The sequence below is a fragment of the Herbaspirillum sp. alder98 genome, from assembly GCF_020179755.1.
GTDB lineage: Bacteria > Pseudomonadota > Gammaproteobacteria > Burkholderiales > Burkholderiaceae_D > Herbaspirillum.
Genome location: NZ_JAIUCY010000008.1, coordinates 56176 through 171518 on the forward strand (window position 1 = coordinate 56176; position 115343 = coordinate 171518).

General features: G+C 62.7%; 94 protein-coding genes and 3 tRNA genes (2 of these 97 only partly in view). 65 read left to right on the forward strand and 32 right to left on the reverse strand.

The window, feature by feature from the left end; genetic code table 11:
- From LBW87_RS17625 to LBW87_RS17640, 4 genes are all read left to right on the forward strand, one after another.
- Positions 1-241, forward strand: the final stretch of a protein-coding gene (locus LBW87_RS17625; RefSeq protein WP_225202772.1) for a chemotaxis protein. 314 nt of this gene lie to the left of the window's left edge; the window shows 241 of its 555 coding nt (coding positions 315-555); its start codon lies off the left edge, out of view; its stop codon occupies positions 239-241.
- Positions 242-385: 144 nt separating this feature from the next.
- Entirely contained in the window at positions 386-751 is a 366-nt protein-coding gene (locus LBW87_RS17630) for a response regulator (protein ID WP_008114184.1), read from the forward strand.
- 49 nt (positions 752-800) lie between these two features.
- On the forward strand, positions 801-2948 hold the full coding sequence (gene cheA / locus LBW87_RS17635; protein ID WP_225202773.1) for a chemotaxis protein CheA: 2148 nt from the start codon (positions 801-803) through the stop codon (positions 2946-2948).
- 19 nt (positions 2949-2967) lie between these two features.
- A complete protein-coding gene (locus tag LBW87_RS17640) occupies positions 2968-3474 on the forward strand; it encodes a chemotaxis protein CheW (RefSeq protein WP_008114188.1) in 507 nt (168 codons plus the stop codon).
- Positions 3475-3695: 221 nt separating this feature from the next.
- Here LBW87_RS17640 and LBW87_RS17645 read toward each other — a convergent pair whose 3' ends face one another.
- From LBW87_RS17645 to LBW87_RS17665, 5 genes are all read right to left on the reverse strand, one after another.
- Positions 3696-4940 (reverse strand): DUF2863 family protein, encoded by a 1245-nt coding sequence (locus LBW87_RS17645; RefSeq protein WP_225202774.1) that lies wholly within the window; start codon positions 4938-4940, stop codon positions 3696-3698.
- 145 nt (positions 4941-5085) lie between these two features.
- Entirely contained in the window at positions 5086-7797 is a 2712-nt protein-coding gene (gene acnA, locus LBW87_RS17650) for an aconitate hydratase AcnA (protein ID WP_225202775.1), read from the reverse strand.
- Positions 7798-7958: 161 nt separating this feature from the next.
- Positions 7959-8513, reverse strand: a complete 555-nt coding sequence (locus LBW87_RS17655; protein WP_225202776.1) for a hypothetical protein — start codon at positions 8511-8513, stop codon at positions 7959-7961.
- A gap of 22 nt (positions 8514-8535) precedes the next feature.
- Positions 8536-9540 carry an HpcH/HpaI aldolase/citrate lyase family protein gene (locus tag LBW87_RS17660; protein WP_225202777.1) on the reverse strand — a complete coding sequence of 335 codons (1005 nt, stop codon included), beginning with the start codon at positions 9538-9540 and terminating at the stop codon, positions 8536-8538.
- Between the two features lie 75 nt (positions 9541-9615).
- A complete protein-coding gene (locus tag LBW87_RS17665) occupies positions 9616-10605 on the reverse strand; it encodes a malate dehydrogenase (protein WP_225202778.1) in 990 nt (329 codons plus the stop codon).
- A gap of 472 nt (positions 10606-11077) precedes the next feature.
- Between LBW87_RS17665 and LBW87_RS17670 the strand changes: the two genes are divergently transcribed.
- From LBW87_RS17670 to rlmD, 22 genes are all read left to right on the forward strand, one after another.
- Positions 11078-11869, forward strand: coding sequence for a GntR family transcriptional regulator (locus LBW87_RS17670; RefSeq protein WP_225202779.1), 792 nt, complete (start codon positions 11078-11080; stop codon positions 11867-11869).
- A gap of 144 nt (positions 11870-12013) precedes the next feature.
- The gene (gene sdhC / locus LBW87_RS17675; protein ID WP_225202780.1) at positions 12014-12424 is read left to right on the forward strand and encodes a succinate dehydrogenase, cytochrome b556 subunit; all 411 of its coding nucleotides are present in this window, start codon (positions 12014-12016) and stop codon (positions 12422-12424) included.
- A gap of 2 nt (positions 12425-12426) precedes the next feature.
- Positions 12427-12792, forward strand: a complete 366-nt coding sequence (sdhD, locus tag LBW87_RS17680) for a succinate dehydrogenase, hydrophobic membrane anchor protein (protein WP_225202781.1) — start codon at positions 12427-12429, stop codon at positions 12790-12792.
- A gap of 3 nt (positions 12793-12795) precedes the next feature.
- Positions 12796-14574 carry a succinate dehydrogenase flavoprotein subunit gene (sdhA, locus tag LBW87_RS17685; RefSeq protein ID WP_225202782.1) on the forward strand — a complete coding sequence of 593 codons (1779 nt, stop codon included), beginning with the start codon at positions 12796-12798 and terminating at the stop codon, positions 14572-14574.
- An 11-nt stretch (positions 14575-14585) separates the two neighbouring features.
- A complete protein-coding gene (locus LBW87_RS17690; protein WP_008114208.1) occupies positions 14586-15296 on the forward strand; it encodes a succinate dehydrogenase iron-sulfur subunit in 711 nt (236 codons plus the stop codon).
- Between the two features lie 107 nt (positions 15297-15403).
- Positions 15404-15673: a succinate dehydrogenase assembly factor 2 gene (locus LBW87_RS17695; protein WP_008114210.1), complete on the forward strand. Its 270-nt coding sequence runs from the start codon at positions 15404-15406 to the stop codon at positions 15671-15673.
- Between the two features lie 147 nt (positions 15674-15820).
- Complete coding sequence (gene gltA, locus LBW87_RS17700) at positions 15821-17125, forward strand: citrate synthase (protein WP_225202783.1); 1305 nt, start codon at positions 15821-15823, stop codon at positions 17123-17125.
- A 225-nt stretch (positions 17126-17350) separates the two neighbouring features.
- Positions 17351-17947 carry a hypothetical protein gene (locus LBW87_RS17705; protein WP_225202784.1) on the forward strand — a complete coding sequence of 199 codons (597 nt, stop codon included), beginning with the start codon at positions 17351-17353 and terminating at the stop codon, positions 17945-17947.
- Complete coding sequence (locus LBW87_RS17710; protein ID WP_225202785.1) at positions 17947-18294, forward strand: hypothetical protein; 348 nt, start codon at positions 17947-17949, stop codon at positions 18292-18294. The genes LBW87_RS17705 and LBW87_RS17710 overlap by 1 nt, the downstream gene beginning before the upstream one ends.
- A gap of 393 nt (positions 18295-18687) precedes the next feature.
- Positions 18688-21552 (forward strand): 2-oxoglutarate dehydrogenase E1 component, encoded by a 2865-nt coding sequence (locus LBW87_RS17715; protein ID WP_225202786.1) that lies wholly within the window; start codon positions 18688-18690, stop codon positions 21550-21552.
- Positions 21553-21634: 82 nt separating this feature from the next.
- Positions 21635-22870 (forward strand): 2-oxoglutarate dehydrogenase complex dihydrolipoyllysine-residue succinyltransferase, encoded by a 1236-nt coding sequence (gene odhB, locus LBW87_RS17720; protein ID WP_225202787.1) that lies wholly within the window; start codon positions 21635-21637, stop codon positions 22868-22870.
- 114 nt (positions 22871-22984) lie between these two features.
- Positions 22985-24412 (forward strand): dihydrolipoyl dehydrogenase, encoded by a 1428-nt coding sequence (lpdA, locus tag LBW87_RS17725; RefSeq protein WP_225202788.1) that lies wholly within the window; start codon positions 22985-22987, stop codon positions 24410-24412.
- A gap of 119 nt (positions 24413-24531) precedes the next feature.
- On the forward strand, positions 24532-25629 hold the full coding sequence (gene zapE, locus LBW87_RS17730; protein WP_225202789.1) for a cell division protein ZapE: 1098 nt from the start codon (positions 24532-24534) through the stop codon (positions 25627-25629).
- Positions 25630-25649: 20 nt separating this feature from the next.
- Positions 25650-26420 carry a hypothetical protein gene (locus LBW87_RS17735; protein ID WP_225202790.1) on the forward strand — a complete coding sequence of 257 codons (771 nt, stop codon included), beginning with the start codon at positions 25650-25652 and terminating at the stop codon, positions 26418-26420.
- The gene (locus LBW87_RS17740) at positions 26417-26623 is read left to right on the forward strand and encodes a YdcH family protein (protein ID WP_225202791.1); all 207 of its coding nucleotides are present in this window, start codon (positions 26417-26419) and stop codon (positions 26621-26623) included. The genes LBW87_RS17735 and LBW87_RS17740 overlap by 4 nt, the downstream gene beginning before the upstream one ends.
- Before the next feature lie 153 nt (positions 26624-26776).
- Positions 26777-28918, forward strand: coding sequence for an ATP-dependent DNA helicase (locus tag LBW87_RS17745; protein WP_225202792.1), 2142 nt, complete (start codon positions 26777-26779; stop codon positions 28916-28918).
- 6 nt (positions 28919-28924) lie between these two features.
- A complete protein-coding gene (locus LBW87_RS17750; protein ID WP_225202793.1) occupies positions 28925-29878 on the forward strand; it encodes a flagellar brake protein in 954 nt (317 codons plus the stop codon).
- 85 nt (positions 29879-29963) lie between these two features.
- Complete coding sequence (gene surE / locus LBW87_RS17755; RefSeq protein ID WP_225202794.1) at positions 29964-30701, forward strand: 5'/3'-nucleotidase SurE; 738 nt, start codon at positions 29964-29966, stop codon at positions 30699-30701.
- Positions 30698-31666, forward strand: a complete 969-nt coding sequence (locus LBW87_RS17760; RefSeq protein WP_225202795.1) for a protein-L-isoaspartate(D-aspartate) O-methyltransferase — start codon at positions 30698-30700, stop codon at positions 31664-31666. The genes surE and LBW87_RS17760 overlap by 4 nt, the downstream gene beginning before the upstream one ends.
- A gap of 101 nt (positions 31667-31767) precedes the next feature.
- Positions 31768-32742, forward strand: coding sequence for a peptidoglycan DD-metalloendopeptidase family protein (locus LBW87_RS17765; protein WP_225202796.1), 975 nt, complete (start codon positions 31768-31770; stop codon positions 32740-32742).
- Positions 32743-32745: 3 nt separating this feature from the next.
- Complete coding sequence (gene rpoS, locus LBW87_RS17770; RefSeq protein ID WP_225202797.1) at positions 32746-33801, forward strand: RNA polymerase sigma factor RpoS; 1056 nt, start codon at positions 32746-32748, stop codon at positions 33799-33801.
- Between the two features lie 116 nt (positions 33802-33917).
- Complete coding sequence (gene rlmD, locus LBW87_RS17775; RefSeq protein ID WP_225202798.1) at positions 33918-35276, forward strand: 23S rRNA (uracil(1939)-C(5))-methyltransferase RlmD; 1359 nt, start codon at positions 33918-33920, stop codon at positions 35274-35276.
- Positions 35277-35360: 84 nt separating this feature from the next.
- On the opposite strand, the gene LBW87_RS17780 is transcribed toward rlmD, so the two are convergent.
- Positions 35361-36053 (reverse strand): Bax inhibitor-1/YccA family protein, encoded by a 693-nt coding sequence (locus LBW87_RS17780; RefSeq protein WP_225202799.1) that lies wholly within the window; start codon positions 36051-36053, stop codon positions 35361-35363.
- 236 nt (positions 36054-36289) lie between these two features.
- Here LBW87_RS17780 and ndk point away from each other — a divergent pair, with 236 nt between their 5' ends.
- The 17 genes from ndk (at position 36290) to LBW87_RS17865 (ending at position 55215) form a co-directional block, all read left to right on the forward strand.
- Entirely contained in the window at positions 36290-36715 is a 426-nt protein-coding gene (gene ndk, locus LBW87_RS17785; RefSeq protein WP_225202800.1) for a nucleoside-diphosphate kinase, read from the forward strand.
- A 93-nt stretch (positions 36716-36808) separates the two neighbouring features.
- Complete coding sequence (rlmN, locus tag LBW87_RS17790; protein WP_225202801.1) at positions 36809-37981, forward strand: 23S rRNA (adenine(2503)-C(2))-methyltransferase RlmN; 1173 nt, start codon at positions 36809-36811, stop codon at positions 37979-37981.
- A 111-nt stretch (positions 37982-38092) separates the two neighbouring features.
- A complete protein-coding gene (locus LBW87_RS17795) occupies positions 38093-39181 on the forward strand; it encodes a helix-turn-helix domain-containing protein (RefSeq protein ID WP_225202802.1) in 1089 nt (362 codons plus the stop codon).
- 6 nt (positions 39182-39187) lie between these two features.
- A complete protein-coding gene (gene ispG, locus LBW87_RS17800; RefSeq protein WP_225202803.1) occupies positions 39188-40450 on the forward strand; it encodes a flavodoxin-dependent (E)-4-hydroxy-3-methylbut-2-enyl-diphosphate synthase in 1263 nt (420 codons plus the stop codon).
- A gap of 76 nt (positions 40451-40526) precedes the next feature.
- A complete protein-coding gene (gene hisS / locus LBW87_RS17805) occupies positions 40527-41912 on the forward strand; it encodes a histidine--tRNA ligase (RefSeq protein ID WP_225202804.1) in 1386 nt (461 codons plus the stop codon).
- A gap of 59 nt (positions 41913-41971) precedes the next feature.
- Complete coding sequence (locus LBW87_RS17810) at positions 41972-42616, forward strand: YfgM family protein (protein ID WP_225202805.1); 645 nt, start codon at positions 41972-41974, stop codon at positions 42614-42616.
- Positions 42617-42722: 106 nt separating this feature from the next.
- Entirely contained in the window at positions 42723-43919 is a 1197-nt protein-coding gene (bamB, locus tag LBW87_RS17815) for an outer membrane protein assembly factor BamB (protein WP_225202806.1), read from the forward strand.
- An 18-nt stretch (positions 43920-43937) separates the two neighbouring features.
- A complete protein-coding gene (der, locus tag LBW87_RS17820) occupies positions 43938-45278 on the forward strand; it encodes a ribosome biogenesis GTPase Der (RefSeq protein ID WP_225202807.1) in 1341 nt (446 codons plus the stop codon).
- Positions 45279-45419: 141 nt separating this feature from the next.
- Positions 45420-45659 (forward strand): RNA chaperone Hfq, encoded by a 240-nt coding sequence (hfq, locus tag LBW87_RS17825; protein WP_008117846.1) that lies wholly within the window; start codon positions 45420-45422, stop codon positions 45657-45659.
- A gap of 39 nt (positions 45660-45698) precedes the next feature.
- The gene (hflX, locus tag LBW87_RS17830) at positions 45699-46823 is read left to right on the forward strand and encodes a GTPase HflX (protein WP_225202808.1); all 1125 of its coding nucleotides are present in this window, start codon (positions 45699-45701) and stop codon (positions 46821-46823) included.
- A 72-nt stretch (positions 46824-46895) separates the two neighbouring features.
- Complete coding sequence (gene hflK / locus LBW87_RS17835) at positions 46896-48251, forward strand: FtsH protease activity modulator HflK (RefSeq protein ID WP_225202809.1); 1356 nt, start codon at positions 46896-46898, stop codon at positions 48249-48251.
- Entirely contained in the window at positions 48251-49141 is an 891-nt protein-coding gene (hflC, locus tag LBW87_RS17840; protein ID WP_225202810.1) for a protease modulator HflC, read from the forward strand. Before hflK ends, hflC begins: the two co-directional genes overlap by 1 nt.
- Positions 49142-49335: 194 nt before the next feature.
- Positions 49336-50496 carry an ATP phosphoribosyltransferase regulatory subunit gene (locus LBW87_RS17845; RefSeq protein ID WP_225202811.1) on the forward strand — a complete coding sequence of 387 codons (1161 nt, stop codon included), beginning with the start codon at positions 49336-49338 and terminating at the stop codon, positions 50494-50496.
- 3 nt (positions 50497-50499) lie between these two features.
- Complete coding sequence (locus LBW87_RS17850; protein ID WP_225202812.1) at positions 50500-51813, forward strand: adenylosuccinate synthase; 1314 nt, start codon at positions 50500-50502, stop codon at positions 51811-51813.
- 32 nt (positions 51814-51845) lie between these two features.
- Positions 51846-52379: a phosphoribosyltransferase gene (locus tag LBW87_RS17855; RefSeq protein ID WP_225202813.1), complete on the forward strand. Its 534-nt coding sequence runs from the start codon at positions 51846-51848 to the stop codon at positions 52377-52379.
- A gap of 131 nt (positions 52380-52510) precedes the next feature.
- Positions 52511-54760, forward strand: coding sequence for an ATP-binding protein (locus LBW87_RS17860; protein WP_225202814.1), 2250 nt, complete (start codon positions 52511-52513; stop codon positions 54758-54760).
- The gene (locus LBW87_RS17865; RefSeq protein WP_225202815.1) at positions 54760-55215 is read left to right on the forward strand and encodes a response regulator; all 456 of its coding nucleotides are present in this window, start codon (positions 54760-54762) and stop codon (positions 55213-55215) included. Before LBW87_RS17860 ends, LBW87_RS17865 begins: the two co-directional genes overlap by 1 nt.
- Positions 55216-55217: 2 nt before the next feature.
- On the opposite strand, the gene LBW87_RS17870 is transcribed toward LBW87_RS17865, so the two are convergent.
- Both LBW87_RS17870 and LBW87_RS17875 read right to left on the reverse strand, forming a co-directional pair.
- Positions 55218-56837, reverse strand: a complete 1620-nt coding sequence (locus LBW87_RS17870; RefSeq protein ID WP_225202816.1) for a response regulator — start codon at positions 56835-56837, stop codon at positions 55218-55220.
- Between the two features lie 249 nt (positions 56838-57086).
- Positions 57087-58265, reverse strand: coding sequence for an MFS transporter (locus LBW87_RS17875; protein ID WP_225202817.1), 1179 nt, complete (start codon positions 58263-58265; stop codon positions 57087-57089).
- A 117-nt stretch (positions 58266-58382) separates the two neighbouring features.
- On the opposite strand from LBW87_RS17875, the gene LBW87_RS17880 reads away from it, so the two are divergent.
- From LBW87_RS17880 to pbpC, 3 genes are all read left to right on the forward strand, one after another.
- The gene (locus LBW87_RS17880) at positions 58383-59264 is read left to right on the forward strand and encodes a LysR family transcriptional regulator (RefSeq protein ID WP_225202818.1); all 882 of its coding nucleotides are present in this window, start codon (positions 58383-58385) and stop codon (positions 59262-59264) included.
- A gap of 108 nt (positions 59265-59372) precedes the next feature.
- Entirely contained in the window at positions 59373-65168 is a 5796-nt protein-coding gene (locus LBW87_RS17885; protein WP_225202819.1) for an MG2 domain-containing protein, read from the forward strand.
- Positions 65165-67372, forward strand: coding sequence for a penicillin-binding protein 1C (pbpC, locus tag LBW87_RS17890; protein ID WP_225202820.1), 2208 nt, complete (start codon positions 65165-65167; stop codon positions 67370-67372). The genes LBW87_RS17885 and pbpC overlap by 4 nt, the downstream gene beginning before the upstream one ends.
- A gap of 254 nt (positions 67373-67626) precedes the next feature.
- Here the strand turns inward: pbpC and LBW87_RS17895 are convergent.
- The 7 genes from LBW87_RS17895 to argH all read right to left on the reverse strand — a co-directional run bounded on the left by LBW87_RS17895 (position 67627) and on the right by argH (position 74225).
- Positions 67627-67711 (reverse strand) — tRNA-Leu (locus tag LBW87_RS17895).
- Between the two features lie 160 nt (positions 67712-67871).
- Entirely contained in the window at positions 67872-68603 is a 732-nt protein-coding gene (locus tag LBW87_RS17900) for an ABC transporter ATP-binding protein (RefSeq protein WP_225202821.1), read from the reverse strand.
- Positions 68600-69361, reverse strand: a complete 762-nt coding sequence (locus LBW87_RS17905) for an ABC transporter ATP-binding protein (protein WP_225202822.1) — start codon at positions 69359-69361, stop codon at positions 68600-68602. The genes LBW87_RS17900 and LBW87_RS17905 overlap by 4 nt, the downstream gene beginning before the upstream one ends.
- A complete protein-coding gene (locus LBW87_RS17910) occupies positions 69361-70239 on the reverse strand; it encodes a branched-chain amino acid ABC transporter permease (RefSeq protein ID WP_225202823.1) in 879 nt (292 codons plus the stop codon). Before LBW87_RS17910 ends, LBW87_RS17905 begins: the two co-directional genes overlap by 1 nt.
- 4 nt (positions 70240-70243) lie before the next feature.
- Positions 70244-71125 (reverse strand): branched-chain amino acid ABC transporter permease, encoded by an 882-nt coding sequence (locus LBW87_RS17915; protein ID WP_225202824.1) that lies wholly within the window; start codon positions 71123-71125, stop codon positions 70244-70246.
- A gap of 199 nt (positions 71126-71324) precedes the next feature.
- Positions 71325-72482: an ABC transporter substrate-binding protein gene (locus LBW87_RS17920; RefSeq protein WP_225202825.1), complete on the reverse strand. Its 1158-nt coding sequence runs from the start codon at positions 72480-72482 to the stop codon at positions 71325-71327.
- Between the two features lie 342 nt (positions 72483-72824).
- Positions 72825-74225 carry an argininosuccinate lyase gene (argH, locus tag LBW87_RS17925; protein WP_225202826.1) on the reverse strand — a complete coding sequence of 467 codons (1401 nt, stop codon included), beginning with the start codon at positions 74223-74225 and terminating at the stop codon, positions 72825-72827.
- Between the two features lie 379 nt (positions 74226-74604).
- Between argH and LBW87_RS17930 the strand changes: the two genes are divergently transcribed.
- Positions 74605-75429: an HDOD domain-containing protein gene (locus tag LBW87_RS17930; protein ID WP_225202827.1), complete on the forward strand. Its 825-nt coding sequence runs from the start codon at positions 74605-74607 to the stop codon at positions 75427-75429.
- Positions 75430-75513: 84 nt separating this feature from the next.
- Here LBW87_RS17930 and LBW87_RS17935 read toward each other — a convergent pair whose 3' ends face one another.
- Both LBW87_RS17935 and ppc read right to left on the reverse strand, forming a co-directional pair.
- Positions 75514-76455, reverse strand: a complete 942-nt coding sequence (locus tag LBW87_RS17935) for a dienelactone hydrolase family protein (RefSeq protein WP_225202828.1) — start codon at positions 76453-76455, stop codon at positions 75514-75516.
- A 315-nt stretch (positions 76456-76770) separates the two neighbouring features.
- Positions 76771-79695, reverse strand: a complete 2925-nt coding sequence (ppc, locus tag LBW87_RS17940) for a phosphoenolpyruvate carboxylase (RefSeq protein ID WP_225202829.1) — start codon at positions 79693-79695, stop codon at positions 76771-76773.
- A 212-nt stretch (positions 79696-79907) separates the two neighbouring features.
- Here ppc and hemC point away from each other — a divergent pair, with 212 nt between their 5' ends.
- The 5 genes from hemC (at position 79908) to ppa (ending at position 84704) form a co-directional block, all read left to right on the forward strand.
- Positions 79908-80864, forward strand: coding sequence for a hydroxymethylbilane synthase (hemC, locus tag LBW87_RS17945; RefSeq protein WP_225202830.1), 957 nt, complete (start codon positions 79908-79910; stop codon positions 80862-80864).
- The gene (locus tag LBW87_RS17950; RefSeq protein ID WP_225202831.1) at positions 80848-81642 is read left to right on the forward strand and encodes a uroporphyrinogen-III synthase; all 795 of its coding nucleotides are present in this window, start codon (positions 80848-80850) and stop codon (positions 81640-81642) included. The genes hemC and LBW87_RS17950 overlap by 17 nt, the downstream gene beginning before the upstream one ends.
- The gene (locus LBW87_RS17955; protein ID WP_225202832.1) at positions 81639-82826 is read left to right on the forward strand and encodes a uroporphyrinogen-III C-methyltransferase; all 1188 of its coding nucleotides are present in this window, start codon (positions 81639-81641) and stop codon (positions 82824-82826) included. Before LBW87_RS17950 ends, LBW87_RS17955 begins: the two co-directional genes overlap by 4 nt.
- Before the next feature lie 22 nt (positions 82827-82848).
- A complete protein-coding gene (locus LBW87_RS17960) occupies positions 82849-84048 on the forward strand; it encodes a heme biosynthesis protein HemY (RefSeq protein ID WP_225202833.1) in 1200 nt (399 codons plus the stop codon).
- A 119-nt stretch (positions 84049-84167) separates the two neighbouring features.
- On the forward strand, positions 84168-84704 hold the full coding sequence (gene ppa / locus LBW87_RS17965) for an inorganic diphosphatase (protein WP_225202834.1): 537 nt from the start codon (positions 84168-84170) through the stop codon (positions 84702-84704).
- 200 nt (positions 84705-84904) lie between these two features.
- Here ppa and LBW87_RS17970 read toward each other — a convergent pair whose 3' ends face one another.
- Both LBW87_RS17970 and LBW87_RS17975 read right to left on the reverse strand, forming a co-directional pair.
- A complete protein-coding gene (locus LBW87_RS17970; protein WP_225202835.1) occupies positions 84905-86593 on the reverse strand; it encodes a peptide chain release factor 3 in 1689 nt (562 codons plus the stop codon).
- 220 nt (positions 86594-86813) lie between these two features.
- Positions 86814-88319, reverse strand: coding sequence for a DUF3300 domain-containing protein (locus tag LBW87_RS17975; RefSeq protein WP_225202836.1), 1506 nt, complete (start codon positions 88317-88319; stop codon positions 86814-86816).
- A 259-nt stretch (positions 88320-88578) separates the two neighbouring features.
- On the opposite strand from LBW87_RS17975, the gene LBW87_RS17980 reads away from it, so the two are divergent.
- On the forward strand, positions 88579-89052 hold the full coding sequence (locus LBW87_RS17980; RefSeq protein WP_225202837.1) for a GNAT family N-acetyltransferase: 474 nt from the start codon (positions 88579-88581) through the stop codon (positions 89050-89052).
- A gap of 130 nt (positions 89053-89182) precedes the next feature.
- Here the strand turns inward: LBW87_RS17980 and LBW87_RS17985 are convergent, their stop codons facing one another.
- The 10 genes from LBW87_RS17985 to LBW87_RS18030 all read right to left on the reverse strand — a co-directional run bounded on the left by LBW87_RS17985 (position 89183) and on the right by LBW87_RS18030 (position 99927).
- Positions 89183-89881, reverse strand: coding sequence for an outer membrane beta-barrel protein (locus LBW87_RS17985; protein WP_225202838.1), 699 nt, complete (start codon positions 89879-89881; stop codon positions 89183-89185).
- 223 nt (positions 89882-90104) lie between these two features.
- A tRNA-Arg gene (locus LBW87_RS17990) sits at positions 90105-90181 on the reverse strand.
- A gap of 77 nt (positions 90182-90258) precedes the next feature.
- Positions 90259-90335 (reverse strand) — tRNA-Pro (locus tag LBW87_RS17995).
- A 67-nt stretch (positions 90336-90402) separates the two neighbouring features.
- A complete protein-coding gene (locus LBW87_RS18000) occupies positions 90403-93162 on the reverse strand; it encodes a molybdopterin-dependent oxidoreductase (RefSeq protein WP_225202839.1) in 2760 nt (919 codons plus the stop codon).
- 18 nt (positions 93163-93180) lie between these two features.
- Complete coding sequence (locus LBW87_RS18005; protein WP_225202840.1) at positions 93181-94428, reverse strand: NAD(P)/FAD-dependent oxidoreductase; 1248 nt, start codon at positions 94426-94428, stop codon at positions 93181-93183.
- Between the two features lies 1 nt (position 94429).
- Positions 94430-94789 (reverse strand): nitrite reductase small subunit NirD, encoded by a 360-nt coding sequence (gene nirD, locus LBW87_RS18010; RefSeq protein ID WP_225202841.1) that lies wholly within the window; start codon positions 94787-94789, stop codon positions 94430-94432.
- Positions 94790-94879: 90 nt separating this feature from the next.
- Complete coding sequence (gene nirB / locus LBW87_RS18015) at positions 94880-97453, reverse strand: nitrite reductase large subunit NirB (RefSeq protein WP_225202842.1); 2574 nt, start codon at positions 97451-97453, stop codon at positions 94880-94882.
- An 11-nt stretch (positions 97454-97464) separates the two neighbouring features.
- Complete coding sequence (locus LBW87_RS18020) at positions 97465-98772, reverse strand: MFS transporter (RefSeq protein ID WP_225202843.1); 1308 nt, start codon at positions 98770-98772, stop codon at positions 97465-97467.
- A 341-nt stretch (positions 98773-99113) separates the two neighbouring features.
- Entirely contained in the window at positions 99114-99440 is a 327-nt protein-coding gene (locus LBW87_RS18025) for a YnfA family protein (RefSeq protein WP_225202901.1), read from the reverse strand.
- Complete coding sequence (locus tag LBW87_RS18030; protein ID WP_225202844.1) at positions 99436-99927, reverse strand: MgtC/SapB family protein; 492 nt, start codon at positions 99925-99927, stop codon at positions 99436-99438. Before LBW87_RS18030 ends, LBW87_RS18025 begins: the two co-directional genes overlap by 5 nt.
- A 333-nt stretch (positions 99928-100260) precedes the next feature.
- Between LBW87_RS18030 and LBW87_RS18035 the strand changes: the two genes are divergently transcribed.
- Positions 100261-101298 carry a glycoside hydrolase family 16 protein gene (locus tag LBW87_RS18035; protein WP_225202845.1) on the forward strand — a complete coding sequence of 346 codons (1038 nt, stop codon included), beginning with the start codon at positions 100261-100263 and terminating at the stop codon, positions 101296-101298.
- A 564-nt stretch (positions 101299-101862) separates the two neighbouring features.
- Positions 101863-102705, forward strand: a complete 843-nt coding sequence (locus LBW87_RS18040) for a family 16 glycosylhydrolase (RefSeq protein WP_225202846.1) — start codon at positions 101863-101865, stop codon at positions 102703-102705.
- A gap of 201 nt (positions 102706-102906) precedes the next feature.
- On the opposite strand, the gene LBW87_RS18045 is transcribed toward LBW87_RS18040, so the two are convergent.
- From LBW87_RS18045 to LBW87_RS18055, 3 genes are all read right to left on the reverse strand, one after another.
- On the reverse strand, positions 102907-103242 hold the full coding sequence (locus LBW87_RS18045) for a hypothetical protein (RefSeq protein WP_225202847.1): 336 nt from the start codon (positions 103240-103242) through the stop codon (positions 102907-102909).
- A 295-nt stretch (positions 103243-103537) separates the two neighbouring features.
- A complete protein-coding gene (locus LBW87_RS18050; protein WP_225202848.1) occupies positions 103538-103777 on the reverse strand; it encodes a hypothetical protein in 240 nt (79 codons plus the stop codon).
- Positions 103778-104119: 342 nt separating this feature from the next.
- Complete coding sequence (locus LBW87_RS18055; protein ID WP_225202849.1) at positions 104120-104362, reverse strand: hypothetical protein; 243 nt, start codon at positions 104360-104362, stop codon at positions 104120-104122.
- Positions 104363-104572: 210 nt separating this feature from the next.
- On the opposite strand from LBW87_RS18055, the gene LBW87_RS18060 reads away from it, so the two are divergent.
- The 10 genes from LBW87_RS18060 to LBW87_RS18105 form a co-directional block, all read left to right on the forward strand.
- Positions 104573-105085 carry an SRPBCC family protein gene (locus LBW87_RS18060; protein WP_225202850.1) on the forward strand — a complete coding sequence of 171 codons (513 nt, stop codon included), beginning with the start codon at positions 104573-104575 and terminating at the stop codon, positions 105083-105085.
- Positions 105086-105383: 298 nt separating this feature from the next.
- On the forward strand, positions 105384-106463 hold the full coding sequence (locus LBW87_RS18065) for an ABC transporter substrate-binding protein (RefSeq protein ID WP_225202851.1): 1080 nt from the start codon (positions 105384-105386) through the stop codon (positions 106461-106463).
- Positions 106464-106466: 3 nt separating this feature from the next.
- Positions 106467-107309 carry an ABC transporter permease gene (locus LBW87_RS18070; protein ID WP_225202852.1) on the forward strand — a complete coding sequence of 281 codons (843 nt, stop codon included), beginning with the start codon at positions 106467-106469 and terminating at the stop codon, positions 107307-107309.
- Between the two features lie 9 nt (positions 107310-107318).
- Positions 107319-108119 carry an ABC transporter permease gene (locus LBW87_RS18075; RefSeq protein ID WP_225202853.1) on the forward strand — a complete coding sequence of 267 codons (801 nt, stop codon included), beginning with the start codon at positions 107319-107321 and terminating at the stop codon, positions 108117-108119.
- A 15-nt stretch (positions 108120-108134) separates the two neighbouring features.
- Entirely contained in the window at positions 108135-108974 is an 840-nt protein-coding gene (locus LBW87_RS18080) for an ABC transporter ATP-binding protein (RefSeq protein ID WP_225202854.1), read from the forward strand.
- 39 nt (positions 108975-109013) lie between these two features.
- Entirely contained in the window at positions 109014-110036 is a 1023-nt protein-coding gene (locus LBW87_RS18085; RefSeq protein WP_413927659.1) for a TauD/TfdA dioxygenase family protein, read from the forward strand.
- Positions 110033-111400, forward strand: coding sequence for an LLM class flavin-dependent oxidoreductase (locus LBW87_RS18090; protein ID WP_225202856.1), 1368 nt, complete (start codon positions 110033-110035; stop codon positions 111398-111400). Before LBW87_RS18085 ends, LBW87_RS18090 begins: the two co-directional genes overlap by 4 nt.
- A gap of 71 nt (positions 111401-111471) precedes the next feature.
- Entirely contained in the window at positions 111472-112797 is a 1326-nt protein-coding gene (locus tag LBW87_RS18095; protein ID WP_225202857.1) for a hypothetical protein, read from the forward strand.
- On the forward strand, positions 112790-113488 hold the full coding sequence (locus LBW87_RS18100; protein ID WP_225202858.1) for a hypothetical protein: 699 nt from the start codon (positions 112790-112792) through the stop codon (positions 113486-113488). The genes LBW87_RS18095 and LBW87_RS18100 overlap by 8 nt, the downstream gene beginning before the upstream one ends.
- A protein-coding gene (locus tag LBW87_RS18105) for an ATP-binding protein (RefSeq protein WP_225202859.1) crosses the window boundary here: on the forward strand, positions 113488-115343 show its 5' portion. It continues 955 nt past the right edge of the window; 1856 of the gene's 2811 nt are visible here — the first part of the coding sequence; it begins with the start codon at positions 113488-113490; the stop codon falls past the right edge of the window. Before LBW87_RS18100 ends, LBW87_RS18105 begins: the two co-directional genes overlap by 1 nt.

Sequence of the window (115343 nt, forward strand, 5' to 3'; positions counted from 1 at the left end):
GACCAGTCAATTGCTGGAGCGTATCGTGCGCCGGGTGATCGGCCTGCGCGAGGCGCTCGGCGTGCTCAGCGCCAACAGCTTCGAGATCGTGCCCGATCTGGAGCATAGCGATGAGCAGCTTGAGGCATTGCTGACCAATACGGTCACGGCCATGGAAGAACGATTGGCGGCACTGGAAAGCGGACTGTGGAAGGCAGTGCGCCAGACCAGGATGGAAAGCGGCGATATCGAGCTGTTTTGATCGGATGGTCGGTGTCGGGTGCGGCCATTTGGCGCGTACTTGAACCAGATCATCCGGTGGCAACTCGGCAATAGGGTTTGTGACGATGGTGCGGCATAATCCGCCGGGTGCCATGTGACGCTAAATGAAGAACAGGGAGTAACAATGTCGAAAACGATTCTCGCAGTGGATGATTCAGGATCTCTGCGTCAGATGGTGGTATTCAGTCTGAAGGCTGCGGGCTATAACGTCACCGAAGCGGTAGATGGCGTCGATGCGCTTGAAAAGGCCAAATCGCATACCTTCGACCTGGTCCTGACCGACCAGAACATGCCGCGTATGGATGGCCTGACGCTGATTCGCTCGTTGCGCGAACTGACCAGTTACCAGCGCGTGCCGATCCTGATGCTGACTACCGAATTCAGTGATGAGATGAAAGCCAAGGGCAAGGCCGCTGGCGCCAACGGCTGGCTGGTCAAGCCGTTCGACCCGCAACGCCTGACCGAAGTCGTCAGAAAAGTCATCGGTTGATTTCGAAAAATAAAAGCAGCACGTACCGTATAAGTGACGGAGTCATGGCATGAGCATTGATATGAGCCAGTTTTTCCAGGTGTTTTTCGACGAGGCCGAAGAAGGTCTCGCCGAAATGGAAAAGCTATTGTTGGCCGTCAATGTGGCTGACCCCGACCCCGAAGAACTTAACGCCGTGTTCCGCGCGGCCCACTCGATCAAGGGCGGTTCGTCGACCTTCGGCTTGACCGACATCGCCGAGGTCACTCACGTCCTCGAGTCGCTGCTGGACCGCATCCGCCAGGGCCAGATGGCCCTGACCAGCGAACACGTGGATGCCTTCCTGGCCGCCAAGGACGTGTTGAAGTCGATGCTCGACGGCCACAAGCACGGCGCCCAGGTCGATCTGGACGCGGTGGGCGACGTGCGCATGCTGCTGTTGTCGCTGTCGCAGGGCGTGTCGACCCCGGCGCCGGTGATCAAGCCGGCAGCGGTGCAGCCGGCGGCGCTGGTGGTGGGCGGCAAGCGTCGCTACCGCATCGAACTGCCGGCCGTCAGCGACAAGGACGGCGAAGCGCTGGGCGAAGAGCTGGCCATGATGGGCGCGATCGAAAAGTCCAAGTCGCCCGAGGGACACTGGGTGTTCCTGCTCGACACGGCCGAGCCGATCGATGATGTGGTGGCGATCTGTGCCTTCATTGTCGATGTCGCCGATCTGAAGATTTCGCAGGCGGTCGAATCGGCCGCCGCCAAGGAAGAAGACCTGGGCTATGGCTTCTTCGACAACTTTGTCACCCAGGAACAACGCGAGCGCCAGCAGGGTTACGGCTTTCTCGACAACCATACCGCGATCGAAGACCGCGAGCGCAGCCAGGGTTACGGCTTCTTCGCGCCCTTCGTGCCACTTGATCTCACGACCCGCAAGCCGGACCCCGAGCCAGAGCCTCATGGTGACGAAGCGCACCTGTCGATCACCGAGCAGGCCGCCACGGAGAAGAAGGCCTCCAAGGCAGCCGCAGCGGCCGGCCACGAGTCGTCTTCGATCCGGGTCAGCATCGAGAAGGTCGACCAACTGATCAACCTGGTGGGCGAACTGGTGATCACCCAGGCCATGATCGAACAGCGGGTCGGCAATCTCGACCCGATGACGCACGAACACCTGCTCAACAGCGTCAGCCAGCTCAGTCGCAATACCCGCGACCTGCAGGAGTCGGTCATGTCGATTCGCATGATGCCGATGGATTATGTGTTCTCGCGCTTTCCGCGCATGGTGCGCGACCTGGCCTCGAAGCTGGGCAAGAAGGTCGAATTCGTCACCCATGGCGCCGCCACCGAGCTCGACAAGGGGCTGATCGAACGCATCGTCGACCCGCTCACCCACCTGGTGCGCAACAGTATCGACCACGGTATCGAACTGCCCGAGACGCGTAGCGCGGCGGGCAAGTCCGAAGCCGGTACGCTGTCGTTGTCGGCCGAACACCAGGGCGGCAATATCATCATCGAGGTCACCGACGATGGCGGTGGTCTCAATCGCGACAAGATCCTGGCCAAGGCCAAGCAGCAGGACATGCCGGTGTCGGACAACCTCACCGACAGCGACGTGTGGCAACTGATTTTCGAGCCGGGCTTTTCGACTGCCGAGCAGGTCACCGACGTGTCGGGGCGCGGGGTCGGCATGGATGTGGTCAAGCGCAACATCCTGGCCATGGGCGGCGCGGTCGATATTCGCTCCAGCAAGGGCTTCGGCACCACCATTTCGATCTCGCTGCCGTTGACGCTGGCGATCCTGGATGGCATGTCGATTCGCATCGGGCAGGAAGTTTATATCTTGCCGCTTGGATATGTAGTTGAATCTTTGCAGCCTTTGACGCAAGATATAAAGGAAATCAGCGGCCAGGGTCAGGTGCTGCGTGTGCGCGGCGAGTATTTGCCACTGATTCCGCTATATCATCTGTTCAATATCGAACCGTCGTTCACCGATCCGTCCCAGGGACTGGTGGTGATCCTCGAGTCCGATGGCAAGAAAGCGGCGCTGTTCGTTGACGACCTGATCGGTCAACAGCAGATTGTCGTGAAGAATCTCGAATCGAATTATCGCAAGGTGGCAGGCATCTCGGGCGCCACCATTCTCGGTGACGGCGGCGTCGCCCTGATTGTCGATGTGGCAGCGTTGCTGCGATCAAGCCGCCAAATGACTGATGAATCTGTATTTTCCTGAATTTTAAAGGGCCTCAACCATGTCTGACATTGCTTCCAAGAATCTTTCCGGCTTCGGCGAAAAAGCCGAGGGCAGCGGCAATGAATTCCTCGCCTTCACTCTGGGCAAGGAAGAGTACGGAATCGATATCCTGAAGGTGCAGGAAATCCGCGGCTACGAAGCCGTCACCCGTATTGCCAATTCGCCTGAATTCATCAAGGGCGTCGTCAACCTGCGCGGCATCATCGTGCCGATCGTTGACATGCGCATCAAGTTCCAGCTGGGCGAGCCGACCTATGACCAGTTCACGGTCGTGATCATCCTCAACATCTCCGGCCGCGTGGTCGGGATGGTGGTCGACAGCGTGTCGGACGTGATCACGCTGACCCAGGAGCAGATCAAGCCGGCGCCTGAAATGGGCACCACTTTCGACTCCGACTACCTGATCGGTCTGGGTACCCTGGACCAGCGCATGCTGATCCTGGTCGACATCGACAAGCTGATGTCCAGCGCCGAGATGGGCCTGATCGAAAAGCTGGCGGCCTGAAGCACCGCCACACCTGGTTTTGCAGGGCCAGGAGGAGACAGACTGAGGCCGGGTGACGTTCGCAGGCGGAAGCGCGAACGTGCCCGCCCGGAAAACCGGGGCATCAAGTCCGGTACAGAAAAGAAAAAGGCATCCACCAGTGTTGGTGGATGCCTTTTTTATTGGTGCGCGCCTGGCGTGGACCGGATGCGCCCGCGGCTCAGGTGCGGCTCAGGTGCGGCTCAATGAAAATGCTCGGCCGGCGGCGGAGTGTCTTCGGGCATTTCGGCGTGCACCAGTTCGCCGTCGCGATCCGGAAACAGCGGCGCGCCGCAGTCATCGCAGAACTCCATCGTGAAGCGCTCGTCGTGATGTTTGATATGTACGATGCCGCATTCGCGCAGCACGGTCAGCAGTTCCTGCAAGGGGCTGGCGGTGGGGCCATCCAGCGCCACGTCCGGGACCAGCGCCAGCAACTGCTCTTCGCCGCTTTCTTCTTCGTACAGCGGCCATACGGTGCCATACACCACGGTCGGGTCGCCGCCGATGGCAAAGCCGATGCGGTACTCGTCGATCTGGCCATTGATGTCTTCCGAGAAGCCGCCGATGCTGGCGTGCAGGTCGGCCGATGAAATATCCAGCGTTTGCGTCAGGAAATAATCGGCGGCGCGAATCGAGGCCGGACGGATACGCTTGTCGGCATCGCGGCAGCCGAAATAGTAGGGCTGCGGCAGCAGCAGTTCGACATTGCAACCCGGCAGGCTGCGCGACAGCACCGGCGTGACCTGCTGCTTCCAGGCGTCGAAGGCGGCCAGCTTGCCGGCGGCGAACTGACCTTGCTGGTCGCGCTCCTGCCAGTGAAACAGGGCGCCACCTGCGGGCACCACGACGGCTGCAATGGCATACCGGGTGTCGGCCAGGAAGGCTACCGCCGGCTGCTGGTCGAGCTTGAGCTGGACCGGTGCATTCTTCAATGCCGCCTGGCCCATCTGCTGGGTCAGGGCGAACACCTCGGTGTGAAAGCGCGGCAGCTGTTCGATCGCCAGCAAGGCCGGCGCCAGCGCCAAGCGCACGTCGCTGGCCAGTACATGGGCGTGCAGGTGGGCCGAGAGCGCGGCCTGGGTGTCGGCATTGATCGCACCGGAGCCGATCGAGAAGCGGGTCCAGGCCAGGATCGGCAACACCAGCAACTGCACATCGTAGTGTTGTTCTTCGAATTCCAGGGTGGTCGATTCGCTACCGGCCTCGACGGCTTCGATCAGTACGTCGTAGGCGCTCAGGTCGGCCTTGAACAAATGGTCGAGTGCGGCATCGATGAGCGGCTGGTTGCCGGCTCGCAATAACTTCAGCAGCAGGGCGTCCAGCGGCTTTTGCCAGGCTTTTTCTTCAAGCCGGCTGGAGGCCTGCGCGATGGCCTGCGCAAAGGTCACGAGGTGCTGGCTATCGGTAGAGAGCTTGGAAGAAGTACGTTTGGCAGGACGACGCATGGAGTGGGTTCGCAGCAAGTAAAACCCAGTATTGTAGATGATTTGTGCCGAAACCCCGGCACCTGTCGCAGCCGCGACGACCGCGGCGCCACAAAACAAAAAACGCCGGACGAATCCGGCGTTTTTCGCTTCCAATCAGAACTGCTTAGGCAGCCAGCAACTGACGCAGAACGAACGGCAGGATGCCGCCGTGCTGGTAGTAATCCACTTCGATCGGGGTATCGATGCGCAACAGCAGCTTGACCTCTTGGGTCTCGCCGTTCTTGCGATGGATCACCAGGGTCGCTTCCTGTTGTGGCTTGAGCTGACCGTCCAGGCCCTTCAGGTCGAAGATTTCTTCGCCGGTGATGCCCAGCGTCTGCACGCTGTCGTTGCCGATGAACTGCAGTGGCAGCACGCCCATGCCCACCAGGTTGGAACGGTGGATCCGCTCGAACGAACGGGTGATCACGGCCTTCACGCCCAGCAGCTGGGTGCCCTTGGCGGCCCAGTCACGCGACGAGCCGGTACCGTACTCTTCGCCACCGAAGACCATGGTCGGCACGCCATCCTTGACGTATTGCATGGCGGCGTCGTAGATCGAGGTTTCTTCGCCGCTCGGTTGATGGATGGTGATGCCGCCTTCAACGCGCGAGCCATCGGCCTTCAGCGGGATCATCAGGTTCTTGATACGCACGTTGGCAAAGGTGCCGCGCATCATGATCTCGTGGTTGCCGCGGCGCGAGCCGTACGAGTTGAAGTCAGCCTTGAGCACGCCGTTGGCTTGCAGCCACTTGCCGGCCGGGCTGGATTCCTTGATCGAACCGGCAGGCGAGATGTGGTCGGTGGTGATCGAGTCACCAAACACGCCCAGTGCGCGCGCACCGGTGATGCCGGCAGCGGTGATCTTCGGCACTTCGGTGAAGTTCTCGAAGAACGGTGGCTCGGCGATGTAGGTCGATGTCGGCCAGTTGTAGACCTCGCCCTTGGCGGTGCCCTTGATGGCTTCCCACAGCTTGCCCGGCGCGCCCTTGACGTCGGCGTAGTTTTCCTTGAAGACCTTGCCGTTCATCGCGAACTTCAACAGCTTCTCGATTTCGTGCGAAGTCGGCCAGATGTCGCCCAGATAGATATCCTTGCCGCCCTTGCCGCGACCGACCGGTTCAGTCATCAGGTCACGGGTGACGTTGCCGGCGATGGCATAGGCCACCACCAGCGGTGGCGAGGCCAGGAAGTTGGCGCGGATGTTCGGGTGGATACGCGCTTCGAAGTTACGGTTGCCCGACAGCACGGCAGCGGCCACCACATCGTTCTTGACGATGGTTTCGTTCATCGCGGCAGTCAGGTCGCCGGCGTTGCCGATGCAGGTGGTGCAACCGTAGGCGGTCACGCCGAAGCCCAGCTTCTCGAGGTAGGGCAGCAGGCCTGCCGCTTCCAGGTACTTGGTCACCACGCGCGAGCCAGGGGCCAGCGACGTCTTGATGTGCGGCGCCACCTTCAGGCCGGCTTCCACCGCCTTCTTGGCCAGCAGGCCGGCTGCCAGCAGCACGCTCGGGTTGGAGGTGTTGGTGCACGAAGTGATGGCGGCGATCAGCACGTCGCCGTTGTGCATGTCGATGCCGTCGGCGTTCTTGTAGGTGGCGTTGAGGTCTTCGGCCTTCTTGTTGAAGCCGTTTTCCGCCACCGGCTTGGTGAACAGTTCGGTGAAGTTCGACTTCACGTTGCCGATCTCGATACGGTCCTGCGGACGCTTCGGACCTGCCAGCGACGGTGTCACGGTGCCCAGGTCCAGCGAGACTTCCTGGGTGAAGTCGATATCGCCGGCCTTCGGCACGCCGTACAGGCCCTGCGCCTTGAAGTAGGCCTGGAATGCATCGATTTCGGCCTTGGTGCGGCCGGTGCCCTTGAAGTAGTCGATGGTGGCATCGTCAACCGGGAAGAAGCCCATGGTGGCGCCGTATTCCGGTGCCATGTTGGCGATCGTGGCGCGGTCGGTCAGCGACAGCGACTTGGTGCCTTCGCCGAAGAATTCGACGAACTTGCCCACGACCTTGGTCTTGCGCAGCAATTCGGTGATGGTCAGCACCAGATCGGTGGCGGTGACGCCTTCGCGCAGCACGCCGGTCAGGTTCACGCCGACCACGTCGGGGGTCAGGAAGTAGACCGGCTGGCCCAGCATGCCGGCTTCGGCCTCGATGCCGCCCACGCCCCAGCCGACCACGCCGATGCCGTTGATCATGGTGGTGTGCGAGTCGGTGCCGACCAGGGTGTCAGGGTAGTAGACGCCGGTCTTGTTGTGCACGCCGCGCGCCAGGTATTCGAGGTTGACCTGGTGCACGATGCCGAAGCCCGGTGGCACCACGCCGAAGGTGTCGAATGCCTGCATGCCCCACTTCATGAACTGGTAGCGCTCGTTGTTGCGCGTGAATTCCAGCTTCATGTTCAGGTCGAGTGCCTTCTTTTCGCGGAAGTGATCGATCTGCACCGAGTGGTCGACCACCAGGTCGACCGGCACCAGCGGTTCGATGTTCTTGGGGTTCTTGCCCAGCTTGCTGGCGACGTTGCGCATCGCGGCCAGGTCGGCCAGCAGCGGCACGCCGGTGAAGTCCTGCAGCACCACGCGGGCCACCACGAACGGGATCTCGTCCACGCGGGCGGCCTTGGGGCTCCAGTTGGCCAGTTCCTTGACGTGGGCTTCGGTCACTTTCTGGCCGTCCACGTTACGCAACACCGACTCGAGCACGATACGGATCGACACCGGCAGGCGCGAGATGTTGACGCCCAGCGACTTCTGCAGCGCGGGCAGGGAGTAGAACTTACCCTTCTTGGAACCGGAAATCGTGAATTCCTTCAGAGTGTTCAATGTGTTGCGAGACATGGCCTCTTCTCCTTATGACAATTAGTAATGTTAGAACTCGTCTCGCCCCTCGTGAGACGAGTCTAGTTAGTCGAATCCGCTTTGCGCTGCAATGTTCAAACTGCTGGGTGCTGCCTGATTCTTGTACGTCTGAAACCGTGAAATCCTGATGCGCCCGGGACTTAGTTCTTGGGCGCTGCTGCCACCGCTGGCGCCGCGGCGGCCGCCGACACCTGTTGCTGTTCGGGGTTCTTGCATTCGTTGGCCAACTGCTGACCCTTCTTCGAATCCAGCAGCAGGCCCTTGGCCGGGATGCCGATCCAGACCAGGCCCAGCTTGCGGTTCTCGAAGCGGTGCGCGCCGGTGGTGGTCTCGACCCGGGTCAGGCGGTTGATCTTCTTGTCCCAGCGGATCGCGATGTGGCGGTCGTCGGCTTCGTTCTTCCAGATGGTCAGCTTGTGGCCCAGTTCGCAGTTGTAGTCGGCCGAGACGGTGCCGCCCAGTTCAGGTTCGCTCTCGTCATCCTCGGCGTCCGACGAAAACGGCATCTTGGCCGCGGGTGCTGCAGCTGCAGCGGCCTTCTTGGCCGGCGCCTTCTTCTTGGCGACCGGCTTCTTGGCGGGGGTCTTGGCAGTGCTCTTGCTGGATGTGGTGGTGCTCTGGGCCTGTGCGGCAGTAATGCCGGCCATGGCGAAGAGTGCGCCGATCAGGGCGATTGCGGTGAAATGTTTTTTCATCAGGTTCAGTATCAGTGACAGGTTACTGCATGGTGGTGGTGGTGGATGCGTCATCGGCAAACCAGGAGGCAGCCTGTGTCGGCAGCGCCACACCTGAGGCGTGGGCGCGTTGCAGGATGCACCAGTAATAACGATAGCTGGCGCGGTCGTGCAAATTACCCAGGTGTTCGATGGGTCCCCATTGCACTGCCGCTGCCTTGAGCAATATCCGTGCCGCCTGGTCCGCTTCTTCGGCAGAAGGGGACATGGCCTGCACGATCGGCCTGATCTGGCCCGGATGAATGCTCCACATCCGGGTATAGCCGAATTCCTGTGCCGCCCGTCGCGCGTCGTCGGCGACGGTGGTCGTATCGTTGATGTCGGTGGTCACATTGTGTGAGGCGACCTTGCCATGCAGATGGCAGGCGGCAGCGATCTCAAGCTTGGCGCGCCGTACCAGCGGATGGTCGAACTGTCCCGGCGAGCGCATGGCCGTCGCCGGAATGGCGCCATGATGCGCCGACACGAAATCCATCACGCCAAACGAGAGCGACTCGACCTGCGGCAGGGCCGCGATCTTCCACACATCGGTCAGCGCGCCATGGGTCTCGATCAACACCTGCAGCGGCAGCGCATGGCGCCCGGCGGCTAGACAGGTGCGGTTGACCGATTCCAGTGCGTGCAGCACATCATTGACGCCGCCTGCCTTGGGCAGCATGACGAAGGCCAGTCGCCGTGCGGCCTGGCCGCAGATGATGGCGATATCCTGTTCGAAATGGGCGTTGCCGACATCATGCACGCGGGCACCGATGCGGCCGTGCAGATTGTCGGGTGAATTGACCAGCGCCGCCACCAGTTGGGCGTGCGCGGCTTCATTGCCGGCGGCTGCACCATCCTCGCAGTCGAACGTGATGTCGAAGACGGGGCCGAGTTCCTGCTGCAGGGCCATCGACTTGCGCATCAGCTTTTCGGAGCCGGCGTAGTGATCGCAGACCGGCAGCGACACGGGCTGCTGCGCACCTGGGAACAAGACCTGGGAGGGATGCATTGCTGCTCGAAAGTAGGGTTGTCGATCAGAGAAAAAATGGCGCGGCGGCAGTTGCCTGCCCGCCGCGCCTGGTCATCAGCCGACCAGATGCTTCACGCCATCGCGCTCTTCTTGCAGTTCCTTGAGCGTGAGGTTGATGCGCTCTTGCGAGAAGGCGTCGATTTCCAGACCCTGGACAATCTTGTACTCGCCGTTCTCGGTAGTCACCGGGAAGCCGAACATGGTGCCTTCGGGGATGCCGTAGGAACCGTCGGAAGGCACACCCATGGTGGTCCACTTGCCGTTGGTGCCCAGCACCCAGTCACGCACGTGATCGATGGCGGCATTGGCTGCCGACGCTGCCGACGACAGGCCGCGTGCTTCGATGATGGCCGCGCCGCGCTTGCCCACTGTCGGTAGGAAGGTGTCCTTGTTCCAGACCTGGTCGTTGATCAGGTCCTTGACCGGTGCGCCGTCGGCGGTGGCAAAGCGGTAGTCGGCGTACATGGTCGGCGAGTGATTGCCCCACACCACCAGCTTTTCGATGGAACCGACCGGCTTGCCGATCTTGGCCGCGACTTGCGACAGGGCGCGGTTGTGGTCCAGGCGCAGCATGGCGGTGAAGTTCTTGGCCGGCAGGTTCGGGGCCGACTTCATCGCGATGTAGGCGTTGGTGTTGGCCGGGTTGCCGACCACCAGCACCTTGACGTCACGCGAGGCGACCGCGTCCAGGGCCTTGCCCTGCACGGTGAAGATCTGGGCGTTGGCTTCCAGCAGGTCCTTGCGTTCCATGCCTGGGCCACGTGGGCGGGCGCCGACCAGCAGGGCGACATCGACATCCTTGAATGCGGTCAGCGGATCGCTGTGGGCGGTCACGCCAGCCAGCAGCGGGAAGGCGCAATCGTCGATTTCCATGATGACGCCCTTGAGCGCCTTCTGGGCCTTTTCATCGGGAATTTCAAGCAGTTGCAGAATGACCGGCTGGTCTTTGCCGAGCAGGTCGCCGTTGGCGATGCGGAACAGCAGTGAGTAACCGATCTGACCGGCGGCGCCGGTGACGGCAACACGCTTAGGGGCTTTAGCCATGTTGAATCTCCAAAGAGGTGATGAAAAAAAGCATTCCAGACTGCATGAAGCGCACGTGATGGTCGCGTCGCGGCGTACGGACGGGCCTGTTGCGGTTGCTTCTCATAAGCGCAGATGCGCTAATTTCTCGTATTCGTTCGTGTTATTTCTTGTCAGGCACGCCATGATACCGTCGAAAACGCAGCGAGTCATCGCTTTAGCAGATGGGCTCGCGGGCTGCGCTAAAAACGGTCGGACTTGTTTGCCACATACAGAAAAACACCAAAACCCGAATCGCTGAATGAGATCGATTCTCGTTCCCGTTAACTGCCCGGAAGGTCGCGCTGCATCTACCTCTCGGCTTTTCAGGTTGCTCGCGAGTTTAGGCGTGCGGAAACAGGGTGTCAATCAATATCTTATGTCTTATATAAGACATATTATTGCGCAGTTTTTTCTGGACGGGGAACTTCTTTTTGTGTTGAAATTCGGGGTTATGAGCTCGATCCTGCCCAATTCGAACAACGGTGACGCGCAAGGCGCGGGGTCGGGTGTTAACAGTCCAGGCCCGGCGCCGACTTTCAGTCCCTTGTATCAGCAGATCAAGGCGCTCATCATGCAGCGCCTGGAGGCGGGCGAGTGGAAGCCCGGCGAACTCATTCCCAGCGAGGTCGAGCTGGGCGGGCGTTTCAAGGTCAGCCAGGGCACCGTGCGCAAGGCCATCGACGAGCTGGCGGCCGAGAACCTGGTGGTGCGCCGCCAGGGTAAGGGCACGTTCGTTGCCACTCACCACGAGACCCAGGCCCAGTTCCGCTTCCTGCGGCTGATGGCCGACAGCAACGAACCGCAGCGGCCCGAAAACAAGATTCTTGACGTCAAGCGCGTGCGCGCCTCGGCCGAAGTGGCCCGGCAACTGGACATGAAGTCCGGCGACGCGGTGATCTTCATCAAGCGTGTCAAATCCTTTAATGGTGTTCCCATCATCCTCGAAGAAATCTGGCTCCCCGGAGGCACCTTCAAGGGGCTGACGGCCGAGCGCCTGGTCGAGTACAGGGGACCTTTGTACGGTTTGTTCGAAACGGAATTCGGAACACGCATGATTCGCGCCGAGGAGCGCATTCGTGCCGTCGGGGCGGACCCGGAATCCGCGGTAATCCTGGGGGTGCCGCCCCATACGCCGTTGTTGAGTGTGGAACGTGCTTCATTTACCTATGGCGACAAGCCGGTGGAAATGCGGCGCGGCCTGTATCTGACAACCGATCATCATTACCAGAGTGAGCTGAGCTGAATCACCTTCGCTGATGCCCTGCGCCGGCCTGCATGAGACGTTGTGTCCCGTCATCGTGTGTGCTGCGTAGCGGAATATAGTTGATGGCAATTTGGAAAATCGGCGAAAATTGCAAAGATTGTTTTAATCTGAGGAGAACCTTGTATGTCTGAAGCCGCTAAACCACCACGGCCACAATTTCGTAACATACAGCTTACCCAAATTGCGGGTTACCGCATGCCGCTGGCTGCGCTGGTGTCGATCATGCACCGCATCAGCGGGCTGTTCCTGTTTTTGATGTTGCCGTTCGTTCTGTTCTTGCTGGATAACAGCCTGTTATCCGAAGGCACCTTCGATTACCTGAAGGGATACGCCTCGCACTGGTTCACCAAGCTGGTCATCCTGGCCTTGTCCTGGGCCTATCTCCACCACTTCTGTGCCGGCCTGCGCCACCTGATCATGGATAACCATATCGGTCTGGACAAGGACAGCGCACGCAAGTCGTCGGTGGGTGTCCTGGCTGTCAGCATCACGCTGGCGATCGTGGTTGCATTGAAACTGTTCGGAGCATTCTGAAAATGGCTAACAACAATATCGGACCAAAGCGCCTGGTCGTGGGCGCCCATTACGGCCTGCGTGACTGGCTGGCGCAACGCGCCACCGCCGTCGTGATGGCGCTCTACACCATCATCCTGCTGGTGTGCTTCTTTACCTCGACCAACTTCAGCTATCAGGGCTGGGCTGCGTTGTTCTCGCATCAATGGTTCCGCATCGCCACCTTCGTCACCTTGATGGCGTTGTTCTTCCACGCCTGGATCGGCGTGCGCGATGCACTGATGGATTACGTCAAACCGGTCGCCCTGCGCCTGGTTCTGCAAGTTGCCACGATCTTGTGGCTGGTTGGTTGCGCAGGCTATGCCGCGCAGATTCTGTGGAGAATTTAAATCGTGGCTGCTATCAAATCCGCCATCACTACCCGTCGCTTTGACGCGGTCATCGTCGGCGCCGGCGGCTCCGGCATGCGTGCTTCCCTGCAACTGGCCGAAGCCGGCTTGAACGTTGCGGTTCTTTCCAAGGTATTCCCGACCCGCTCGCACACGGTCGCCGCTCAGGGTGGCATCGGCGCGTCGCTGGGTAACATGTCCGAGGACAACTGGTACTGGCACATGTTCGACACCGTCAAGGGGTCGGATTACCTGGGTGACCAGGATGCCATCGAGTTCATGTGCCGCGAGGCGCCCAAGGCGGTCTACGAGCTGGAACACTTCGGCATGCCGTTCGACCGCAATCCCGACGGCACCATCTACCAGCGTCCGTTTGGTGGCCACACCGCCAACTTCGGCGAAAAGCCGGTGCAGCGCGCCTGCGCCGCTGCCGACCGTACCGGTCACGCGCTGCTGCACACGCTGTACCAGCGTAACGTGCGCGCCAAGACCCACTTCTTCGTGGAGTGGATGGCGCTGGACATCATCCGCAACGAAGAGGGCGACGTCCTCGGCGTGGTCGCGCTGGAAATGGAAACCGGCGAAATCATGATGCTGCACGCCAAGACCACCCTGTTCGCCACCGGCGGCGCGGGTCGTATCTGGGCCGCCTCGACCAATGCCTTCATCAACACCGGCGACGGCATGGGCATGGCCGCACGCGCCGGCCTGCCGCTGCAGGACATGGAGTTCTGGCAGTTCCACCCGACCGGCGTGGCCGGCGCGGGCGTGCTGATCACCGAAGGCGTGCGCGGCGAAGGCGGGATCCTGATCAATAGCAGCGGCGAGCGTTTCATGGAGCGCTATGCGCCGACCCTGAAGGATCTGGCCCCACGCGACTTCGTGTCGCGCTCGATGGACCAGGAAATCAAGGAAGGCCGTGGCGTCGGTCCGCACAAGGATCACGTTCTGCTGGATCTGCGTCACATCGGCGCCGACACCATCAAGAAGCGTCTGCCATCGATTCTCGAGATCGCCCACAAGTTCGCCAACGTCGACGCCACCAAGGAACCGATCCCCGTGGTGCCGACCATCCACTACCAGATGGGTGGTATCCCGACCAACGTGTACGGTCAGGTCGTAGCGCCCAAGGGCGGCTCGCAAAAAGAAGTGGTGCAGGGCATGTACGCCATCGGCGAATGCGCCTGCGTGTCGGTGCACGGCGCCAACCGCCTGGGCACCAACTCGCTGCTCGACCTGGTGGTGTTCGGCCGTGCCGCCGGCAACCACATTGTCGGCACCCGCCTGCAGGACCAGAGCCACAAGCCGATTCCGGCCGGCGCGCTGGACCGCTCGCTGGAACGCATCGCCCGCCTGGAAACCAGCACCGGTTCCGAGCGCGTGCAGGACGTGGCCAACGACATCCGCGCCACGATGCAGAAGTACTGCGGCGTGTTCCGTACCGACGCCTTGCTGGCTGAGGGCAAGGTCAAGATCATGGAACTCGACGAGCGTCGCAAGCATGTCTCGTTCAAGGACAAGTCCAAGGTGTTCAACACCGCCCGCCAGGAAGCCCTGGAGCTGGACAACCTGATCGAAACCGCCAAGGCCACCATCACTTCGGCCGAAGCCCGCAAGGAATCGCGCGGCGCCCACGCCCACAGCGACTTCGAGCAGCGCGACGACGTCAACTGGCTCAAGCACACACTGTGGTTTTCCGAGGGGAATCGTCTCGACTACAAGCCCGTCAACATGCAGCCGCTGACGGTCGAGACATTTAAGCCTAAAGCACGTACTTTCTAAGAGGTCGCAACATGACTCGCACTCTGAAATTCAAAATCTACCGTTACGATCCGGACAAGGACGACAAGCCGTACATGCAGGACCTGACGGTCGAGCTCAAGCCGACCGACAAGATGTTGCTGGACGCCCTGCAACGCATCAAGTCCGACGTCGACGATTCGCTGGCGCTGCGCCGCTCGTGCCGCGAAGGCGTGTGCGGTTCGGACGCGATGAACATCAACGGCAAGAACGGTCTGGCCTGCATCACCAACCTCAACGAGCTGACCGAGCCGATCGTGTTGAAGCCGCTGCCGGGCCTGCCGGTCATTCGCGACCTGATCGTCGACATGACCAACTTCTTCAAGCAGTACGATTCGATCAAGCCTTACCTGATCAACGACAGCATCCCGCCTGAAAAAGAGCGCCTGCAGTCGCCCGAACAGCGTGAAGAACTCGATGGCGTGTACGAGTGCATCCTGTGCGCCTGCTGCTCGACGTCGTGCCCGTCGTTCTGGTGGAACCCCGACAAGTTCGTGGGTCCGGCCGGCCTGTTGCAGGCGTACCGCTTCATCGCCGACAGCCGCGACGAAGCCACCGCCAATCGACTGGACGAACTGGAAGACCCGTATCGCCTGTTCCGCTGCCGTTCCATCATGAACTGCGTCGATGTCTGCCCGAAGGGATTGAACCCCAACAAGGCCATCGGCAAGATCAAGGAACTGATGGTGCGTCGCGCGGTGTAAGTGTGTCGCAGGCTGCCCGTACCGGCCTTGATGGCGGGTACGGGCGACCCGAATTGCCGGAATTCGGTAGTATCTCGAATTAAAACAAGAATTGAAGTGAGCGAGGCATGACTGAACGTCACCAGGATGACCCGGCCAAACGCGCACGACTGCGCTGGCGAGCACGCCGAGGCCTGCTCGAGAATGATTTGATCCTGACCCGTTATCTCGACGCCCATGAAGTCGACATGACGGATGACGAGGTCGATGCATTTTCGCGGTTGATGGACCTGACCGATCACGACTTGATGGACTTGCTGTTGGCTCGCAAGGAGCCCGAAGCGGCGGTCGACCTGCCGCATGTGCATGCACTGCTGCAGCAACTGCGCACCATCTGATTTTTGCGCCTGGCCAAAAGCCAGTCGGATTTTGCTAGAACGCGGCCTGTTTGAACAGCACCACCCAGCTCCGCAATAGCGGGAAAGCCAGGCACTGCGGTCGCGGTTTTGATTAACGGTTTCACCATCCCAGCAAAAGGAATAGCTATGTCCAACACCGATATCAAAGCTACCCTGTCGTTTTCCGACGGGTCTCCATCCGTAGATTTTCCTGTCTACAAGGGCACCATCGGCCCTGACGTGATCGATATCCGCAAGCTGTACGGCGCCACCGGCAAGTTCACCTATGACCCCGGTTTCATGTCGACTGCCGCCTGCAACTCGTCGATCACCTATATCGACGGCGACAAGGGCGAGCTGCTGTATCGCGGCTACCCGATCGAACAGCTGGCCGTGAACTGCGACTTCCTGGAAACCTGCTACCTGCTGCTGCACGGCGAACTGCCGACAGCCGATCAAAAGTCCGCCTTCGTGGAGACCGTCACCAATCACACGATGGTGCACGAGCAGATGAACTTCTTCTTCCGCGGTTTCCGTCGTGATGCGCACCCGATGGCCGTGCTGACCGGTTCGGTCGGCGCCTTGTCGGCGTTCTACCATGACTCGCTGGACATCAGCAATCCGGTGCACCGCGACGTCTCGGCCATCCGCATGATCGCCAAGCTGCCGACGCTGGTGGCGATGGCCTACAAGTACAACATCGGCCAGCCGTTCGTGTATCCGCGCAACGACCTGTCGTACAGTGCCAACTTCATGCGCATGATGTTCGCCAACCCGTGCGAAGAGTACAAGGTCAACGACGTGCTGGTGCGCGCGCTGGACCGTATCCTGATCCTGCACGCGGATCACGAGCAGAATGCATCGACTTCGACCGTGCGCCTGTCCGGTTCGTCCGGCGCCAACCCGTTCGCATGTATCGCAGCCGGTATCGCCTGCCTGTGGGGCCCTGCCCACGGCGGCGCCAACGAAGCGGCGCTGTCGATGCTGGAACAGATCGGTTCGGTCGACAAGATTCCTGAGTTCATCAAGCAGGTCAAGGACAAGAACTCGGGCGTGAAGCTGATGGGCTTCGGTCACCGCGTCTACAAGAACTACGATCCACGCGCCAAGCTGATGCGTGAAACCTGCTACGAAGTGCTGAACGAACTGGGCCTGCACGACGACCCGCTGTTCAAGCTGGCCATGGAGCTCGAAAAGATCGCCCTGGAAGACGAATACTTCGTCTCGCGCAAGCTGTACCCGAACGTCGACTTCTACTCGGGCATCGTCCAGCGCGCGCTGGGTATCCCGACTTCGATGTTCACCTGCATCTTCGCCATGGCGCGTACCGTCGGCTGGATTGCCCAGTGGAACGAAATGATCTCGGATCCGGAACAGAAGATCGGCCGTCCGCGTCAGTTGTTCGTCGGTTCGCCACGTCGTGACGTGACCCCGGTCGACCAGCGCGGCTGATCACTGCCCGCAGTTGGCTGGACAAAAACCGCCCGGATCATCCGGGCGGTTTTTTTTGTTCGTCGGTGCGACGGTGTTGAAGGTTTGTCTACGATTTTGCGTGCTTGTGAATCGCAAAGTTAGGGTAGTATCAACAAAACGAATTAAAGCTCACACCGGTGTCTGGTTACACGCAGGCAACGAGGTGCCGCAGCAGGGGGAGGAAATTGTTCTCGGGGGAGCGCAATGGATTCACAGTTCGGACCTGCCGGGGGGCAGGAGCAGGAGCCCGCATTTGCCGGAGCCCTGCATTCGTTATTGGTCACCGTTCACCACATGTGCCATCACCATGGCGTCGACCGCAGTGCGGCTGCGCTGTGCGACGGCTTGCCCGATGGTCTCGCCCTGACGCCGGCCACGGCGCTGCAGGCGCTGCGTAGCGCCGGGCTGGTCGCCAGTCTGGTCGAATGTGGCTTCGATAGTCTGTCAATGCTGCCGTTGCCCGTGATCCTGCTGCGTCTTGATCGGCGTGCCTGCATGCTGATGGCCATCGACGATGCCGACACGGCCGCGCCTGCGTATGTGGTGATGCTGCCCGAAATGGAGCGCGGCACCGTCACGCTCAACGCCCCGGTCCTGCTGGCGGACTACGCCGGCTTCGCCATCCTGGCCCGACCGCAGGCGGCCTGTGCAGACGCCGTTGCCTCTGGCGCTGGCGCCGCCAAGGCGCATTGGCTCAGCCTTATCCTGTGGGCGGGCGTGGTCATCGGCATCCTGTGCTGGTGCCAGGTCAGGCTCGCGCGCATGGGGCGCCCCGCGCTGGAAAGCAGGGGAGCGCAATGATGAGCGCCAGGAAGATCCGGGTCGTGATCAACAATGGCGCGGGCAAGTCCAGCGTGCATTTTCTGGAGCCTGGCGCCGATGGCGGCTCGCTGCTGGTGCTCGATGCCAGTGCGGTCAGGCGCGGCTGCGTATTGTTGAGCGAGGAGGGCGGTCTTGCCCCCGATGAGGTCGTGCTGAGTCGTAGCGGTGACGATCTTCGCGTCAGCTTCGGCGGCGCATCGTTGCCACAACTGGCGATCCAGAATTTCTATCGTGGCGACAACCTGCTGGGTGGGCTGGACCAGGACGGCGCCTATTATGGCTATGTCGACGGCAGTGCTCCGAGGTCGTCCCGCGCCGTGCACTAAACCGTTCATGTTGCAATCTAGAAATTATTCGTTGCCGCAGATTTGAAGCCGAGGGAGGGTTAATGACCATTTTTCATCACCTTGCGCGAGTCGGCGCATGACCAGGTTCGCCGCTTGCCACGGGCCTCGGCGCAGGCTTGACGGGCAGTGGCAGCGCCCGCTTGAGCGGCGCGCTGCGATGATGCAACGCCGCATAGGAAAAAGTGGAAATGCCAGATATTTAATAAGCATATGGGGATATAATCCCGCACAACCTACCTGGATATATATCGATGTTCAGATGGAAAAAGGTCCTTCCCCACAACTTGATGTGCAATCCGCTAACCGGTCAGGCCGTGTCGCGGAAGGTGTAGAAACCCGCCAATTTCGCGAAGCGCGAAGAAAGGTGAGCAAATGACGAAGCTCTACGAGCAGTACAACATCAACTCCTACCTGTTCGGTGGGAATGCTCCGTACATTGAAGAACTGTACGAGCAATATCTGGAAAATCCCGGTTCGGTCCCCGATAACTGGCGCGCCTATTTCGACGCGGTACAGCATGTACCTGCCACCGATGGCTCGGCCCGTGCTGATGTTGCCCATGCTCCCGTGATCGCCTCGTTCGCAGAGCGCGCCAAGCAAGGCCCGATCCGCACCGTGATCGCCTCGGCCGATTCCGACATGGGTCGCAAGCGCGTGGCGGTCACCCAGCTGATCGCCGGCTACCGCGACCTGGGTTCCCGTTTCGCCAACCTGGACCCGCTGCAACGCCAGGAACGCCCCAGCATTCCAGAACTCGATCCAGCGTTCTACGGCTTCACCGATGCCGACCTGGACATCGTCTTCAATATCAACAATACCTATTTCGGCCCTGAAACGGCATCGTTGCGCGACCTGCAACAGATGCTGCGCGACACTTACACGCGTTCCATCGGCGCCGAATTCACCTATATCTCGGACATGGCCGAAGTGCGCTGGCTGGAAGAGCGCCTGGAGCCGACCCGCGCCGCGCCGAGCTTCTCGACCGAGAAGAAAAAGCACATCCTCGAGCGCCTGACCGCAGCCGAAGGCCTGGAACGTTATCTCCACACAAAGTACGTCGGCCAGAAGCGTTTCTCGCTGGAAGGCGGCGAAAGCTTCATCGCTTCGCTGGACGAGACCATTCAGCGCGCCGGTGAAAAGGGCGTGCAGGAAATCGTCATCGGCATGGCCCACCGTGGTCGCCTGAACGTGCTGGTCAACATCCTGGGCAAGACCCCGCAGGAACTGTTCTCCGAATTCGAAGGCCGTCACGCAGACGACCTGCCGGCCGGCGACGTCAAGTACCACCAAGGCTTCTCGTCGGATGTCAGCACCCCAGGCGGCCCGGTCCACCTGTCGCTGGCGTTCAACCCGTCGCACCTCGAAATCGTCAATCCGGTGGTCGAGGGTTCGGTCAAGGCGCGTATGGATCGTCGCGGCGACAAGGACGGTTCGCAAGTGCTGCCGATCCTGGTGCACGGCGATGCCGCATTCGCCGGCCAGGGCGTCGTGATGGAAACCCTGAACCTGGCGCAGACCCGTGGCTACGGCACCGGCGGCACGGTTCACCTGGTGATCAATAACCAGATCGGCTTCACCACCTCCGACCCGCGCGACTCCCGTTCGACGCTGTACTGCTCGGACGTGGTCAAGATGATCGAAGCACCGGTGCTGCACGTCAACGGTGATGATCCTGAAGCCGTGGTGTTTGCGACCCAGATCGCAGTCGACTACCGCATGAAGTTCAAGAAGGACATCGTGGTCGACATCATCTGCTTCCGCAAGCTGGGTCACAACGAGCAGGACACCCCGGCGCTGACGCAGCCGCTGATGTACAAGAAGATCGCCCAGCATCCTGGTACCCGCAAGCTGTACGCCGACAAGTTGATCGCGCAAGGCACGCTGCCGGCCGATGGTGGCGAAGAACTGGTCAAGGCCTTCCGTGCCGCGATGGACGCCGGCAAGCACACCCTCGATCCGGTGCTGACCAACTTCAAGAGCAAGTACGCCGTCGACTGGCTGCCGTTCCTGAACCGCAAGTGGACCGATGCGGCCGAAACCGCAGTGCCGCTGGCCGAACTGAAGCGCCTGGGCGCCAAGATCACCACCATCCCCGAAGGCTTCAAGGCCCACTCGCTGGTGGAGAAGGTGATCAACGATCGCGCCGCCATGGCGCGCGGCGAGATGAACCTGGACTGGGGCATGGGCGAACACCTGGCCTACGCTTCGCTGGTGTCGTCCGGTTATGCGATCCGCCTGACCGGCCAGGATGCCGGCCGCGGCACCTTCGTGCACCGCCACGCCGTGCTGCACGATCAGAACCGTGAGCGTTGGGATGCCGGCACCTACGTGCCGCTGCAGAACGTGACCGAGACCCAGTCGCCCTTTACCGTGATCGATTCGGTGCTGTCCGAAGAGGCGGTGCTGGCGTTCGAATACGGCTACTCGACTGCCGAGCCGAACACCCTGACCATCTGGGAAGCACAGTTCGGCGACTTCGCCAACGGCGCCCAGGTGGTGATGGACCAGTTCATCAGCTCCGGCGAAGTGAAGTGGGGTCGTGCTTCGGGCCTGGTGCAGATGCTGCCGCACGGCTATGAAGGCCAGGGTCCGGAACACTCGTCGGCACGCCTGGAACGTTACCTGCAGCTGTGCGCAGACAACAACATGCAAGTGGTGCAGCCGACCACCGCCGCGCAGATCTTCCACGTGCTGCGTCGCCAGATGATCCGCCTGTTCCGCAAGCCGCTGATCATCCTGACGCCGAAGTCGCTGCTGCGTAACAAGGACGCCGGTTCGCCCCTGTCCGACCTGGCAAAGGGTTCGTTCCAGACCGTGATCCCGGAAGTCGACGAAACCATCGACGCCAAGAAGGTCAAGCGCATCGTGGCTTGCTCGGGCAAGGTCTACTACGACCTGGTCAACGCCCGCAAGGAACGTGGCCAGACCGACACCGCCATCATCCGTGTCGAGCAGCTGTATCCGTTCCCGCACAAGACGTTCGCCGCTGCCCTCAAGCAGTTCCCGAACTTCAACGAACTGGTGTGGGCGCAGGACGAGCCGCAGAACCAGGGCGCCTGGCTGCAGATCCAGCACAACATCTTCGAGAACCTGTCCGAAGGTCAGAAGCTGGCGTATGCGGGTCGTCCGGCCAGCGCGTCGCCGGCAGTCGGCTACTACGACAAGCACTATGCGCAGCAAAAGGCGTTGATCGAAACCGCCTTCGCCAAGCTCAAGGGCTTTGTGCTGACCAAGTAACCCATATCGAGAACCGGGCGTGTCGCGAGGGCGGCACGTTCGTGTTTGAATGAACGAATTACCCGAAATCGGAGAAATATAAATGGCTCAAATCGAAGTAGTTGTCCCGCAACTGTCGGAATCCGTCGCTGAAGCAACCCTGCTGCAATGGCACAAGAAGGTCGGCGAAAAAGTCACCCGTGACGAAAACCTGATCGACGTCGAAACCGACAAGGTCGTGCTCGAACTGCCCGCCCCGGCCGATGGCGTGATCGCCCAGATCATCGCCGCCGACGGCGCCACCGTGGTGGCCGGCCAGGTCATCGCGATTCTCGACACCGACGCTGCTGCCCAGGTGGAACCGGTCGAAGTGAAGGCCGCTCCCGCACCGCAATCGACCAATGAACCAACTCCTGTCGCCGCTCCCGAGCTGGCCAGCAAGGGCGATGTCGCCATGCCTGCTGCCGCCAAGCTGCTGGCCGACAACAACCTGTCGACTTCGCAAGTCACCGGCACTGGCCGCGATGGCCGCGTGACCAAGGGCGACGTGCTGGGCGCGCTGTCGGCACCTGCCGCCGCTCCTGCCGCTGCCAAGCCGGCACTGGCCCAGGTGCCTGCCGCCACTGCCGGCCTGGAAAGCCGTCCGGAACAACGCGTGCCGATGAGCCGTCTGCGTGCCCGCGTGGCCGAGCGCCTGATCCAGTCGCAATCGACCAACGCCATCCTGACCACCTTCAACGAAATCAACATGCAGCCGGTCATCGACCTGCGCAACAAGTACAAGGATCGTTTCGAGAAGGAACACGGCGTCAAGCTGGGCTTTATGTCGTTCTTCGTCAAGGCGGTCGTGCATGCACTGAAGAAGTACCCGATCGTCAACGCCTCGGTCGACGGCAACGACATCGTCTACCACGGCTACTTCGACATCGGTGTGGCAGTCGGTTCGCCACGCGGTCTGGTGGTGCCGATCCTGCGTGACGCCGATCAGATGTCGATCGCCGACATCGAGAAGAAGATCGGTGAATTCGGCCAGAAGGCCAAGGACGGCAAGCTGTCGATCGAAGAAATGACCGGCGGTACTTTCACCGTGTCCAACGGCGGCACCTTCGGTTCGATGCTGTCGACCCCGATCATCAACCCACCGCAATCGGCGATCCTGGGCATTCACGCCACCAAGGAACGCGCCGTGGTCGAAAACGGCCAGGTCGTGGTGCGCCCGATGAACTACTTCGCGCTGTCCTATGACCACCGCATCATCGACGGTCGCGAAGCCGTCTTGAGCCTGGTAGCGATCAAGGAAGCGCTGGAAGATCCAGCCCGTTTGTTATTGGATCTGTAATTGGCATGAGTTGAGGGCGCGGACGAAAAACACCTGCGGGGGTTTTTCGTTTCCGCGCCTTTCCCATTGCGCGCCACGCGTCGGCGTGCAGCCCAAACGAATTAGGAAAATCACATGAGCAAGAATTTTGACGTGGTCGTCATCGGCGGTGGCCCTGGCGGTTACATCGCCGCCATCCGCGCAGCGCAGCTGGGTTTCAATACCGCCTGCATCGACGAATGGAAGAACGACAAGGGCGGCCCGGCACCGGGCGGCACCTGCACCAACGTCGGTTGCATCCCATCGAAGGCACTGCTGCAATCGTCCGAGCACTTCGAGCACGCGGGTCATGGCTTTGCCGAGCACGGCATCGAAGTCAAGGGACTGAACCTGGACCTGGGCAAGATGCTGGGTCGCAAGAACACCGTGGTCAAGCAGAACAACGACGGCATCCTGTACCTGTTCAAGAAGAACAAGGTCACCTTCTTCCACGGTCGCGGTTCGTTCGCCAAGGGCGACGCCAGCGGCTACGAGATCAAGGTCGCCGGCGCGACTGAAGAAAGCATCACGGCCAAGCACGTGATCATCGCCACCGGCTCCAATGCCCGCGCACTGCCTGGCACTCCGTTCGACGAACAACTGATCCTGTCCAACACGGGCGCGCTGGCCATTACCGAAGTGCCGAAGAAGCTGGGCGTGATCGGCGCCGGCGTGATCGGCCTGGAAATGGGTTCGGTATGGCGTCGCCTGGGTGCGGAAGTGACCGTGCTCGAAGCGTTGCCGGCTTTCCTGGGCGCGGTCGATGAACAGATCGCCAAGGAAGCGCAGAAGCTGCTGACCAAGCAGGGCCTGAACGTGAACCTGGGCGTGAAGATCGGCGAGATCAAGGCCGGCAAGAAGAGCGTCACGGTCGAGTACACCGACAGCAAGGGTGCAGCGCAGAAGGGCGAGTTCGACAAGCTGATCGTATCGATCGGCCGTACGCCCAACACCATCGGCCTCAACGCCGAAGCCATTGGCCTCAAGCTCGACGAACGCGGCTTCATCGCCGTCGACGGCGATTGCAAGACCAACCTGGCCAACGTCTGGGCGGTGGGTGACGTGGTGCGTGGCCCGATGCTGGCGCACAAGGCCGAAGAAGAAGGCGTGGCAGTGGCCGAGCGTATCGCTGGCCAGCATGGTCATGTCAACTTCAACACCATCCCTTGGGTCATCTACACCTCGCCCGAGATCGCCTGGGTCGGCAAGACCGAGCAACAGCTCAAGGCCGATGGCGTGGCTTACAAGGCCGGTACCTTCCCGTTCCTGGCCAACGGCCGCGCACGTGCGCTGGGCGATACCTCGGGCATGGTCAAGTTCCTGGCGGACGCCAAGACTGACGAAATCCTGGGCGTGCACATCGTCGGTCCGATGGCATCCGAACTGATTTCGGAAGCCGTGGTGGCGATGGAATTCCGTGCTTCGGCCGAAGACATCGCACGCATCTGCCACGCGCACCCGTCGCTGTCGGAAGCCACCAAGGAAGCCGCTCTGGCGGTGGACAAGCGCGCATTGAACTTCTGATGACGCTGGGCGCTGGCGGGTGGTTCTCCGCCGGCCAGCGCGGCAGTACCTGTATCATGATGGGCGAGCCTGGCTCGCCCATTTTGCTTTGAGTCAGTCAATCACAAAGAACCCCCACCATGGATGTCCGTCAATTCTACGAACACTCGCTGGCCGAGCGTGACTACAAGCCCGACGAGGCCCAGTTGCGCGCCATCATGCGATTGCAGCAGGCCTATGAAGAATGGACCGCCTACAAGGCCCAGCGCGCCAGCACCTTCAAGCGACTGATCAGCCGGCCCAGCGTGCCGCGTGGCGTCTACATGTGGGGTGGCGTGGGGCGCGGCAAGTCGTTCCTGATGGACAGCTTCTATTCGGTCGTGCCGCTGACGCGCAAGACGCGCGTGCACTTCCACGAATTCATGCGCGACGTGCACCGCCAGCTCGACGAGCTCAAGGGCATCGCCAATCCGCTGGACGAAGTGGCCAAGCGCATCGCCAAGAAATACCGCCTGATCTGCTTCGACGAATTCCACGTCTCCGACATCGCCGATGCGATGATCCTGTACAACCTGTTGAAGGGCCTGTTCGACCTGGGCGTGTCGTTCGTGATGACGTCCAACTACGAGCCCAGCACGCTTTATCCCGACGGCTTGCATCGCGACCGCATGTTGCCGACCATCGCCTTGCTGCAGGAGAAACTGGACGTCATGAACATCGACGCCGGCATCGATTATCGCAAGCGCGTGCTGGAGCAGGTGCGGGTCTACCATACCCCGCTCAATGCCCACACGGATGAAGAGTTGCGCAACGCCTTCGCCGCCGTGGCCGAGACCGCCGACGAGGATTCACGGGTCGATATCGAGGGGCGCGAGATCCGGGCGCTGCGCCGCGCCGGCAGCGCCATCTGGTTCGACTTCGCAACGCTGTGCGGTGGCCCGCGTTCGCAGAACGATTACCTGGAGCTGGCGAGCCGCTTCCAGACCGTGATCCTGTCGGGCATCCCGCAGATGTCGGCGGCGATGTCGTCCGAGGCGCGTCGCTTTACCTGGCTCATCGACGTCTTCTATGATCACAAGGTCAAGCTGATCATGTCGGCGGCGGTCGCGCCGGACGAGCTTTACACTGCCGGCACACTGTCCAATGAATTCCACCGTACTGTTTCGCGTATCATCGAGATGCAGTCGAAGGAATACCTGGACGCGGATCGCCGCACCGCCGCCGACCGCCTGTCGTGAAGAGAATGGATAGATCCAAGATGGACAAGAATGTCATGCGCGGCCTGATCGCCGCCCCCCTGCGCCACCGCGGCGTTTCCAGCATTGCCCTGGCGCGCCTGGCCTGTGCCGCGGCGCTGATTTCGGCGGCGAGCGTCGCCAGTGCCGACACCCCCACCAACGCCGTCACGCCCCTGGCCGAACGCTATCCGGCCGGCTCGATCAAGTCCGAGCAAACCGCTGCGGCCGCACTGGCACAGGGCGCGGATGACCGTCGCGTGCTGGCGACGCAATATGTGCTGGACCAGCGCGAGTGCTACGCCAAGTTCCTGGTGTCGTCCTGCCTGGAAGACGCCAAGGACCGCAAGCGTGAGGCCGAGAAATCGATCAAGCAGGTCGAGATCGAAGCCAATACCTATCGCCGCCAGGCCCAGGTCGATGACCGCGACCAGTCATTGGCCGCGCAGCATGCCAATGACCAGGCCGAGACCGCCCGTCGCGTGCAGGAGCAGAAAGACCGGCAGGCTGCCACCGAGCGCCACACGCGCGAGAGCGACGGCAAGCGGGCGCAGGTGCAGCAGCGCATCGACCAGAGCCAGGGCCAGGCGCCGGACGCCCGCATTCGCGAACACGAGGCCCGGGTAGCCCAGCAGCAGGCCGAGGATGCCGCCCGTGCGCCGGAGCGTGAAGCCAATGCCGCCGCGCGCCAGCAGCGCATCAAGGACGCCGAGCAGCATCGCCAGGAAGTCGAGCGCAAGAAGGCCGAGAGCGAGCGCGAGCGCGCCGACAAGAAACGGAGCACGCAGCCATGACCAGCACGCATCGCGAAGACATCCAGCGCCGCATCATCGAGCTTGAGGTCGAGCACCGCGACCTCGATAACGTCATCGACATGCTCATCCGCGACGCCCGCGCCGAAGACTTGCAGCTGCGTCGACTCAAGAAGCGCAAGTTGCAGCTCAAGGACCATATCTCGTTGCTGAAGATGCAACTGGTGCCCGATATCCCGGCCTGAGCCGCATGGGCAGACCTGCAGGGTGAGAGCGCGTAAAATAGCGGATTGATATCGGTGAGCCGGTACGCCTGAAGCGTGAGGCGTCGCAGCTCGCCAGCCCGGACCGGCTGCGCGCCGGTCCTCTTGCGTTTTTATTCCTACAGGCTTGTCGCAGTGATTGTTCCAGAAGAGGTCGCACCGGAGGCACCCGGTATTCATGATGCCGAGATCGATCGACTGTTCGGCGCCGGCGGACCGCTTGGCGGCGCAGTCGGCAGCTACCGGCCGCGCCATGCCCAGACCGCCATGGCCAAGGCGATTGCCGCCGCCATCGCCAACCAGGGCACCCTGATCGCCGAAGCCGGCACCGGCACCGGCAAGACCTTCGCCTACCTGGTCCCGGCGCTGCTGTGGGGCGGCAAGGTGATTGTCTCGACCGGCACCAAGACCCTGCAGGACCAGCTCTTCAAGCGCGACATCCCCACTGTACGAAAGGCCCTGGCCGCGCCCGTGTCGGTGGCGCTGCTCAAGGGACGTTCCAATTACCTGTGCCATTACCACCTCGAACGCACGCTGCAGAACGGTCGCCTGACGGCGCGCGAAGATGTCGGCTACCTGCGCGACATCTCGCGCTTCATGAAGACCACCACCACGGGCGACAAGGCCGAGCTGACGGCGGTGCCCGAGACCGCATCGGTATGGAACCTGGTGACGTCCACGCGTGACACCTGCTTCGGCGCCGACTGCCAGTATTACCAGGATTGCTTCGTCATGAAGGCCCGCAAGGAGGCCCAGCAAGCCGATGTGGTGGTGGTCAATCACCACCTGTTCTTTGCCGATGTGGCACTCAAGGACACCGGCGTGGCCGAGCTGCTGCCCACGGCCAACACCGTCATCTTCGACGAAGCGCACCAGTTGCCCGAGACCGCGACCCTGTTCTTCGGCGAGACGGTGTCGACCTCGCAGGTGCTGGAGTTGTGCCGCGACGTGCTGGCCGAGGGCTTGTCGCATGCGCGCGATGGCGCCGACTGGGCGCGCCTGGTGGCCACCGTCGAGCGTGCCGCACGCGATCTGCGGCTGGTGTTTCCCGAGGACTCGATCCGCCTGGCGGTGAACCAGATCGCCGCGTCCAGCACTTTCTTTCCGTCGTTGCAGACGCTGATGGACAGCTTGGACGACATGATCGCAGTGCTCGACAAGCAGGCCGAACGGGCCGAGACCATCGAACAGTGCCGCGACCGGGCGGTCGAGATACTGCGCCAGCTGGAAGCCTGGAACGATCCGCAGGCCGGCGCCAAGACGGCGCGCGCGGCGAAGGTGGCCAAGGCGGCCGACGCTGTTGAAGTCACCAACGCCACCAAAGCCACTGCGGGCGTGCCGGCCGAGGTCGCCGAGGCGGCCGGGGAGGGGCGGCAATTCTATGTGCTGTGGGTGGAGGCGTTTGCCTCGTCGCTGCAGTTGCATCGCACGCCGCTGTCGATCGCGCCGATCTTCAACAAACAGCGCGAAGGCAGCCCGCGCGCCTGGATCTTCACCTCGGCCACGCTGGCCGTGAAGCGCGACTTCAACCACTATGCGGCGCAGATGGGGTTGTGGAACGAGCCGGCCCATTCCTGGCCCAGCCCGTTCGACTACGAACAGCAGGGTTTGCTGTACGTGCCGCCGAACCTGCCGCAACCCAATTCATTCGAATACACCGACGCCGTGCTGGATGCGGCGCTGCCGGCGATCGAATCGGCCGGTGGTCGCTGCTTCTTCCTGTGCACCACATTGCGCGCGGTCAATCGCGCCGCCGAGCGATTGCGCACCGAATTCGCCGAGCGCCAGCTGCCGTATCCGCTGTTCGTGCAGGGCGAGGCCGGGCGCACCGAACTGCTGGATCGCTTCCGGGCTTCGGGCAACGGCGTGCTGATCGGCAGCCAGAGTTTCTGGGAAGGGGTGGACGTGCGGGGCGATGCGCTGTCGCTGGTGATCATCGACAAGCTGCCGTTTTCGCCACCCGATGACCCGGTGCTGGCGGCCCGCATCAGCGAGATGGAAAAGCAGGGCCTCAACGGCTTCGTGCACCATCAGTTGCCGGCCGCCATCATCACCCTCAAGCAGGGCGCCGGACGCCTGATCCGCGATGAGGGCGACCGTGGCGTGCTGATGATCTGCGACCCGCGCCTGATCACCAAGAACTACGGCCGCCGTATCTGGCAGAGCCTGCCGCCGTTCAAGCGCACCCGCGAGTTGTCGGTGGTGCAGGACTTCTTCCTGCGGCAGGCCGCCATCAAGGCCGGCACTATTATCGAACCCGTCATTCCCGAGGCCTAGCACGCCATGTCCAGCCTGACTTCCCTGGTGCCGGTGCGCGCCTCCGAACTGATGCTGGGCCGCCCCGCGCCCTGGCCGATCTATAACGAAGCCGGCGAACTGCTGCTGGCGCGCGGCACCGTGGTCGAGACCCAGGCCCAGCTTGAAGGGCTGGTCGCCAACGGCTTGTACCGAAACGCCAACTGGGTCAGCGAGCCGGACACCATGTCGGTGCCGCTGCCGCAGGCGCGCGACGTGCTGCGCAAGAAACTGGGCATGGGCAAGAAGCCGCCGCTGAAGCCATCGGCGTCGGTGCGCGGCGCCGAGAGCGTGATCGCCCTCGACGAGGTGCGCTGGCAGATGGGCGACAGCCTGTGGCTGCAGTTCAAGGAAGACGCCGCCCAACGCTTCAGCGTGACCCTGCTGGGCGTGATCCCGGGCAAGAGCATCATGGTCAGCGTGCCGGTGAAGGAGGGTAAGCAATTATTCATCCGCGAGGGCCAGGCTTTCGTGGTGCGGGCGCTGGCCGGCAAGCGCGCGTATGCGTTCTCGGCGCAATTGCTAAAGAACCAGCAGGCGCCGTTCGCCTACATGCACCTGTCGAGCCCACGCGAGGTGCGCTGCACCGTGATCCGGCAGGATATGCGGGTGCCGGTGGGGGCCGAGGGTTTCCTGACCTTCGGCGCGGCCCATCCGTTGCCGGCCAGCGTGATCGACCTGAGCCTGGGCGGGGCGTCGCTGGTGGCGCCGCCGCTGGCGTCCCAGAGCGCGCCCCAGAAGGGGGCGGTCGGCAAGCTGTCGTTCGTGGCGGGCATCGCCGACCAGCAACTCGGGCTGGACCTGCCGGTGGTGTTGCGCACCGTGGAATCGCTGGGCGACCCCGGCTGGCTCAAGTACGGTATCGAATTTGCGCAATTGCCAGCGCGCGACCGGCTGGTGCTGTCGGCCTATGTCTACCAGGAACTGAGCGCGCAGGAATAGCCTGGCGGCATGCCGCCGTAAAACCACGCGAGATTGTGCTGTCGCGCTGCAATCGGGGACCCTGGCATCGGTTAAAATGCAGCCCATGAAAATCCTGATCAGCAACGACGACGGTTATCTTGCGCCCGGCATCATCGCCCTGGCCGAGGCGCTCGCGCCGATCGCCGACATCACCGTCGTCGCGCCCGACAGCAACCGTTCCGGCAGCTCCAATTCGCTTACGCTGGACCGGCCGCTGTGGGTCGAGCAGGCCGCCAATGGTTTTTATTATCTGAATGGCACGCCTTCGGATTGCGTGCATGTGGCGTTGACCGGGTTGCTCACCGAGCGCCCGGACCTGATCGTGTCGGGCATCAACCAGGGCCAGAACATGGGCGACGACACGCTCTATTCCGGTACCGTGGCCGCGGCCACCGAGGGCTTCCTGTTCGGGATCCCGGCGATCGCCTTTTCGCAGATGCACAAGGGCTGGGACGAGCTCAAGAGCGCCGCCCGGGTCGCCCGTGAAGTGGTGCAGCGCCAGTTCGACGCCTTGCCCAGGCCTTATCTGCTCAACGTCAACATCCCCAATTTGCCTTACGACCAGTTGCGCGGCCCGGTCGCTACCCGCCTGGGCAAGCGCCACATGTCGGAGCCGGTCCACAAGTTGACTGACCCGCACGGGCGCGACCTTTACTGGATCGGCCCGGCCGGCCAGGCGCGCGATGGCGGCGAGGGGACCGATTTCCACGCGACCGCCAACGGCTTCATCTCGATCACGCCGCTGCAGATCGACCTGACCCACGCCGCTCAACTCGACAACCTGAAGAAAGCGCTCGCATGAGCGACAAGCAAAGCCGCTTTCCGCTGACCCTGTCATCGGTGGTAGACAAGAAGAAGACCGGCAATGCCGGCCACGGTCGTCCGCAGGCCACGACTCAGACCGCGGCCAAGAACGCCGCGCAGTCCTCGCAACGGGCCGCCGAGCAGCGCAATGCGCTGACGCCGCTGCAGCAGGGGCTGTCGCAGGCATTGCGGGCGCCGGCGGCGCCGCGCAACCTGCCGCCGCAACAGCAGCCACTGTTGAGTGCGCGTCCGGTGCCCAAGACGGCGGTGCGCAATGTCATGAGCGTGACCCAGACCAACAGCTCCAATCATCCTTCGCCGCTGGCCTCGGAGGCGGTGCGCCGCGCCATGGTGGCGCGGGTGGCCAAGCAGGGCGTGGCCGACGCCAAGGTGCTGGCGGCGCTCGAGGCGGTGCCGCGCCACATGTTCGTCGAGCCGGGGCTGGCCAGCCAGGCCTATATCGATGCGTCCCTGCCGATCGGCCATCACCAGACCATTTCGCAGCCCTACATCGTGGCGCGCATGATCGAGATCATGCGTGAGAATCGCCATGGCGGGCGCCTGGACCGGGTGCTGGAGATCGGCACCGGTTGCGGCTATCAGGCCGCGGTGCTGTCGCGGGTGGCCACCGAAGTCTATTCGATCGAGCGCATCAAGCCGCTGCACGAATTGGCCAAGACCAACCTGCGGCCATTGCGCGTGGCCAATATCCGCTTGCACTACGGAGATGGTATGCTTGGCCTGCCTCAGGTGGCGCCGTTCGACGGCATCATCCTGGCAGCAGCGGGCCTGGAAGTACCGCAGGCCCTGCTCGAGCAACTGGCCATCGGTGGCCGGCTGGTGGCGCCGGTGGGTGAGCGTCAGCAGGTGCTGGAATTGATCGAACGCACCGGACAACGCGATTGGCGACGCTCGACGCTGGAGCAATGTCATTTCGTGCCGCTGCGGCCGGGTACGGTGTAATAACTAAATATCATGACGGCCCGCGCGGGCCCGTCGTTGCGGATGAACTTCTGTCGCTGGTGGCGGGTCCACTAGCGTTGTATAAAATTTACTGTAAGAGCATGAACAAAATTCGTTTGGCTGTCCTGGGGGGCGTCGTCGGTATCCTGGCTGCTTGCAGCTCGACACCCAATCAGGCGCCGGTGGTCGAACGTACCACCAACACTGCCAAGCCGGTCGAGACTGCTCCGGTGGCCGCTGCTGCTGCCGCGGTGCCGTCCGGACCCGGTTATTACACCGTCAAGAAGGGCGATACGCTTTATCGTATTGCGCTGGAGGTCGGACAAAGTTATCGCGATCTGGTGGCCTGGAACAACCTGACCAACCCGAACGACATCAAGGTCGATCAGGTGCTGCGGGTAGCCCCGCCTGATCGTGCCGGCACCGGGCCGGCGCAGACGGCTATGGTGACGCCGACGCAGGCAGGCGGCATCGAAGTCAAGCCGCTGGGTGCACCTGGCACGGCGCCGGCAGCTACTGCGGCGGCGGGCGGTAACAAGACCGGCCCGCGTGGCGACAAGCGGGCCTATTCCGATAGCGCCCTGGCCGAACTCGAACGGCCGGATGCGGCGACAGCGCCTGCCGTGGCAGCAGCGCCGGCGGCGCCCAAGGCCGAGCAGCCCCATGCGGCCGAGAAGCCGGCGACGGCCGCCGGTGCGGCCAGCGAAGATGAAGGCGTGAGCTGGATGTGGCCGGCCGAAGGTAAGGTCGTGGGCACCTACGAAGGCGGCAAGAAGGGCGTCGATATTGCAGGCAAGTCGGGCCAGGCGGTGATGGCCGCAGGTGCGGGCAAGATCATGTATGCCGGCAGCGGCATTCGTGGCTACGGCAACCTGGTGATCATCAAGCACACCAACAACCTGTTGTCGGCGTATGCGCATAACAAGACCATTCTGGTCAAGGAAGGGCAAAGCGTTACCAAGGGGCAGAAAATCGCAGAGATGGGCAATTCGGACAGCGATAGCGTGAAACTGCACTTTGAAATCCGTCAACAGGGTAAGCCTGTCGATCCCGCTAAATACTTACCGCCACGTTAGCTTATGACAGGCAATCGCCCCGATCACCAGCCGGACCAGGATCCTCGCCACGAGGACATAGACGAACCCATTGATGAGGTCGACGAACCGGAAGTGATTGATGGCGATCCCGCCGCCCTTGATGCGCTCGATGCTGATGGCGCACAGGACGGCGAGGGCGGCCAGGGCGAGCGTGCAGCCTCCGGCGGCGCCGAAGAACTCAAGAAGGTGCTGGCCGCCGAGCTCTCCACCGACACCACCCAGCATTACCTCAACAAGATCGGCGCCAAGCCGCTCCTGACGGCAGCTGAAGAACTGCATTTCGCGACCCTGGCCAAGCAGGGCGAGTTCGAGGCCCGGCAGAAGATGATCGAACACAACCTGCGGCTGGTGGTGTCGATCGCCAAGCACTACATCAATCGCGGCGTGGCCTTGCTGGACCTGATCGAAGAGGGCAACCTCGGCCTGATGCGCGCCATCGACAAGTTCGAGCCCGAGCGCGGCTTTCGTTTTTCGACCTACGCCACCTGGTGGATCCGCCAGAGCATCGAGCGGGCCATCATGAACCAGGCCCGCACCGTGCGCCTGCCGGTGCACATGGTGCGCGAACTGAACCAGATCCTGCGCGCCAAATACCACCTTGAGGCGCAACAGCGCAATGGGCGCGACGCCAGCGCCGAGGATATCGCGCACCTGGTCGAGCGCCCGGTCGAAGAAGTGCAGGACGTGCTGGCCCTGTCGGAGCACGCCGCCTCGCTCGATACCCCGCTCGACAACGATCCCCAGGCCAGCCTGATGGATCTGCTGCCCAGCGCGGTCGAAGAACATCCCGATACGCGTGCCGAAACCCATGAAATGGCGCTGCTGATCCGCGAATGGCTCAAGGGCCTGACCGAGAAGCAGCGGGTGGTGGTGGCGCGTCGCTTCGGGCTCGATAACGACGATCCTTCGACCCTCGAACAACTGGCCGGTGAAATGGGCATCACCCGCGAGCGGGTGCGCCAGGTGCAGCAAGAGGCGCTGGTCAAGCTCAAGCGGCTGCTGACGGCGCGTGGCGTAGGGCGCGACGCCTTGTTCTGATTCGACCGAAACGACACACCTTCGGGTGTGGCGCTTTCCTCCGGCTGCCGGATCGCGGACAATAGCGCTTTTCTTTTTGGCAGCGGACCTCCGGGTCCCACCGCGCAGTTTCCTTCATGCAACAAGATCCCATCATAGATATCAAATCGCTCGACATGGACGGTCGTGGCGTCGGCCATCTTCATAACGAAGACGGGTCGCCCGGCAAGGTGATCTTCGTCGAGGGCGCATTGCCCGGCGAACGCGTCAGCTTCAGTTCGTTTCGCAAGAAGGCGCGCTGGGAAGCCGCCAACATGACCGCGCTGCACCGCGAATCGTCGCAGCGCACGGTGCCCCGCTGCGACTATTTCGATACCTGCGGCGGCTGCGCCATGCAGCACCTGGAGCCGGCAGCGCAGGTCGCCATGAAGCAGCGCATCCTCGAAGACAACCTGTGGCATATCGGCAAGACCCGCGCCGGGGTGATGTTGCGCCCGGTCTACGGGCCGACCTGGGGTTATCGCTACCGGGCCCGCATCTCGGTGCGCAATGTACCCAAGAAGGGTGGCGTGCTGGTGGGCTTTCACGAGAAGCGCTCGATCTACATCGTCGACATGAAGACCTGCGATGTGCTGCCGCCGAATGTCTCGGCCATCCTGGTGCCGCTGCGCGAGCTGGTCGCCGCGCTGTCGATTCGCGACAGCGTGCCGCAGATGGAGCTGGCCGTGGGCGAGGGCGACAACGGCGCCAAGGTCACGGTGCTGGTGCTGCGCGTGATGGCGCCGCCCAGCGCGGCCGATGAGACCTTGCTCAAGGCGTTCGCCGACCGCCATGACATCCAGTGGTGGTTGCAGTCGAAGGGGCCGGAGAGTGCCACGCCGTTCTACCCGCCGACGTCGCAATTGCAATACACCTTGCCTGAATTCGGCATCCGGATGCCGTTCAAGCCCACCGACTTTACCCAGGTCAATCACCAGATCAACCGGGTGCTGGTGGCGCGCGCCTTGCGCCTGCTGGACGTGCAGCCGCACGAGCGCGTGGCGGACCTGTTCTGCGGCCTGGGCAATTTCACATTGCCCATCGCCACCCAGGCGCGCGAAGTGGTGGGGATCGAGGGCAGTACCGCCCTGACCACCCGCGCCCTTGAAAACGCCAAGGTCAATGGCGTGGACGCGAAAACCAGCTTTCATTGCCGCAACCTGTTCGAGGCCAAGCCAGAGGATTTCGTCGCGTTGGGCAAGTTCGACCGCATGCTGATCGACCCGCCGCGCGAGGGCGCGCAGGAGGTCTGCCGGGCGCTGGTCGAATTGCCGCCGGAGCATCAGCACCTGAAGCCGCGCCGCATCGTCTACGTGTCGTGCAACCCGGCCACGCTGGCGCGCGACGCCGGCATGCTGGTGCATCAGGGCGGGTACACGCTCAACTACGCGGGGGTGGTCAACATGTTCCCGCATACGGCGCATGTCGAGTCGATTGCCGTGTTCGACCTGGCCTGATGCCGGCGCGGGTTGGGCAGCGTTGTCCGGCGCATAAAAAAACCGGCTCAAGCGAGCCGGTTTTTTGTTGATACAGAAATAATGTCAGTCCCGGTTGCCGCCCAGGATACCCAGCAGCGAGAGCAGATTCACGAAGACGTTGTAGACGTCCAGATAGATTGACAATGTTGCCGAGATGTAATTGGTTTCGCCGCCGTTGACCACTTGCTGCACGTCGTACAGGATGTAGGCCGAGAAGATGCCGATGGCGATGGTCGAGATGACCAGTTGCAGTACCGGCATCTGCAGGAACATATTGGCCACTGCCGCCACCAGGATCACCAGCACGCCCACGAACAGCCACTTGCCCATGCCCGAGAAGTCGCGCTTGGATACGGTGGCGATGGTGGCCATGGCGCCGAAGATCACTGCGGTGCCGCCGAAGGCCGTCATGATCAATGCGCCGCCGTTGGAATAGCCCAGCGTGTATTGGATCAGGCGCGACAGCATCAGGCCCATGAAGAAGGTGAAGCCCAGCAGCACGACCACGCCGAGCCCGGAATTCTTGGTTTTTTCGATGGCGTAGAAGAAGCCGAACGCAATCGCCAGGAACAGCACGAAGCCGATCATGGGGCTGCCGGCAAACAGGCTGAAATTGAACTGTACGCCCAGCCAGGCGCCCAGCACGGTCGGGATCATCGACAATGCCAGCAGCCAGTAGGTATTGCGCAGCACGCGGTTGCGACTGACCGCATTGGCAGTCGAATGGCCGAAAGTAGTGTCCAGATGTTGGTTCATTTGTCCTCCAAATGCGTTGAAATGCGAGTCACAGCATAGCATGACAACACCCAATAACGACAAGTTGTCACTCGTGCTGATTCGTTGCTTGCTGCAGCGGCCAACTGGCGAGTTGTCATCGGCGCGTGCTTGATGTGTGAATTGCCATGTTATTTAATGGTTTCATGCTAAAATACAAGGTTCATCGAATTATCAATTAATGGCTTTAAGCCTTTATTTTTATTGGAGTTTTTCTTATGGCAATTGAACGCACCCTGTCCATCATCAAGCCTGACGCAGTGGCCAAGAATGTTATCGGTCAGATCTACAGCCGCTTCGAAAACGCCGGCCTGAAGATCGTTGCTTCGCGCATGGCTCAACTGTCGCGCGCCGAAGCCGAAGGCTTCTACGCTGTGCACCGCGAGCGTCCTTTCTTCAAGGACCTGGTTGACTTCATGATCTCGGGTCCGGTCGTGATCCAGGTGCTGCAAGGCGAAGGCGCGATCCTGAAGAACCGCGACCTGATGGGCGCTACCGATCCGAAGAAGGCAGAAAAGGGCACTATCCGCGCCGATTTCGCCGATTCGATCGATGCCAATGCCGTGCACGGTTCGGACGCTGAAGAAACTGCCAAGGGCGAGATCGCTTATTTCTTCCCGGCACTGAACGTCTATTCGCGTTAATCTGTACCTGTTTTTGTCGGTTGCCATGGCCCGAGCAGGAAGCGGCGCGGCACTTTCGCCGTACCTTCCTGCCTTGACCCGACCGAAAGCGTTATGACTACTGCTCTCACCAATTTGCTGGATATGGATCCCGCGCAACTCGTCGCTTACTGCGGCGAGTTGGGTGAGAAGCCGTTTCGCGCAAAGCAATTACAACGTTGGATCCACCAGTTCGGCGTCGGCGATTTCGACCAGATGACCGATCTGGCCAAGTCGCTGCGCGACAAGCTCAAGACCCGCGCCGAAGTTCGCGCGCCGGCCATCATCAGCGACCATACCTCTACCGACGGCACCCGCAAATGGCTGGTGGACGTGGGGCAGGGCAATGCGGTCGAGGCCGTATTCATTCCCGAAGAAAATCGCGGCACGCTGTGCGTTTCGACGCAGGCGGGCTGTGCTGTCAATTGCCGTTTCTGCTCGACCGGCAAGCAAGGCTTCAACCGCAACCTCAGCGTGGCCGAGATCATCGGTCAGTTGTGGATGGCGGAGTTCGAATTGCGTCGCACCAAGGGCATCGAACCCGGTCCCAAGGGCGAGCGCCAGATTACCAATGTGGTGATGATGGGCATGGGTGAGCCGTTGCTCAATTTCGAGCCAACCGTCACCGCCCTGCGCCTGATGCTCGACGATAACGCCTACGGCCTGTCGCGCCGGCGCGTTACCTTGTCAACCTCCGGCGTGGTGCCGATGATCGACCGCCTGTCGCAAGAATGCCCGGTGGCGCTGGCGGTGTCGCTGCATGCCTCCAACGATGCGCTGCGCGACTCGCTCATTCCACTCAATCGCAAGCATCCGCTGCGCGAACTGATGGCGGCGTGCAAGCGCTACCTCGAGTTCGCCCCGCGCGATTTCATCACCTTCGAATATTGCATGCTGGACGGCGTCAATGATTCCGACGTCAATGCCCGCGAGCTGATCGAACTGGTCACTCAGGGCGAAACCGCGATTTCGTGCAAGTTCAACCTGATTCCCTTCAATCCTTTCCCGGAGTCGGGCCTGAAGCGTTCGCACAACCCGCGCATCAAGGCCTTCGCCCAGATACTGATGGATGCCGGTATCGTCACCACCATCCGCAAGACGCGCGGTGACGATATCGATGCTGCCTGCGGCCAGTTGGCCGGTGAGGTCAAGGACCGCACCCGGGTGCAGGAACGCATGCAGAAGATGGCCGAGTACCAGGAAAAGTTCGGTCGCGACTTCGGTCGCATCGTGGAGATATCCGGGTGACGGCATCTAGGTCGAAGTCCTGGCAGCCGCGTTGTGGGCGCGGCGTCGGGGCGCTCCAGAAGAATCCGGCCACAGCCGGTTTTAAAAAAAGCTTTTTCACGTGGAGCATTGATGAGTGATCAGCAAATGAATGAGGTGCCGTCATCGCAAGAGGGCGGTTCGGTGCCTCAATCGCCGGCGATTCCATTGCCGGGTGCTGTGCTGGCCGAGCAACGCCAGAAGAAGGGTTGGACCATCGAGCAGGCCGCCAGCCTGGTCAAGCTGGCGCCGCGCCAGGTGCACGCCATCGAGACCGATAACTATGCCGCCTTGCCTGGCCTGGCCGTGGCGCGCGGATTCGTGCGCAGCTACGCCAAGGCGCTCGGGCTCGATGCCGACGCCGTCATCGCCGGCATGCCAAAGGACTCACCGGTGGCCCAGCGCGACCACATCGTGCCCCAGCATTCGCTGTCGACCCCATTTTCGGAAGGCCCGCTGCCGGCCATGATGCTGGCCAATCGCGGCGGTACGTCGCCGGCGACCTTCGTCATCGGTGCGCTGGTGCTGGCCGCCGTGGTCGGCGCCGCCGCCGTGCACTGGACCGGTCTTGGCAGCGACGTGCCGCAACTGGCCTGGCTCAAGCCGCACCCGGCCGATGCCAGTACGGTCGATGCCGGTGTGACCGGTGAGCCTGCTCCGGCCACCGATGCATCCTCGGACACGCCCGTGAACGCGCGAGTCGAAGCCGTCGAGCCATCGTCGGCCGGCAACAATGCCAGTGCCGTGATCGAGCCGACCCCGGCACCTGCGGCGCCTGCGCCTGCCGCGGCAACCCCGAGCGCGATCGTGCCAGCCACGCCATCGGCTTCGGTGCCGGCTACCGCACCGTCGGCCAGCGCCGCCCCGGCCGCGCCCGCGCCCGCGTCTGCACCTGTCGCCAACACTGATGCCGGTGTTCCCAGTGGCTTGAACATCGTCAACAGTCGCGACCTGTTGCGCCTGACCTTCCGCGAAGACTCGTGGGTTGAAATCCGTCGCGCCGACAAGACCACCATCATCTCGCGCCTGCTCAAGGCTGGTACCACCGAAGCCTTCGATGTGGCTGACGCCAGCGTGCTGGTGGTCGGCAACGCCGCCGGCGTGGACGCAACGCTGCGCGGCAAGCCGCTGGAACTGAAATCCGGCAGTGGCAATAATGTCGCCCGTCTGAATCTGAACTGATCTGTCATGTCCAATTCCCCGATCGCATCCGGCCCCCTTTCGCGTCGCCAGAGTCGCCGCGTGGTAATCAGCCACGGCGCGCGTGAAATCGTCGTCGGTGGCGGTGCGCCGGTGATGGTGCAGTCGATGACCAATACCGATACCGCCGACGCCATCGGGACTGCGATCCAGATCAAGGAGCTAGCGCGCGCCGGCTCCGAGATCGTGCGCCTGACCGTGAATTCGCCCGAGGCCGCCGCTGCGGTGCCGGCCATTCGCGAACAGCTCGACCGCATGGGGGTGGACGTGCCGCTGGTGGGGGATTTCCACTACAACGGCCACACGCTGCTGACCGAATATCCCGATTGCGCCCGGGCGCTCTCGAAGTACCGCATCAACCCCGGCAACGTGGGCAAGGGCGCCAAGCGCGACACCCAGTATGCGCAGATGATCGAGGTTGCCTGCAAGTACGACAAACCGGTGCGTATCGGCGTCAACTGGGGCAGCCTGGACCAGGCGCTGCTGGCCCGCATCATGGACGAGAATGCCGGCCGCGCAGAACCCTGGTCGGCCCAGGCGGTCATGTACGAGGCGCTGGTGACGTCGGCCATCGAGAACGCCGTGCGGGCCGAAGAGCTGGGCCTGGGGCGCGACAAGATCATCCTGTCGTGCAAGGTGTCCGGCGTGCAGGACCTGATTGCCGTGTACCGCGAACTGGCGCGTCGTTGCGATTACCCGTTGCACCTCGGCCTGACCGAGGCCGGCATGGGCAGCAAGGGCATCGTGGCCTCGACGGCGGCGCTGTCGGTGCTGCTGCAGGAAGGCATCGGCGACACCATCCGCATCTCGCTCACGCCAGAACCGGGTGGCGACCGCACCCGCGAAGTGGTGGTGGGACAAGAGATCCTGCAAACCATGGGCTTGCGCAAATTTACGCCGATGGTGATTGCCTGCCCGGGCTGCGGCCGCACCACCTCGACCGTGTTCCAGGACCTGGCCGACAAGATCCAGACCTACCTGCGCGAGCAGATGCCGGCCTGGAAGGGCAAGTATCCGGGCGTGGAGAGCATGAACGTGGCCGTCATGGGCTGCATCGTCAACGGCCCCGGCGAATCGAAGCACGCCAACATCGGCATCAGCCTGCCCGGCACCGGCGAATCGCCGGCCGCGCCGGTATTCATCGATGGCGAAAAGCGGATGACCCTGCGCGGCGAACGTATCGCCGAAGAATTCCAGGGCATCGTGCTGGACTACGTCCAGTCGCATTACGGCCAGAACCCGTCGGCCTGAGCCTGCCCCGCAGCGCGCTGCTGGCATGCGCCGGCGGCGCCATTTTGAAACGAAGACAACATTTTCCGGACCCGGTATGTCAGAACAAAAGAAAGTCGAGAAGATCGTCGGCGTCAAGGGCATGAACGATATCCTGCCCGCCGATGCGCCCTTGTGGGAACTGTTCGAAAACACCGTGCATTCGGTGCTCAAGAGCTACGGTTTCCAGCAGATCCGCACGCCCATCGTCGAACCGACGGCGCTGTTCAAGCGCGGCCTGGGCGAGGTGACCGACATTGTCGAGAAGGAAATGTATTCCTTCACCGATTCGATGAACGGCGACAACCTGACGCTGCGCCCCGAGAATACCGCGGGCGTGGTGCGCGCCGCGCTCGAGCACAACCTGACCTATGACGGCCCCAAGCGCCTGTGGTACGTCGGCCCGATGTTCCGTCACGAGCGCCCGCAGCGCGGTCGCTATCGCCAGTTCCACCAGGTCGGCGCCGAAGCGGTCGGTTTCACCGGTCCCGATATCGATGCCGAACTGATCATGATGTGCCAGCGCCTGTGGGATGACCTGGGCCTGGAAAACATCCGCCTGGAACTCAATTCGATTGGCGACGCCGAAGAACGCAATCGCCATCGCGCCGATCTGATCGCCTATTTCGAACAGCACCAGGACCTGCTCGACGCCGATGCCCAGCGTCGCCTGCATGCCAACCCGCTGCGCATTCTCGATACCAAGAATCCAGCCATGCAGGAGATGGTCAATGCCGCTCCCAAGCTGCTCGATTACCTGGGCGAGGAATCGCTGGCGCATTTCGAGGGCGTGCAGAAGATCCTGCGTCACAACAATGTGCCATTCACGATCAATCCGCGCCTGGTGCGCGGCATGGATTACTACAACCGTACCGTGTTCGAGTGGGTCACCGACCAACTGGGTTCGCAGGGCACGGTGTGCGGCGGCGGTCGCTATGATCCGCTGGTCGAGATGTTCGGCGGCAAGCCGACCCCGGCCTGTGGTTTTGCCATGGGCGTGGAGCGTCTGCTGGAACTGATGAAGGCCAGTGGCGAGCAGTACGCGCCCAACCAGTGCGACGTCTATCTGGTGCATCAGGGTGAAGATGCACAAATGCAATCTTTTGTACTGGCAGAGCGTTTGCGGACTGCCGGGCTCGATGTTGTGCTACATTGCGCATCGGCCAACGGCGGCGGCAGCTTCAAGGCACAGATGAAACGTGCCGACGGCAGCGGTGCCGCATTTGCCGTGATCATCGGCGAGGACGAAGTCAAGGCCGGTACCGCCACCGTCAAGCACCTGCGCGAAGCGCCGGCGGGCGAGGGCGCCGAGGCAACCGAAGGTCGCTCCAACCAGAGCAGCCTGGCCTTCGACGGCGTGGTCGACTATATCGTGGACCAGATCGTGGGCGATCACGACCATGACCACGGTCATGGCCACGAGCACGTGCACTACCACCCGTGAACCCCGGGGTTCGCTGCTTTCCATCCATCGTCAACGACATCAGATACTGAATTAGATAAATGGCATACGATCTCGAAGAACAAGAACAGCTCGACTCCATCAAGGCCTGGTGGGCGAAGTACGGCGCCCTGGTGACCTGGACCCTGATCATCGTGCTGGCCGCGTATGCGGGCTGGACCGGCTGGAATACCTATCAGAGCCGCCAGTCGGCGCAGGCATCGGTGCTGTACGAAGAGCAGCAGAAGTCGCTGCTGGCCGGTGATAACGCCAAGGTGCAGCGCGCCGCCAATGACATCCAGGACAAGTTCTCGGGTTCGGCCTATGCGGGCATGAGCGCCCTGGTAGCCGCCAAGTCGGCCTTCGAGGCCAATGACGTCGAGACCACCAAGAAACAGCTGCAGTGGGTGATCGACCATGGTCGCGGCGCCGAGTACAAGGCGATTGCGGCAGTGCGCCTGGCGGGTGTGCTGCTGGACGTCAAGGCCTACGATGAAGCGCTGAAGGTATTGTCGGGCGACTATCCGGCCACTTTCGCCGGCGCCATTGCCGACCGTCGCGGCGACGTATTGCTGGCGCAGGGCAAGCGTGATGATGCGCGCGCTGCCTACAAGCTGGCGCTCGAGAAGACCGAAGCCAAGGATCCGGGCCGGCAACTGATCCAGATCAAGCTCGATGCCATCGGTGGCGACGCCCCGACGGCCTGACCAGGCATGAATACCGGACGTCCTTGCAGCACCCAGGGCGTCCGTGCCGGGGCCAATTGACCGTCACCCCGTCGCGAACCCATCCATCGCTTAGAGGAAAGACAACATGCGTAGTGCGACAGCGTTTGCTGCCAAGGCAACATCCTTTGCCGGCTCCCGTAACGCCGGCAAGCTGGTTTTGAAACTGGCCGCCGTAGCGGCTCTGGTGTCGTTGTCGGGCTGCGCCTGGTTTTCTGGCAAGAAGGACCCCAATCCACCGGCGCCGCTGGTCGAGTTCGCCCAGAAGCTGCGCGTCAAGACCGCCTGGAACGTGTCGGTCGGCAAGGCCGGCAACTTCAACTTCACGCCAGCCTATGCGGCCGGGAGCGTGTTCGCTGCAGGCGCCGATGGCAGCCTGGTGCGCATCAATGCCCAGACCGGCCAGACCGTCTGGCGCGTACGCAACGAGATCCCGCTGACGGCCGGTGTCGGTACCGACGGCAGCACCGTGGTGGTGGTGGGCGAGAAGGGCATGATCCAGGCCTATGACGGCGCCGGCAAGCCAACCTGGAAGGCGCAAGCCTCCAGCGAAGTGCTGTCGGCCCCGGCCGTGGGCGAGGGCCTGGTGGTGGTGCGCAGTATCGATAACCGCGTGACGGCGTATGACGCCGATAGCGGCGCCCGCCGCTGGATGGTCCAGCGCAACGTGCCATCGCTGACGTTGCGCAACGCGCCTGGCATCGTGATCGGTTCGCAGACAGCCTTCGTGGCGCTGCCGGGCGGTCGCCTGTCGGCCCTGGCCTTGAACAATGGCGGTCCGCGCTGGGAAGTGCCGGTAGGCGACCCGCGTGGCACCACCGAACTGGAACGTATTTCCGATGTTTCCGGCGTGCCGGCACTGGGTTCGCGCGATATCTGCGCGGTGGCCTACCAGGGCCGCATCGGCTGCTTCGATTTGCTTAACGGCAATGTGCGCTGGATCAAGGACTTCTCCAGCGACGTCGGCGTCACGCTCGACGACAGCAACGTCTACGCCGCCGACATCGGTGGCGTGGTCACCGAATTCGCACGCGACACCGGTGCCGTAGTGTGGCGCAACGAGCGCCTCAAGAATCGCCAGCTGTCGAGCCCGATCGCCACCAGCCGCGCGGTGGCCGTGGGTGACTTCGAGGGATATATCCACTTCCTGTCACGGGAAGATGGTACCTTCGTGGCACGCGTGTCCAGCGATGGCAGTCCCATCCAGGCTCCTCCGGTCAATGCCGGGGAGACGGTGGTTTTCCAGACCCGCTCGGGATCCGTGGTAGCTATCGCGACCGAGTGAAATTGAAGTGAATTTGAAATGAAACCGGTAATTGCACTTGTAGGCCGCCCCAACGTCGGCAAATCGACGTTGTTCAATCGGCTCACCCGCAGCCGCGACGCGCTGGTGGCGGATTTGCCTGGCCTGACGCGCGATCGACATTACGGCGAAGGCCGGGTTGGCGAACGCCCGTTCCTGGTGATCGATACCGGTGGATTCGAGCCGGTGGCCAAAGAAGGCATCATGCACGAGATGGCCAAGCAGACCAAGCAGGCAGTGGTCGAGGCCGACGTGGTGGTGTTCATCGTCGACGGCCGCCAGGGCCTCACCCCGCACGACAAGACCATTACCGATTTCCTGCGCAAGTGCGGTCGTCCGGTGCTGCTGGTGGTCAACAAGTCCGAGGGCATGAAGTACACCGCCGTGACTGCCGACTTCTACGAACTCGGCATGGGCGACCCCTACGTGATTTCGGCGGCCCATGGCGATGGCGTGGCCGACCTGGTCGAAGAGGCGCTCAACGTGGTCGAGGCCAACCGGCCGGAGCCTGAACCCGAGCCGGAAGACAAGGTGCGCGGCATCAAGATCGCCATCGTCGGTCGTCCCAATGTGGGCAAGTCGACGCTGGTCAATACCCTGCTGGGCGAAGAGCGCGTGATCGCCTTCGACATGCCGGGCACCACGCGCGACTCGATCGAGATCCCGTTCGAGCGCGACGGCCAGCAATACACGCTGATCGACACCGCCGGCATTCGGCGTCGCGGTAAGGTGTTCGAGGCGATCGAGAAGTTCTCGGTGGTCAAGACCTTGCAGTCGATCTCGGACGCCAATGTGGTGCTGCTGCTGCTGGACGCCCAGCAGGATATTTCCGAGCAGGACGCCCACATCGCCGGCTTCATCCTCGAATCGGGGCGTGCCCTGGTGGTGGGCGTGAACAAATGGGACGGCTTGCAAAGCGATCAGCGCGATGCGATCAAGAACGATATCGATCGTAAGCTTAACTTCTTGTCATTTGCCAATACGCACTTTGTCTCGGCGCTCAAGAACAGCGGTATCGGCCCGGTGATGAAGTCGATCAACTCGGCGTACGCCGCTGCCACCGCCAATCTCAGCACGCCGCGCCTGACGCGCGCGCTGGAGCAGGCCGTGGAGCATCAACAGCCGCCGCGCAAGGGATCGATCCGTCCCAAGCTGCGCTACGCGCACCAGGGCGGTCAGAATCCGCCGGTGGTGGTCATTCACGGCAATGCGCTGGATGCCATCAACGATAACTACAAACGTTATCTGGAAAAACATTTCCGTGAAACTTTCTCTCTGGTTGGCACTCCACTGCGTATCGAGTTCCGCTCAGGAAAGAATCCGTTCTCCAGAGAAAAGTAGTCGAAAATAACGCTTTTATTTGAGTAATGGTTTCGGTGGTCACAGCCAAAATCGTTTACATTCATAAAGCATATGGGGTCGCACTTGAATTTTTAAAAAGTGCATCCAAGTTCAAGATCACAACAACACCGTGGAGCTGCTATGAGCAACAAAGGGCAACTGTTACAAGACCCATTTCTGAACGCATTGAGAAAAGAGCACGTTCCCGTCTCTATCTACCTCGTCAACGGCATCAAGCTGCAAGGCCAGGTAGAGTCTTTCGATCAATATGTGGTCCTGCTGCGCAACACCGTTACGCAAATGGTCTACAAACACGCCATCTCGACCGTGGTGCCTGCACGCGCGGTCAATCTGAGCCTCGACTCGCCTGACGCCGAATAATGGCTTATGGAGCCGGCTTGACGCCGTGTGCATCTTAAAATGCGTGCCGGGTTAGTCGGCCTGGACTTTGGCAAGGGTGATTTTGCCGCAAGTCTGGATGAGTTATTCCTACTGGCCAAATCGGCTGGTGCGGAGCCCGTGATGACCATCACCGGGCGTCGCGCCAGCCCTGACGCCGCTCTCTTCGTTGGTTCCGGCAAGGCACAGGAAGTCGCCGATGCCGTTGCCGACCTGCAACTCGAACTCGTCATCTTCAATCACGCGCTGTCGCCTGCCCAGCAGCGCAACCTTGAGCGCGTGCTGAAGGTGCGCGTGCTTGATCGTACCAGCCTGATCCTCGACATCTTTGCGCAACGGGCCAAAAGCCACGTCGGCAAGGTGCAGGTCGAACTGGCGCAATTGCAGCACCTGGCGACCCGCCTGATTCGCGGCTGGACCCACCTTGAGCGGCAAAAAGGCGGGATCGGCCTGCGCGGCCCGGGCGAGACCCAGCTCGAGACCGACCGTCGCCTGCTGGGCGAGCGGGTCAAGGCCTTGCGGGCCGTGCTGGCCAAGTTGCGCAAGCAACATGCCACGCAGCGTCGTGCGCGGGGGCGCAACGATACATTTTCCGTGTCGCTGGTGGGGTATACCAACGCCGGCAAATCGACCATTTTCAATGCAGTGGCGAAGGCCGGCGTGTATGCCGCCAACCAGCTCTTCGCCACGCTGGACACGACTTCGCGTCGGGTCTACCTGGGCGAGGCAGGGCATGCGGTGGTGTCGGATACCGTCGGCTTCATCCGCGAGCTGCCGCACCAACTGGTCGAGGCGTTTCGGGCCACGCTGGAAGAAACCATTCATGCAGATTTGCTGCTGCACGTGGTGGACGCTGCCAGCCCGGTGCGCATGGAACAGATCGAGCAGGTCAATCTGGTCCTGAAGGAAATCGGCGCCGACCACGTGCCGCAGATCCTGGTCTGGAACAAGATCGATGCGGCCGGGCTGGAGCCGGCGATCGAGCATGATGAGTATGGTAATATCCAGCGGGTTTTCGTCAGCGCAAAGTCTGGTGCTGGCCTGGATCTGCTGCGCGAAGCGGTCGCCGCTTCGCTCAAGGCCGCTATGGAGGCGAGGGGCCGCAGCCAATCCCAGCCAGTCGATTCCGAAGACGTGCGCGCCTGAGCTTGGCCTCAGTCGTTGTGCGCATTCCTCCTTGGTTCTCTTAATCAATAACTACAGCCGGATCGCAAACGCATGCTTGTGTCTTTATTCAAGAAAATCGGTGTGAAGTTTTCGTTGAACGACCCTCAATGGGGGCGCGGCTCACAAGACGAAAATCGCGACAGTAACGCGAATGGTGGGGACAAACGCCCTGAGAAACCATCCGGTGGCCGCAACGACGGCCCGCCGGACCTAGATCAATTGTGGCGTGACTTCAACCAGCGCCTGAGCGGCATGTTCGGTCGCCGTGGCAATGGCGGCGGCGGCTCCGATGGCGGCGGCGGTTTCAATCGCGGCGACATCAAGGGCGCCGGCATCGGCGTGGGCGTCATTGCCGTGATCGTTGCCTTCCTCTGGCTGGCGAGCGGTTTCTTCATCGTGCAAGAAGGTCAGACTGCGGTGGTGACCACTTTCGGTCGCTACAGCCACACCACGCTGCCTGGTTTCAACTGGCGCTGGCCGTACCCGATCCAGGGACACGAGATCGTCAACATGTCGCAGGTCCGTACCGCCGAGATCGGCTATCGCGGCAACGTGCGCAACAAGCAACTGAAAGAATCGCTGATGCTGACCGACGATGAAAACATCATCGACATCCAGTTCGCGGTCCAGTATCGCCTCAAGAATGCCGCCGAATGGCTGTTCAACAATCGTGACCCGGATGACTCCGTGCGCCAGGTCGCCGAGACCGCCATCCGCGAGATCGTCGGTCGCAGCAAGATGGACTTCGTTCTCTACGAAGGCCGCGAAAAAGTCGCGATGGACGTCAACCAGCGCATGCAGCAGATTCTCGACCGTTACAAGTCCGGCGTGCAGATCACCAACGTGACCATGCAGGGCGTGCAGCCACCTGAACAGGTGCAGGCCGCGTTCGATGACGCCGTCAAGGCCGGCCAGGATCGCGAGCGTCTCAAGAACGAAGGCCAGGCCTATGCCAACGACGTGGTGCCGCGCGCATCGGGCGCATCGTCACGTCTGCTCGAAGAAGCCGACGCCTATCGTTCACGCGTCGTGTCCAACGCCGAAGGTGATGCATCGCGCTTCAAGCAGGTGCTCGACGAGTATCAAAAGGCGCCGGCCGTCACGCGTGACCGCATGTACCTCGAAACGATGCAGCAGATCTTCGCCAATACCTCCAAGGTGATGATCGATTCCAAGAGCAACGGCAACCTGCTGTACCTGCCGCTGGACAAGCTGATCCAGCAGGGTGCGGGCGAGACCGCGCCGGCCAAGGCGCCAGCGCCGCCGGGCAGCCAGTCGCCAGCGCCGGCCGCTGCGGCAGCTTCTTCCAACAATACCTCGGGAAATGACACAGTGTATTCGTCCGAACTGATGCGAGACATGAGAAACCGTGATCCGCGCGAGTCGCGCGAAAGGGAGGTGCGCTGATGGGCCGCCTTATCTCTACCGTGATCGTCGCCGTGGTGGCGATCTGGCTGGCCTCGTCGACCATCTTCGTGGTTGACCAGCGCTCCTCGGCCATCGTCTTTGCACTGGGTGAAGTCAAGCAGGTCATCAGCGAGCCGGGCATGCATTTCAAGCTGCCGCCGCCGTTCCAGAATGTGATGTACCTGGATCGTCGCATCCAGACCCTCGACACACCTGATGCCGACCGTTTCATCACTGCCGAGAAGATGAACGTGCTGGTCGATGCCTACGTCAAGTGGCGCATCGTCGACCCGCGCCTGTACTTCGTCTCGTTCGGCGCCGATGAGCGTCGTACCCAGGATCGCCTGTCGCAGATCGTCAAGGCCGCGCTGAACGACGAGATCACCAAGCGCACCGTGCGCGAAGTCATCTCCAGCCAGCGCAACAAGGTCATGGATGCACTGCAGGCACGGGTCGCCAACGAAGCCAAGCAGATCGGCGTGGAAGTGATCGATGTGCGCCTGCGCCGCGTCGATTATGTCGAGCAGATCAACAACTCGGTGTTCGAACGGATGAAGTCGGAGCGCGTGCGGGTGGCCAACGAGCTGCGCTCCACCGGTGCCGCAGAGTCCGAAAAGATTCGCGCCGATGCTGATCGCCAGCGCGTCGTGATCCTGGCCGAAGCCTATCGCGAATCCGAAAAGATCCGTGGTGCAGGCGATGCCAAGGCATCGCAGATCTATGCCCAGGCGTTCGGACAGAACCCCGATTTCTATAAGTTCTATCGTAGCCTCGAGGCTTATCGTGCCAGCTTCAAGAATCGTCACGATGTGATGGTGCTGGACCCGAGCTCCGAATTCTTTAAATACTTCAAGGGTGTCGGTGGCGCCACAGCAAGCCCCAAGAAGTAATCAAACGCGTAAAATGCGCCCGTGACGCCCTGTGCCGATCGGGCAAAAGGAGGGATGCCGCTAGTTGAGGGCATCTTTCCTTTTTTTGCTGGAACGAAAGCATTATTGTCTGGCAAGTTTCCCGCCTGGAGAGATTTGTCGGGCCGTGTCGCCGCTAACCCGTTTTTCCGTTTTTTTCCTGACTGATCCGTTTTATGCCTAACTGGCTTCTTCCCGAAAACATCGCTGACGTCCTGCCGTCCGAAGCGCGCAAGATCGAGGAGCTGCGTCGTCGCCTGCTCGATAACTTCCGTCTCTACGGTTACGAGATGGTCATGCCGCCCCTGCTCGAATACCTGGAGTCGCTGCTGACCGGCGCCGGCCAGGATACCGACCTGCGCACCTTCAAGTTGGTCGATCAACTGTCCGGTCGCACGCTTGGCGTGCGTGCCGACATGACGACCCAGGTCGCCCGCATCGACGCCCACCTGCTCAATCGCGCCTCGGTGACCCGCCTGTGCTACGCCGGCAGCGTGCTGCATACGCGCCCATCCGGTTTGCACGCCACGCGTGAGCCGATCCAGATCGGCGCCGAAATCTATGGTCATGCCGGGCTCGAAGCCGATGCCGAGATCCAGGAGCTGGCCCTCAATTCGCTGGCCCTGGCCGGGATGAAGCAAGTGCGCCTCGACCTGTGCCATGTGGGCGTGCTGCGTGCCATCATCGCCAGCGACGACGCCGCGCGTCGCCAGGAAGCGCAGTTGTTCGCATTGCTCGAAGCCAAGGATGTGCCGGGCCTGCAAGAGATCACCGCCGCTTACCACGAACAGACCCGCGCCGCGCTGCTGGCGCTGCCCGGCCTGTACGGCGACATCTCGGTGATCGCGCGCGCCCGCCTGAGCTTGCCGGCATTGCCTGGCATTGCGGCGGCGCTCGACGAACTGCAGGCGCTGGTCGAGTTGGCGGCGCGCCACGCGGGCGCAGCCGTCACCATCGATCTGGCCGACCTGCGCGGATACCATTACCATAGCGGCGTCATGTTCGCCGCCTATGTGCCGGGCCTGCCCAATGCGGTGGTGCGCGGCGGTCGCTACGACCATGTCGGCGAAGCCTTTGGGCGCGCACGACCTGCTACCGGCTTCTCGCTGGACTTGCGCGAACTGGCACGGCTGATGCCGGGCGCGGAGCGCAAACGGGCAATCCATGCGCCGTGGAGCCTCGACGCCGGTCTACGTGAGAAAATAGCGCAATTGCGCCAGAGTGGCGAGATCGTGATCCAGAGTCTTCCGGGTCACGACAACGATCAGGACGAATTCGATTGCGACCGCGCCGTCGAATTCAGCAATGGAAACTGGATTATCAAAAACTTGGGCTGAGTCATGTTACAGAATAGCAATGCAAAGAATGTCGTCGTCATCGGTACACAATGGGGCGACGAAGGTAAGGGCAAGATCGTCGATTGGCTGACCGATCACGCGCAAGGCGTGGTGCGCTTTCAGGGCGGCCACAATGCCGGGCACACCCTGGTCATCGGCGGTCAGAAGACTGCGCTGCAACTGATTCCATCGGGCATCATGCGTCCCGGCGTGGCTTGCTACATCGGCAACGGCGTGGTGCTGTCGGTGCCCGACCTGCTGCGCGAGATCGACAAGCTCGAAGCCGCTGGCGTCGAAGTCTGCTCGCGCCTGAAGGTGTCCGAAGCCTGTCCGCTGATCCTGCCTTATCACGTCGCACTGGACGTGGCGCGTGAAGCCGCCCGTGGCGAAGCCAAGATCGGCACCACCGGCAAGGGCATCGGCCCGGCCTACGAAGACAAGGTTGCGCGCCGCGCCATCCGCGTGGCCGACCTGCTCAACGAAAAGCGTTTCGCCGAGAAGCTGCTGGCCAATCTCGATTACCACAACTTCGTGCTGACGCATTACCTGAAGACCCAGCCGGTCGATTTCCAGAAGACCCTGGACGACGCACTGGCCAATGTGCCGCGCATCAAGCCGATGGTTTCCGACGTCTCCAGCGACTTGTACGCAGCCCACGCTGCCGGCGGCAAGATCCTGTTCGAAGGCGCGCAGGGCAGCCTGCTCGACGTCGACCACGGCACCTATCCGTTCGTCACTTCCAGTAACTGCGTGGCCGGCAATGCCGCCGCCGGTACCGGCGTCGGCCCCGGCATGCTGCACTACATCCTGGGCATCACCAAGGCCTACACCACGCGCGTCGGCTCGGGCCCGTTCCCGGCTGAACTGCCAACCGATGCGGGCGTGGGCAAGCACCTGGCGTCGGTCGGCCACGAGTTCGGCACGGTCACCGGTCGTGCCCGTCGTTGCGGCTGGTTCGATGCTGCATTGCTGAAGCGCTCGGTGCAGATCAATGGCGTGTCCGGCATGTGCCTGACCAAGCTCGACGTGCTCGACGGCATCGAGTCGCTCAAGCTGTGCACCGGCTACAAGCTCAACGGCCGCGAAGTCGACATCTTCCCGGTCGGCGCCGAAGAAGCCGCTGGTTGCGAGCCGATCTACGAAGAAATGCCAGGCTGGACCGAGTCCACCGTCGGCGCCAAGTCGCTCGACGCACTGCCAGCCAATGCCCGCGCCTACATCAAGCGTATCGAAGAGTTGGTCGGCGTGCCGATCGACATGGTCTCCACCGGTCCCGACCGCGAAGAAACCATCGTGCTGCGCCATCCATTCAAGTAATAAACGATTACGTAACAAAGCAAGAGCAACAAATGAAGATATCTGACGACAAGGACCTGTGGGTCACCTGGGAAGACTACAACCGCCTCATCGAGCGCCTGGCGCTCAAGGTGCACGAGTCGGGCTGGCAGTTTGACCAGGTGTTGTGCCTGGCACGTGGCGGGTTGCGGCCGGGCGATGTGATGTCGCGCATCTTCGATGTACCGCTGGCGATCCTGTCGACCAGCTCGTACCGCGAAGCGGCCGGCACCATTCAAAGCTCGCTCGATATCGCCAAGTACATCACCATCACCAAGGGCACCCTGGGCGGTCGCATCCTGCTGGTGGATGACCTGGTCGATTCCGGCGTCACGCTGAAAAAGGTGGTGACCCACCTGAAAGAGCATTACCCGGCGGTCACCGAGATCAAGAGTGCGGTCCTGTGGTGGAAGGCTTGCTCGATCGTCGAGCCTGATTATCACGTCGACCACCTGGCGACCAATCCCTGGATCCACCAGCCGTTCGAAGACTATGACAGCCTGGGCGCGCATCAACTGGCAGCCTGGGTCAAGAAGGGCGCTGTCTGAGCAGGTTGGCTGGCAGCGCGAACTACCTCGCGAAAATATTTTCATACCCCTCTCGAAGGGGTATTTTTTAGTCCGCGATGTTCGCGAGGCGCTTCGCAATTGATATTGCCCGCCATCAACCTAAACGTTTCATGACACCAATCCTCGATCAGACAGCGCTGCTGTCGACCTGCGACAGGGAGCCGATTCACCTACCGGGCAGTATCCAGCCACATGGCGTGCTGCTGGTGCTGCGCGCGAGCGACCGGGTGATCCTGCACCTCAGCGAGAATGTGGGGTTGCCCGGTGGCAAAATGGCCGCCGATCTGCTCGGCAAGCCCCTGGCCGATGCCTTCACTCCGGCCGCCGCCCACTGGCTCGACGCCAGGCTCTCCAATGCGGTCATCGACACTCGCCCCACCTATCTCGGCGTACTGGAGCAGGCAGGGCGGCGTTATGAAGTCCTGGCCCACACCAGCGGATCGACCCTGATTGTCGAATTCGAAACGGTGCCGCCGGACGCCGACCCGCATGTCAATTTCTTCTATCCGCTGGTGACCAAGTTCGTCGGTGCGCTGTCGGACACCCGCACCATCGACGACATGAGCGTGCTGGCCGTCAAGGAAATCCAGGCGCTGACCGGGTTCGGCCGGGTCCTGCTGTATCGCTTCGACGCCGACCAGAACGGCGAGGTCATTGCCGAGACCGCCGCCGACGGCTACCCGTCGTATCTGCATCAACGCTTCCCGGCGTCCGACATCCCGCAGCAGGCGCGCGCCTTGTACGTGACCAATCGGGTGCGTCTCATCAGTGACGCCAACTACCAGCCGGTGCCGCTCGTCCCCCAATGCGATGCGATCAGCGGCCAGCCGGTCGACCTCAGTTTCTCCGTACTGCGCAGCGTATCGCCGGTCCACATCGAGTACATGAAGAACATGGGCACGCTGGCGTCGATGTCGATCTCGATCGTCATCCGGGGCCAGCTGTGGGGTTTGATCTCATGCCACAACTTCGAGCCCCTGCGGGTGCGCTTCGAAACCCGTGCCATCTGCGAGCAATTGGGCCAGATCCTGGCGGTCCACTTCGAGGCGGCCGAAGAGCGCGAAGAATTCAATCACCGCCTCGCGTTGCGCCGCACCCTGGTGCGCCTGCTGGCGTCGCTATCCAAGCCGGATCATTTTGCTGTCAACCTGGCCACCGTCACGCCCGACCTGCTGGAGTTCGTCGAGGCCTCGGGCGCGGCCCTGGTGCTGGGCGGCGAGATATCGCTCTTTGGCGCCACGCCGGCGCCAGGCCAGATCGACGACCTGGTGCAATGGATCTCGCGCAACCGTGCCGGCGACGTGTTCGAGACCGAATGCCTGACCAGGCAATATCCGGCCGCTGCCGCCTATGCCGACATCGCCAGCGGCGTCCTGGCGCTGTCGATTTCGCAGTTGCACGATCACTTCCTGATCTGGTTCCGGCCCGAGATCGTGCAGACCATCAACTGGGCCGGCAATCCGCAGCTCAAGGCCAGCGCCGAGGATCCGGCACGCCTGTCGCCGCGGCGCAGCTTTGCCGTCTGGAGCGAAACCGTCAAGGGTATTTCTAAGAGCTGGCGCCAGAGCGAGATCGATACCGCACTCGAATTTCGCACCGCCTTGCTGGGCATCGTGCTGCGGCGTGCCGAAGAAATGGCCGAACTGGCCGACAACCTGGGCCGGGTCAACAAGGAGCTGGAATCCTTCTCGTATTCGGTGTCGCACGACCTGCGCTCGCCGCTGCGCCACATCGTCGGCTTTTCCGACATGTTGCTCGAGATGGAGCAGGAGCGACTAAGCCCGAAGGGCGTGCGCTTTCTCAACAACATCAAGTCGTCGGCCCAGTTTGCCGGCAAGCTGGTCGATGATCTGCTGAGTTTTTCGCAGATGGGCAGGGCGTCGCTGCATATTTCCAAGGTCAACATGAATGTGCTGGTGAGTGCCGCCGTCGAACGCCTGACCCAGGAAATCGACGGTCGCCAGATCCGCTGGAACATCGCCGACTTTCCCGAGGTCGATGGCGATGCCCGGTTCCTGGCGCTGGCGGTGCAGAACCTGCTGTCCAACGCGGTCAAATATACCCGTTCGCAACAGCTCGCCGTGATCGACGTCGGTTTCGAGGATCATGGCGAGCACGTCACGTTCATCTTCAAGGATAATGGCGTCGGTTTCGATGCCGCTTACGGTCACAAGTTGTTTGGCGTCTTCCAGCGCCTGCACCGGATGGAAGAATTCGAAGGAACCGGGATCGGCCTGGCCAACGTCAAGCGCATCATCGAACGGCATTCGGGAACGGTTTCAGCGCAAGGCCAGACGGGCCAGGGCGCGACCTTTTCATTTACATTACCCAAAATTGTTCCACTGGAAGCGAGGCAATAATGCTCAAACCCATCCTGCTCGTCGAAGACAACCCCAATGACCTCGAACTGACGCTGCACGCGCTCGAGCGCAGCAAGCTGGCCAACGACGTGATCGTGATCCGCGACGGCAGCGAGGCCTTGCACTACCTGAACGCCACCGGGCCCTACCAGGGCCGCGCGCCCGGCAACCCGGCCGTCATCCTGCTCGACCTCAAGCTACCCAAGGTAGATGGCCTCGAAGTGTTGCGCTTCGTGCGCGAATCGGCCAGCTTCAAGAGCACGCCGGTGGTCATGCTGACCTCGTCCCGCGAAGAGCAGGATGTCGTGAAAAGTTATGAATTGGGCGTCAACGCCTACGTCGTCAAGCCGGTCAATTTCCAGGAATTCATCAAGGCCATCTCCGACCTCGGCATCTTCTGGGCCGTGCTCAACGAACCACCGCCAGGTTCGGTGCGGGCCTCGCCGCGCAGCTGAACCTAATGCGGCAGTGTCGGCTGGACGGCCAGCAGATACTTCAATTTCGCGGCCAGGTCGTCGATGTTATAGGGCTTCGCCAGGAAATTGATATCCGACTTGCCGCTCCATTCCTCCAGCACGTCGCCTTGCACATAGCCTGACGTGAACAACACCGACAGGCCCGGACGCAGTGCCTGCGCCCTGAGCACGAAATCGATGCTGCGCACCGGGCCGGGCATGACGACATCGGTGAAGACGATATCGATGTCGTCGTTTGATTCCACCAGCGCCAGGGCCGACTCGCCGTCGGCGGCGCTCAGCGTGCGAAAGCCCAGCGCTTCCAGCAACTCGATGGTGGAGGAGCGCACGCCTTCCTCGTCTTCGACCACCAGCACCAATTCCTTGGTATCGGTCTTGGCCGGCACCGCGCGTATCGCGGCGTGTGCGGCCTCGTCGCGGGTGGCGCGCAGGTAGATCGACACGGTGGTGCCGGTTCCCACCGCGCTGTCGATGGTGATATGGCCGTGACTCTGCTTGACGAAGCCGTAGGCCATGCTCAGGCCAAGTCCGGTTCCCTTGCCCTTGGGCTTGGTGGTGAAGAACGGTTCGAAGACGCGCTCACGGATTTCGGCGGGAATGCCCGAGCCGGTATCGGTGACCGAGATGACGACAAACGAATCGGGGTCGTTCCTGAACTCCCGGGGGCCGACGTTGTGCGCCGTCAGCTTGACCACGCCGCCTTTTGGCATGGCGTCCTTGGCGTTGATGGCCAGGTTGAGCAGCACGTTTTCGAGCTTGCCGGGATCGGCTCTCACGTTCCACAGTGCATCCATGGGGCCGATCTCAAGCCGGACGGCTTCGCCCAGACCATGTTGCAGCAGGATCGAGACATCGTCGACCAGCTTCTTGACCACCAGGGTCTCGGGTTGCAGGGGCTGGCGTCGGGCAAAGGCCAGCAACTGCGACGACAGTTGCGAGCCGCGCGCAATGCCCGCCAGCGCCACGTCGATCTTTTGCGCTGCACGCTCATTGCCGGCGCAGTACATCTTGATCAGGCCCAGCGAGCCATTGATGATCTGCAGCACATTGTTGAAGTCATGCGCGATGCCGCCGGTGAGGTTGCCCAGCGCTTCCATTTTCTGGGCCTGGAACAGCGCCGCCTGGCTGGTTTCCAGCTCCTGGCTCTTTTGCAATAACTGTTGCTGGCTCAGCTTGAGGTCGGCGAAGGCGGCGTCGCGGTCACGGCGGGCCAGGAAGGCATGCGAGTGGTAGCGGATGCGCGCAATCAGTTCGCGCCGGTTTGGCCATTTCACCAGGTAGTCGTTGGCGCCCATTTCGAAACCACGGACCTTCAGGATGGGATCGTCCTCGGACGACAGCATGATGATGGGCACATCCGGGTCGGGTCCGTCCTGGCGCAGCAGGCGGATCACTTCGAAGCCGTCGATCACCGGCATTCTCAGATCGACCAGCAGGATGGTAGGGCGTCGCTCGCGGGCAGCGGTCAATGCCGATCTGGGATCAGATACGCTGGCGAAATCGAGATCGGCTTCGTCGGCCACCATCTGGGCCACCAGCTCGGTACCCATCTCTTCATCGTCTATCAGCAGGATCTTGTGCCGGGTCTGTGGGGTATCCATAAGGTCGGGAGTGCGGGCAGGCAAATTGGCCAATAGCGGGCTCTTGAATTATAAGTTTTGGCGTTTTTTGCCGTTCGGAACGATCACCGCTAACGGCAGTGGTGGCCGGCGGACTAAACGGTTTAGGTAAGCGCTCTCACTAAAAGTTGCAACGTCGGTGACGAAAGTTGCCGGCCCACGGGTTTGCGTTGTCGCCAATGCAAAACGCCCGATGCGAGGCATCGGGCGTTGCATGATCAGGCGCTTGTCTTAGCGTGCCTGTTGCTGGCGCGTGGCCGCCAATGGCGCCGGCTTGTCCATGCGCCAGCTCACCAGTGCCACGGCGATGCCGGCCACCGGCAGGATGGCGGCGACATAGGGCACCGCATGCAGGCCGGGCCCGTGGTCGATGGTCAGGCCGCCCAGCCAGGCGCCGGCCGCATTGCCCAGGTTGAAGGCGGCGATGTTGACGGATGACGCCAGGTTGGGCGCGCCGGTGGCTTTTTCCAGCACCCGCATCTGCAGCGGTGGCACGGTGGCGAAGGCGGCCATGCCCAGCAGGCCCACGCCGATGATCGAGGCGATCTTGTTTTCGTTAGTCAGGCCGAACAGCACCAGCACCACCGCCAGCGCGATCAGGCTGCCCACCAGCGTCGGCATCAGTCGACGGTCCGACAGCTTGCCACCGGCCAGGTTGCCGATCACCAGGCCGACCCCGAACAGCAGCAGGATGGGCGACACCGCCGCCGGCGCAAAGCCGCTGATATCGGTCAGGATCGGTGCGATATAAGTAAATGCGGCAAAGACGCCACCGAAACCCAGCACCGTCATCGCCAGGCCCAGCAACACCTGGGGACGACCCAGCACGCGCAACTCGCGACCGAAGTCGGCCGGCTCGCCGCCTTGCGAGCGTGGCACCAGGAGGCCGGTCGCGGCCAGGGCGACGACGCCGATGGCGGTCACCGCCCAGAATGTGGCGCGCCAGCCATACATCTGTCCCAGCCAGGTGCCAAATGGCACGCCCAGCACGTTGGCGACCGTCAAGCCGGTAAACATCAAGGCAATCGCGGAAGCCTGCTTTTCCTTCGGCACCAGGCCGGTGGCCACCACCGAACCGACACCGAAGAAGGCGCCGTGGGCAAACGAGGCGATGATGCGGCCGATCATCAGCGTGTTGTAGTCGGGGGCCAGGGCGCAGGCCAGGTTGCCGATGACGAACACCACCATCAGGGCCATCAGCAGCGTCTTGCGCGGCAGGCGGCCGGTGGTGGCGGTGACCAGCGGCGCGCCGACGAACACGCCCAGCGCATAGCCGGTCACCAGCATGCCGGCCGCCGATAGCGTCACGCCCAGGCTGGCGGCGACCTCGGGCAGCAAGCCCATGATCACGAATTCGGTGGTTCCGATGGCGAATGCGCTGATGGTCAGCGCCCAGAGTGCAATTGGCATGTCATGTTTCCTTGGTTGAATGTGAAATGCGGAATACGGAATGGCATGCAGTGTGCGTGAAGTGTTTGTTGAGAAAAATACCGTTAAAATCAAAAAATATTTGATCTGGAGTCAAGGATGCCGATTCAATCCGAGGATTTGCGCAATTTCGTCGCGGTGGTCGAGGCGGGCAGCCTGTCGGCGGCGGCCGAGGTGCTGGGGCAGACCACCTCCGGCGTCAGCCGCGCGCTGACCCGGCTGGAAGAAAAACTGGCCACCAGTCTGCTGACCCGCACCACGCGGCGCATGGACCTGACCGAAGAGGGCACGGTGTTTCTGCAGCAGGCGCGCAGCATCCTAGCGGCGCTGGACCAGGCCGAGGAATCGATGCGGTTGCGCACGCAGAAACCGGTCGGCAAGCTGCGCGTGGATGCCGCCGCGCCGTTCCTGCTGCACTGCATCGTGCCGCACGTGGGCGCGTTTCGCAGCGCCTATCCGGGCATCGAGCTGGAGCTCACCACCAATGATCGCTTCATCGACCTGGTCGAGCAGCGCACCGATATCGCCATCCGTATCGGCGAACTGCAGGATTCGACCCTGCACGCCAAGGCGCTCAGCACCGCGCGCATGAACGTGGTGGCCAGCCCCGATTATCTGGCCGCGCACGGCACGCCCGAAGACGTCGATGCCCTCGATACACATACATTGCTCGGTTTTTCGCAGCCGGATTCGCTTAACATGTGGCCGCTGCTGCACGCCGGTGGCGATCGCTACCCGGCACGTCCGGCGGTGCGCGCTTCCAGCGGCGAGACGATCCGCCAGCTGGCGCTGCATGGGCAGGGCATCGCCTGTCTGTCGGACTTCATGTCGGACGCCGATATCGCCAGCGGTCGCCTGGTGCGATTGCTGGCCACCGCCGATAGCGGCTATCGCCAGAAGATATCGGCGGTTTATTATCGCAACACGCAGCTGGCCAGGCGCATCAGCTGCTTTCTCGATTTCCTGCACGAGCGGCTGTGAAATTAGCCGGTCACGAACGCAACGAAATGCAACGTGCCTGGTCTGAGGCTGGGCAGCATCGCATCACAACAAGTATTCGCCAAGAATAAAGACGATCCGGAGAACAAGATGACAACAACGGGGGCCAGTCGCGCCATGGGACAACAATGGTTGCGTGCAGCGCTGTGCGTGGTGGCAGGGGTGGTCATGGCGTGGGCCGACATGCCCGTGGCCGCAGCGGCCAGCGCCAACGTCACCAGCTTTTCGCCACAGGGCGAGGTGGCGCGCATTCGCCAGGTGCGGGTGCGTTTTTCGGAATCGATGATCAAGTTCGGCGATCCCAAGGCCGCAGCGCCGTTCGATGTCGACTGTTCGGTGGCCGGCACGGCGCGCTGGGCCGACGACAAGAACTGGGTCTATGACTTCGAACGTGACCTGCCGCCCGGCACCAGTTGCGCGCTCAACGTACGCAGCAGCGCACGCTCGGTGGCCGGCAATGCGGTCGGCGGCAAGAGCCGCTACCAGTTCAGTACCGGCGGGCCGGCGGTCAGGCAGACCCGTCCCTATAACGGCGCGACCATCACCGAAGACCAGGCGTTCATCCTCTACCAGAACGGCGCTGCGGTGGAGTCCACGGTGCTGGAGAACCTGTATTGCGAGGCCGAAGGCATCCACGAGCGCATCCCCGTCAAGTTGCTGGCGGCGGCCCAGCGCCAGGCCTTGCTCAAGCAATTTGGCGACAATGTCGATCCGGCCACCATCACCATCGTGCAATGCCAGCAGCGGCTGCCCAACGATGCAGCGGTGCGGCTGATCTGGGATCGCGGCATCGCCGCGGCCAATGCGCCAGCGATCAAGACGGCGCAGCCGCAAGTGTTCAAGTACAAGGTGCGCAGCGAATTCAGCGCCAGCTTTTCATGCCAGCGCGAGAATGCCAACGCCGCCTGCTCGCCGATCCTGCCGGTGACGCTGTCGTTCTCGTCGCCGGTGCCGCGCAAGCTGGCCGAGCAGATCGTCATCGATGGCGGCAGCGGCAAGATCAAGCCCACCTTTGCCCAGGACGAGCGCGGTGAAACCGTGGGCGCGGTCACCTTCAAGCCGCCGTTCGCCGAGAAGTCTGCCTTTACCATCAACCTGCCGTCCGGATTCAAGGATGAAGACGATCGCACGCTGGCCAATGCCGGCGCCTTTCCGCTGAAGTCGGCGATGGCCGATTTCCCGCCGCTGGCCAAGTTTCCGGCGGCGACGTTCGGCATCATCGAGCTCAATGCCGACCCGGCGCTGCCGGTGACATTGCGTCGGGTCGAGGCTTCGCTGCAAGTGCGTGGCACCGATGGCCGCGCGCTGCCAGGCAAGGTGGTCGACCTCAAGGTGCAGGATGACCGTGGCATCATCACCTGGCTGACCCGGCTCAATCGCTATCACGAGAAATGGGGCAACCCCAAGCAGGTCGATTCGCGCAGCATCAGCCTGCTCGAGCGCGAACCGGGCGTGAAGACGCTCAACCTGCCGCAACCGAAGGAAGCGGTCGAAGGCACCTGGCCGTTCGAGGTGGTCGGCATCCCGCTGGCCGACCCCGGTTTCTACGTGGTCGAGCTGGCCTCGCACAAGCTGGGCGCGTCGCTGCTGGGCAAGCCGCAACCGATGTACGTGCGCACCAGTGCGCTGGTGACCAACCTGTCGGTGCACGTCAAGCTGGGGCGCGAGAACGGCGCGGTCTGGGTGACTCGCCTGGACGACGCCAAGCCGGTGGCCAACGCCGATGTGCGCGTCTCCAGCTGCACCGGCCAATCGCTGTGGCAGGGCAAGACCAACGCGGCCGGCGTGGCCATGCTGCCGGTGCTGGAAGACCCTTGCGTCAACCTGCCCTATGAAGAGGGCCGTATCGGCGGCCTGTTCGTCAGCGCCCGCAAGAGCGACGAGAAGGGCCGCGCCGACATGGCGTTTGCCTTGACTTCGTGGAACGACGGCATCGAATCGTGGCGCTTCAACCTGCCCACCGATACCTCGAAACAAGCCTCAACCCGCGCCACCACCATTTTCGACCGCACGCTGTTGCGCGCCGGCGAAACGGTCTCGATGAAGCACCAGATGCGGGTCGAATCGATGCGAGGGTTCGGCCTGATGCGCACGCAAGACCTGCCCACGCGAGTACGCATCACGCACCAGGGCAGCGGGCAGGAGTTCCAGTTCCCGCTGTCGTGGCGTGGCGGCAAGAGCGCCGAGACCGTGTTTGCCCTGCCCAAGCAGGCCAAGCTGGGCGCCTATGACGTGGTGCTCGACTATGGCCGCGCCGACGCCAACCGGCAGGATGCCGATAATGACAGTGAAAGTGCCAGCGATGGTGGACGCAATGCGTTCTACACCGGTAGTTTCCGCGTTGAAGAATTCCGCCTGCCGCTGATGCAGGGCCGCATGACCGCGCCCAAGGGCGCACAGGTGGCGATCAAGGAATTGCCGCTTGAGTTGCAACTGAACTACCTCAATGGCGGCGGTGCTGCCGGGCAGCAAGTGCGGGTGTCGAGCCTGCTGCGCGCGCGCAGCGTGAGCTTTACCGGCTACGACGGTTTTTCGTTCGAGCCGCCGCAGAACGATGACAGCGGCAGCGACCAGAAGATCGTCGCCGACAAGCTGGCCGTCACGCTCGACAAGAACGGCAGCGGGCGCACCGTGATCGCCAAGCTGCCGACGCTCTCGCGCGCGCAGGAACTGCTCACCGAGATGACCTATAACGATCCCAATGGCGAGGTGCAGACCATCTCGGGCGTGACGCCCCTGTGGCCGTCGGCGGTGGCGGTCGGCCTGCGCGCCGGCAACTGGGTCTCGGTTAAGAAGAAGCTGACCCTCACTGCCGTCACGCTCGATACCGATGGCCGGCCGCAACCCGGGGTGGCCGTCGAGATCCGTGCCATGGCCCGCAAGACCAACTCGCACCGCAAGCGCATGGTGGGCGGCTTCTACGCCTACGAGAACGACCAGAGCACGCAGGACCTGGGCAAGCTGTGCTCGGGCAAGAGCGACGCCCATGGCATGTTCAATTGCGACACCGAACTGTCGGAGCCGGGCAATGTCGAGCTGATCGCCAGCGCCAAGGATGCGCGCGGCAATGCCAGCTCGTCCTATTCATCGGTGTGGGTGACCGGTCGCGGCGAGCTGTGGTTCGATGGCGAGAACCAGGACCGCATCGACATCCTGCCCGAGAAAAAGACCTACCAGGCCGGCGAGACGGCACGCTTCCAGGTGCGCATGCCGTTCCGTCACGCCACCGCGCTGGTGGCGGTGGAGCGCGAAGGTGTGATCGACACCCAGGTGGTGCAATTGTCGGGGCAGGACCCCAGCATCAGCGTGCCGGTCAAGGCGGCCTACGGACCTAACGTCTATGTGTCGGTGCTGGCCGTACGCGGCCGGATGCGCGAAGTGCCGTGGTATTCGTTCTTCCTGTGGGGCTGGAAGGAACCGGTCAACTGGTGGCATGAGTTCCGCGAGTACCAGGCGCCGGGCACCATGGTCGACCTGTCCAAGCCGGCCTGGAAGTACGGCATCGCCGAGATCGGCGTGGGCGACGCCGCTCACAAGCTGCAAGTGGCCGTGACCACCGACAAGACCAGCTACCCGGTGCGCGGCGTGGCCAAGGTGCAGGTGCAAGTGAAACTGCCGGACGGCAAGCCTGCATCGGGCGCCGAATTTGCCCTGGCCGCCGTCGACGAAGCGCTGCTGGAGCTGCAACCCAATGGCAGTTGGGACTTGCTCAAGGCGATGCTGCAGCGGCGCAGTTATGGCATCGAGACCTCGACCGCCCAGATGCAGGTGGTGGGCAAGCGTCACTACGGCAAGAAGGCCACGCCAGCGGGCGGCGGCGGCGGTCGTGCGCCCACCCGTGAGTTGTTCGATACGCTGCTGCTGTGGAAGCCGAGCGTCAAGCTTGATGCCGATGGCCGGGCGCAACTGGAGGTGCCGTTGAACGACGCGCTGACCTCGTTCCGGATCGTGGCCATCGCCGATAGCGGCGCCGACCTGTTCGGCACCGGCAGCACCTCGATCCGCGCCACGCAAGACGTGCAACTGATCTCAGGCCTGCCGCCCCTGGTGCGCGAAGGCGACAGCTTCAACGCCATGGTCACGTTACGCAACACCACCACCCGCGACATGAAGATCAAGGTCATCGCGCGTACCCAGGACAGCGCCCTGGCGCTGCCCGAGCGCGAACTGGCGCTGGCCGCTGGCCAGGCCTCGGAGTTGACCTGGCCGGTCACGGTGGCGCAGGACCTGAGCCAGTTGAATTGGGAGATCACCGCCCAGGAGCAGGGCGGCAGTGGTGCGCGCGACGCCATCAAGTTGAGCCAGCGGGTGTTGCCGGCGGTGCCGGTGACGGTGCAGCAGGCCACGCTGTTCCAGCTTGACAAGAGCGCCGCCATCGATATCGCCCAGCCAGCCGGCAGCCTGCCGGGGCGTGGCGGCCTGGCGGTCGGCCTCAAGGCCAGCCTGGCCGGTGGCAGCGATGCCTTGACCCGTTACTTCACCCAGTATCCGTTCTCGTGCCTGGAGCAAAAGACTTCCAAGGCGATCGGCTTGCGTGACGAAGCCGGATGGCAGCGTATCGCCGCCGACCTGCCGACCTATCTTGATGGTGACGGCCTGGCCTATTACTTCCCGCCCTCTGACGGCTCGGCGCGACGCGGCAGCGATACGCTGACCGCCTATCTGCTGGCGGCCACCAATGAAGCCGGTTATGCCGTGCCGCCACAGAGTCGCGACAAGATGCTGGACGGCCTGGCCGGGTTTGTCGAAGGACGTATCACGCGCGAATTCTGGTCGCCCCGCAAGGACCTCGACGTGCGCAAGCTGGCCGCGCTCGAAGCCTTGTCCCGCTACGGCCGCGTGCAGCCCGCCATGCTGGGCTCGCTGCAGATCAATCCCAACCAGTGGCCGACCTCCGGCCTGCTGGACTGGATCGCCGTGCTGCAGCGGGTGCCGGCCATCGCCGAGCGCCAGAAGAAGCTCGATGAAGCCGACCAGATCCTGCGCGCGCGCCTGAACTTCCAGGGCACCCGCATGGGATTCTCCAGCGAGCAGGACGATTACTGGTGGTGGCTCATGAGCGGCGCCGATGCCAACGCCAACCGCCTGATCCTGCTGCAGCTGAACAACCCGGCCTGGCGTGATGACCTGCCGCGCCTGGTGGCCGGCGCCATTGCCCGCCAGCAGCGTGGTCACTGGAACACCACCACCGCCAACGTCTGGGGTAGCCTGGCGCTGGACCGCTTCGCCCGCAAGTTCGAAGCCGAAAAGCCCGCCGGCAGCACCCGCGTCACGGTCGAGCCGGCCACGCAGAGTTTTGTGTGGAGCGCCGGCAGCGACGGCGGCAAGCTGCAACTGCCATGGCCGGCGACTGCGAGCGGAGGTGCGGCACGCTTCACCCATGACGGCGCCGGCAAGCCCTGGGTCACGCTGCAAAGCCTGGCGGCGGTGCCGCTGACGCAGGCGTTCTCGAGCGGCTATCGCATCACCCGCAAGATCGAACCGGTGGAGCAGAAAGTCAGCGGCAGCTATAGCCGTGGTGACGTGTTGCGCGTGAGCCTGGAGATCGATGCCCAGACCGACATGACCTGGGTAGTGGTGAGCGACCCGTTGCCGGGCGGCGCCACGCTGCTGGGTTCGGGCCTGGGACGGGATTCGGTGATCGCCCAGGGCGAGAGCAGGAATGACGGCGGACGCGGCTGGCTGGCCTATGAGGAGCGCAGCTTCGAAGCCTATCGCGCCTATTACGAGTCGATGCCCAAGGGTCGCACCAGCATCAACTACACGGTGCGCCTGAACAACGTGGGTGAATTCAACCTGCCGCCGACCCGGGTCGAAGCGATGTATGCGCCCGAGATGTTTGGTGAATTGCCGAACCAGAAGGTCGTGGTCAAGGCGGCGCCGTGACGCGATGCCGGCGACGCTTGCCTGCGGCGCTGCTGGCGGTGGCCTTGCTGTCGCCGCTGGCGGTGCAGGCCGCGCCCGGCTTTGCCGAGGTCAAGCGCGACTTCGTGCCATCCGACGCCAGCCTGCTCGACCGCCATGGCGAACTGCTGCAGCGCCAGCGCCTCGACATGGGCGAGCGCAAGCTGTCCTGGGTCAGCCTGGAAGACGTCTCGCCGGCCTTGCGGCGGGCGCTGGTCGCGTCCGAGGACCGGCGTTTCTACCAGCACAGCGGGGTCGACTGGAACGCCGTGGCGGCCTCGGCCTGGGGTAACCTGTGGCATACCCGCACCCGTGGCGCATCGACCATCACGATGCAACTGGCCGGATTGCTGTACGACGATCTGCGCCGCAAGTCGAATGCCCGTTCGATCAGCCAGAAGCTCTCGCAGGCCTGGGTGGCGCAATCGCTGGAGCGCAACTGGCGCAAGGACCAGATCCTCGAGGCCTACCTCAACCTGGTCGCCTTCCGGGGCGAACTGGTGGGGGTGCATGCCTTGTCGCGGGTGATGTTCGGCAAGCACCCCAGTGGCCTCAATGAACGCGAGGCGGCGATTGCGGTGGCGCTGATCCGTGGCCCCAATGCGACGCCGCGCCGGGTCGCCGAGCGCGCCTGCGCCATTCTCAAGGATGAGGGCGTGCCCGAGCAGTGCCAGGGCCTGGAAGGTCGCACCGAGCTCGACCTGGCGCGCGCCACCGCGCGGCGCGATCTGCCGGGCGCCAGCGACGCGCCGCAACTGGCGCCGCATCTGGCGCGTAAGCTGCTGGAGCGCCCCGGCCAGCAATTGCGTTCGACCCTTGATGCCCCGCTGCAGCGCTTTGCCAACCAGGCCCTGCGGCGGCAGTTGTCGGGGCTGGTGGACCGCAATATCGAAGATGGCGCGGTGATCGTGATCGACAACGCCAGCGGCGAAGTGCTGGCCTGGGTCGGCTCCAGCGGCAACCTGTCCGGCGCGGCCGATGTCGATGGCGTGGTGGCGCAACGCCAGGCCGGTTCCACCCTGAAGCCTTTCCTGTACGAGCAGGCGATCGAGAACAGGTGGTTGACTGCGGCGTCGCTGCTGGACGATTCGCCGGTCAATCTGGCCACCTCGGCCGGGCTGTACATTCCGCAGAACTACGACAAGCAGTTCAAGGGGCTGGTGAGCCTGCGCACGGCGCTCGGCTCGTCGCTCAATATCCCGGCGGTGCGCACGCTGGTGATGGTGACGCCGGAGCGCTTCTTTCAGCGCCTGCAGGCGCTCGGTTTCAACCTGCGCGAGAACGGCGACTACTACGGCTACAGCCTGGCGCTGGGCAGCGCCGACGTGACCCTGGCCAATCTCGCCAACGCCTATCGCGCACTGGCCAACCAGGGGCGATATTCGCCGTTGCGCACGCGGCTTGAAGAGAGCAGGGCAGTGCGCGCTACCCAGGTGATGAACCCCGAGGCCAGCTTCATCATCGGCGACATCCTGTCCGACCGTAGCGCGCGGGCGCGCACCTTCGGTCTCGAGAACGCGCTGTCGACCCGCATGTGGACGGCCGTCAAGACCGGTACCTCCAAGGATATGCGCGACAACTGGTGCGTCGGTTATTCGACCCGCTACACGGTCGGCGTGTGGGTCGGCAATGCGTCCGGCGCGCCGATGTGGGATGTGTCCGGCGTCACCGGCGCCGCGCCCATATGGCAAGAAGTGATGCAATACCTGCACACGACCCGCGGCGCGGCGATGAAGGCGGTCGCCCCCAATGCGCCGGCGGGCGTGGTGGCGCGCGACATCCGCTACCAGGACCAGATCGAGGCGATGCGCACCGAGTACTTCCTGCCCGGCACGGCGCAGGACGACATCCGGGTGGCGCGCGGCGGCGAGATCCGCACCGCCATCGCCTATCCGACGGCGGGCATGCTGAGCGCCCTCGATCCCGACATTCCGCCGCAGCGCCAGCGTATCCGCTTTCGGGCGCAGGGTGCGCCGTCAGGCAGTCGCTGGGTGCTGGATGGCAAGACGATTCCCGAATCGATGCGGGTGCAGGGCTCGCCTCGCGAGTTGATGGCCGACTGGATGCCGTGGCCGGGCAAGCATGTGCTGGTGCTGCAGGATGGCGCCGGCGTGCAACTGGACAGCGTGCGTTTTGAGGTGAGGGGAGCGGTGGAGCGGGCGCAGGTGAAGAGCGCAAAGAAATAAGTAAAGCATGCGCGAGGCGGGGATCTCGATGCCCGTATGGCAAGGCGCCCCAAAACGCAAAAGGCCGATCAGCTTTCGCTAATCGACCTTTTATGTTTTGGTGCCATAAGTAGGACTCGGTCACGTTCCGCGACCCCGGTTTGCCTTGCAAGGCAAACCTTTCTCGTCCCTCCCGCAAAGCGCGAAGGCGCTTTGCTCGTGGCCCCCAAAACGCAAAAGGCCGATTGATTTTCATCAATCGACCTTTTATGTTTTGGTGCCCACGGAGGGACTCGAACCCCCACACCTCGCGGCACATGGACCTGAACCATGCGCGTCTACCAATTCCGCCACGTGGGCCTTGTCAGGCACTGCGTTAAAGCTGCTGTGCTTGAAAGAGGCTGCATATTAAGGGGAAATATGCAGGTGGTCAACAGCTATTTGAATTTATTTACTAATTAATTGCTTCCCACTTCGTCGTCCCAGCGCAGGGACGACGAGGGGGCGACCGCAACGGCGATCAACCGCCCAGGTAAGCCTCGACCACCTTCGGGTTGCCCAGCAGATTGGCGCCGCTGTCGGCCAGCACGATCTTGCCGGTCTCCAGCACATAGCCGCGTTGCGCGATGCGCAGCGCCTGGCGCACGTTCTGCTCCACCAGCAACACCGTCATGCCGGTCTTGTTGATCTCTTGCACGATGCGGAAGATCTCCTGGATGATCAGCGGCGCCAGGCCCATCGACGGCTCGTCCAGCAACAGCACGCGCGGCTTGGCCATCAGCGCGCGACCGATCGCCAGCATCTGCTGCTCGCCACCCGAGAGGTTGCCGGCCAGACCGCCGGCGCGGTTCTTCAGCACCGGGAACAGCGAGTACACCCACTCCAGGTCACGCGCCACGCCAGCCTTGTCGCGGCGGGTGTATGCGCCCAGGGTCAGGTTTTCCTCGACGGTGAGCGTGGTCAGGGTGGCGCGACCTTCGGCCACCTGCACCACACCGGACTCGACGATCTTATGCGGCGACAGCGGCAGCAGGTCGCGGCCATCCAGCATGACCCGACCGCGTTGCGCCTTGACCAGGCCGGAGATGGCCAGCAGCGAGGTACTCTTGCCGGCGCCATTGGCGCCTACCAGGGCGGTGATCTCACCTTCGTTGAGGGACAGGCTGATGCCCTTGACGGCTTCGATGTGGCCGTAGGCGACGGCCAGGTCTTCTACCTGCAGGATGGGTTTCGGGATTCCTGTCTGGCTCATGCTTCTTCCTTGCCGAGGTAGGCCTCGATCACTTCCTGGTTGTTCTTGATCTGGTCCGGGGTGCCTTCGGCGATGATCTTGCCGAAGTTGAGCACGGCGATGCGTTCGCACAGGCCCATCACGAAGCGCATGTCGTGTTCGATCATGAAGATCGAGAAACCGCGTTGCTTGATGTTGACGATCTCGGCCATCAGCTCGGTCTTCTCGGCCGGGTTCATGCCGGCCACCGGTTCGTCCAGCAACAATAGTTTGGGCTTGGTGGCCAGCGCACGGGCAAATTCCAGCTTGCGCTGTTCGCCATAGGACAGGCTGTCGGCCAGCATGTGGGCCTTGTGGTCCAGGCGCACCCACGACAGCAGTTCCAGCGCGCGTTCGCGGGCTTGCTGCTCGACCCGGCGGAACGAGCCCAGGTTGAGCAACATGCCGGCCACGCCGTAGTCGAGGTGATCGTGCATGCCGACCACGACGTTCTCGAGCAGGGTCATTTCCTTGAACACGCGGATGTTCTGGAAGGTGCGGGCAATGCCGCGCTCGGTGATCTTGTGGGGCGCGACGCTGCCGATGTCTTCGCCGTTGAAGGCAATGCTGCCCGACGACGCCCGCAGCAGGCCCGTGATGAGATTGAAGACGGTGGTCTTGCCGGCGCCATTGGGGCCGATCAGGCCGAAGATCTCGCCTTCCTTCACATTGAACTCGACCCCCTGCAATACTTGCAGGCCACCGAAGTTCTTGCTGATCTGTTTCAGTTCGAGGAGCATCAGTTCACCTTCTTGTCGGCGTTGTTACGGCCCAGGAAGGCACGGATGCGGCGCGGGTCCCAGATACCCTTGGGCAGATACAGCACCACCAGGATCAGGATCAGGCCATTGATGGCGAGGCGGAATTCCTTGAAGTGACGCAGCACCTCGGGCAACAGCGACAAAATGGTCGAGCCGATCATCGGGCCGATCAGGTTGCTGGTGCCGCCGAACACCGCCATGGTCAGGATATCGACCGCGTTCTCGAAGCCGTAGTTGTTAGGCCCGATGGTGAAGGTAAAGTGGGCATTGAGGCCACCGGCGACGCCGGCGATGGCGGCGCCGATGACGAACGCCAGCAGCTTGTAGCCGGCCACGTTGACGCCCATCAGGCGCGCTGCGACTTCATCTTCCTTGATCGCCTCGAAGGCGCGGCCGGTCTTGGAGCGACGCAGGCGCGCCAGGCAGTAGATGGTCACGCCCAGCAACAGCACGATGTGCCACCACTCGGTGATCGGCGGCACGCCATTGAGGCCCATCGGCCCGCCGGTGATGTCCAGGTTCAGCACGATGACCCGCACCACTTCGCCGAAGCCGAGCGTGGCCATGGCCAGGTAGACGCCCGACAGGCGCAGCGTGGGGATGCCGATCACCAGCGCCACCAGCGCCGGCAGGGCGCCGCCGGCGGCCAGCGCCAGCCCGAACGGCAACTCGAACTGCATCGTCAGCAGCGACGCGGTGTAGGCGCCGATGCCCATGAAGGCCGCATTGGCCAGCGACAGCAGGCCGCACGACAGGGTGACGTAGATCGACAGGGCCAGCATGGCATTGACGCCGATGCTGAAAATGACGGTGTTGTAGGTGGCCCAGAAGCCATCCCACCATTCGATGAAACTCATGGTCTTAAGCCTTTCTTTCCAGCACTTTGCCAAACATGCCGGACGGCTTGACCAGCAAGATCAAAAACAGCAGGCCGAACGCCACCGCATCGCGGAAGTCGCTCGAGATGTAGGCCACCGTCAGCACCTCGGCGAAACCGAGGAACAAGCCGCCGATCATGGCGCCGCGAATATCGCCCATGCCGCCCAGGATGATCACGGCGATGCCCTTGTGCAGCATCGGCTGGCCCATGAAGGGCGAGATCGCATTGAACGACACGCCCACCAGCACGCCTGCGGCGCCACCCAGGGCGGCCGCCGCAAACGACGTCAGCAGGAACAGGCCTTCGACGTTGATGCCCAGCAGGTAGGCTGCCTTGGGCGACTCGGCGATGGCACGCAAGGCGCGGCCCAACTGGGTCTTGCGCATCACGGCCAGCAGCACCAGCATCAGCACGAAGGCGATCACGACGATGGCCACTTGTACTGCAGTGATATGCAGGTGGCCCAGCGACACGCTGTCCTCGGGGATGGTGCCCACCGGGAAACGCTTGTTCTCGGCGCCGAAGATGCCCTGCGCGATGTTGGTGATCATGATGGCCACGCCGATGGTGGCGATCATCGGGGTCAGGTGGGGCGCATTGCGCCGACGCAGCGGTTTCAGCACCAGCACGTCGATGACCACGCCCAGCAGGCCGGTGGCCACCATGGCCAGGAGCAGCGCCAGCCACAGGGGCAGCGCCATTTGCTCGACCAGCAGCAGGGCGGCGTAGCTGCCCAGCATGAAGATCGCGCCGTGCGAAAGATTGATCACGCCGAGCACGCCGAAGACCAGCGTGAAACCGAGCGCGAAGAGCGCGTACACGCTGCCCAGCGAGAGGGCGTTGATGAGCTGTTGTTCTAACATAGGGCTTGCTGATAGGTGATGGGTCGTTCGCGCCGCATGCAGGGATGGGCGGACGGTGTTTCCCTCGTTACACCGGAAGGTCTCGGCCGTTCCCCGGCCTGTTTTGCTTTCCGTCTTCGTTCGCCGGATGGCAGCCGGCGGTCATATAGGAGTCAGCCTGCGCCCACGCATGGCGTGGGCGCATCCAACCTGTCGCTGATTACTTCAACAGGACGAACTTGCCGCCCTTGGCGATGTTGACGATGGCTTCCTGGTCAGCGTCGAAACCGACCTGCTTGCCGGCCACGGCCGGGGCAGCGCGGAACGCGAACTTGCCGGTCGCGCCTTCGATCTTCACCGACGGCAGCGCCACGCGCAGGGCGTCACGATCCTTGGCCAGGTTGCCCGACAGCTTCACGTGCTTCAGCGCTTCGGCCACGATGTACAGCGCATCGTAGGCCTGGGCGGCGAACTGGTCAGGGTCCGAACCGAACTTGGCCTTGAACGCGGCGATGAACGCCTTGTTGGTGGCGGTCAGGTTCTCGGACGACCATGGGCTGCCCATCAGGGTGTTGTCGCCGGCATCCTTGGCGATCTCGAACAGCTTCGGCGAATTCAGGCCGTTGCCGCCGATGAAGGGCTGCTTCATGCCCAGCGCGCGGGTCTGCAGGATGATGTTGGCCGCTTCTTCAGCCAGGCAGGAGCAGACGATGGCGTCCGGGTTGCCGGCCTTGATCTTGGTCAGCTGGGCCTTGAAGTCGACGTCACCCTTGGCATAGGCCTCGGTGGTGGTGGTCGGGATCTTCTGTTGTTCCAGCGTGGCCTTGAACACATCGTAGCCGCTCTTGGTGAAGGCATCGTCGTTGCCGTAGATCACCGCGACCTTCTTGATGTTGAAGTGCTTCACGGCGGCCTTGACGGTCACGGGCAGCACGTCGGCTTCCATGACCGAGTTGCGGAACGTGAACGGGCCCATGGCAGTGATGCCGTCAGCGGTGTTGCTGGTGCCGAATGCCACGACCTTGGCGGCGTTGGCGATCGGGTCGGCCGCAAAGGCCGAATTGGACAGGGTAGGACCGAACACGGCCAGTACCTTGTCCTGGAAAATCAGTTTCTTGAAGACGTTGATGGCTTCTTCCTTCTTGCCTTGTTCGTCTTCGATCACCAGCGCCAGCTTGTCGCCATTGACGCCGCCCTTGGCGTTGATCTCTTCGGCGGCCAGCGTGAAGCCGTTCTTGATGGCCACGCCATACTTGGCAGCCGGGCCGGTCAGCGCTTCGGCAACGCCCAGCTTGATGTCGGCGGCCAGCGCGCCGTGCGACAGGGTAACGCCCAGCAGCAACGCGGGCAGGGTCTTGAGCATGGTATTGAATTGCATCGAGTTCTCTCCTCAGTGTGATATTTTCGGAATCGCCTTCCCGCTCCCGCATTCGATGGTGCGGGCCTTCCAAAGGAATTCCTTCATCGAGGCCGATGCCTGGGTGCCCGGGGTAACGGGACTTGCTCACCTTCCTCTGCGAACCTTTCCACGCCGGGTCGGGGTTAGCCGCCACCGATGCAAATCGGTTCAAGGCCGTTGTGCGGCCTCTTTCGATACCAGCCGGCACGCAGGCAATTGCCCTTGCGTCGACCTTTACAACCCACCTCAACACACCCGGGTAGGGCGCACTGCGGCGGTAAGCGAATCTACCGCCCGAAGGCGGCAGAGGGTGGTGCTTACTTAATTCTTTTGCAGTTCTTCGCGCAGATGCGCGATGGCTGCACGCACCTGGTTGGGTGCAGTACCGCCGATGTGGTCGCGCGCGGCCACCGAGCCTTCGAGGGTCAACACGGCAAACACATCGTCGCCGATCAGGTTCGAGAAGGCGCGCAGGTCGTCCAGCGACAGGTCGGCCAGGTCGCAACCGCGATCGACGCAGCTGCGCACGGCCAGCGCGACGGCCTCGTGGGCGTCGCGGAAGGGCAGGCCCTTCTTGACCAGGTAGTCGGCCAGGTCGGTGGCGGTGGCGTAGCCTTGCAGCGCGGCGGCGCGCATGGCGTCGGGTTTGACGCTGATGCCGCGCGCCATGTCGGCGAAGATGCGCAGCGTATCGGTGAGCGTGTCGACGGTGTCGAACAGCGGTTCCTTGTCTTCCTGGTTGTCCTTGTTGTAGGCCAGCGGCTGGCCCTTCATCAGGGTCAGCAGCGCGATCAGGTGGCCATTGACGCGGCCGGTCTTGCCACGCGCCAGTTCGGGCACGTCCGGGTTCTTCTTCTGCGGCATGATCGACGAGCCGGTGCAGAAGCGGTCGGCGATGTCGATGAAGCCCACGCGTGGGCTCATCCAGATCACCAGCTCTTCCGAGAAGCGCGAGATGTGCGTCATGACCAACGCGGCGGCAGCACAGAATTCGATGGCGAAGTCACGGTCCGAGACGGCGTCGAGCGAATTGCGGCAGACGTCGTCGAAGCCCAGCGTCTTGGCCACGCGCAGGCGATCGATCGGGAAGGTGGTGCCGGCCAGTGCCGCCGCGCCCAGTGGCAGGCGGTTGATGCGCTTGCGGGCATCGGCCATGCGTTCGGCGTCGCGGCCGAACATTTCGACATAGGCCAGCACGTGGTGGCCGAAGGTGATCGGCTGGGCCACCTGCATGTGGGTGAAGCCGGGCAGGATGGTGTCGGCATGTTGCTCGGCCAGGTCCACCAGGGCGCTGCGCAGGTCGCGCAGCAGGCCCAGGATGTCGTCAACCGCGCCGCGCATGTACAGGCGGATGTCGGTGGCCACCTGGTCGTTGCGCGAACGGCCGGTGTGCAGGCGCTTGCCGGCGTCGCCGACCAGTTCGGTCAGGCGCTTTTCGATATTGAGGTGGACGTCTTCCAGGTCGAGCAGCCATTCGAAACGGCCGGCATCGATCTCGCCCTTGATCTGGGCCATGCCGCGATTGATCTCGGCGTGATCGGCAGCGCTGATGATGCCCTGGTGCGCCAGCATTTCAGCGTGCGCCAGCGAGCCCTGGATGTCGACTTGCGCCAGGCGCTTGTCGAAGAACACGGACGCGGTATAGCGCTTGACGAGATCGGAAACGGGTTCGGAAAAGCGAGCCGACCAGGCTTCGCTCTTTTTTGCAAATTGGTCTGTCATAGTGGGGGATTCCGGAGAATGGGCGATTATAGCAAGCGTGGCCGCGTCCAGCCACGTGAAGACAGGCAGAAATGCCGCGCATTGCAGCTTTTTCGCATTTCGGCTTGGGTGCGGCGCAAAAAATCACCAGGCGGGCCACCTCATCGGGGGCAAGACGGCGGCCCTGATTTTGCTGAAAATTTCCGTGTGGAATCGTTCGTTGCATTTTTTGCTCGCGCCCTTGCGCGGCGCGCAAAAAAGCTTGCCCGATTGCCAAATGGTGCCGCTATACTCGAAGCGCGATGACCTTGCTGGCGGTCGGGTTTCTAACGCGCCGGCAGAGTGAAAACGCTGCAAAAATGGAAAGATGTTCGGGGGTCGTCTTACAGGAGAGAAGGTCATGAAATTGGAAGCACTGTTTGAGCAGCAAAATGCATTGCCCAGCATTCCCAAGGTGGTGCAGGAAGTCATCGAAAGCTTCAATAACGAATCGGTCTCGATCGAAGAGATCGGCAAGAAACTGGCGGCAGACCAGGTGCTCAGCGCCAAGATCCTGCGCCTGGCCAATTCGTCCTACTATCATGTCTCGCGCACCATCGGCACCGTCGAAGATGCGGTCATGATGCTGGGTTTCATGACCGTGCGCACCCTGGTGGTCAGCACTGGCATGGCCGGCAGCTTCAAGAAGTTGCCCGGCGTCGACCTCAAGCTGTTCTGGCGCTATAGCCTCGACACGGCGGTGGTGGCCAAGTGGCTGGCCAAGCGCCAGAAGGTCAATTCCGATTTCGCCTTTACCGTGGGGCTGATGCACGCCATCGGTCAACTGGTGATTCACGCCGGCGCGCCCGAGCAGGCACTGGCGGTCGACAAGCTGGCCGGTCCGCTGGATCCGCGTCGGCTGGACGTCGAGCGGCAATCCTTCGGTTTCGACTTTTCCGAAGTCGGTGCCGAACTGGCCAAGCGCTGGCGCTTTCCGGATGCATTCTCGGATGTCATCAAGAACTTCCCGCAGCCGCTCGAGGGCACCTTCGATACCGTCACCGCCATCGTCCACCTGGCCGCATGGCGCGCCCGCGCCGAGGAAAACAAGTATTCAGCCGATGAGCTCGAATCGACCTTCCCCGGCGACGTGGCAGCCAAGCTCGGCCTGTCGTTGAGCGTGTTCACCGAAGAGATGCCGCCGCTGGCCGAGTTGAGCGAAGGCATGCAGGACCTGGTCAACTGATCGCATCGGCAGGCCAAGAAAAATGCCGGTCCCACGCAAGTGGGCCGGCATTTTTTACGTGCGCTGAATCGTCCGGCGCCGGCGTCAGTGCAGCTTCACTTCCAGGAAGTTGAGCATCGAACGGTAGGCCTGGCTGCGCGCGTCCGGATTGCCACCGCTGGTGACGCCATCGCTGGCCGGCTTGCCGGCGCCCACGATGTCCATGCGCACATGCACCGGCAAACCGGGCGCATCGAAGTCGTGATAGGTGTCCGGATACAGGCGCAATGCGACTTCGGTATCGCCGCCCTGCATGCGTTTTTCGATGGCTTCGCAGGCCTGGGGCGGGGTCCAGTCGTCATTCTCGCCCATCAGGATCAGCAGCGGCGCGGCCGGCTTGAAGGGCGAGCTCGGCTTGGCATACGGCTGGCAGTTCGGATAGAAGGCCACCGCTGCGCGCGGCTGGATCTTGCGCACCGCGACATCGGTCTCGGCCAGGTTCATTGCGGCCAGCACCGTCGAGGCGCCGTGCGACCAGCCCAGCAAGGCCACGCGCGTCATGTCGACATCCGGCTGGGTGCCCACCCAGTGCAGCGCGGCCTGCACGTCGAAGCGCCGGTTCATGGCGCTGGCTTCGCGTTGCGCTACGGTGTCCTGGCAGGTCGAGCGGCGGCCGCGTGGCGTGAAGCTGTCGGGAAACAGCACGTTATAACCCGCGTCGGTCAGCACCCGAGCCATCGCCAGGTGACGCGGCGTGAATTCGCCACGGCCATCGCGCACGATGCTGTACAGGCCGCCACAGCCGTGCATGGCGATGACGGTGGGAAACTTGGCCTTGCTGTCGGTGGCCAGCGATTTGCGTGACTTGATCCAGACCCCATACAAGGCGGTGCTCTTGCCGCCTTTGCTGTCGGTGCTGGTGAGCGAGACGCGCTCGGCCACCAGCGGTGGCGGTGGCGCCGAATTGGGCGCCGCGTGGGCGCGCAGCGTCACGGCGGCAAAGCCGCACAGTAAAAGCGAGACGAGTGATGATCGCCGGTCGAGCATGTGGTTGGTTTCCCCGTATCGATGTGTCGCGTCGTCGTTCTCGATCTGTCCCCAAACTGCGCATCGTTACTTTTTTGACAAAATAAACGATGCGCCGGCGACGACTGCGAATGAAATCTGATGAGACCCTATTCTACAAAATTGCCATGGTCCGGCGGCTCTGCGCGGTCATATTGCAACGCAAAAAGATGATACTGCGCAGGCTGTTGCAAACGGGTGTCAACCCGTCACAACACAGTTGCCGAAGCATCAAATGCCACCCTGACCATAGGTTATCGGCCAGACATCAGAAATCTTGAGACGACGCGTTCCATCTCACCCGGTATTGCGCAAACCTGCCGCCACGCCATTGATGGTCAGGTGGATGCCGCGTTGCACGCGCTCCTCCGGTTCTCGTCCGGCGGTAATGTTGGCGCGGTGCCGCTTGATCAGTTCGACCTGCAGGTGGTTCAGCGGATCAAGATAGGCGAAGCGGTTCTTGATCGACCGCGCCAGCATGGGATTGGCGGCCAGGCGGTCCTTGTTGCCGGTGACGGCGCTGAGCATGGCGGCGGTGCGTTCGTGTTCGTCCACGATGCGCCCGAAGATGGCAGTGCGCAATTTGCGGTCCGCCACCAGCCCGGCATAGCGCGAGGCCACCGCCAGGTCGGTCTTGGAGAGCACCATGTCCATGTTCGACAGCAGGGCGGCGAAGAACGGCCATTCGCGGCACATGGCGCGCAGCGTGGCCAGGCGCTTGGCGTTTTCGCGGGCGTTGCCAGCCTCGGCCAGCCAGCTCGAGACAGCGCTGCCGAAGCCATACCAGCCCGGCAGCAGCAGGCGGCACTGGCCCCACGAGAAACCCCAGGGGATGGCGCGCAGGTCTTCGATGCGGCGGGTCGATTTGCGCGAGGCCGGGCGCGAACCGATATTGAGCTGGGCGATCTCGGCAATCGGCGTGGCGGCGAAGAAATAATCGGTGAAGCCCGGGGTCTCGTAGACCAGGTTGCGATAGCCGCGATAGGCGCGCTCGGACAGGTCTTCCATGACCCGCTCGAACTCGGCCAGCTTCCTGGCCTGCTTGCCGTCGGTGTCCTGCGGCATCAGGCTCGCCTCGAGCGTGGCGGCGACCAGCAGTTCGAGGTTGCGGCGGCCGATTTCCGGATTGGAAAACTTGGAGGCGATGATCTCGCCCTGTTCGGTCAGGCGGATCTGGCCGTTGACGGTGCCGGCCGGCTGCGCCAGGATCGCCTGGTAGCTGGGGCCGCCGCCGCGGCCCACGGTGCCGCCACGGCCATGGAACAGGCGCAGCGTCACGCCGGCCTCGTTGAACAGTTCGACCAGCTGGTTCTCTGCCTTGTAGAGCTCCCAGTTGGAGGTCAGGAAGCCGCCATCCTTGTTCGAATCCGAATAGCCCAGCATCACTTCCTGCAGCTTGCCGTGGCCCTCGATCAGGGGCGCCACCTGCGGCAGCGTCAACCATTGCCGCATGATGTCGGCGGCACAGCGCAGGTCGGGGATGGTCTCGAACAGCGGGATCACCATCAGTTCGAGATCGCGCAGGCGCTTGCCTTCGACCTGCAACAGGCCGGTTTCCTTCTGCAGCAGCAGCACTTCGAGCAGATCGGAGACGGTCTCGGTATGCGAGATGATGTAGTTGCGGATGGCGCGATGGCCGTAACGGCGACGGATCTCGCGCGCGCAGCGCAGGATGGCCAGTTCGGACACGGTCTGCTCGCTGTAGTCGACATAGGGCGAGTGCAGCAGGCGCGGGCGCGCCAGTTCGGCCAGCAACAGCGCCACCTTGGCCTCTTCATCCAGTGCGCCGTAGTCGGCTTCGACTTCGGCCTTGGCGAACAGCTCCGCCAGGACCTGTTCGTGCACGTCCGAACTCTGGCGCATGTCCAGCGTGGCCAGGTGGAAGCCGAATATTTCCACCGCGCGCCGCAAGCCCGCCAGGCGTGGCTTGACCAGGGCGCTGCCGTGATGCGCGCGCAGCGAGGCGACCAGCACGTCGAGCTCGGTGAGGCACTCCTCGGGCGTGGCATAGGCGGTCGCGGCACCCACTTCCTGGCGCAGGATGTTGACCACGCCCAGGCTGCGGGCGGTGGCCGCCAGGCGCGCATAGATGCCGATCAGCGCGCGCCGGTAAGGCTCGTCGGCGCGGTGGTCGGAATGGTCCGGCGAGGCGTCGGCCAGTTGCAGCAGCTCGGCGCTGGCGTCGACCATCAGGGTCGAGATCGACAGCTCGGCACCCAGCGCATGCACTTCTTCCAGGTAGTGATCGAAGATGGTTGTCGACTGCCGCTTCAGGGCATGCTGCATGGTCGAGGCGTTGACGTTGGGATTGCCGTCGCGGTCGCCGCCGATCCAGCTGCCCATCTGCAGGTAGGGCGGCAACTCGGCCTGGCTGGCGCGCTGCTTGCCACGCGCCGGGAACTGGCTGTCGATCTCGCCTTCGATATCTTCATACAGCGCCGGCAATTCGCGCAGGAAGGTGATGCGGTAGTACGACAGCGCGTTCTCGATCTCGTCGGCCACGCTCAGCTTGGTATAGCGCAGCATGCGGGTCTGCCACAGCGTGGCGATGCGGGCGCGCAGCAGTTCGGTGTTGTGGCGCAGTTCACGCGGAGTGTGCGGGCCGTCGCGTTCAGCCACCAGGCGCGCGATCTCGCGCTCGGCATCCAGGATGCTCTTGCGCTGCACTTCGGTCGGGTGCGCCGTGAGCACCGGCGAAATCAGGGCGTTGCCCAGCAGGGCGCGCACTTGTGCGCCCGAGCGGCCGGCATCATCCAGGCGCGACAGGGCATAGGCGACGCTGCCCGGTTGCGCCACCGATCCGGCCAGCAGGTGGGCACGCCGGCGGCGATTGTGGTGCTGGTCTTCGGCGATATTGGCCAGGTGCGAAAAATAAGAGAAGGCGCGCACCACCGAATTGGTCTGGTCGCGGGTCAGCTTCTTGAGCAGCTTGTCGAGTTCGGCGCCAGCCTTGGCATCGGATTCGCGACGAAAACGCACCGCCGTCTGGCGAATCGTCTCGACTACCTCGAAGACGGCGTCGCCTTCCTGCTCGCGCACCACTTCACCCAGCAGGCGGCCCAGCAGGCGAATGTCTTCACGCAGCGGGGCGTCTTTTTCGGTATTGCGGGTGTTGCGGGCGGCAGCGTTGGCAGGTGCTGCAGTCGGGGTGGTGGCGCCGGTCGTGGAAGCGGCGGGGGAAGGGCGAGGGGCACTGCGTCGGGTTTGTTTTGTGGTGGCCATGATCAACGTCTGCTGCGGTTTTCGAGGGGAGAAAGTCGTGCTGTTGGATCGAACTGCAAATCGGTTCCGCGTCAGTGGCCGATGCGCTGCGTGCTAGAATTTGTCTCCATATTTCCCTTGTCTTTAATCATTGTTCAGTCTGGGATTGCCGGTCGCCCGCTTTCTTCATGATTCACGGCTGCATGCGCCATGACTGAATCGGAAAGCCCGCCTTGAAAGAATTCCCTCCTTCCAATATCGTCATCGTCTCGCGTGAGAGCCGGCTTGCCATGTGGCAAGCGGAATATGTGCGCGACCGTCTCGTCGAATTATATCCGCAGTGCAGCATCGAAATTCTCGGCACCACGACCCGTGGCGACCAGATTCTCGATCGCACCTTGTCCAAGGTCGGCGGCAAGGGGCTGTTCGTCAAGGAACTCGAAGTCGCCATGGCCGAAGGCCGGGCCGACCTCGCGGTGCACTGTCTCAAGGACATGCCGATGGACCTGCCCGAAGGTTTCGCGCTGGCCGCCGTGCTGGAGCGCGAAGATCCGCGCGACGCCTTCGTCTCGAACGACTACGCCAGCCTGGCCGAGTTGCCGGCCGGCGCGGTGGTCGGCACCAGCAGCCTGCGTCGCCAGGCGATGATCGCTGCGCGCTATCCACAGCTGGTGGTCAAGCCCTTGCGCGGCAATCTCGATACCCGTCTGGCCAAGCTTGATCGTGGCGACTACGCCGCCATCATCCTGGCCGTGGCCGGTCTCAACCGGCTCGGCCTGAAGGCGCGCATCCGCGAGTGGCTGGCGCCCGAAGCGAGCCTGCCTTCGCCCGGCCAGGGTACGCTGGCCATCGAGATTCCCGCAGGTCGCGACGACATGCGGCGCGCGCTGGCGCCACTGCACGACCCGGTGGCGGCCGCCGCTTCTGCGGCCGAGCGTTCGGTCTCGCGCATTTTCGGCGCCAGCTGCCAGATCCCGCTGGCCGCCTACGCCACCGTCGACGGCGAGCGGCTGCATCTGCGCGCCATGATCGCCACGCCCGACGGCGCCCGCAGCGCCGCCGCTGAAGCGCATGGCCTGGCCAGCGCTCCGGAAGCGCTGGGCGAGCAGGTCGCCGCGCTGCTCAAGGCGCAGGACGCCGACGCCATCCTGCAAGCCTGCAAGGCGCAGGCCGATGCTGCCCAGGCCTGACGCCAGCCCGATGCTGCCGGTGGTGGTGACCCGGCCGCAGCAGCAGGCATTGGCGTTTGCCCGCCAGGTCGAGGCGCTGGGACGCGAGGCGGTGGTGTTTCCGCTGCTGTGCATCGAGCCGCTCGATGACCAGGCCGAGCTGCGCGCGGCGATGGCGCGGCTGCATGACTATGCGCTGGTGGTGTTCGTCAGCCCCAATGCGGTCGACGCCGCGTTTGCCTGCCTCGAGCGCTGGCCGGCGCAGGTGCCGATCGGCATCGTCGGCGAGGGCAGCCGGCTGGCGCTGAGCGCGCACGGGGTGGATCAGGCCAATGCCACGATCTACGCGCCGCTGCAGCCCGACAAGATGGACTCCGAAGAATTGCTGGCGGCGTTGCCGCTGGCGTCGCTGCGCGGCCAGCGGGCGTTGATCGTGCGCGCCCAGCAGGGGCGCGATCTGCTGGGCAGCGCCTTGCAGCAGCATGCGATAGGCGTTGATTTCGTCACCGCCTATCGGCGCCTGGCGCCGTCCCTGACGGCCGAGCGGCGCAGCCGACTTTTGGCCTTGCTCGATGACGGCGCCGAGTGGGTCATCACCAGTTCCGAAGCCATGCGGCACCTGTTGGAGATGGCAAGACTAGCCGGCGGGGCGGATCGTGTGGTAAAACTGCAACGACAACGAATCTACGTTTCGCACCATCGGATCGCCCGGACTGCCGAATCGCTTGGTTTTACCAGCGTGATCCTGACTGGTTCGGGCGACGAACGACTACTTGCCGCGTTACAATCGACCTCATGAACGAACAGCAATCCATCCCCGAGCCGAACCTGCCGGAGCCCAAGCCACAGGCCAGCTATCAGAGTGCGCCCGTCTCTTCCTCCCCCTATATCTCCGCCCCCGATGGCACGGCCGTGTTGCGCCGCCGCCAGCGGTTGCTGACGTTGCTGCTGCTGCTGGTGATTGCCGCGCTGGCGGCGCAATGGTGGTTTTCGTCGCGCGAGCTGCACGGCCTGCGCACCGAAGTCGCCCAGCGCCTGCAGACGGGCGACAACAGCAGCAACGAACTCAAGGGGGTGCTCAAGCTGGTCCAGGAGAGCACCAAGGAACTGCAGGCCAAGGTCAGCGTACTCGACAGCAAGCAGGCCGAGTCGCAGAGCCAGCAGCTGGCGCTGGAACAGATGTACCAGGATCTCAACAAGAATCGTGATGACTGGGCTCTGTCCGAGATCGAGGAAGTGCTCTCCACCGCCGACCAGCAGCTGGAGTTGGCCGGCAACGTGCAGGGCGCCCTGATCGCGTTGCAGAACGCCGACAAGAGCCTGTCGCGTTCGGACAAGCCGCAGTTCATCGCCATCCGCCGCGCCCTGGCGCGTGACATCGATCGTCTCAAGGCCCTGCCCACGGTCGATATCGCCGGCATCGCCGTGCGCCTGGACAGCGCCATCGGCCAGGTCGACAGCATGCCCTTGCTGATCGACGAAAAGCCGGTGGAGTCCGCCACCCAGCCGCGTGCCGCACATGCCGCGCCACGTCCGGCCAAGGCTGCCGCCGGCAAGACCGCTGCTGGCGCCGAGGCGCCGGTGGAATCGGCCTGGTCGAAGTGGCTGGCCGGCGCGCAGGAAACCTGGCAAAGCATGAGCACCGAGATGTGGGCCGAGATCAAGCAACTGGTGCGGATCCGCGAAGTGCAGACGCCCGAGGCGATCCTGCTGTCGCCGAGCCAGGCTTATTTCGTGCGTGAAAACCTCAAGCTGCGTCTGCTCAATGCCCGCCTGGCCTTGTTGTCGCGTAACGAATTCGCCTTCCGCAATGACCTGTCGGCGGCGCAGGACTCGATCGCCAAGTATTTCGATACCCGCGCCAAGCAGGTCCAGAACACCCAGTCGTTGTTGAAGCAGGTCCAGGGCAGCAACCTGGCGATCCAGATGCCAACGCTGGCCGAGAGCATCAATGCGGTGCGCAACTACAAGGCTCGCCAGTGAGCGCATCGAGAAGAATAGCGACATGAAAATACTGCTCTGGCTCCTTACCCTGTTTGCCTCGGCCATTGGCCTGGCCGTGCTGGCCCGCTTCAATCCCGGCAATGTGGTGCTGTTCTATCCGCCATACCGGCTCGACCTTTCGCTGAATTTCTTCCTGTTCCTGGTGCTGGCGGTGTTCCTGACGATCTATGTCGTCATTCGCGCCGTGCGCCTGACGCAGAAGTTGCCCGGCCGCGTGATCGCCTATCGTCGCGCCAAGCGTGAGCACGAAGGTAACGCCGCCTTGCGCGAATCGCTCAAGGCCTTCTTCGAAGGTCGCTTCGGCCAGGCCGAGCGGCTGGCCACGCGCGCCTCGGAGTTGCCCGAGAATGCCGGTGTCTCGGCCCTGATCGCAGCCCGTGCCGCGCACCGCATGCGCCAGGGCGAGCGCCGCGACATCTGGCTGGCCACCACCGAAGTCGATCCGACCCTGAAGGCCGCGCGCCTGATGACGGCGCTCGAATTGCAGGTCGACGAGCACCAGTTCAAGCAGGCGCTGGAAACGGTCGAAGAACTCAACGCCAACGGCACGCGCCACATCCAGGCCCTGCAATGGGCGCTCAAGGCCAACCAGCAAGCCAAGAACTGGCCCGAGGTATTGCGGCTGGTGCAAACGCTGGACAAGCGCAATGCGCTGCACCCGGCATTGTCGAACCGGCTGCGAGAGATGGCTTACGATGCCTTGCTGTCGGACCGCGTGCACGACGCCGAGTCGATCCGGGTGTTCTGGTCGGGTATTCCGGGCAGCGACAAGTTCAAGCCGTATATTGCCGTGCGTGCGGCCCAGGCGTTCTCCAGCCGCGGCCTGCATGACGAGGCGCGCACCCTGCTTGAACGGGCGCTGGTCGCCGATTGGGATGTGCGTCTTCTGCGCGCCTATCGCGACTCCACCGGTGAAGCCGGTTCGGCGACGCTGCTGGCCCAGATCGAGCATTGCGAAGCCTGGCTGTCCAAGAACCCGACCGATGCCGAACTGGCCTTGACGCTGGGCATGTTCTGCCTGCGCCAGAAGCTGTGGGGCAAGGCCCAGCGGCATCTGGAACAAGCCTTGTCGGACGCCATCGAGCCGCGCACCGTGCGCGAATCGCACCTGGCGCTGGCGCAGTTGCACGAAGCGCTGGACCAGCCCGAACAGGCCAGCGCCCATTACAAGCAGTGCGCCCTGGCGACCGCCATCCGCTGAACTGCCGGCAAGCGCTGGAACCGTGATGGAAAATCGCTATAATTGCGGCTTTCAACGGTTCCGGCGCGCGCTGGCGCCAACTGTTGCATCGATTTCTTTCCCTTAGCGAGAAACTCCCCATGAGCCTGAACCACGTCCCCGCCGGCCGCGATCTGCCGAATGATTTCAACGTCGTCGTCGAGATCCCGATGAACGCCGATCCGATCAAGTACGAAGTCGACAAGGAAAGCGGCGCTATTTTCGTTGACCGCTTCATGGGCACCGCGATGCACTATCCGTGCAACTACGGCTACATCCCGCAGACGCTGTCGCAAGACGGCGACCCGGTGGATGTGCTGGTGATCACTCCGTTCCCGCTGTTCCCGGGCGTGGTGGTGCGCTGCCGTCCGATCGGCGTGCTCAAGATGACCGACGAATCCGGCATCGACGCCAAGCTGCTGGCCGTGCCGGTCGACAAGGTGCTGCCGATCTACAAGAACCTGCAGAAGCCGGAAGACCTGAACGAACTGACCCTGAACCAGATCAAGCACTTCTTCGAGCACTACAAGGATCTCGAAAAGGGCAAGTGGGTCAAGGTCGAAGGCTGGGAAGGTCCGGACGCTGCGCGCGCCGAGATTCTGGCTGGCGTCGAAGCCTTCAACAAGGATAAGGCCTGATCGCTTGCGATTGGCTGCCTTGCTGAGCCGCTGAAAAAAATGCCGCCCGGTGCAAACCGGGCGGCATTTTGTTTTTTGGGGATGCTGAAGTCGCCGGCACGACGCAATAGTTTAACCCTCACCTCCGTCGCCCTGACGCAAGTCAGGGCCCGGCGACTTTCAGCGCCCTCCAATAGCAGCAGGGCTGTTGAACCTCAGAATCAGTCCAGCTTGGCCGCGTGTTCCCGCGTGGCGTGGAACACGACTTCAGGCCAGCGCTCCTGCGTCAGGCGCAGGTTCACGCCCGAGCTGGCCAGGTAGGCCAGGTTGCCGGCGGCATCGACTGCCAGATTGGCGCCGGCCGATGACTTCTCGAAATCGGCCAGTTTCTTCTTGTCGTCGCAGGTGACCCAGCGCGCGCTGCTGATGCTGGTGCCTTCGAAGACGGCATCGACGCCGTATTCATTCAACAGGCGGCTGGCGACCACTTCAAACTGCAGCACGCCGACCGCGCCCAGGATCAGGTCGCTGCCGGTGACGGGCTTGAAGACCTGCACCGCGCCTTCTTCGCCCAACTGCTGCAAGCCCTTATGCAACTGCTTGATCTTGAGCGGATTGCGAATGCGCGCGACCCGGAAGAAGTCCGGCGCGAAGTAGGGGATGCCGGTGAACTGCAGCAGTTCGCCTTCGGAAAAGCTGTCGCCGATCTGCATGTTGCCGTGGTTGGGCAAGCCGATGATGTCGCCGGCATAGGCCTCTTCGACCTGTTCGCGGCTCGATGCCATGAAGGTCACCACCGACGACACCTTGATCTCGCGATTCAGGCGCAGGTGCTTCAGCTTCATGCCGCGCTCGAAGCGCCCCGAGCACACCCGCAAGAAGGCGATGCGGTCGCGGTGCGCCGGGTCCATGTTGGCCTGGATCTTGAACACGAAGCCGGAGAACGGTTCTTCGGTCGGATTGACGCTGCGCACGGTGGCGTCGCGTCCGCCCGGACCGGGGGCCCAGTCCAGCAGCGCGTTGAGGATTTCGCGCACGCCGAAGTTGTTGATCGCCGAGCCGAAGAACACCGGGGTCTGGATGCCGGCCAGGAACTCGTCCAGGTTGAACGGGTGCGACGCACCGTGCACCAGTTCGACTTCCATCTTCAACTGCTCGATCTCGAGCGGGAACATCTCGGCCAGCTTGGGATTGTCGATGCCCTTGATGATCTCGACGTCGCCGTTGGCCCGTTCTTCACCGGCCTTGAACAGCATGATCTCATCGCGCAGCAGGTGGTACACGCCGCGGAAGTTCTTGCCCATGCCGATCGGCCAGGTCACCGGTGCGCACTGGATCTTGAGCACCGATTCGAGCTCGTCGAGCAGTTCAAGCGGATCGCGGGTTTCGCGGTCCATCTTGTTCATGAAGGTGATGATGGGCGTGTTGCGCATGCGGCAAACGTTGAGCAGCTTGATGGTCTGCTCTTCGACGCCCTTGGCAGCATCGATCACCATCAGGGCCGAGTCGACCGCCGTCAGCACCCGATAGGTATCTTCCGAGAAGTCCTGGTGGCCCGGGGTGTCGAGCAGGTTCACCACGTGGTCGCGGTATTCGAACTGCATCACCGAGCTGGCCACCGAGATGCCGCGCTGCTTTTCGATTTCCATCCAGTCCGAGGTGGCGTGGCGGCCGCTCTTGCGGGCCTTCACGGTACCGGCCAGCTGGATCGCGCCCGAGAACAGCAACAGCTTTTCGGTCAGCGTGGTCTTGCCGGCGTCGGGGTGGGAGATGATGCCGAAGGTGCGGCGGCGCGCCACTTCGCGCGTGATGAGGTCGGCCGGCGCGCGGCGGCTGCCGGCCTCCGACGCTTCAGTCGGTTGCCCGGCGCCGTCGGCGGCGAGGTCTTGGTCGTTGCTGGGTTCTTGCATGTCGGATCAGTCGGTTCGGGCAAAGCGCGGCAAACGGGCGTCTGGATGCGGCGACCAATGAAAAAAGGGCTGGAAATCCCAACCCTCGATCGGTCATGCCATGCGTAGCCGTCAAGCCGGCGCGGCTTTGCGAAAAGGTGCTCTGGAAAGAGCGCGATTATAACTGATCCGCCAGCGCCGCCGCAGCTTTCAAGCCTTCAGGCTGCGGCATTGTCGTGCATCAACGCTGGTCGTCGCGCCTTTCCTGGCGCCGCTCGTTGTTATCCCGGTCGCGGCGTTGCTCCTGCTGCCGTTGTTGTTGCTGTTGCGCCTGCTGTTGATGCTGCTGCTGGCGCTCCTGCTGCTGCGCTTGCTGTTCGCGCTGCTGCTGTTGAACCTGTTGCTGTTGTTGGTGCTGCTGCTGTTGCTGGCGCTCTTGTTGCTGTCGTTGCTGCGCCTGTTGTGCCTGTTGTGCGCGGTGCTGATCCTGGCGCGCTTGTTCAGCCTGCTGCTGGCGTTGTTCCTGTGCCTGGCGTCGGTCCTGTTCGCGATCCCGCTGTTGTTGCTGCTGCAATTGACCCTGCTGGGCGGCCTGCTGTTCGCGCTGGCGTTGCTGGGCCTGGACGGTCCGTTCGCGTTCTGCCGTCTGTTCTCGCACCATCCGTTCACGCTCGCGGTCCTGCTCGATCACCCGTTGCTGCGGACTGAGCCCGGCAGCCGGTTGCGGGCGCGGTCCGTCACGATCGGGCATGCGTGCCGGTTGCGGTGGCGGGGCTGCCGGCCTTGCTGCTGGTGCTGCTTGCGCTTGCTGCGCCGGTGGCGCCACATTGGCTGGTGGAGGTGGACTGCCGGGACGGCCATCGGCGCGCGGCTGGTCGCGTCCACCCGAATGACGCGGATCGTGATGCCAGACCACTGGTCGCTGGTTGACGGTGACATTGCGGTTGATGGTCACGTTGTTGGTGACATTGCTCACATTATTGACATTGTTGATGCGGGTCTGCGACACCAGCACCTGGCGTTGGCGCCAGTCTGGCCGTGCGTCACCAAAGACCGCATGCAACACCCCGACGGCGCTGCCGAAGCTGATACTGGCGGTGATGCCCGGGTTGTAGTTGGGCGGCCGATAACGTGGCGGCGGCGCCCAGTAGACCGGTTGCGCAGCGGGCCACCACCAGTTGCCGTAGGCGACGACCGGGTTGTAATAAGGCACATACACCAGTTGCGGATTGACCGGTTCGATCACGATGGTACGTTCTTCGACCAGCACCCGCTGCTGCGGTCCGGATTGCAGGGTGCCTGCCATCTGGGCCCGTTCACGCAACTGCTGCACCGTATCCATGACCACCGGCTGCTGCGACAGGAAGGCCTGGCCCAGTTGCTGCATCCAGTCCAGCCGGTCGTTCATCATGGCCAGCACCGACGGAAACTGCAGCAGCGCCTTCACGCTCGGGTCCCACGGCATGGGAGCCACCGCACGTGCCAGTGCATCGCCCTGCAGTCCCGGGCGGGCTTCGACGAAGCGCTGCGCCTGCACCACTTCGAGCGGATAGGTTGACGCCATCAGTACCTGCGCCAGCAGCGAATCGGGATACAGCGCCACCGGCGCCAGCATCTGGTCCAGTTGTTGCTGGCTATAGGTCGGTGGTGGCGGCGCAGGGTAGGCCGATTGCGCTTGCGCCATGGGCATGCCGGACACCAGTGAAAACACCAGGCAGGCGCTCCAGGCCAGGGATTTTTTGTTCACGTCATCTCTCCTGTGGGTTGTGCTGTGTGCTGCTATCGACATATTGTCGACTATAGCTAGATGAATGTTGTCATGGTCTGGCAACCTGACGCTGCAAGGTGTAACCGAATTGCAAGCAATGTTTCAATGCATGGGCTTGGGCGACTAAATGATTTGCAGTGGTCCAGGGCACTGCAAGAAGCGGCTCAGCTGTGGCATGATTTCGATTATTTGCGAATGCAGCATAGTCAGCGTTCGGACCTTTACCCTAGGGAAACCCATGAGTGAACACCTGATCTGGCGCCGCGACGAGTTTGTGATCGACACCGACCCCGCGCGACTGGACATCCCACTGATCCACAGCGTACTGACGCGTTCGAACTGGGCGCCCGATATCGATATCGATACGGTGCGCACCTCGATTGAAAACAGTCTCTGTTTTGGTCTTTATCGCGGTCAGGAGCAGGTCGGCTTCGCCCGCGTGGTGACCGATCACGCCACCTTCGGTTACCTGTGCGATGTGTTCATCGTCGAAGCCTTGCGCGGCGACGGCCTGGGTCGCTGGATGATCGAGTCGGCCAATTTGCATCCCACACTGCAAAAGCTGCGCCGCGTGATGCTCACCACCAGCACCGCGCCATGGTTGTATGCACGCTGTGGCTTCGAGGCCATCAATCGCGGCGATCTGGTGTGGCAGATTTCGCGTCCCGATATTTATACGGTGCGGCTGAACGGCGAGGGCGCCGACAAGTGAAGTGTTAGTGAGCAGGGCGACCTGATATCGCGCTTCCGGCGTGACGGAGGCCGGTCACTGTTTGCCCCGCCTGACGAAAAAAAGCCGGACAAGGCAGTTGTCCGGCTTTTTGTATTTGCATCGGGCCTGATTAGAATCGAACCCGCAAGCCGATGGATAAGAGGTCGTTGGCCAGCTTGAGTTTTTCGTCGCCGAAACCTGTCTTGCCGACGTATTCGTATTCAGCGCGCAAGGATATCGCGGGCGTAAAGCGATATTCGGCGCCGACACCGAACAATGGCGCCACTTTAGTGGACTTCATGGTGTAGATCTGGCGATCAGTCACGTGGCGCCCGTCAGCGTTGACCATCTTGGCGAGAACGCCTGCCCGGCCGAGCACTGAAAAATTTGTCGACAGTGGCAGCGTGCCTACTGCACTCATTCCCAGGGCGGTCGTTTTTGCCGTAATGCGCCAGTCTGGCGACACCGAACTGTATTTCCCGAAATTGATGTATGCCAGTTCTGCGGCAAAGTTTTTGTTGAACTGGTAGCCGCCGTACAGTTTGAAGCCCGTCGCGGCGATTTTTTCGGTTGAACCCTTGGGTGAGTTTTCACCGCTAAGCGTATTGTTTGCAGAGCCGATGCTGCCGCCAAAATACCAGTGTTTCTTCTCGTTGGCCGAGGCAGTGCCGGCGGCACAAAGAGCAATAACGCAAATGCTCAATGCGATTGCGATAGAACGTGTCGAGGCAGCGGGTGAGTGCTGTTGGTGGCTGCTGTCGTATGCGGCAGCAAGCGCTGGGGTAGTTGTCCTGTTATTCGGCTGGATGCAATGACGATGCTTGTTCATGTCCGTGTGGCCTGCTCAATCGTTGATCAAGTTCGTCACTGTAGACAGTCGTCTGAAAGCGAGATATGAGAAAAGTCTGGGAGTGGCAGGTGGCGTGAAGATATGAGGTCAACCAGATGGAGTTGGGTGACGAGCCTGCAAAAGGGGGAGGGGGGGGGCTGCACCGGGGATGGAAACAATGGCCGGTAATGGGGAACGGGTAACGCGGGATGCGGAATTAAACTGGCCTGCCCTAAGGGAATCGAACCCCTAACCTACGGCTTAGAAGGCCGTTGCTCTATCCGGTTGAGCTAAGGGCAGAGACGGGATCGGTCGATGTTATAAAACCGATTCCGGAAAAGACAACGGGCTGTCCAAAAGGACAGCCCGTTTTCGTGTGGTCGGAGTACAAGGATTCGAACCTTGGACCCCCTGGTCCCAAACCAGGTGCGCTACCGGGCTGCGCTACACTCCGAAGAACGCAACTATAGCAAAGGGTCTTACTTCGGTCAACACCTCTGCGAGAAAAAATGAATTATTTTTCAATTCGCCGTCGCCGGCCGGGCTTCGGAAGCCATCACCCGCACCTCGACCAATAGCTTCTTTATCTCCGGTACGCACGATCCGCAGTTGCCGCCGGCCTTGAGGCACGCCGTCACTTGATTGACTTGCGTCAGCCCCTTGCTGCGAATGGTGTCGCAGATGGTATTGCGGCCCACGCCAAAGCAGGAACACACGGTCGGTCCGGCATCGACGCCTTTTTCGATAGGCTGGCCCACCAGCAGGCCGACCCGATCGGCTTCGTCCAGTTGCGGCTTGGCGAACAGGCCGGCGAGCCAGGCGCGCGAGGGCAGGTCGGGACGACTCGACAGGAACAGGCACATGTCGATGCGGTCATCGACCACATGAACGGCACGATACTGGCCGGCGCTGCGATCTTCGTATTCCAGCCAGTCGGCGTCGAGGTCGTCCACGCCCAGCAGTCGACGCGCCCATTGCCCGTGATCGCTAATCTGCTTGCGCCCCGCCAGCTCGAAGCGGGTGAAGTCGCGGCCCTGCACGCGAGTCCAGTGCGTGATGTCATCCAGCGCCAGCCGATGGCGGGTCAGGATGAAGCCGTGCCATGCCACCCGGAATTCTTCAATGGCAATCGGCGTGTGCTTGAACTCGGGCTCGCCCGAGACCGGATCGACCACCGGATTCACCAGCGCCCCCACACGGGCGTCGGAGGCCGACTGGTTGTTCCAGTGGATCGGCACGAACACGGTCCCGCGGGGAATGCCGCCGCCGTGCTGCACCCGCGCCACCATCGCGCCCCAGCGGCTGCTGATGCGTGCCAGTCCGCCTTCGCGCACGCCGTACAGCAGCGCGTCTTGCGGGTGGATGTCGATGAAGGCTTCAGGAATATGATTGGCCAGCGTGGCCGACTTGCCGGTGCGGGTCATCGTATGCCACTGGTCGCGCACGCGGCCGGTGTTGAGCACCAGGGGATAGTCGTCGTCGGTGGCATGCGCCGGTTGGCGCGGCGGCGTCGGCACCAGCCGCGCCCGTCCATCGGCATGGGTAAAGCGGTAGTCCTGCAACAGGCGGGCCGTGCCGGTGACGCTGCCATCGGGGCCGCGTTCTACCGGCCACTGGATCGGCGCCAGCGCATCGTATTGCTGGCGCGTCATGCCGCATAGCCCGGCCAGGTTGAACACCCGGTGCGCTTCTGGCGCGGCGTCGCCATTGCGATGCGCCGACAGGCGCGCGTGCTCGTCGAAGATCTGCTGCGCATTGTCAAACGCAAAGCCGTCAAAGCCCATGCGCTGCGCCACGTCGCAGATGATGCGCCAGTCCGCCCGCGCTTCGCCGGGGGCGCTCAGGAAGGCGCGCTGGCGCGAAATGCGGCGCTCGGAGTTGGTCACGGTGCCATCCTTCTCGCCCCAGCCCAGTGCCGGCAGCAGCACATGCGCCAGCGCATTGGTGTCGGTCTTTTCGATCACGTCGGACGACACCACCAGTTCGCACCTGGCCAGCGCCCGCTGCACCAGGTCGGCGTCGGGCAGGCTGACCATCGGGTTGGTGGCCATCACCCAGACCGCCTTGACGCGGCCGTCCTCGATCGCGCGAAACAGGTCGACCGCCTTGTAGCCGGGGCGCTCGGCGATGCGCGGCGATTGCCAGAAACCCTGCACGATGTCGCGGTGCAGGGCGTTGTCCAGGTCCATGTGCGACGCCAGCATGTTGGCCAGGCCGCCGACTTCCCGGCCCCCCATCGCATTGGGTTGGCCGGTGATCGAGAACGGCCCCATGCCGGGGCGGCCGATGCGGCCCGTCAGCAGATGGCAATTGATGATGCTGTTGACCTTGTCGGTGCCGGCCGAGGACTGGTTCACCCCCATCGAGAAGCCGGTGACGACTTTGTCGGTCTGGGCGAACGATTCGTAGAAATCCAGCAGGTCGGCCAGCTCGACCTTGCAGATGCGCGCCACCGTCGCAGGGTCGGCGCAATCGGCATCGGCCGTGGCGAGCGTCTCGTCGAAGCCGTTGGTATGGGCGGCGATGAAGGCGTTGTCGCGCGCGCCGCGATGGGCCAGGTAGCTCAGCAAGCCATTGAACAGCCAGACATCGGTGCCGGCCTTGACCGGCAGGTGCAGGTCGGCCAGTTCGCAGGTGGCGGTGCGGCGCGGGTCGATCACCACCAGCTTTGCGTGGGGTCGGGTTTCCTTGATTCTGGCGATGCGCTGAAACAGGATCGGGTGGCACCAGGCCGCGTTGGACCCCACCAGCACCACCAGGTCGGCCAGTTCCAGGTCTTCGTAGGCCAGCGGCACCAGGTCTTCGCCGAAGGCGCGCTTGTGGCCGGCCACGGCCGACGACATGCACAGGCGTGAATTGGTATCGATATTGGCGCTGCCGATGTAGCCCTTCATGAGCTTGTTGGCGAGGTAGTAGTCCTCGGTCAGCAACTGGCCCGATACATATAGTGCGACCGCATCCGGCCCGTGTTCGGCGACGATGGCAGAGAGCTTGCCGGCGACCTGGTCGAGCGCCGCGTCCCAGCTCACGCGTTGCATGACGCCTTGTTCGTCGCGCACCTGCGGCACCAGCAGGCGGCCGTCCAGGTCGACCGTCTCGCCCAGCGCCGAACCCTTCACGCAGAGTCGCCCGAGGTTGGCCGGGTGCTTGGCATCGCCTGCCACGCCAATGCTGCCGTCGGCCTTCATCGATGCCGACACGCCACAGCCGACGCCGCAATAGGGGCAGGTGGTCTGGGTGGTGGTCACGGCAATCGCGATCGGTGTGCGGGAGAGGTTCACGATGGTTTTCCTTGTGCGCTATGCGGCTTGTTCCTGCTGGCACATGGCCTGGCCGAACGGCAGTTCACGGCGCCAGGCCGAGATGTCCCGGCCGCTCTGTATCAGCTCGAAGTACCACGGGCCGTCCTTGACGTCCCCATACAAGACGGCACCCACTAATTGGTTGCCACGCAACACCAGCCGCTTGTAGATGCCGCGACGCGGGTCGCGCAACACCAGGTCCTCGGTATCGTCGGCGCCGATGAAGTCACCCGCCGAATAAAGATCCACGCCGGTGACCTTGAGCTTGGTGGCGGTGGCCTGCTGCACGTAGCGACGATGCCCGGCGCCGGCCAGGTGGGCGCCGGCCACGCGGGCCTGGTCCCAGATCGGCGCCACCAGGCCGAAGGTGGCGCGGCGGTGCTGCACGCATTCGCCCACTGCGTAGATGCGGGGATCATAGGTCTGCAAGGTATCGTCGACGATGATGGCGCGCTCGCAATGCAGGCCGGCCGACTTGGCCAGCGCAATGTTGGGGCGCACACCGGCGGTCATCACCACCAGGTCGGCCGCGATCTCGCTGCCGTCGGCGAAGCGCACCGCGCTCACGCGTTCGTCGCCGACGATGGCGGCGGTGTTGGCGCTCAACAGGAAGCGCAATCCCTTGGTTTCCAGGGCCTTCTTCAGCAGGTCGGCGGCCGGCTTGTCGAGTTGCTGATTCATCAGCGTGTCGGCCACATGCACCACTGTCACGTCCATGCCCTGGCGCATCAAGCCGTTGGCCGCCTCCAGCCCCAGCAGGCCGCCGCCGATCACCACCGCATGGCGATGATGGCGCGCCGCCTCGAGCATGGCATTGACGTCCTGGATATCCCGAAAGGCAATCACGCCGGGCAGATCATGGCCCGGCACCGGGATGATGAACGGCGTCGAGCCGGTCGCCAGCAACAGTCGGTCATACCGCACTTCGATGCCGCTGCGCGAACGCACCACGCGACGGCGACGATCGATATGCTCGACCGGGTCGCCGGCGTGCAACGTGATGTGGTTCTGCACGTACCAGTCGCGGGTGTTGAGCATGATGTCATCGATGCTCTTGTCGCCGGCCAATACCGGCGAGAGCAAGATGCGGTTGTAATTGCCGTGCGGCTCGGCGCCGAACACGGTGATGTCGTAGAGCTCCGGGGCCAGCTTCTGCAGCTCCTCGACCGTACGCATGCCGGCCATGCCGTTGCCGATGACGACCAGCGCGGGTTTGCCAGTGGCTGTCGAGACCGGGGCCTGCATCTCAGGCTCCGACCCAGACCTGGCCGGCCTCGATGCGGGCCGGCCAGGCATTGACCGAGTTGGCGGGTGCTTCCAGGCACTCGCCGGTCTGCAAGTCGAAATGTTGCTTATAGATAGGCGAGGCCACCACGATGCGTTCGCCCAGGCTGCCCACCAGGCCGCGTGACAGTACGGCCGCTTCCGAGTTGGGATCGTAATTGCCGATGGCAAATACCCGCGCCTGGCCGCCGGCGGTGCTATCGATCACATGGAACACCGCCACCTGCTGGCCGTTGACCAGCGCGCACACGCCGGTGTTGGGAACGATCTCGTCCAGGCTGCAGATGGGGGTCCAGTGGGTTATCTGTTGGTCGCTATGCATGGTGGCTCCGCTGACTGTCTTTCCGTTTGTTAAAGACGCCGGGTCCCGACGTTGGTCAGGGCGACGGCGTATCGCGTGTTGGCGTATCTGTTACGCCGTCTCCGCTACCACCGCGATCTCAAGCAATTTCTTTTCGGCCTGGGTCGCCGGCCGGATCTGGCCGCGTTCTTCCACGAAGCGGATATTGCCATCGGCTGCGCGGCTGTTGACGAAGTGGCGGAAGCGCTTGCGCGTCTCGGGGTCGGTCACGGCCTTCTTCCATTCGCATTCATAGGTGTCGACCACCTCCTGCATCTCGGCTTCGAGTTCGGCGGCCAGGCCCAGCTTGTCATCGATCACCACGCTCTTGAGGTAGTCGATGCCGCCTTCCAGGTTTTCGCGCCAGGTGCTGGTGCGTTGCAGGCGGTCGGCAGTGCGTACGTAGAACATCAGGAAACGATCGACGTAGCGGGTCAGGGTGGCTTCGTCCAGGTCCGACGCGATCAGTTCGGCGTGGCGCGGCTTCATGCCGCCGTTGCCGCACACGTACAGGTTCCAGCCCTTTTCGGTGGCGATGATGCCGACATCCTTGCCCTGCGCCTCGGCGCACTCGCGGGTGCATCCCGAGACGCCGAACTTGATCTTGTGCGGCGAGCGTAAGCCTTTGTAGCGGTTCTCCAGGCGCACTGCGAAGCCGACGCTGTCGCCCACGCCGTAGCGGCACCAGGTCGAGCCCACGCACGACTTCACGGTGCGCAACGACTTGCCGTAGGCGTGGCCGGTCTCGAAGCCGGCGGCGATCAGTTCTTCCCAGATGTCGGGCAACTGGTCTACCCGGGCGCCGAACAGGTCGACCCGCTGGCCACCGGTGATCTTGGTGTACAGGCCGTATTTCTTGGCGATGCTGCCGACCGCGATCAAGCCGTCCGGCGTGACTTCGCCACCGGCCATGCGTGGCACGACCGAATACGTGCCGTCCTTCTGGATATTGCCCAGGAAGTAGTCATTGCTGTCCTGCAGGCTGGCGTGTTCCTTCTTGAGCACGAAGTCGTTCCAGCACGATGCCAGCACATTGGCCGCCAGCGGCTTGCAGATGTCGCAGCCCAGGCCGTGGCCGTGCTTGTGCAGCAGCTCGTCGAAGCTCCTGATCTTGCCCACCCGCACCAGGTGATAGATCTCCTGGCGCGAAAACGGGAAGTGCTCGCACACATGGTTGTTCACGGCCAGGCCTTGCTTCTTCATCTCGGCCTTCATGACCTGCGTCACCAGCGGCACGCAGCCGCCGCAGGCAGTGCCGGCCTTGGTGCAGGCCTTGAGCTCGCCGACACTGCACACGCCACTGGCCACTGCCGCACACAACTGGCCCTTCGAGACGTTGTTGCACGAGCAGATCTGCGCCGAATCTGGCAGGGCGTCCACCCCCAGGCCTGGTTTCGCCTTGCCATCCGATTGCGGCAGGATCAGGAACTCCGGCGACTCCGGCAATTCGATCCGGTTCAGCATCATCTGCAGCAGCGTGCCGTATTCGGCGGCGTCGCCCACCATCACCGCGCCCAGCAGATGCTTGCCCGATTCCGACACCACGATCTTCTTGTAGATCTGGCGGCGCTCGTCGGTGAACTGGAACGAGCGGCTACCAGCTTCCTTGCCGTGGGCGTCGCCGATGCTGGCCACGTCCACGCCCATCAGCTTGAGCTTGGTGCTCATGTCGGCGCCATTGAACTGCAGCACCTCGGCCGCTTGGTCAAGATGCGACAGCAGGTGGCGCGCGGCAGTGCGCGCCATATCGTAGCCGGGCGCTACCAGGCCGAAGATGCGGCCATTCCACAAGGCGCATTCGCCGATGGCGTAGACACGCGCATCCGAGGTCAGGCAGCTGTTGTCGATGCTGATGCCGCCGCGTTCGCCGACCACCAGGCCGGCATCGCGGGCCAGTTCGTCGCGTGGGCGGATGCCGGCCGAGAACACGATCATGTCGGTCTCGAGATGGCTACCATCCTCGAAGTTCATGCGGTGCGTGTGATGCTGGCCGTCGACGATTTCCAGCGTGTTCTTCTGGGTGTGGGCGGTCACGCCCAGGTCGGCGATCTTCTGGCGCAGGATGCGGCCGCCGTGTTCGTCGATCTGCACCGCCATCAATCGCTGGGCGAACTCGACCACGTGGGTCGTCAGGTTCATGTCGCGCAAGGCCTTGGCGCATTCGAGCCCCAGCAGACCGCCGCCGATCACCACGCCGCTGGTTGAGCGCTGGCCGCATTCGAGCATGGCTTCCAGGTCTTCGATGGTGCGATAGACGAAGCAATCGCGGCGCTGGTTACCGGCGACGGTCGGCACAAAAGGGGAAGAGCCCGTGGCCAGCACCAGCCGGTCGTAGGACAGGATCTGCTCGACGCCATCGACATTGACGGTGACGGTGCGCGCCACGCAATCGATGCGTTGCGCCTTGGCGTTCAGCTTGAGATCGAACTGGACCGGGCTGCGGCCGCTGTCGAAGAAGCCGGGGGCCACCAGCGACAATTCGGCGGCGCTCTTGCCGGCGAAGAATTCGGACAGGTGCACCCGGTCATAGGCCGGTCGCGGTTCTTCGCACAGGATAGTGACCTTGAGGTCGGGGGCGCCGCTTTCTGCCAGGCATTCCAGGAATTTATGGCCGACCATACCGTGGCCGATGACGATGATGTTCATGGGAATCCTCCTCAGGCAGTAACTTTGTTATCGATGGCGACCGGCTCGTCGTTCTTGTCGGACGTGGTAAAGCGAACCGCGACGGCGCACAGTGCCGACACCGTCACCAGCACGCCCAGCGCCGACAGGGTTTGCTGGGTATTGCCGATGCCTTTCATCAGGAACCCCGCCAGCACCGCGCCGACATTGCCACCCGCGCCGATGATGCCGGCCACGCCGCCCAGCGCGCGGCGATCGATAAAGGGCACCAGCGCGTAGGTGGCGCCGCAGGCCATGTGGGTGAACATGCCGAAGCACAGCATGGCCACGACGGCGCCTGTGACGCTGCCGGCGTGCGCAAACCACAGCAGGCCCAGGCCTTCGCCGATCATCAATACGAATAGCAGGTGGGCCCGACGGTTGAGGCCGCCGGCCAGCGCCACGCGGTCAGAGATGTAGCCGCCCAGCGCGCGGGCAAACAGTGCCAGCAGACCGAAGCTGGCGGCAGCGATGCCGGCCGAGGCCAGCGACAGCTGGAAGTGCTCGACGTAGTAGATGGCGGCAATGTTATGGATGAAGATCTCGACCCCGAAGCAGGCGCCGTAGGTGATGAACAGCATCCAGACCCGATAGTTGGCGGCGGCCGCACGGAAACTGGCCCAGCCACCTTTCTTGGCATTGTCGATCGACACCCCGGCGGCGCGCAGCGCATCGTAGTTGCCTTCAGGGCAATCCTGGGTGAAGCGCCAGTACAGCGCGGCCATGATCAGCATCAATACGCCCGGCACCAGCAGCGCGACGCGCCAGCCCCAGCCATGCGATACGCCCAGCATCAGCAGCGCCGCCACCAGCAGCGGCATCACCGCTTGCGCCACGCCGCCGCCGGCGTTGCCCCAGCCGGCCGTGGCGGCATTGGCGGTGCCGACCACGTTGGGCGCGAACATCACCGAGGTGTGATATTGCGTGATCACGAAACTGGCACCGACCGCGCCAATCAGCAGGCGGAAGAACAGGAAGCTCTCGTAGCTTTGCGCGAACGCCACGCCGATGACCGGCAGCGCACCGACCAGCAGCAAGCCGGTGTAGGCGCGGCGCGGGCCGAAGCGGTCGCACATCGGGCCGATGATCAGGCGCACCAGGATGGTGACCGCCACTGCCGCAATATTGATATTGGCGATCTGTCCGACATCGAGGCCGAATTCGCCCTTGATCAGCGGCATCAGCGGGGCGCAGGCAAACCAGGCGAAGAAGCAGACGAAGAACGCCAGCCAGGTCAGATGGAAGGCGCGCATCTGGGGTGTGCCCAGGGAAAACAGTGCGATACGGGTGGCTTTGCTCATTTCGTTTCCTTAAAAGCAAAATGGCGTCCGCTCGAGTCCGGGTTACCCCGGTCAAGCGGACGCCATTGTCCTTGTGCGCTGCTGATCCATCGTTAGATCGGCATCAAAAATTGGTTGGATCGCCTTTGATCCTGCGACAGGTCATGCAAAGGCCGTGCCAGCAACGTGGTTTTGGCGCTGCGACGGGCGTTACAGAGGGAAAGAGACTAAGGCTGGATGCCCATGGGAAAGGGCATTGAGGATGGATATATCACTTCATGATGATTTTGGGTGCGGGCCTGCGCGCAAATGGTGCGGTGCGTCGCCCAATTGCAGCGCGTGCCGGCGATTGGGCCGCTCGATCAGCGCGGCTGGAAGGCAATCACGCCCATGCCGGCCAGCGCCAGTCCTGCCCCAGCCACATCCCATGCGCTCGGGCGTATGCCGTCGACCAGCCACAACCAGGCCAGCGCCATCGCAATATAGACGCCGCCATAAGCCGCATAGACCCGGCCCGAGGCGGCTTCGTGCAAGCTCAGCAGCCAGGCGAAGGCGGCCAGGCTGACAGTAGCCGGCACCAGCAGCCAGGCGCTGCGGTCTTGCCTGAGCCACAGCCACGGCAAGTAACAGCCGATCAGCTCGGCCAGGGCCGTCAACATATAAAACCCAAGTGTCTTCATGGGTTCAATCCTCTTCGCGCGCCGCGATGCGTTCACGTTCTTCGTGGGTCTTGCCCAGCCAGCGGTGCTGCAGCATGTGTTCGATCCGACGACCGACTGTAAACAACAACAGGATCAGTCCGGTTGCCATCAGCGCCACCTTCCACCACCCCACGCCGCACACGATGCCCACGGCAGCCGTGACCCAGATCGACGCGGCCGTGGTCAGGCCGCGTACTTTTTCCGACGCACGCTCATGCACGATCACCCCGGCGCCCAGGAAGCCGATGCCGGTAATGACGCCCTGGATGGCGCGACTGACCGCATCGCGGTGATCGCCATCGGAGTCCATGACGAAATTCATGCTGGCCATGGTGACCAGTGCCGCACCCAGCGCCACCAGTCCGAGCGTCTTCATACCGGTGGGCTTGCCGCGCAGGTTGCGATCAATCCCGATGACGCAACCGATGGTCATAGCGATGAGAAGTCGCAGAAAGATTTCTAAATGATCGGTCATTAAGGGGTCTGTTCTGGTTTTTGAAATGTCGATTGAGGAGGTAACGTGGAATGCACCCGGTTAAGGCGTGAGCGCCATAGTGCATTGATCCGATCCTCAGCTCAAGAGGTGAAGGAAAAATGTTTTTTTATTATCAAATCGGATTACGTAAATAGGTGGTTTATTGATTTAGTTGGAATTAGTAATCGCTTGGTCTGACAGCGCATTGCTGATTTTAATTGTTGCTGCGAATTGATGTCTTTTTATACTTTTTTCCGCCAGGCGTGTTTTCTACACTCTTAGTGAAATCGGGCTCGATTTCGACATCAACCTCAGGTTACTCAGGAGTTTGTCATGAAACGCAAAGTCGCAGCTGGACTGCTGTTATCCCTTTCGGTGCAGGTGCAGGCGGGGGCCAATTACGCCGAGCTTCCGGCCCGGGTTCCTGCCAATAACGTCATTCTTTACATTCCCTGGGAGACTCCCCAGGCGACCTGCCAGCCAGTCGTCAAGTGGACCAGCGACAAGCCGCGCGTATTTAGCGCATCCATGCGTAATACCTTCGTCGAGAATTTCAATACCATGCCAGCCCTGGCCAACGGCGATGGCACCGCCGGAAAATGGGCGCCCCATCTCGATGGCGGTTTTTCCAATGGCAAGTTCACCGGCTACGACTGGGAAGTCAAGCGCTACCAGCCATCGGCGCCCGAGCAGCATATCTACACCGACCCTAACTTCAAGGGCTCCGGCACTACGGTGCTCAACCTGAACCCTTTCAGCATCAGCGATAGCGTCCTCACCATCACGGCTGACCGCACGCCACCGGCGTTGATGCCTGCTGTGTGGAATCACGCCTATACGTCGGGCCTGTTGTCCACGCACGAGATGTTTGCGCAGACTTACGGCTATTTCGAAATGAGCGCGCAGGTGCCGAGTTCGCCCTCGTTGCTGCCGGCATTCTGGATGTTGCCGATCGATCGCAGTTGGCCTCCCGAGATCGACATCATGGAAGCGCCGGCGCATATGCCCAACGTCATCAGCACCGCGGCACACTGGGTAAATCCTGCCACCGCAGCCGGGACCTCTTCCGGCTGCAAGATTCCTTCGCCGGGTTTTGCCGCTGGTTTCCACAGTTATGGCGTGCTGTGGTTGCCGGACCGGATAGTCTATTACTACGACCGCCTTGCGATTGGGCAGATTGCCACCAAGCCTGGAATGGACAAGCCGTTCTACATGATGATCAACATGGCCGTGGGCGGAAACTGGCAAGGCTTTGCCGATGACACCACTCCGTTCCCGCAACGCATGCTGGTGGATTGGGTCGCCGCCTACAGCACCACGGGACCATCGGGATGCGCCAAGGATGCGCGGGGTGTGCTGTTGTGCAAATGATGGTGCGGCTGTAATTTTTCTGATCGGGGCCGGCTTTACGCTGGCCCTTTTTGCGTGATGGACCGGCAAGCAAACCAGCGTCTCCATCAAGGAGGTAATTCAGCAGGCGCTGACAAGCAGTAGAAGAACGCCTAACCGTTGTTCACAGTGAGGTCGCTTATTTCTTGCCAATTGCCTGTTTTTGGAGACATCAAGCAATTTGCGTCTGATGTCGTAGAACTTGTTATCTGGTGCCTGCTCTGTTAGCGCAGTACGGATTTTTAACGTAGGCGCGGCGTTGTGTCGCGTCCTGTGCCCAGTACTTTTTTTTGACATATCTGGCGAAATCGAGGGCGATTTCCTAAACGTCATTTTGCCCTGGAGATTGCCATCAAACGCAAAGTCGCTGCAAGCGTGCTGTTATCCCTTTCCGTATCCGCACAGGCCGGCCCCGGTTACGCAGAGCCGCCTACTCGCGTTCCTTCCGAGAGTGTGGTCATGTATATCCCGTGGGAGACGCCACAACATCACTGCCAGGCAGTTGCTCCCTGGACCGTCGACAAGCCAAGAATCATGAGCAGGAGGATGCACACTACCTTTATCGAGAACTTCGATGAAATGCCGGCGCTGGCCAACGGCGATGGCGCTCCCGGCAAATGGGCGCCGCATCTTGACGGCGGCTATTCCAATGGCAAGTTCACCGGTTACGATTGGATGGTCAAACGCTATCAGCCGATGGGGAACGATCAGCAGATCTATACCGACTCCAATTTCAAGGGCTCAGGTGAAGAGGTGCTCAACCTGAATCCGTTCAGTGTCGATGGCAGCGTGCTTACCATCACAGGTGATCGCACGCCACCCGCCCTGTTGCGCTCCGTATGGAATCAGGCATACACATCGGGCTTATTGTCATCGCATGAAATGTTTGCGCAGACTTATGGTTATTTTGAAATGAGTGCGAAAGTACCCAGTTCCCAGGCGTTGCTGCCGGCATTCTGGATGCTGCCGGTAGACCGTAGCTGGCCGCCCGAGATCGATATCCTGGAAGCACCTGGGCATATGCCTGACAAACTCACACGTGCAGTGCACTGGGTTAGTCCTGATACGTCAGCGCATGCGTCTTCCGGCTGCTATACGCCGACCCCTGCATTCGCGGATGGCTTCCACACTTACGGAGTGCTGTGGCTGCCGGACCGTATCGTCTATTACTACGATCGTATGGTGGTGGCCCAGGTTGCTACCAAGCCTGGCATGGACAAACCGTTTTATCTGATGATCAACATGGCGGTGGGCGGCAGGTGGCAGGGCGCCGCGAACCAGAACACGCCATTGCCGCAGCGCATGCTGGTGGATTGGGTGGCGGTCTACAGCGTTGCTGGCCCCAAGGGCTGCCTCACTGATTGGCGCGGCGTGTTGTTGTGCAGATGATATAGCCCGGATGAATGCCAGATGACAGGGCCGGCAATGCACCGACTTTTTTTATTGCGAACACGCGCGCAAAAAAGCCCCGCCATCAACGGCGGGGCAATCTGGCATGGCGGGAGATAGGAGGAGGCAACGCCATGCCGCTCAAGCACTTGCACAGCGGCGCATATTCGCTGCAATTTACCCACTGTCGTTCAATCCCTCTTACTGAGAACCGCCACCCGCACCGCCGGCTCCGCCAGCTGCACCTGCGCCACCGGCTGCACCTGCACCTGTGCCACCGCTATTGCCGCCAGGGGCAGTACCCATCGGACCATCCTTCAGTTCCTGCGCATTCGGATTGGCCTTCGAGCCGTGATCCTTTTCAGTCTTGTGCTTGCGGGTCGTCTTGTCGGTCGCCTTGCTCGACGCGCCCGAGGTAGGGGCCGCGCCATCGCTGGCAGCACCTGGTGTGCTGGAAGTCTGCGCCAGGGCGCCCGTGCTGAAGGCGGCGGCAACAATGGCCGCGCCGATGAACTTGAGAGTCGGTTGCTTGGTCATGCCAGTCTCCTTATGAATTGCTGACTGCGGCTGCAGGCAGTGAAGACATGCTAGACATTCGCGGTAGCGTGCGCAGTCGGACTGCGCTTCAAACAGGTGTCGGCGGTCGTCGCACCCGGCTGACAGCGGATGTTGCTGAGCTGCGCGAATACCCAATAAAAACGGACCTCCGAAGAGATCCGTTCTTGTTGGTTTTCGTTAGGATTTTTCTAACCGTATAACTCCATAACGAGACAACCTCACGCTAAATGGAAGGGCGTGGCAGGACCCGTCCGGGTTCAGTTACAGGGGACGATCATTTGCGTACCGCCGCATCGATGGCGCTGACGATAGCAATCGCTTTCTCGATCACTTCGGCCTGGCTGGCCACCCGCATGCTGGTCTTGAGCAGATGCAGTTGCTCACGGGTAGTCTTGCTGACCGGTACGTTGATGAAGCCGTCCGGATCCTGGACAAAACCTGGATCAATCTGGTTTTCCTGGGTTTTTCTTCTGGCCACGTTGCGCTCCTCGTTGTTGAAAATGATGGCTTGCATTATGGCGGGTTATGACCGTAGAGCACAGCAAAAGGTCCCAAAAAAATTGATGTTAAGAAAACGATACGCTATTTATTCCTAACTGCTGAGAGAAAGTGGGAAAGCTGACAGGTTTAGTTGGATTAATGGCACGCTGAGGTCAAACATAAACTGTTAGAACTTCAAAAGAATTTCGCTTTATTTTTCGCGTCATTAGTCAATAGATGGTTGCGCGGCAATACGCGACGGCATGCAATGATGACGCAATAGATTTTTTAGTCTTGCCGGTACCATGGCAATTGGCGCCCACGTGATCGTAATGAAGCAACTATTTAGTTGAATTTACTTTTTTGGGGGGAAGAATCAGGCATTGCCGGCATGGCCCAGCATGATGTGGTCGACATAGTGCCTGGCTTCATCCATGCCGGCCAGTTCGGCGGCGCGGCTGGTGCGGTAGACATGGAAGGGGTCGGTGATGTGCGGCAGCAAGGTCGTCGCTCCCTTGACCACTGAGAGCGCATCGACCGCCCAGCCAAGACGATCGTGTATGCACGTCACATGCAATTCGTATTCCTTGTAGTTGGAAACGCGCTCATATTGCTCCATGATGCACCTCGCAGGTGGTCGACAATGATGGCAGTGCGGTGGGGGAGAAATGCGGGAAGCCGGAGGGCGCTGCCGGACTTTAAGCATAGCAAACAGCAGCGCTTCTTCAAGCTCGGCAGCCTGCGTCGTCCATAAATGCTTCAGGGCAAACATGTCCTGTGGCATCTTGTCATATCGGGAACAACATTTACTTAACAAAAGGATGGATTCATGGCTGAAAGACTTTCTGCGCCGTTCGTCATCGAGCGCACTTTTGCCGCGCCTCGCGCGCTGGTATACGCCGCGCTCACCGAAGCCCGGCACCTGGGTCAATGGATGGCGCCGGCCGGCATGGAGATCACGCAGTGTAACGTCGATGCCCGTCCCGACGGCGTATTTCATTACGCCATGAAGGCACGCGGCTTTGCCGCCGCGCCCACGATGTGGGGCAAGTGGACCTTTCGCGAACTGGATGCGCCGCAACGCCTGGTGGTGGTGGTGCAGTTCAGCGATGCCGACGGCGGCGTTACCCGCCATCCGCTGGCGGCGCAATGGCCGCTGCTGACGCTGTCGACTACCACGCTCACCGAAACGGCGGGCAGCACCGTGATGCATGTCGAGTGGCGCGCCCTCGATGCCGATGCCGGTGAGGAAGCCATCTTCAACGCATCGCACGCAGCCATGACGATGGGATGGCGAGCGACGATGGATGTGCTGGACAGCTATTTGCAGCAACAGAAATAAGGATTGGTCTCGTCGCTACGTCACATGAGTCACTGGATCCCGGCATTCGCCGGGACGACTGCGGTTTAGTGCGTCGTCCTGGAAAGTCAGGACCCAGCGTCTTTCGTCGCATGTCCACCCGCTACGTAAGCTGCTGGGTCCCTGCCTGCACAGGGACGACGGTCGACTGCCGTCCCGACTGCGAGCGCATAAGAACATACGAATTCATTCGTTCAGCGAAATTTTCTCCGTGCCTATACTGGCTCGCAGCATGTCGCCCGGCATGTCTTGCAACGGTTGGCACAGGAGAAAGACCGGCATGAGATCGGATCGCAGGAGTTTGCTCAAACACGTCGCCATCGGTAGCGCAGCGCTGCTGACTTTTCCACTCCATGCCGCCGGCGCGCGGCCCACGATTATTCGTATCGGCGTGGCCCAGCAGGGCATCGGCAATCCACCCACTTTTTCCGGCAGTTCGGCTGCGGTGGCCAATGCCAAGGGCTGGATCGAAGACGAATTCAAGGCCGACGGCATCAAGATCGAGTGGTTCTTCTTCAAGGGGGCAGGGCCGGCGGTCAATGAAGCATTGACCAACCAGCAACTCGACTTTGCTTTCCAGGGCGACCTGCCCTCCATCGTGGCCCGATCGGCCGGGCTCAAGACCAAGCTGGTGCTGGCTACCGGCGTGCGCTCCAATATCTACCTGGCGGTGCCGCCCGATTCGCCCATCCAGTCGGTGAAAGACCTGCAAGGCAAGCGCGTGGCCATCTTCAAAGGCACCAATGCCCAACTGCCGATCAACCGCGTGCTCGAAGCCAATGGCCTGAAGGAACGCGACCTGCGCTCGATCAACCTGGACCAGGCCACCACCCTGGCCGCGCTTTCCACCAAGGACATCGACGCCGCATTCGGCAATATCAATCTTTTGCGCCTGCGCGACAAGAATGCCGCGCGCATCGTCTTTACCAGCAAGGGCCAGTCGCCGGTCTTCACGACCCAGTCACATGTGCTGGTGACGGAACAATTCGAACAGCAGTATCCCGAGATCACGGCGCGGGTGGTGAAGACTTTCGTCAAGACCGCAAAATGGGCCTCGGACGAAGTCAATCGCGAAGAGGTGTTACGGCTATGGGCGCGCGCCGGCACTCCCTATGAACACTGGCGCGAGGACTACGACGGCCAGCCGCTGAGGGTGCGCATCAATCCTAACTTCGACCCCTTCCTGGTGGCGCGCTACAAGGACTCGGTCGAGCAGGCTTATCGTCTCAAACTGAGTCGATCGCGCTTCGAGGTCGAACAATGGATCGACCAGCGCTACCTGAAGGCAGCGCTCAAGGAATTGAACCTGGAAAACTACTGGCCGGTCTTCCAGCCCAACGGCAAGATCCTGGGGACCTGATCCATGCGCGCGCAACCCGCAGCTCTGACAGCGCCGCCGGCGCCACTGAACAGGTCGAATCATCGCAGCGCCTACACGGCGTTTTTCAGGAAGTCGGCGTCATTCTGGCTGGCCCTGCCGTTTCCCCTGGGCCTGTTGCTGTTATGGGCCCTTGCCGCGCAACAGGGCTGGGTGGCGCCGCAGGTCTTGCCGTCGCCGCAGGCGGTGCTGGCGACCTTCACCGAACTGATCCAGTCCGGTGAACTGTTCGATAACCTGAAGATCAGTTTTTTGCGGGTCGTGCTCGGCTTCGGCGTGGGTGTGGCGGGTGGCTTGCTGCTGGGCGTGGCGATGGGCTTGTCGCCCCTGTTCAAGGATTATTTCTATCCCTTCTTCAAGGCCTTCAGCCAGGTGCCGGTGCTGGGATGGCTGCCGTTGCTGATGCTGCTGGTCGGCATCGACGAAGCGCTCAAGATCATCCTGATTGCCAAGGCCGCGCTGGTCCCGATTGCCGTCAATACCTACAAGGGCATCGAGAACGTTCCGGCGCGTTATGTCGACGTCGCCCGGGTGCTGCGTTTCTCGCGCTGGCAACTGCTGTGGCGGGTGATTTTTCCAGCAGCGCTGCCGCCGATCTGGAACGGCGTGCGCTACGGCTTTACCCATGCCTGGCTGGCGCTGGTGGTGGTCGAATTGCTGGCATCCTCGGAAGGCCTGGGCTACATGATCGTTTTCGGTCGCCAGTTATTTCAGCTCGACGTGGTGATCGCCGCAGTCGTGGTGGTGGGCGTGGTCGGTTACCTGGGGGACCAGGTGCTGGCGCGCATCGAAGTGATCCTGCTCGGCTGGCGCCGCAGTGGATTTTAAGGAGCCGTCATGCGCCAGGAAGATCGAATCGATCGTCACCCGATACCCAGGGCATTGCGCGGGTGGGTCCTGCCGTTGGGGCTGGTGTTCTTGTGGTGGCTTGCCGCCTATAACAATTGGTCGACGTCGCCATTGCTGGTGCCACCCGCCAAGGTGTGGGACACCGCCGTGCAGCAGTTGCTCAGCGGCGACCTGGCGCGCGCCCTGTATGCCAGCGTGCGACGTGACCTGATCGGTCTGGCCATCGGCGTGTCGGCGGGCTTGGTGTTCGGCACCGCCTTCGGTCTGTCGCGCCTGTTCGAGCGCATGATCGGACCAAGCTTTCATACGGTGAAGCAGATATCGCTGTTTGCGTGGATTCCCTTGCTGTCGGTCTGGTTCGGCCTGGGCGACGCCGCCAAGGTGGCTTTCCTGTCGCTGGCCGCATTCTTCCCGGTGGTCCTCAATACCTTCGAAGGCATACGCAGCGTGCCGGGCGAATTGATCGAAGCCGCCCGCGTGCTGAAATTCACCCGCGTGCAATGGCTTACCAAACTGGTCTTGCCGGCGGCGGCGCCCTCCATCCTGGCCGGTTTTCACCTGGCGCTGGTGTATGCCTGGCTGGCCACGCTGGGCGCCGAGTATCTGCTGGTGTCGGGGCAGGGCATCGGCAACACCATGATCGATGGTCGCGAGCTGTTCCTGATGGACCTGGTGATCTTCGGCGTGATCGTGGTCGGCTTCGTCGGCTTTGCATTGAACTGGCTGGCCGCCAGGCTCGAAACGCGCCTGCTGGCGTGGCGCGGCCGCTCGGTGGCGCAATTCCAATAACACCAAGGAGTCAGCATGGCGCAAGCCGGTACGCTGGAAATCCAGCATCTGAGTAAATCGTATCCGGTCAAGGGCGGCCAACTGGCCGTGCTGGAAGATGTGACGCTCAACATCGAACCCGGCGAATTCGTCAGCATCGTCGGCACCAGCGGTTGCGGCAAGTCGACCTTGCTGCGCCTGATCGTCGGCCTGGAAGATCAATACCAGGGGCAGGTCCTGCTGGATGGTGAGCGCATCGTCGGCACCAGCCTGCGGCGCGGCATCGTGTTCCAGGAGCACCGGCTGTTTCCGTGGCTGACCGTAGAAGGCAATATCGAACTCGGCCTGCTCAACGCCAGGCAGACGCCGGCGCAGAAGCGCGAGGCCGTGCGCGAGCACATCGCGCTGGTCGGCCTGCAGGGCTTCGAAAAGTCTTATCCGCATCAATTGTCGGGTGGCATGGCGCAGCGGGTGGCGATTGCCCGGGCGCTGGTCAGCAAGCCTGAGATCCTGTTGCTCGATGAACCGTTCGGCGCGCTAGACGCCATGACCCGCGCCTATCTGCAGCAAGAGCTGCATCGCCTGTGGCAAGCCGAAGGCATCACCATGATCCTGGTCACGCACGATGTCGAGGAAGCGGTCTACCTGGGCAACAAGGTGGTGGTGATGGAGCCGCGCCCGGGGCGCATACGACGCATCGTACCGGTGGAACTGTCGCATCCCCGCGAGCGGGCCGGCACCGCCTTTGCGAGCGTCAAGCAGCGGGTGCTGGCCGAGTTCTCGCACGATGGCGCCAGCCTGGCCGAAGCACCGCTCAAGCCGGACTTGCCGCCCGCCACGCAGATCGTGCCGGCACTATGGCAATTCGCGGTATGAACAGGTCGCCCGATAGCGGCAGTGCGTTGGCCGGTGCCGATGTCACCGTCGCCACACCTCGGTGCCAGCGCTGCTGGCCAGGTCTGTCCAACCGCCCGACGTTGCCCCCGAATCGTCCCACCCAACAAGGAGATAGCCATGCCTGAAAACCTGCTCGAACTGCAACCGGTCGCCGGTCGTATCGGCGCCGAGGTGCGCAATGTACGTTTGTCCGCAGCGCTGGAGCCGGCCACGTTCGCGGCCATCCGCGCCGCACTGTTGCGGCACAAGGTCCTGTTTTTCCGGGGCCAGCAGCATCTCGACGATAGCGGCCAGGAAGGTTTCGCCAAGCTGTGGGGTGAATTGGTGGCGCATCCGACGGTGCCGGTGCGGGATGGCACCGGCTATCTGCTGGAACTCGATTCCGAGCATGGCGGTCGTGCCAATTCGTGGCACACCGACGTTACCTTCGACCTGGCCTATCCCCAGGCGTCGATCCTGCGGGCAGTCGAGATCCCGGCGGCCGGTGGCGACACCGTCTGGGCCAATACCGCCCAGGCCTATCTCGATCTGCCGGCGCCACTGCGGCAGTTGGCCGATCAGCTGTGGGCCCTGCACACCAACGATTATGACTACGCTGCGCGCTTCAATACCGATGCGGCAGGCCTGAAGCGCTACCGTGAAATATTCACCTCGACCATCTATGAAACCGAGCATCCGGTGGTGCGCGTGCATCCCGAGACCGGCGAGCGCACGCTGGTGCTGGGTCATTTCGTCAAGAAATTGCTGGGACTGCCCACCAGCGACTCCGATCATCTGCTGCAATTGCTGGCCAGCTACGTGACCCGGCTGGAAAACACCGTGCGCTGGCGCTGGTCGGTGGGTGACGTCGTCATCTGGGACAACCGCGCCACCCAGCACTACGCCATCAATGACTATGGCGACCAGCGCCGCGTGGTGAGGCGGGTGACCGTGGCCGGCGACATACCGGTATCGGTCGATGGTCGCACCAGCCTGTCGCGCAGCGAGCGGCGCCAGGCGGCTGAAGCCGTGCGTGCCCCAGAACAGGCATTGGCATCATGAGCGGCCCGCGCAAGCAACTGAAGCTGGGCGCGTTTGTCATGGCCACGGGCCATCACGTGGCCGGTTGGCGGCATGCGGGGGCCCAACCCGATGCCGGGCAGAATATCGCGCATTATCGGCAGATCGCCCAGACCGCGGAGCGCGCCAGGTTCGATGCCTTGTTCCTGGCCGACGGCGTAGCCATTCGCGCCCACGACCAGGAAACCTTGCATCGCACCGCACGCGCGGCCTCGTTCGAGCCGTTGACCCTGCTGTCGGCCTTGTCACAGGTCACCGAAAATATCGGCCTGGTGGCGACCGTGTCGACCACCTATAACGAGCCGTACCACGTGGCCCGCAAGTTCGCCTCGCTCGACCATCTGAGCCATGGCCGGGCCGGCTGGAATGTGGTTACTTCCTGGTCCGAGCACGAAGCGCAGAACTTCAATCTTGATCGGCATCCCGAACATGGCGCCCGTTACGAGCGCGCCGAGGAATTCGTCGATGTAGTGCGTGGCCTGTGGGACAGCTGGGAGGATGACGCCTTTCGCTACGACCAGCAGCAGGGCGTGCTGTTCGATCCCGACAAGCTGCACACGATTCATCATCGCGGCAAGCATTTTGCAGTCAAGGGTCCGTTGAATGTGGCGCGTCCGGTGCAGGGGCATCCGGTGATCGTGCAGGCCGGTTCTTCCGACGCCGGCCAGGACCTGGCGGCCCGCACGGCCGAGGTGATCTTTACCGCCCAGCAATCGTTGCAGGACGCGCAGGCCTTCTACAGCAGTCTCAAATCGCGCATGGAGCGTTATGGTCGCGATCCCGACCAGTTGAAGATCATGCCGGGTGTTTTCCCGGTGGTGGGCCGCAGCCACAGCGAGGCGCAAGAGAAATATGAGGAGCTGCAATCGCTGATCCATCCCAGCGTCGGGGTGTCGATGCTGCAGCAGCACCTGGGCGGCATCGATCTGACCGGGTATCCGCTGGATGGGCCGCTGCCGGAGAACCTGAAAGAGCCCAACGGCACCAAGAGCCGTTTCCAGCTGGTCACGGCGCTGGCGCGGCGCGAGAACCTGACGCTGCGGCAGTTATACCTGCGGGTGGCCACCGCACGCGGGCACTGGTCGCTGTACGGCACGCCGGAAAGCATCGTCGATCAGCTGGAAGAATGGTTCACCAAGGGCGCTGCAGACGGCTTTAACATCATGCCGCCGACCTTGCCGGGTGGGCTGGATGATTTCGTGGCGCTGGTGTTGCCCGAACTGCGCCGGCGCGGACTGTTCCGTACCGAATACGAGGGCCGCACCTTGCGCGAGAACCTGGGGCTGGCGCGACCGGCGCACCGGGTCTATCGACAGGATGAGCGGTGGGCGGGCAAGGTGGCGTGACGCTCTGCAAAGCAATGCCGCCCAGGGGGCTTCGGGTATGATGTGGCGCTCGATCCCAACCGAAACCTAAATTGACTGAAGAATTAAATCAGCCGCCCCGGGCTGATGAACAAGATTCCGGCTCTTTCGAGAGTTATTTTCGTGATCCCGCGCTGGCTGGCGAGTCCTCGCTCGCGTGGGGCGTGGGCCAGCGCCTGGATGTGCTGGACGCCTTGCGCGGCCTGTTGAGCGGCGGCCAGGCGGCGGCCCGCCTGCGGGTCTGGGCTTTTCTCGAGCTTGCCGCACAGCCGCAAGGGCGCTTGCAGCGCGAAGACCTCAATCAGCTTTTCTACGCCCTCAAGCCCGAAGCGCTGGATGCGGTGCTCAAGCGGCTGCGCGAGCTCGCCCTGCTGGTATGGGACACCACCGCCCAGGATTACTGCCTGTCGCCGCTGGCGCAGCAGGTGCAGGCGCTGCTGGCGCCATTGACGCGTTCCGTGAGCGAAGACGACGACATGGCGTCGCTGCTGGCGCAGGTCGCCGGCGCTCAGGCCATGGGCTTGTCCGATGCCAGCCAGATCCGGCATCTGCATGCGCAACTGGCGCGCCTCTACGACGAATTTGCCGATGCCATTGCCAGTGGCTCCGAAGCCCGCCTGCGCGAAGCGCAACCGCGTTTCGAACGCGCCCTGAAACTGGTGGGGCGCGCCGGCGAAGCGCTGACTGCACTGATCCGCAGCGAACACGACGATGCCCGGCTGGAGCGCGAAGCCCGCGCCTTGGGCGGCGGCCAGGCGCGCCTGTTGTCGATGGCCAGCCAGTTCACGCGCGCCCTGCAACAGGCCGATCGCCAGCGGGTCACCCTCGGCAGCACCGGCGTGACCAGTACCGATGTGCGTCGCTGGCTGCAATCCCATGCCGACCTGTCGACGCTGCTGGGCGATGCGCTGTCGCTCGGCGTCAAGCCCATCTTTGTCAGCGGCCACGAGCTGGTCGACGTGGCCGAGGGCGAATTCGAGCGCGACCGGCCTGATCTGCAACGTTCACAGGGCTTGCCACCCGCGGTGCAAGCCGCCACGGGCGAGTTGGAAACCCTGCGCATGCCGTTCGAGCTGGGGGCCCTGATCGATCAGCTGGCCGGACTCGGCGCCTTGCCCGACGGCCAGGCCTCGGCGCCGCAGCCACTCACGGACGTGGTACTGGGCGGGCGTTTTGCGCAGGCTGCGTACCGCATGCAGTTACTGCCGTTGCTGGGCGACCGCCAGGCCCGGACCCTGAAAGGTCAGACCGGCGAGCTGGCGCGCTTGCCCTGGCAGACCGGCTTCCTGGCCGCGATCGAACAGGTTGATGATCCCCATGTCAGCGCGCTGAGTGCCGGCGCGCTGCATCCTGATATTTCCCGAGAATCCGATGAGTGAAGTCATAGACGAGGCAGGCCTGCTGGCCGCCGAACTGCTGGCGCGCCGCTGGTTGCCGCGCAAGCATCCGCGCGTGCGCCGTGCGTTGATCGACGCCGACCTGTGGCAATCCGTGCAAGAGCGCCTGGCGCAGGTGGGGCTGCGGCTGGTCGACAATATCCATGCCGACCATATCTGCGTGGCGCTGCTGCGCGGGGCCGAGACGGCCGTGTTCGGCGAGGCCGGGCTGGATGCCAACAATAACGTCGAATTGCCGCGTGACGCGGTGTCGTTATTGATCCTGCTGTGGTCCCTGATCGTGTTGCCCAAGCGTGAACGCCAGTCGGCGCGCGCGGCCAGCGCCGAAGGCGATGCGCAGGAAGAAATGTTCAATCGCGAAAAGCCGCTGCCCAGCGCCGCCGCAGTCAGTCCGGTGGTTTCCTACAAGGCGCTGCTGGCCGATTTCGGCACCCAGCTGGGCAAGAAGACCCGGATGGATGGCAACCTGAAGCGCCTGGAGGGGCACGGTTTCATCCTGCGTCGCGGCGACGATATCGCCGAAGGCCCCTTGCTGGATCTCTTGCTTGATTACGACAGCCTGGCGCCACGCATCCTCGATGGCGCGCTGGGCGATGTCCTGGCGCGCGTGCGCCAGCAGGAAAGCGACACCGCCGCCCTGACAGAAAACCGCGCCGATGGAGAAGACGCCTGATGTTTCACCTGCAATCGCTTGAACTGCTGCAATGGGATTATTGCCAGCGCCTGACCCTGCCGCTGGACGGCGCCATCATCACCGTCGCCGGTCCTAACGGCTCGGGCAAGACCACCTTGCTGGACGCCATGCGCACGCTGCTGGGCCTGGATTGCTCGGGTGGGCGCAGCTACAAGACCTACGCCCGTCACGCCAATGCCGACACCACCTGGCTGCGCGCCACGGTCGACAACCGCCCTTATGGCCGGCAGACTTCCACCCGGCCGTTCGCCCGCAATCTGTTATATGCCGACAAGGTCACGCTGGCATGCCGCATCGAGCGCAATGGCGGCGACTGGCAGCGTCGTTATGCGATGGCCGACGGCGATGTCTCCATCGAGAGCATGCTCGAGATCCCGGACAAGGACTGGCTGGGCGTGGAGCACTGGCGCCGGCGTCTCGAAAATGCCGGTCTGTCGCGCGCGATCGCCCGCGTGCTGGCGCTGGAGCAGGGCCAGACCGATCGCTTGTGCGAATTCTCGCCGCGCGAACTGCTGCGACTGGTGTTTGAAGTCTTCGGCGACCAGGAAGTGCTGGACCGCTATGAAGAAGCGCGCCGCCATCAGCGCGAACTGGCGGCCGAAGTCGAAGCGGCGGAACGCGAACTGGTGCATGGCGAAGCGCAACTGGCCACGCTGGAAGCACGCGTGAACCTGTATCGCCAGTACCAGGGCAAGCTGCGCGAGCGTGAAACGCTGGCCACCGAAGTCATCCCGGTGCTCAACTGGCACGAGGAAAGACAAGTCACCGCTGGCAGGTTGCGCGAACTGCACCGCCAGCGCTTGCATGCCAGCGCGCAGCGCCGGCAACGCGCCGACGACCATGCGCGGCTGTTGCGCCTGTTGCAAGAGCGCCAGGCAGCAGCGGAAAAGGTACTGCAGCTGGAAACCGAGCGACATGAAGCACAGAAGCTGCAGGTGCAGGCGCGCGACGCCGAGAAACCGGTGGAGCAGCTGGTCGCCCATGCCAGGGAATTGATGAGCCTGGCCGCGGTGGAGGCCGATGCCGGCGAACTCACCAGGCGCCTGGAAGAACTTGAGCAGCAAAAGGCTGCGCACGACGAGCAATGGCGCGACCTGTCGGCTCAACGCAAGGATGCGCAAGGCGCGCTGGATCGCCTGCAGGGCCAGCGCCAGGCCCCGCCGCCGCCCGAAGTGCAGCGCTTTGGCCGCACGCTGCGCCAGGAAGACATCGCGCACCACTTCCTGGCCGACGTCATCGACATCACCGATGAACATTGGCGCGCTGCGGCCGAGGGCGTCCTGCGCGGCTCACGCTGGATCGTGGTGCTGGACAATCCCGCCGACGAAAGCCGCGCGATGGCCCTGGCCGAGCGTGAGCGCTATCGTCACTATGTCGTCGCCGATGCCGCCAATGCACCAGTGCAGCCTGCAGCCGACAGCTTGCTATCGGTACTGCGGTTCTCGGCCAAGGCGCCGTCCTGGTTATTGCGCCAGTTGTCCAACATCACGCGAGTGGCCGATACGCAAGAGGGGGTAAGGCAGGGCGGGGAATGGATAACACCGCAGGCTTACTGGCGAGATGGTCGAGGCGGCCGCAGTGTCTGGAGCGATCCGGGCGATTACCAGTTCGGCGCCGCCGCGCTGGCCGCGCGCAAGGCCTCGATCGAAAAGCGCCTGGCCGCACTCGACCAGCAACTGACCGAACTGGCCTTGCAGCAGAGCGCCGTGCGGCGTCAGCACGCGGCGGCTACTGAAGCCAGCAAGGGGCACCTTGCCGCCGATGAACTGGCGCGGCGCAGCGAAGAATTCGAATTGGCGCGCCGCCAGTTGCCGGCGCTGTCGCAGGCACGCAC

Bases quoted from the DNA above. Each gene is read 5' to 3' on its own strand.
- LBW87_RS18085 (WP_413927659.1), top strand. From the start codon at position 109,014: ATGTCACCGTCGCCACACCTCGGTGCCAGCGCTGCTGGCCAGGTCTGT.
- LBW87_RS17630 (WP_008114184.1), top strand. From the start codon at position 386: ATGTCGAAAACGATTCTCGCAGTGGATGATTCAGGATCTCTGCGTCAG.
- sdhC (WP_225202780.1), top strand. From the start codon at position 12,014: ATGTCTGAAGCCGCTAAACCACCACGGCCACAATTTCGTAACATACAG.
- LBW87_RS17915 (WP_225202824.1), bottom strand. From the start codon at position 71,125: ATGTTAGAACAACAGCTCATCAACGCCCTCTCGCTGGGCAGCGTGTAC.
- LBW87_RS17765 (WP_225202796.1), top strand. From the start codon at position 31,768: ATGAACAAAATTCGTTTGGCTGTCCTGGGGGGCGTCGTCGGTATCCTG.
- LBW87_RS18090 (WP_225202856.1), top strand. From the start codon at position 110,033: ATGAGCGGCCCGCGCAAGCAACTGAAGCTGGGCGCGTTTGTCATGGCC.
- LBW87_RS18035 (WP_225202845.1), top strand. From the start codon at position 100,261: ATGAAACGCAAAGTCGCAGCTGGACTGCTGTTATCCCTTTCGGTGCAG.
- LBW87_RS17655 (WP_225202776.1), bottom strand. From the start codon at position 8,513: ATGAAAAAACATTTCACCGCAATCGCCCTGATCGGCGCACTCTTCGCC.
- LBW87_RS17885 (WP_225202819.1), top strand. From the start codon at position 59,373: ATGACAACAACGGGGGCCAGTCGCGCCATGGGACAACAATGGTTGCGT.
- der (WP_225202807.1), top strand. From the start codon at position 43,938: ATGAAACCGGTAATTGCACTTGTAGGCCGCCCCAACGTCGGCAAATCG.
- LBW87_RS17905 (WP_225202822.1), bottom strand. From the start codon at position 69,361: ATGCTCCTCGAACTGAAACAGATCAGCAAGAACTTCGGTGGCCTGCAA.
- LBW87_RS18065 (WP_225202851.1), top strand. From the start codon at position 105,384: ATGAGATCGGATCGCAGGAGTTTGCTCAAACACGTCGCCATCGGTAGC.
- LBW87_RS18040 (WP_225202846.1), top strand. From the start codon at position 101,863: ATGCACACTACCTTTATCGAGAACTTCGATGAAATGCCGGCGCTGGCC.
- odhB (WP_225202787.1), top strand. From the start codon at position 21,635: ATGGCTCAAATCGAAGTAGTTGTCCCGCAACTGTCGGAATCCGTCGCT.
- LBW87_RS18050 (WP_225202848.1), bottom strand. From the start codon at position 103,777: ATGCAAGCCATCATTTTCAACAACGAGGAGCGCAACGTGGCCAGAAGA.
- LBW87_RS17850 (WP_225202812.1), top strand. From the start codon at position 50,500: ATGTTACAGAATAGCAATGCAAAGAATGTCGTCGTCATCGGTACACAA.
- LBW87_RS17860 (WP_225202814.1), top strand. From the start codon at position 52,511: ATGACACCAATCCTCGATCAGACAGCGCTGCTGTCGACCTGCGACAGG.
- ppa (WP_225202834.1), top strand. From the start codon at position 84,168: ATGAGCCTGAACCACGTCCCCGCCGGCCGCGATCTGCCGAATGATTTC.
- LBW87_RS17960 (WP_225202833.1), top strand. From the start codon at position 82,849: ATGAAAATACTGCTCTGGCTCCTTACCCTGTTTGCCTCGGCCATTGGC.
- LBW87_RS17795 (WP_225202802.1), top strand. From the start codon at position 38,093: ATGAGTGATCAGCAAATGAATGAGGTGCCGTCATCGCAAGAGGGCGGT.
- lpdA (WP_225202788.1), top strand. From the start codon at position 22,985: ATGAGCAAGAATTTTGACGTGGTCGTCATCGGCGGTGGCCCTGGCGGT.
- LBW87_RS18055 (WP_225202849.1), bottom strand. From the start codon at position 104,362: ATGGAGCAATATGAGCGCGTTTCCAACTACAAGGAATACGAATTGCAT.
- LBW87_RS17985 (WP_225202838.1), bottom strand. From the start codon at position 89,881: ATGAACAAGCATCGTCATTGCATCCAGCCGAATAACAGGACAACTACC.
- LBW87_RS17935 (WP_225202828.1), bottom strand. From the start codon at position 76,455: ATGCTCGACCGGCGATCATCACTCGTCTCGCTTTTACTGTGCGGCTTT.
- hflK (WP_225202809.1), top strand. From the start codon at position 46,896: ATGCTTGTGTCTTTATTCAAGAAAATCGGTGTGAAGTTTTCGTTGAAC.
- nirB (WP_225202842.1), bottom strand. From the start codon at position 97,453: ATGAACATCATCGTCATCGGCCACGGTATGGTCGGCCATAAATTCCTG.
- LBW87_RS17735 (WP_225202790.1), top strand. From the start codon at position 25,650: ATGGACAAGAATGTCATGCGCGGCCTGATCGCCGCCCCCCTGCGCCAC.
- LBW87_RS17950 (WP_225202831.1), top strand. From the start codon at position 80,848: ATGCTGCCCAGGCCTGACGCCAGCCCGATGCTGCCGGTGGTGGTGACC.
- rpoS (WP_225202797.1), top strand. From the start codon at position 32,746: ATGACAGGCAATCGCCCCGATCACCAGCCGGACCAGGATCCTCGCCAC.
- LBW87_RS17740 (WP_225202791.1), top strand. From the start codon at position 26,417: ATGACCAGCACGCATCGCGAAGACATCCAGCGCCGCATCATCGAGCTT.
- LBW87_RS17980 (WP_225202837.1), top strand. From the start codon at position 88,579: ATGAGTGAACACCTGATCTGGCGCCGCGACGAGTTTGTGATCGACACC.
- LBW87_RS17970 (WP_225202835.1), bottom strand. From the start codon at position 86,593: ATGCAAGAACCCAGCAACGACCAAGACCTCGCCGCCGACGGCGCCGGG.
- LBW87_RS17875 (WP_225202817.1), bottom strand. From the start codon at position 58,265: ATGCCAATTGCACTCTGGGCGCTGACCATCAGCGCATTCGCCATCGGA.
- ndk (WP_225202800.1), top strand. From the start codon at position 36,290: ATGGCAATTGAACGCACCCTGTCCATCATCAAGCCTGACGCAGTGGCC.
- sdhD (WP_225202781.1), top strand. From the start codon at position 12,427: ATGGCTAACAACAATATCGGACCAAAGCGCCTGGTCGTGGGCGCCCAT.
- rlmD (WP_225202798.1), top strand. From the start codon at position 33,918: ATGCAACAAGATCCCATCATAGATATCAAATCGCTCGACATGGACGGT.
- LBW87_RS17715 (WP_225202786.1), top strand. From the start codon at position 18,688: ATGACGAAGCTCTACGAGCAGTACAACATCAACTCCTACCTGTTCGGT.
- argH (WP_225202826.1), bottom strand. From the start codon at position 74,225: ATGACAGACCAATTTGCAAAAAAGAGCGAAGCCTGGTCGGCTCGCTTT.
- LBW87_RS17880 (WP_225202818.1), top strand. From the start codon at position 58,383: ATGCCGATTCAATCCGAGGATTTGCGCAATTTCGTCGCGGTGGTCGAG.
- LBW87_RS17690 (WP_008114208.1), top strand. From the start codon at position 14,586: ATGACTCGCACTCTGAAATTCAAAATCTACCGTTACGATCCGGACAAG.
- cheA (WP_225202773.1), top strand. From the start codon at position 801: ATGAGCATTGATATGAGCCAGTTTTTCCAGGTGTTTTTCGACGAGGCC.
- bamB (WP_225202806.1), top strand. From the start codon at position 42,723: ATGCGTAGTGCGACAGCGTTTGCTGCCAAGGCAACATCCTTTGCCGGC.
- LBW87_RS18080 (WP_225202854.1), top strand. From the start codon at position 108,135: ATGGCGCAAGCCGGTACGCTGGAAATCCAGCATCTGAGTAAATCGTAT.
- LBW87_RS17640 (WP_008114188.1), top strand. From the start codon at position 2,968: ATGTCTGACATTGCTTCCAAGAATCTTTCCGGCTTCGGCGAAAAAGCC.
- gltA (WP_225202783.1), top strand. From the start codon at position 15,821: ATGTCCAACACCGATATCAAAGCTACCCTGTCGTTTTCCGACGGGTCT.
- LBW87_RS17705 (WP_225202784.1), top strand. From the start codon at position 17,351: ATGGATTCACAGTTCGGACCTGCCGGGGGGCAGGAGCAGGAGCCCGCA.
- LBW87_RS18020 (WP_225202843.1), bottom strand. From the start codon at position 98,772: ATGAGCAAAGCCACCCGTATCGCACTGTTTTCCCTGGGCACACCCCAG.
- LBW87_RS17810 (WP_225202805.1), top strand. From the start codon at position 41,972: ATGGCATACGATCTCGAAGAACAAGAACAGCTCGACTCCATCAAGGCC.
- hfq (WP_008117846.1), top strand. From the start codon at position 45,420: ATGAGCAACAAAGGGCAACTGTTACAAGACCCATTTCTGAACGCATTG.
- LBW87_RS17930 (WP_225202827.1), top strand. From the start codon at position 74,605: ATGAAATTGGAAGCACTGTTTGAGCAGCAAAATGCATTGCCCAGCATT.
- LBW87_RS17665 (WP_225202778.1), bottom strand. From the start codon at position 10,605: ATGGCTAAAGCCCCTAAGCGTGTTGCCGTCACCGGCGCCGCCGGTCAG.
- zapE (WP_225202789.1), top strand. From the start codon at position 24,532: ATGGATGTCCGTCAATTCTACGAACACTCGCTGGCCGAGCGTGACTAC.
- LBW87_RS17910 (WP_225202823.1), bottom strand. From the start codon at position 70,239: ATGAGTTTCATCGAATGGTGGGATGGCTTCTGGGCCACCTACAACACC.
- surE (WP_225202794.1), top strand. From the start codon at position 29,964: ATGAAAATCCTGATCAGCAACGACGACGGTTATCTTGCGCCCGGCATC.
- LBW87_RS17780 (WP_225202799.1), bottom strand. From the start codon at position 36,053: ATGAACCAACATCTGGACACTACTTTCGGCCATTCGACTGCCAATGCG.
- LBW87_RS18030 (WP_225202844.1), bottom strand. From the start codon at position 99,927: ATGACCGATCATTTAGAAATCTTTCTGCGACTTCTCATCGCTATGACC.
- LBW87_RS17750 (WP_225202793.1), top strand. From the start codon at position 28,925: ATGTCCAGCCTGACTTCCCTGGTGCCGGTGCGCGCCTCCGAACTGATG.
- LBW87_RS18045 (WP_225202847.1), bottom strand. From the start codon at position 103,242: ATGACCAAGCAACCGACTCTCAAGTTCATCGGCGCGGCCATTGTTGCC.
- LBW87_RS17870 (WP_225202816.1), bottom strand. From the start codon at position 56,837: ATGGATACCCCACAGACCCGGCACAAGATCCTGCTGATAGACGATGAA.
- LBW87_RS18070 (WP_225202852.1), top strand. From the start codon at position 106,467: ATGCGCGCGCAACCCGCAGCTCTGACAGCGCCGCCGGCGCCACTGAAC.
- LBW87_RS17645 (WP_225202774.1), bottom strand. From the start codon at position 4,940: ATGCGTCGTCCTGCCAAACGTACTTCTTCCAAGCTCTCTACCGATAGC.
- ispG (WP_225202803.1), top strand. From the start codon at position 39,188: ATGTCCAATTCCCCGATCGCATCCGGCCCCCTTTCGCGTCGCCAGAGT.
- rlmN (WP_225202801.1), top strand. From the start codon at position 36,809: ATGACTACTGCTCTCACCAATTTGCTGGATATGGATCCCGCGCAACTC.
- LBW87_RS17855 (WP_225202813.1), top strand. From the start codon at position 51,846: ATGAAGATATCTGACGACAAGGACCTGTGGGTCACCTGGGAAGACTAC.
- hisS (WP_225202804.1), top strand. From the start codon at position 40,527: ATGTCAGAACAAAAGAAAGTCGAGAAGATCGTCGGCGTCAAGGGCATG.
- hflC (WP_225202810.1), top strand. From the start codon at position 48,251: ATGGGCCGCCTTATCTCTACCGTGATCGTCGCCGTGGTGGCGATCTGG.
- hflX (WP_225202808.1), top strand. From the start codon at position 45,699: ATGCGTGCCGGGTTAGTCGGCCTGGACTTTGGCAAGGGTGATTTTGCC.
- acnA (WP_225202775.1), bottom strand. From the start codon at position 7,797: ATGTCTCGCAACACATTGAACACTCTGAAGGAATTCACGATTTCCGGT.
- LBW87_RS17845 (WP_225202811.1), top strand. From the start codon at position 49,336: ATGCCTAACTGGCTTCTTCCCGAAAACATCGCTGACGTCCTGCCGTCC.
- LBW87_RS17670 (WP_225202779.1), top strand. From the start codon at position 11,078: ATGAGCTCGATCCTGCCCAATTCGAACAACGGTGACGCGCAAGGCGCG.
- LBW87_RS17710 (WP_225202785.1), top strand. From the start codon at position 17,947: ATGAGCGCCAGGAAGATCCGGGTCGTGATCAACAATGGCGCGGGCAAG.
- ppc (WP_225202829.1), bottom strand. From the start codon at position 79,695: ATGGCCACCACAAAACAAACCCGACGCAGTGCCCCTCGCCCTTCCCCC.
- nirD (WP_225202841.1), bottom strand. From the start codon at position 94,789: ATGCATAGCGACCAACAGATAACCCACTGGACCCCCATCTGCAGCCTG.
- LBW87_RS17920 (WP_225202825.1), bottom strand. From the start codon at position 72,482: ATGCAATTCAATACCATGCTCAAGACCCTGCCCGCGTTGCTGCTGGGC.
- LBW87_RS18005 (WP_225202840.1), bottom strand. From the start codon at position 94,428: ATGCAGGCCCCGGTCTCGACAGCCACTGGCAAACCCGCGCTGGTCGTC.
- LBW87_RS17660 (WP_225202777.1), bottom strand. From the start codon at position 9,540: ATGCATCCCTCCCAGGTCTTGTTCCCAGGTGCGCAGCAGCCCGTGTCG.
- LBW87_RS17760 (WP_225202795.1), top strand. From the start codon at position 30,698: ATGAGCGACAAGCAAAGCCGCTTTCCGCTGACCCTGTCATCGGTGGTA.
- LBW87_RS17865 (WP_225202815.1), top strand. From the start codon at position 54,760: ATGCTCAAACCCATCCTGCTCGTCGAAGACAACCCCAATGACCTCGAA.
- LBW87_RS18100 (WP_225202858.1), top strand. From the start codon at position 112,790: ATGAGTGAAGTCATAGACGAGGCAGGCCTGCTGGCCGCCGAACTGCTG.
- LBW87_RS18060 (WP_225202850.1), top strand. From the start codon at position 104,573: ATGGCTGAAAGACTTTCTGCGCCGTTCGTCATCGAGCGCACTTTTGCC.
- LBW87_RS17695 (WP_008114210.1), top strand. From the start codon at position 15,404: ATGACTGAACGTCACCAGGATGACCCGGCCAAACGCGCACGACTGCGC.
- LBW87_RS17900 (WP_225202821.1), bottom strand. From the start codon at position 68,603: ATGAGCCAGACAGGAATCCCGAAACCCATCCTGCAGGTAGAAGACCTG.
- LBW87_RS17955 (WP_225202832.1), top strand. From the start codon at position 81,639: ATGAACGAACAGCAATCCATCCCCGAGCCGAACCTGCCGGAGCCCAAG.
- LBW87_RS18075 (WP_225202853.1), top strand. From the start codon at position 107,319: ATGCGCCAGGAAGATCGAATCGATCGTCACCCGATACCCAGGGCATTG.